At 40.6% G+C, this 115,343-nt stretch carries 112 protein-coding genes (2 of these 112 running past the window's edge); 111 read left to right on the forward strand and 1 reads right to left on the reverse strand.

What is annotated here, in order from left to right:
• From ffh to FZC88_RS03435, 107 genes are all read left to right on the forward strand, one after another.
• On the forward strand, window positions 1-536 hold the final stretch of the coding sequence (gene ffh, locus FZC88_RS02905; RefSeq protein WP_148993590.1) for a signal recognition particle protein. 808 nt of this gene lie to the left of the window's left edge; only the last 536 of its 1,344 coding nucleotides appear in the window; its start codon lies beyond the left edge, outside the window; it ends in the stop codon at window positions 534-536.
• Between the two features lie 118 nt (window positions 537-654).
• Window positions 655-927 carry a 30S ribosomal protein S16 gene (rpsP, locus tag FZC88_RS02910; protein WP_032088859.1) on the forward strand — a complete coding sequence of 91 codons (273 nt, stop codon included), beginning with the start codon at window positions 655-657 and terminating at the stop codon, window positions 925-927.
• A 12-nt stretch (window positions 928-939) separates the two neighbouring features.
• Complete coding sequence (locus FZC88_RS02915) at window positions 940-1,173, forward strand: KH domain-containing protein (RefSeq protein WP_148993591.1); 234 nt, start codon at window positions 940-942, stop codon at window positions 1,171-1,173.
• Window positions 1,174-1,411: 238 nt separating this feature from the next.
• Complete coding sequence (locus FZC88_RS02920; protein ID WP_148968717.1) at window positions 1,412-1,798, forward strand: YlqD family protein; 387 nt, start codon at window positions 1,412-1,414, stop codon at window positions 1,796-1,798.
• A 17-nt stretch (window positions 1,799-1,815) separates the two neighbouring features.
• Complete coding sequence (gene rimM / locus FZC88_RS02925) at window positions 1,816-2,334, forward strand: ribosome maturation factor RimM (protein WP_148993592.1); 519 nt, start codon at window positions 1,816-1,818, stop codon at window positions 2,332-2,334.
• Entirely contained in the window at window positions 2,334-3,068 is a 735-nt protein-coding gene (trmD, locus tag FZC88_RS02930) for a tRNA (guanosine(37)-N1)-methyltransferase TrmD (RefSeq protein WP_187443537.1), read from the forward strand. Before rimM ends, trmD begins: the two co-directional genes overlap by 1 nt.
• A gap of 136 nt (window positions 3,069-3,204) precedes the next feature.
• The gene (gene rplS / locus FZC88_RS02935) at window positions 3,205-3,549 is read left to right on the forward strand and encodes a 50S ribosomal protein L19 (protein WP_032088854.1); all 345 of its coding nucleotides are present in this window, start codon (window positions 3,205-3,207) and stop codon (window positions 3,547-3,549) included.
• A 186-nt stretch (window positions 3,550-3,735) separates the two neighbouring features.
• Complete coding sequence (gene lepB, locus FZC88_RS02940; protein ID WP_148993594.1) at window positions 3,736-4,275, forward strand: signal peptidase I; 540 nt, start codon at window positions 3,736-3,738, stop codon at window positions 4,273-4,275.
• A 28-nt stretch (window positions 4,276-4,303) separates the two neighbouring features.
• Window positions 4,304-5,170, forward strand: a complete 867-nt coding sequence (gene ylqF / locus FZC88_RS02945; protein WP_148968721.1) for a ribosome biogenesis GTPase YlqF — start codon at window positions 4,304-4,306, stop codon at window positions 5,168-5,170.
• Window positions 5,171-5,271: 101 nt separating this feature from the next.
• The gene (locus FZC88_RS02950) at window positions 5,272-6,027 is read left to right on the forward strand and encodes a ribonuclease HII (RefSeq protein WP_148994266.1); all 756 of its coding nucleotides are present in this window, start codon (window positions 5,272-5,274) and stop codon (window positions 6,025-6,027) included.
• Between the two features lie 68 nt (window positions 6,028-6,095).
• The gene (locus tag FZC88_RS02955; protein ID WP_148993595.1) at window positions 6,096-7,922 is read left to right on the forward strand and encodes a hypothetical protein; all 1,827 of its coding nucleotides are present in this window, start codon (window positions 6,096-6,098) and stop codon (window positions 7,920-7,922) included.
• Entirely contained in the window at window positions 7,919-8,200 is a 282-nt protein-coding gene (locus FZC88_RS02960; RefSeq protein ID WP_148993596.1) for an EscU/YscU/HrcU family type III secretion system export apparatus switch protein, read from the forward strand. The genes FZC88_RS02955 and FZC88_RS02960 overlap by 4 nt, the downstream gene beginning before the upstream one ends.
• A gap of 253 nt (window positions 8,201-8,453) precedes the next feature.
• Window positions 8,454-9,614, forward strand: coding sequence for an ADP-forming succinate--CoA ligase subunit beta (gene sucC, locus FZC88_RS02965; protein ID WP_148968724.1), 1,161 nt, complete (start codon window positions 8,454-8,456; stop codon window positions 9,612-9,614).
• A 16-nt stretch (window positions 9,615-9,630) separates the two neighbouring features.
• Window positions 9,631-10,533: a succinate--CoA ligase subunit alpha gene (sucD, locus tag FZC88_RS02970; RefSeq protein WP_148993597.1), complete on the forward strand. Its 903-nt coding sequence runs from the start codon at window positions 9,631-9,633 to the stop codon at window positions 10,531-10,533.
• Window positions 10,534-10,612: 79 nt separating this feature from the next.
• Window positions 10,613-11,488, forward strand: a complete 876-nt coding sequence (dprA, locus tag FZC88_RS02975) for a DNA-processing protein DprA (RefSeq protein WP_148993598.1) — start codon at window positions 10,613-10,615, stop codon at window positions 11,486-11,488.
• Window positions 11,489-11,788: 300 nt separating this feature from the next.
• Window positions 11,789-13,864, forward strand: a complete 2,076-nt coding sequence (topA, locus tag FZC88_RS02980; RefSeq protein ID WP_148993599.1) for a type I DNA topoisomerase — start codon at window positions 11,789-11,791, stop codon at window positions 13,862-13,864.
• A gap of 239 nt (window positions 13,865-14,103) precedes the next feature.
• Window positions 14,104-15,402, forward strand: coding sequence for an FADH(2)-oxidizing methylenetetrahydrofolate--tRNA-(uracil(54)-C(5))-methyltransferase TrmFO (gene trmFO / locus FZC88_RS02985; RefSeq protein ID WP_148993600.1), 1,299 nt, complete (start codon window positions 14,104-14,106; stop codon window positions 15,400-15,402).
• A gap of 61 nt (window positions 15,403-15,463) precedes the next feature.
• Entirely contained in the window at window positions 15,464-16,363 is a 900-nt protein-coding gene (gene xerC / locus FZC88_RS02990; protein ID WP_148993601.1) for a tyrosine recombinase XerC, read from the forward strand.
• 19 nt (window positions 16,364-16,382) lie between these two features.
• Window positions 16,383-16,925, forward strand: a complete 543-nt coding sequence (gene hslV / locus FZC88_RS02995; protein ID WP_148993602.1) for an ATP-dependent protease subunit HslV — start codon at window positions 16,383-16,385, stop codon at window positions 16,923-16,925.
• Window positions 16,926-16,993: 68 nt separating this feature from the next.
• Entirely contained in the window at window positions 16,994-18,406 is a 1,413-nt protein-coding gene (gene hslU, locus FZC88_RS03000) for an HslU--HslV peptidase ATPase subunit (protein ID WP_148994267.1), read from the forward strand.
• 96 nt (window positions 18,407-18,502) lie between these two features.
• Window positions 18,503-19,282 (forward strand): GTP-sensing pleiotropic transcriptional regulator CodY, encoded by a 780-nt coding sequence (gene codY, locus FZC88_RS03005; RefSeq protein ID WP_148968731.1) that lies wholly within the window; start codon window positions 18,503-18,505, stop codon window positions 19,280-19,282.
• A 754-nt stretch (window positions 19,283-20,036) separates the two neighbouring features.
• Window positions 20,037-20,426, forward strand: a complete 390-nt coding sequence (gene flgB, locus FZC88_RS03010; protein WP_148994268.1) for a flagellar basal body rod protein FlgB — start codon at window positions 20,037-20,039, stop codon at window positions 20,424-20,426.
• Between the two features lie 2 nt (window positions 20,427-20,428).
• Window positions 20,429-20,890, forward strand: a complete 462-nt coding sequence (gene flgC / locus FZC88_RS03015) for a flagellar basal body rod protein FlgC (protein WP_148993603.1) — start codon at window positions 20,429-20,431, stop codon at window positions 20,888-20,890.
• Window positions 20,891-20,907: 17 nt separating this feature from the next.
• Window positions 20,908-21,213: a flagellar hook-basal body complex protein FliE gene (gene fliE / locus FZC88_RS03020; protein WP_148993604.1), complete on the forward strand. Its 306-nt coding sequence runs from the start codon at window positions 20,908-20,910 to the stop codon at window positions 21,211-21,213.
• Window positions 21,214-21,246: 33 nt separating this feature from the next.
• Window positions 21,247-22,845, forward strand: coding sequence for a flagellar basal-body MS-ring/collar protein FliF (gene fliF, locus FZC88_RS03025; protein ID WP_148968735.1), 1,599 nt, complete (start codon window positions 21,247-21,249; stop codon window positions 22,843-22,845).
• Window positions 22,846-22,850: 5 nt separating this feature from the next.
• On the forward strand, window positions 22,851-23,870 hold the full coding sequence (gene fliG, locus FZC88_RS03030; protein ID WP_148993605.1) for a flagellar motor switch protein FliG: 1,020 nt from the start codon (window positions 22,851-22,853) through the stop codon (window positions 23,868-23,870).
• Entirely contained in the window at window positions 23,863-24,639 is a 777-nt protein-coding gene (gene fliH / locus FZC88_RS03035) for a flagellar assembly protein FliH (RefSeq protein ID WP_187443489.1), read from the forward strand. The genes fliG and fliH overlap by 8 nt, the downstream gene beginning before the upstream one ends.
• A complete protein-coding gene (gene fliI, locus FZC88_RS03040; protein WP_148993607.1) occupies window positions 24,636-25,955 on the forward strand; it encodes a flagellar protein export ATPase FliI in 1,320 nt (439 codons plus the stop codon). Before fliH ends, fliI begins: the two co-directional genes overlap by 4 nt.
• Before the next feature lie 5 nt (window positions 25,956-25,960).
• A complete protein-coding gene (gene fliJ / locus FZC88_RS03045; RefSeq protein ID WP_148993608.1) occupies window positions 25,961-26,407 on the forward strand; it encodes a flagellar export protein FliJ in 447 nt (148 codons plus the stop codon).
• Window positions 26,408-26,411: 4 nt separating this feature from the next.
• Window positions 26,412-27,002, forward strand: a complete 591-nt coding sequence (locus FZC88_RS03050) for a MotE family protein (protein WP_148993609.1) — start codon at window positions 26,412-26,414, stop codon at window positions 27,000-27,002.
• Window positions 27,003-27,031: 29 nt separating this feature from the next.
• Window positions 27,032-28,279, forward strand: a complete 1,248-nt coding sequence (locus tag FZC88_RS03055; protein WP_148993610.1) for a flagellar hook-length control protein FliK — start codon at window positions 27,032-27,034, stop codon at window positions 28,277-28,279.
• An 8-nt stretch (window positions 28,280-28,287) separates the two neighbouring features.
• Window positions 28,288-28,920, forward strand: coding sequence for a flagellar hook assembly protein FlgD (gene flgD, locus FZC88_RS03060; RefSeq protein ID WP_148993611.1), 633 nt, complete (start codon window positions 28,288-28,290; stop codon window positions 28,918-28,920).
• Window positions 28,921-28,932: 12 nt separating this feature from the next.
• Window positions 28,933-29,319 carry a TIGR02530 family flagellar biosynthesis protein gene (locus FZC88_RS03065; RefSeq protein ID WP_148993612.1) on the forward strand — a complete coding sequence of 129 codons (387 nt, stop codon included), beginning with the start codon at window positions 28,933-28,935 and terminating at the stop codon, window positions 29,317-29,319.
• A 70-nt stretch (window positions 29,320-29,389) separates the two neighbouring features.
• Window positions 29,390-30,613 carry a flagellar hook protein FlgE gene (locus FZC88_RS03070; protein WP_148993613.1) on the forward strand — a complete coding sequence of 408 codons (1,224 nt, stop codon included), beginning with the start codon at window positions 29,390-29,392 and terminating at the stop codon, window positions 30,611-30,613.
• Window positions 30,614-30,696: 83 nt separating this feature from the next.
• Window positions 30,697-30,912 (forward strand): flagellar FlbD family protein, encoded by a 216-nt coding sequence (locus FZC88_RS03075; RefSeq protein WP_148968827.1) that lies wholly within the window; start codon window positions 30,697-30,699, stop codon window positions 30,910-30,912.
• Complete coding sequence (fliL, locus tag FZC88_RS03080; protein WP_148993614.1) at window positions 30,909-31,334, forward strand: flagellar basal body-associated protein FliL; 426 nt, start codon at window positions 30,909-30,911, stop codon at window positions 31,332-31,334. Before FZC88_RS03075 ends, fliL begins: the two co-directional genes overlap by 4 nt.
• A 32-nt stretch (window positions 31,335-31,366) precedes the next feature.
• Entirely contained in the window at window positions 31,367-32,365 is a 999-nt protein-coding gene (gene fliM / locus FZC88_RS03085) for a flagellar motor switch protein FliM (protein WP_148968746.1), read from the forward strand.
• A complete protein-coding gene (gene fliY, locus FZC88_RS03090; RefSeq protein ID WP_148993615.1) occupies window positions 32,355-33,527 on the forward strand; it encodes a flagellar motor switch phosphatase FliY in 1,173 nt (390 codons plus the stop codon). The genes fliM and fliY overlap by 11 nt, the downstream gene beginning before the upstream one ends.
• Window positions 33,528-33,554: 27 nt before the next feature.
• A complete protein-coding gene (locus FZC88_RS03095; RefSeq protein WP_098351769.1) occupies window positions 33,555-33,917 on the forward strand; it encodes a response regulator in 363 nt (120 codons plus the stop codon).
• Between the two features lie 24 nt (window positions 33,918-33,941).
• Window positions 33,942-34,574, forward strand: coding sequence for a flagellar biosynthetic protein FliO (locus FZC88_RS03100; protein WP_148993616.1), 633 nt, complete (start codon window positions 33,942-33,944; stop codon window positions 34,572-34,574).
• Window positions 34,567-35,232 carry a flagellar type III secretion system pore protein FliP gene (gene fliP, locus FZC88_RS03105; protein ID WP_148968749.1) on the forward strand — a complete coding sequence of 222 codons (666 nt, stop codon included), beginning with the start codon at window positions 34,567-34,569 and terminating at the stop codon, window positions 35,230-35,232. Before FZC88_RS03100 ends, fliP begins: the two co-directional genes overlap by 8 nt.
• Window positions 35,233-35,246: 14 nt before the next feature.
• On the forward strand, window positions 35,247-35,516 hold the full coding sequence (fliQ, locus tag FZC88_RS03110) for a flagellar biosynthesis protein FliQ (protein ID WP_044337389.1): 270 nt from the start codon (window positions 35,247-35,249) through the stop codon (window positions 35,514-35,516).
• A gap of 4 nt (window positions 35,517-35,520) precedes the next feature.
• On the forward strand, window positions 35,521-36,297 hold the full coding sequence (fliR, locus tag FZC88_RS03115; RefSeq protein WP_148993617.1) for a flagellar biosynthetic protein FliR: 777 nt from the start codon (window positions 35,521-35,523) through the stop codon (window positions 36,295-36,297).
• 1 nt (window position 36,298) lies between these two features.
• Window positions 36,299-37,381 (forward strand): flagellar biosynthesis protein FlhB, encoded by a 1,083-nt coding sequence (gene flhB / locus FZC88_RS03120; protein WP_148993618.1) that lies wholly within the window; start codon window positions 36,299-36,301, stop codon window positions 37,379-37,381.
• Window positions 37,382-37,399: 18 nt separating this feature from the next.
• Window positions 37,400-39,436, forward strand: coding sequence for a flagellar biosynthesis protein FlhA (flhA, locus tag FZC88_RS03125; RefSeq protein ID WP_148968752.1), 2,037 nt, complete (start codon window positions 37,400-37,402; stop codon window positions 39,434-39,436).
• Entirely contained in the window at window positions 39,433-40,590 is a 1,158-nt protein-coding gene (gene flhF, locus FZC88_RS03130) for a flagellar biosynthesis protein FlhF (protein ID WP_148993619.1), read from the forward strand. Before flhA ends, flhF begins: the two co-directional genes overlap by 4 nt.
• Window positions 40,571-41,431, forward strand: a complete 861-nt coding sequence (locus FZC88_RS03135) for a MinD/ParA family protein (protein WP_148993620.1) — start codon at window positions 40,571-40,573, stop codon at window positions 41,429-41,431. The genes flhF and FZC88_RS03135 overlap by 20 nt, the downstream gene beginning before the upstream one ends.
• 9 nt (window positions 41,432-41,440) lie before the next feature.
• A complete protein-coding gene (locus tag FZC88_RS03140) occupies window positions 41,441-42,511 on the forward strand; it encodes a protein-glutamate methylesterase/protein-glutamine glutaminase (protein WP_148993621.1) in 1,071 nt (356 codons plus the stop codon).
• A gap of 15 nt (window positions 42,512-42,526) precedes the next feature.
• Window positions 42,527-44,551 (forward strand): chemotaxis protein CheA, encoded by a 2,025-nt coding sequence (locus FZC88_RS03145; RefSeq protein ID WP_148993622.1) that lies wholly within the window; start codon window positions 42,527-42,529, stop codon window positions 44,549-44,551.
• 12 nt (window positions 44,552-44,563) lie between these two features.
• On the forward strand, window positions 44,564-45,010 hold the full coding sequence (locus FZC88_RS03150; RefSeq protein ID WP_148993623.1) for a chemotaxis protein CheW: 447 nt from the start codon (window positions 44,564-44,566) through the stop codon (window positions 45,008-45,010).
• A 15-nt stretch (window positions 45,011-45,025) separates the two neighbouring features.
• Window positions 45,026-45,661: a chemotaxis protein CheC gene (locus tag FZC88_RS03155; protein WP_148993624.1), complete on the forward strand. Its 636-nt coding sequence runs from the start codon at window positions 45,026-45,028 to the stop codon at window positions 45,659-45,661.
• Window positions 45,662-45,699: 38 nt separating this feature from the next.
• The gene (locus FZC88_RS03160; RefSeq protein ID WP_315633249.1) at window positions 45,700-46,155 is read left to right on the forward strand and encodes a chemotaxis protein CheD; all 456 of its coding nucleotides are present in this window, start codon (window positions 45,700-45,702) and stop codon (window positions 46,153-46,155) included.
• Between the two features lie 119 nt (window positions 46,156-46,274).
• A complete protein-coding gene (locus tag FZC88_RS03165; RefSeq protein ID WP_148993626.1) occupies window positions 46,275-47,033 on the forward strand; it encodes a FliA/WhiG family RNA polymerase sigma factor in 759 nt (252 codons plus the stop codon).
• Window positions 47,034-47,271: 238 nt separating this feature from the next.
• Window positions 47,272-47,700 (forward strand): DUF6115 domain-containing protein, encoded by a 429-nt coding sequence (locus FZC88_RS03170; RefSeq protein WP_187443490.1) that lies wholly within the window; start codon window positions 47,272-47,274, stop codon window positions 47,698-47,700.
• A gap of 158 nt (window positions 47,701-47,858) precedes the next feature.
• Window positions 47,859-48,566, forward strand: coding sequence for a 30S ribosomal protein S2 (rpsB, locus tag FZC88_RS03175; protein ID WP_034760179.1), 708 nt, complete (start codon window positions 47,859-47,861; stop codon window positions 48,564-48,566).
• 149 nt (window positions 48,567-48,715) lie between these two features.
• Window positions 48,716-49,597 (forward strand): translation elongation factor Ts, encoded by an 882-nt coding sequence (gene tsf, locus FZC88_RS03180; RefSeq protein WP_148968762.1) that lies wholly within the window; start codon window positions 48,716-48,718, stop codon window positions 49,595-49,597.
• Window positions 49,598-49,679: 82 nt separating this feature from the next.
• On the forward strand, window positions 49,680-50,405 hold the full coding sequence (gene pyrH, locus FZC88_RS03185; RefSeq protein WP_148968763.1) for a UMP kinase: 726 nt from the start codon (window positions 49,680-49,682) through the stop codon (window positions 50,403-50,405).
• On the forward strand, window positions 50,405-50,962 hold the full coding sequence (frr, locus tag FZC88_RS03190; protein WP_148968764.1) for a ribosome recycling factor: 558 nt from the start codon (window positions 50,405-50,407) through the stop codon (window positions 50,960-50,962). The genes pyrH and frr overlap by 1 nt, the downstream gene beginning before the upstream one ends.
• An 812-nt stretch (window positions 50,963-51,774) precedes the next feature.
• A complete protein-coding gene (locus FZC88_RS03195; RefSeq protein WP_148993628.1) occupies window positions 51,775-52,566 on the forward strand; it encodes an isoprenyl transferase in 792 nt (263 codons plus the stop codon).
• Window positions 52,566-53,351 carry a phosphatidate cytidylyltransferase gene (locus tag FZC88_RS03200; RefSeq protein ID WP_148993629.1) on the forward strand — a complete coding sequence of 262 codons (786 nt, stop codon included), beginning with the start codon at window positions 52,566-52,568 and terminating at the stop codon, window positions 53,349-53,351. Before FZC88_RS03195 ends, FZC88_RS03200 begins: the two co-directional genes overlap by 1 nt.
• A 34-nt stretch (window positions 53,352-53,385) precedes the next feature.
• Window positions 53,386-54,528 carry a 1-deoxy-D-xylulose-5-phosphate reductoisomerase gene (dxr, locus tag FZC88_RS03205; protein ID WP_148994269.1) on the forward strand — a complete coding sequence of 381 codons (1,143 nt, stop codon included), beginning with the start codon at window positions 53,386-53,388 and terminating at the stop codon, window positions 54,526-54,528.
• Between the two features lie 117 nt (window positions 54,529-54,645).
• The gene (rseP, locus tag FZC88_RS03210; protein WP_148993630.1) at window positions 54,646-55,902 is read left to right on the forward strand and encodes an RIP metalloprotease RseP; all 1,257 of its coding nucleotides are present in this window, start codon (window positions 54,646-54,648) and stop codon (window positions 55,900-55,902) included.
• 147 nt (window positions 55,903-56,049) lie between these two features.
• Window positions 56,050-57,759, forward strand: a complete 1,710-nt coding sequence (locus FZC88_RS03215; protein WP_148993631.1) for a proline--tRNA ligase — start codon at window positions 56,050-56,052, stop codon at window positions 57,757-57,759.
• Window positions 57,760-57,852: 93 nt separating this feature from the next.
• Window positions 57,853-62,172, forward strand: a complete 4,320-nt coding sequence (locus FZC88_RS03220; protein ID WP_148993632.1) for a PolC-type DNA polymerase III — start codon at window positions 57,853-57,855, stop codon at window positions 62,170-62,172.
• A 186-nt stretch (window positions 62,173-62,358) separates the two neighbouring features.
• A complete protein-coding gene (gene rimP, locus FZC88_RS03225; RefSeq protein ID WP_113968189.1) occupies window positions 62,359-62,829 on the forward strand; it encodes a ribosome maturation factor RimP in 471 nt (156 codons plus the stop codon).
• A gap of 35 nt (window positions 62,830-62,864) precedes the next feature.
• Window positions 62,865-63,998, forward strand: a complete 1,134-nt coding sequence (gene nusA / locus FZC88_RS03230; protein WP_044337366.1) for a transcription termination factor NusA — start codon at window positions 62,865-62,867, stop codon at window positions 63,996-63,998.
• A 12-nt stretch (window positions 63,999-64,010) separates the two neighbouring features.
• On the forward strand, window positions 64,011-64,280 hold the full coding sequence (gene rnpM / locus FZC88_RS03235) for an RNase P modulator RnpM (RefSeq protein WP_113968187.1): 270 nt from the start codon (window positions 64,011-64,013) through the stop codon (window positions 64,278-64,280).
• Between the two features lie 10 nt (window positions 64,281-64,290).
• On the forward strand, window positions 64,291-64,608 hold the full coding sequence (locus FZC88_RS03240) for a YlxQ family RNA-binding protein (protein WP_148968770.1): 318 nt from the start codon (window positions 64,291-64,293) through the stop codon (window positions 64,606-64,608).
• Window positions 64,609-64,612: 4 nt separating this feature from the next.
• On the forward strand, window positions 64,613-66,784 hold the full coding sequence (infB, locus tag FZC88_RS03245) for a translation initiation factor IF-2 (RefSeq protein ID WP_148968771.1): 2,172 nt from the start codon (window positions 64,613-64,615) through the stop codon (window positions 66,782-66,784).
• Complete coding sequence (locus tag FZC88_RS03250; protein ID WP_148968772.1) at window positions 66,781-67,059, forward strand: DUF503 domain-containing protein; 279 nt, start codon at window positions 66,781-66,783, stop codon at window positions 67,057-67,059. Before infB ends, FZC88_RS03250 begins: the two co-directional genes overlap by 4 nt.
• A gap of 55 nt (window positions 67,060-67,114) precedes the next feature.
• A complete protein-coding gene (gene rbfA / locus FZC88_RS03255; protein ID WP_113968183.1) occupies window positions 67,115-67,483 on the forward strand; it encodes a 30S ribosome-binding factor RbfA in 369 nt (122 codons plus the stop codon).
• A gap of 100 nt (window positions 67,484-67,583) precedes the next feature.
• Window positions 67,584-68,492 (forward strand): tRNA pseudouridine(55) synthase TruB, encoded by a 909-nt coding sequence (truB, locus tag FZC88_RS03260; protein ID WP_148994270.1) that lies wholly within the window; start codon window positions 67,584-67,586, stop codon window positions 68,490-68,492.
• Between the two features lie 19 nt (window positions 68,493-68,511).
• Window positions 68,512-69,456: a bifunctional riboflavin kinase/FAD synthetase gene (gene ribF, locus FZC88_RS03265; RefSeq protein WP_148993633.1), complete on the forward strand. Its 945-nt coding sequence runs from the start codon at window positions 68,512-68,514 to the stop codon at window positions 69,454-69,456.
• A 135-nt stretch (window positions 69,457-69,591) separates the two neighbouring features.
• Window positions 69,592-69,861, forward strand: coding sequence for a 30S ribosomal protein S15 (gene rpsO / locus FZC88_RS03270; RefSeq protein WP_034760125.1), 270 nt, complete (start codon window positions 69,592-69,594; stop codon window positions 69,859-69,861).
• Window positions 69,862-70,213: 352 nt separating this feature from the next.
• Window positions 70,214-72,337 (forward strand): polyribonucleotide nucleotidyltransferase, encoded by a 2,124-nt coding sequence (gene pnp, locus FZC88_RS03275; protein WP_148968775.1) that lies wholly within the window; start codon window positions 70,214-70,216, stop codon window positions 72,335-72,337.
• A 288-nt stretch (window positions 72,338-72,625) separates the two neighbouring features.
• Complete coding sequence (locus FZC88_RS03280) at window positions 72,626-73,630, forward strand: polysaccharide deacetylase family protein (protein WP_148968776.1); 1,005 nt, start codon at window positions 72,626-72,628, stop codon at window positions 73,628-73,630.
• A gap of 28 nt (window positions 73,631-73,658) precedes the next feature.
• A complete protein-coding gene (locus FZC88_RS03285; protein WP_148993634.1) occupies window positions 73,659-74,900 on the forward strand; it encodes a M16 family metallopeptidase in 1,242 nt (413 codons plus the stop codon).
• 548 nt (window positions 74,901-75,448) lie between these two features.
• Window positions 75,449-75,682, forward strand: a complete 234-nt coding sequence (locus FZC88_RS03290; RefSeq protein WP_044337355.1) for a YlmC/YmxH family sporulation protein — start codon at window positions 75,449-75,451, stop codon at window positions 75,680-75,682.
• Window positions 75,683-76,298: 616 nt separating this feature from the next.
• Window positions 76,299-77,201, forward strand: a complete 903-nt coding sequence (dpaA, locus tag FZC88_RS03295; RefSeq protein ID WP_148968778.1) for a dipicolinic acid synthetase subunit A — start codon at window positions 76,299-76,301, stop codon at window positions 77,199-77,201.
• Entirely contained in the window at window positions 77,198-77,791 is a 594-nt protein-coding gene (locus tag FZC88_RS03300) for a dipicolinate synthase subunit B (RefSeq protein WP_113968175.1), read from the forward strand. The genes dpaA and FZC88_RS03300 overlap by 4 nt, the downstream gene beginning before the upstream one ends.
• 222 nt (window positions 77,792-78,013) lie before the next feature.
• Window positions 78,014-79,051: an aspartate-semialdehyde dehydrogenase gene (asd, locus tag FZC88_RS03305; RefSeq protein WP_148994271.1), complete on the forward strand. Its 1,038-nt coding sequence runs from the start codon at window positions 78,014-78,016 to the stop codon at window positions 79,049-79,051.
• 88 nt (window positions 79,052-79,139) lie between these two features.
• Window positions 79,140-80,378, forward strand: a complete 1,239-nt coding sequence (gene dapG / locus FZC88_RS03310; protein WP_148993635.1) for an aspartate kinase — start codon at window positions 79,140-79,142, stop codon at window positions 80,376-80,378.
• A 22-nt stretch (window positions 80,379-80,400) separates the two neighbouring features.
• Window positions 80,401-81,273 (forward strand): 4-hydroxy-tetrahydrodipicolinate synthase, encoded by an 873-nt coding sequence (gene dapA / locus FZC88_RS03315; protein ID WP_262371638.1) that lies wholly within the window; start codon window positions 80,401-80,403, stop codon window positions 81,271-81,273.
• 262 nt (window positions 81,274-81,535) lie between these two features.
• Window positions 81,536-83,203, forward strand: a complete 1,668-nt coding sequence (locus FZC88_RS03320; protein WP_148993636.1) for a ribonuclease J — start codon at window positions 81,536-81,538, stop codon at window positions 83,201-83,203.
• A gap of 126 nt (window positions 83,204-83,329) precedes the next feature.
• Window positions 83,330-84,082: a ClpP family protease gene (locus FZC88_RS03325; protein WP_148968781.1), complete on the forward strand. Its 753-nt coding sequence runs from the start codon at window positions 83,330-83,332 to the stop codon at window positions 84,080-84,082.
• Entirely contained in the window at window positions 84,079-84,285 is a 207-nt protein-coding gene (locus tag FZC88_RS03330; protein WP_148993637.1) for a YlzJ-like family protein, read from the forward strand. The genes FZC88_RS03325 and FZC88_RS03330 overlap by 4 nt, the downstream gene beginning before the upstream one ends.
• A gap of 191 nt (window positions 84,286-84,476) precedes the next feature.
• Window positions 84,477-86,840: a DNA translocase FtsK gene (locus FZC88_RS03335; RefSeq protein WP_148993638.1), complete on the forward strand. Its 2,364-nt coding sequence runs from the start codon at window positions 84,477-84,479 to the stop codon at window positions 86,838-86,840.
• Window positions 86,841-87,264: 424 nt separating this feature from the next.
• A complete protein-coding gene (locus tag FZC88_RS03340; RefSeq protein WP_148993639.1) occupies window positions 87,265-87,990 on the forward strand; it encodes a GntR family transcriptional regulator in 726 nt (241 codons plus the stop codon).
• 50 nt (window positions 87,991-88,040) lie between these two features.
• A complete protein-coding gene (locus FZC88_RS03345; protein WP_148993640.1) occupies window positions 88,041-89,138 on the forward strand; it encodes a BMP family lipoprotein in 1,098 nt (365 codons plus the stop codon).
• A gap of 214 nt (window positions 89,139-89,352) precedes the next feature.
• Entirely contained in the window at window positions 89,353-90,888 is a 1,536-nt protein-coding gene (locus FZC88_RS03350; RefSeq protein ID WP_148993641.1) for an ABC transporter ATP-binding protein, read from the forward strand.
• A complete protein-coding gene (locus FZC88_RS03355) occupies window positions 90,881-91,930 on the forward strand; it encodes an ABC transporter permease (protein WP_148968787.1) in 1,050 nt (349 codons plus the stop codon). Before FZC88_RS03350 ends, FZC88_RS03355 begins: the two co-directional genes overlap by 8 nt.
• Window positions 91,931-92,890, forward strand: a complete 960-nt coding sequence (locus FZC88_RS03360; RefSeq protein WP_148968788.1) for an ABC transporter permease — start codon at window positions 91,931-91,933, stop codon at window positions 92,888-92,890.
• Between the two features lie 890 nt (window positions 92,891-93,780).
• The gene (gene yfmF, locus FZC88_RS03365; protein ID WP_148993642.1) at window positions 93,781-95,055 is read left to right on the forward strand and encodes an EF-P 5-aminopentanol modification-associated protein YfmF; all 1,275 of its coding nucleotides are present in this window, start codon (window positions 93,781-93,783) and stop codon (window positions 95,053-95,055) included.
• A gap of 2 nt (window positions 95,056-95,057) precedes the next feature.
• Complete coding sequence (gene yfmH / locus FZC88_RS03370) at window positions 95,058-96,347, forward strand: EF-P 5-aminopentanol modification-associated protein YfmH (RefSeq protein ID WP_148993643.1); 1,290 nt, start codon at window positions 95,058-95,060, stop codon at window positions 96,345-96,347.
• Window positions 96,348-96,408: 61 nt separating this feature from the next.
• The gene (gene ymfI, locus FZC88_RS03375) at window positions 96,409-97,125 is read left to right on the forward strand and encodes an elongation factor P 5-aminopentanone reductase (protein ID WP_262371639.1); all 717 of its coding nucleotides are present in this window, start codon (window positions 96,409-96,411) and stop codon (window positions 97,123-97,125) included.
• A gap of 89 nt (window positions 97,126-97,214) precedes the next feature.
• Window positions 97,215-97,472, forward strand: a complete 258-nt coding sequence (locus tag FZC88_RS03380) for a DUF3243 domain-containing protein (protein WP_044337337.1) — start codon at window positions 97,215-97,217, stop codon at window positions 97,470-97,472.
• Window positions 97,473-97,741: 269 nt separating this feature from the next.
• Window positions 97,742-98,533 carry a DUF3388 domain-containing protein gene (locus FZC88_RS03385; RefSeq protein ID WP_148993645.1) on the forward strand — a complete coding sequence of 264 codons (792 nt, stop codon included), beginning with the start codon at window positions 97,742-97,744 and terminating at the stop codon, window positions 98,531-98,533.
• Window positions 98,534-98,552: 19 nt separating this feature from the next.
• Window positions 98,553-99,455, forward strand: coding sequence for a helix-turn-helix domain-containing protein (locus tag FZC88_RS03390; protein WP_148993646.1), 903 nt, complete (start codon window positions 98,553-98,555; stop codon window positions 99,453-99,455).
• A gap of 81 nt (window positions 99,456-99,536) precedes the next feature.
• Window positions 99,537-100,115 carry a CDP-diacylglycerol--glycerol-3-phosphate 3-phosphatidyltransferase gene (gene pgsA / locus FZC88_RS03395; protein WP_148969300.1) on the forward strand — a complete coding sequence of 193 codons (579 nt, stop codon included), beginning with the start codon at window positions 99,537-99,539 and terminating at the stop codon, window positions 100,113-100,115.
• 72 nt (window positions 100,116-100,187) lie between these two features.
• On the forward strand, window positions 100,188-101,426 hold the full coding sequence (locus FZC88_RS03400; RefSeq protein ID WP_148993647.1) for a competence/damage-inducible protein A: 1,239 nt from the start codon (window positions 100,188-100,190) through the stop codon (window positions 101,424-101,426).
• Between the two features lie 216 nt (window positions 101,427-101,642).
• Entirely contained in the window at window positions 101,643-102,680 is a 1,038-nt protein-coding gene (recA, locus tag FZC88_RS03405) for a recombinase RecA (protein WP_148969298.1), read from the forward strand.
• Window positions 102,681-103,128: 448 nt separating this feature from the next.
• Window positions 103,129-104,688, forward strand: a complete 1,560-nt coding sequence (gene rny / locus FZC88_RS03410; protein ID WP_148969297.1) for a ribonuclease Y — start codon at window positions 103,129-103,131, stop codon at window positions 104,686-104,688.
• Between the two features lie 142 nt (window positions 104,689-104,830).
• Window positions 104,831-105,634 (forward strand): TIGR00282 family metallophosphoesterase, encoded by an 804-nt coding sequence (locus tag FZC88_RS03415; RefSeq protein ID WP_148993648.1) that lies wholly within the window; start codon window positions 104,831-104,833, stop codon window positions 105,632-105,634.
• A 137-nt stretch (window positions 105,635-105,771) separates the two neighbouring features.
• Window positions 105,772-106,032 (forward strand): stage V sporulation protein SpoVS, encoded by a 261-nt coding sequence (gene spoVS / locus FZC88_RS03420; protein WP_034760060.1) that lies wholly within the window; start codon window positions 105,772-105,774, stop codon window positions 106,030-106,032.
• A gap of 107 nt (window positions 106,033-106,139) precedes the next feature.
• On the forward strand, window positions 106,140-107,063 hold the full coding sequence (locus FZC88_RS03425) for a dipeptidase (protein WP_148993649.1): 924 nt from the start codon (window positions 106,140-106,142) through the stop codon (window positions 107,061-107,063).
• Window positions 107,064-107,302: 239 nt separating this feature from the next.
• The gene (locus FZC88_RS03430) at window positions 107,303-109,045 is read left to right on the forward strand and encodes a 2-oxoacid:acceptor oxidoreductase subunit alpha (protein WP_148993650.1); all 1,743 of its coding nucleotides are present in this window, start codon (window positions 107,303-107,305) and stop codon (window positions 109,043-109,045) included.
• Between the two features lie 3 nt (window positions 109,046-109,048).
• Window positions 109,049-109,915: a 2-oxoacid:ferredoxin oxidoreductase subunit beta gene (locus FZC88_RS03435; protein ID WP_148993651.1), complete on the forward strand. Its 867-nt coding sequence runs from the start codon at window positions 109,049-109,051 to the stop codon at window positions 109,913-109,915.
• Between the two features lie 18 nt (window positions 109,916-109,933).
• On the opposite strand, the gene FZC88_RS03440 is transcribed toward FZC88_RS03435, so the two are convergent.
• On the reverse strand, window positions 109,934-111,100 hold the full coding sequence (locus FZC88_RS03440; protein WP_148993652.1) for a hypothetical protein: 1,167 nt from the start codon (window positions 111,098-111,100) through the stop codon (window positions 109,934-109,936).
• A 508-nt stretch (window positions 111,101-111,608) separates the two neighbouring features.
• On the opposite strand from FZC88_RS03440, the gene FZC88_RS03445 reads away from it, so the two are divergent.
• The 4 genes from FZC88_RS03445 to FZC88_RS03460 all read left to right on the forward strand — a co-directional run.
• Window positions 111,609-112,781 carry a BMQ_0737 family morphogenetic spore coat protein gene (locus tag FZC88_RS03445; protein WP_148969291.1) on the forward strand — a complete coding sequence of 391 codons (1,173 nt, stop codon included), beginning with the start codon at window positions 111,609-111,611 and terminating at the stop codon, window positions 112,779-112,781.
• 94 nt (window positions 112,782-112,875) lie between these two features.
• Window positions 112,876-114,066 (forward strand): hypothetical protein, encoded by a 1,191-nt coding sequence (locus FZC88_RS03450; protein ID WP_148993653.1) that lies wholly within the window; start codon window positions 112,876-112,878, stop codon window positions 114,064-114,066.
• A gap of 71 nt (window positions 114,067-114,137) precedes the next feature.
• Window positions 114,138-114,620, forward strand: a complete 483-nt coding sequence (locus FZC88_RS03455) for a M67 family metallopeptidase (RefSeq protein WP_148993654.1) — start codon at window positions 114,138-114,140, stop codon at window positions 114,618-114,620.
• Between the two features lie 110 nt (window positions 114,621-114,730).
• Window positions 114,731-115,343 carry the 5' portion of a glycosyltransferase family 2 protein gene (locus FZC88_RS03460; RefSeq protein WP_148993655.1) on the forward strand. 86 nt of this gene lie beyond the right edge of the window, so only the first 613 of its 699 coding nucleotides appear in the window; it begins with the start codon at window positions 114,731-114,733; the stop codon falls past the right edge of the window.

Here is a 115,343-nt window from a genome sequence, read left to right on the forward strand (position 1 = left end):
CGATTAAATTTGTTGGGATGGGTGAAAAGATGGATGCGTTAGAAGCATTCCATCCTGAGCGCATGGCATCACGAATCCTCGGTATGGGAGATGTTCTTTCCCTAATCGAGAAAGCTCAGGCCAATGTTGATGAAGAGAAGGCCAAAGAACTTGAACAAAAAATGCGTACCATGTCTTTCACTTTTGATGATTTCCTGGAGCAATTAGGTCAAGTGAGGCAAATGGGCCCACTCGATGAGTTACTGAAAATGATGCCTGGAGCAAACAAAATGAAGGGCTTGGATAAGATTCAAGTCGATGACAAGCAGATCAGTCATGTTGAGGCAATCATCCAATCGATGACGAAGGATGAGAAAATTCATCCGGAAACCATCAATGCTTCACGTCGTAAAAGAATTGCGAAGGGGAGCGGAACATCCATTCAAGAGGTAAACCGACTTCTCAAACAATTCGAGGACATGAAGAAAATGATGAAACAAATGAGCGGCATGCAAGGAAAAGGTAAGAAAAAAGGGATGAAATTCCCATTTATGTAAGCAATTCATTCAATTTTTTTCATGAAAAATTGAACTGTTAAGAAAAAACACTTTACAAACAAAATACACATTTGATATTATACTAACTTGTGTGAAACTATTCGGAGGTGCTTTAATTATGGCAGTAAAAATCAGATTAAAACGTATGGGAGCAAAAAAATCTCCTTTCTATCGTATCGTAGTTGCAGATTCTCGTTCACCACGTGATGGACGTCAAATCGAAACAGTTGGAACTTACAACCCGGTTGCTAAACCAGCTGAAGTGAAAATCGATGAAGAGTTGGCTCTTAAATGGTTATCTAATGGTGCTAAACCATCTGACACAGTTCGTAACCTATTCTCAAAACAAGGCATTATGGAAAAATTCCACAATGCTAAAAACAGCAAGTAATCGATTAGATCGATGAAAGATCTTATTCTAACGATTGTGAAACCCTTAGTTGACCATCCGGACTCAGTCCACATCGAAACCGATGAGGGAGCGAACGGCATAACCTATAAGTTATCTGTCCATCCTGAAGACATGGGGAAGGTCATTGGGAAACAAGGGAGAGTAGCTAAATCGATTCGAACTGTGGTATACGCTGCAGCAGGATCTTCACAACAGAAGAAAATCTTCTTAGAGATAGTGGAGTAAGGAAGCCGACATTTGGCTCTTTACACGAAAGGGTCCTATGACCTTGAACACCGACTCTATTGAATCAGGGGACTGACCCACAAAGGTTACTATATAGCCTTAAGACGTCAGTCCCCTTTTTCATAGGCTTATGCTGCATAATTTAAGGAAGACCTGCACAATCCAACACTCCCCCAAGAGAACACCCTAAGGATTTAGTACGACAGCGTGGGGTGAATAGAAGGAGGAGGAAGAACTTTTGAATGTGATACATACGATTACGATTAAACAGGTGTTAACAGAAAAGAGTAAGGATCTGTTAATGAAACGATATGAAAATCAAAAGTTTCATTTAGCTAAGGAAAGCGATCAGTTACAGTTCGAAATGAAAAAGATTGAACGTGGTAAGAAATATCCGTCCCATAAATTAAATCAGCACTTCGAAAGAGAATTGAACGAGCGGGCTGAAAAGATCAAGCTTTTGGATTTCCAAATCGAGCAGTTAAATATTCTTCCTATTGGAAGCGAGCTAAAGGAAAAAGAAGTCCAGGGTATGATTGACATACAAGTTGGTGACAATTGGGAAGAAGAAGCACTTTCTAAGACAATTATAATTGAAGATGGTATTGTGAAAGAAATTCGTTGATGCAAGAGGTGAAAGCGATGGAAAAGTGGTTTAATGTAGGTAAGATTGTCAATACTCATGGAGTTAAAGGTGAATTAAAGATCGTTTCTACGACAGATTTTCCTGAGGAGCGATATCAAATAGGGAACACACTATACTTGTTTCAAGGTAAAAACCAAGAACCGATCAGTCTCGTGATCAAATCTCATCGAAATCATAAGAGCTTTGATTTATTGACCTTCGAGGGGTATGAAAATATCAATGAGGTTGAGAAGTTTAAAGAAGGAATCCTGAAGGTACAGGAAGACCAATTGCAGGAACTCGAAGAAGGAGAATACTATTTCCACGAAATCGTTGGCTGTAAGGTCTTAACAACTGCCGGGGAAGAGCTTGGAACCATAACAGAGATTCTAAGCCCGGGAGCGAACGACGTTTGGGTTGTGAAGGGTCAAAGAGGCAAAGAATACCTTATTCCTTACATAGAGGATATCGTGAAGACGATCGACATAGAGGAACAGCTTGTTACGATTGAACCGATGGAAGGCCTGTTGTCATGATGAGAATTGATGTCCTGTCTCTATTCCCATCTATGTTCGAGGGGATCTTTGGTGAATCGATTCTTAAGAAAGCATACGAAAAAGAAGCCGTAAGCTACAATGTGATTAACTTCAGGGAATACGCTGATAACAAACATAATCAAGTTGATGATTATCCTTACGGTGGAGGAGCCGGAATGGTATTAAAGCCACAGCCTATCTTTGATGCAGTTGATGCATTAAAGAAAGAGCAACAATCAAAGCCGAGGGTCATCCTCATGTGTCCGCAAGGGGAACGCTATACACAGCAAAAGGCAGAGGAACTTGCTAAGGAAGAGCATCTCGTGTTTATATGCGGTCATTATGAAGGTTACGATGAGCGGATCAGGGAGCATGTTGTAACGGACGAAATATCAATTGGAGACTATGTATTGACTGGTGGGGAACTTGGCGCCATGGTTGTCATCGATAGTGTAGTTCGCCTGCTTCCTGGAGTGCTTGGAAATGAAGATTCGCCTATTCAGGATTCGTTCTCATCAGGACTCCTTGAGCATCCCCATTATACCCGGCCATCGGACTTTAGGGGGTTGAAGGTACCAGATGAGCTGATCTCAGGGAACCATCGTCTGATAGATGAATGGAGAGAGAAAGAGAGTCTGAGAAGAACCTTTGAAAGAAGACCGGACCTATTAGAAAGATATTCACTCACAGATCGGCAAAAGGCCTGGATAGAGGATTGGAGAAAGTCTAAATAAGCTATTGCATCCTGGTTGCCTGTGTGATATTATATTCTTTGTGGCTTGAGGGGATATCCCCTGTTGTCATTGATCCCGATGTTCCGCTGCAATCTATCGCTTTTGTAAGAGCATCTGTTGGAAGGAGTTGAAAAAGATGCACAAATTAATCGAAGATATTACGAAAGAACAACTTCGCTCTGATCTACCATCTTTCCGTCCTGGTGATACAGTACGTGTACACGTTAACATCGTTGAGGGTACTCGTGAACGTATTCAGGTATACGAAGGAGTAGTAATCAAACGCCGCGGTGGCGGTATCAGCGAAACATTTACTGTTCGTAAAATTTCTTACGGTGTAGGTGTTGAGCGTACTTTCCCAGTACACACACCAAAGATCGCTAAATTAGAAGTTATTCGTCGCGGTAAAGTCCGTCGTGCGAAACTTTATTACCTGCGTAACCTGCGTGGTAAAGCGGCACGTATTAAAGAAATTCGATAAGAACGTAAGAAAAGGAGCTTGGAGACAAGCTCCTTTTCCTTATTGTACAAGATTTGTTGTGTAATAAATGAAACGTCCGCGGAGGACGGCCTGCCTATTTTAATGAAGCCACCTTTTTTTAATGAGAAATACAAGAATTTCTAGTAGAATAGAAAAAGATAGAAAAATACATTGGGTGGTGGAGATGTGGTTAAAGAGAAAAATGAGTGGTGGGAGTGGATGAAGGCACTGTTGATCGCAGTAGGTTTAGCTGCAATTATCAGATTCTTTTTATTTGCACCCATTGTTGTCGATGGATTATCAATGATGCCTACTTTACATAACGGAGATCGAATGATTGTAAGTAAATTAGGGGAGCCGGAGCGATTTGATATCGTCGTTTTCCATGCACCTGAACAAAAAGACTATATTAAACGCGTCATCGGACTCCCGGGGGATAAAGTAGAGTACAAAAATGATACATTATATATTAATGGAAAAGCGTATGCTGAACCATACTTACAAGAGTATAAAGATCAATTAAATGATGGTGTGTTAACAGAAGATTTCACTTTAAATGATATCATTGAAAAAGGCACTGTTCCTGAAGGGGAAATCTTTGTGATGGGGGACAATCGCCGTTTCAGCAAAGATAGTCGTCACATCGGTACAGTTCCAATGGAAGAAGTCATTGGTGATACAAAAGTGATATATTGGCCTGTTAAAGATATAGGTTTCGTGAAATAATAGAAAAAAGTTGTTTGGAGGTGGTCATATGACAATACAATGGTTCCCAGGGCATATGGCTAAAGCTCGTAGACAAGTTACTGAGAAGTTAAAACTTGTAGACATTGTCATTGAATTAGTAGATGCGAGAATACCGTTATCGTCAAGAAATCCAATGATTGAAGAAATTATTGGACAAAAGCCGCGGCTTGTTTTGTTAAATAAAGCAGACATGGCAGATATAAATAGAACGAATCAATGGATTTCTTATTTCAAAGAGCAAGGAATAACAGCTCTTGCTGTAAATGCACAGGCTGGCAAAGGACTTCAAGTCATAGTTCAAGCCGCTAAAGAAATATTAAAAGAAAAGTTCGACCGCATGAAATCACGAGGAATGAGACCCCGTGCCATAAGAGCCATGATTGTCGGTATTCCTAACGTAGGAAAATCCACATTAATCAATCGCCTGGCTAAGAAGAATATAGCGAAAACAGGAAATACTCCTGGAGTGACAAAAGCCCAGCAATGGATCAAAGTAGGAAAAGAGCTTGAACTGCTCGATACGCCGGGAATATTATGGCCCAAGTTTGAAGATCCGCAAGTTGGATATAAGCTGGCATTGACCGGTGCCATTAAAGATACCATCCTGAATTTACAGGATATCGCCGTTTATGGTCTACGATTTCTTGAAGAGCACTATCCAGAGCGATTAGAAGAGCGCTACGGCCTCGAAGAAATACCTGAAGAAGTAGTGGATAGTTTCGATAAAATCGGAGCTAAAAGAGGCTGTCTGATGGCTGGTGGAGAAGTGAATTATGACAAGACATCTGAAATTATCGTACGTGACATTCGAAATGTACAATTAGGACCCATGACGTTTGACATCATTGGTGAGACTGAGCGGGAGAGCGAATAAAAAAAGAGGCTGTAAAAAGAGGGGATCTCTTTTGCGCAGCCTCTTTATTTATGTGAAGTACATCCGATATAAATAGGAGGAGCAATTTGAATACAGTACATATGACCATTAAAGAAATAAGGGAATTCATCAAGTCTGCTTGTGCTCATGATCCGATTCTTGAGGAATTGAAGAAGGACGAAAGAATTGGTGTCCAAAAACTATTAAAACAGATTGAACGCGAGCAGATGAAACGAGAGAAGGAAAGAGAAGAATTTGCCCTCCTTACTCAATATGAAAGAGAAATTCACCAGCAAGGATTCACCCACATTGCAGGAATCGATGAAGTGGGTAGAGGTCCTTTGGCAGGTCCTGTGGTAGCAGCTGCCGTCATTCTGCCCCATGACTTCTATTTGGCGGGATTAAATGATAGCAAGAAGATAACAGAAGCCAAAAGAGAAGATTTCTATGAATACATCATGGAACACGCAATATCTGTTGGGGTAGGAATGGTACATGCGGATGAAATTGATTCCATAAATATTTTTCAGGCTACAAAAAAGGCTATGAGTGAAGCGATCGTCAGCTTGCCGGTTCAACCTGAGTATTTACTGATCGATGCGATGAAAATTCAATCGCCTTTTCCGAGTCAGTCTATCATTAAAGGAGACTCGAAAAGTATATCCATCGCAGCAGCATCCATCATTGCCAAGGTGACACGTGACCGACTGATGAAGGAGTATGCAACCACCTATCCTGGGTATGCGTTTGAGAAGAATGCAGGATATGGAACAAAGGATCACTTAGGCGGGCTGGAGAAATTAGGAGTGACGCCGATTCATCGAAAGAGCTTTGCACCTGTGAAGGAGCTGCTTTAGATTAGCAGCTTGTTGGACTGTAGAAACAATGAATCGATTTTGATTCACAATGAACGGGAGACACGGACATGAGCCATATTCATGGTATTAACAGTAACCAGCCCATTGATCAAAAGCCCTTTTCCATTCAAAGTGGAAAAGTTCTATTTATCAGCGTCCATAAGCTGTTAGGAGAGGACAATGCATTAGTGTCAGCAAATGGTCACCGGTTTATTGCGAAAATGGAAGCGCCAATGGAAGCTGGAGAACGTTATTGGGTAGAAGTGAAACAATCTGAAAGTAGAGTAAGTCTACATCTAATCCCGAACCGTGGGCAGGCTGGATTAGAAATTGGAAAGCATGCATCAGCAAATCTATTACAGCATTTTTCCTTATCAACAAGTGGGAAAGAACTGAACGACTTTGTAATGGAGCTCATGAAAAAAAGCATTCCGATTCATAAAGAGCTGCTATTATTCGGAGAGAAACATTTGAAAGGAAAAGATTCATCAGAAAATGTGAAAACCCTGGTTGAAATGGCTAAGAGGGACATGCCGCTTTCTGACAGGGTCTTTCTCTCGATGAGAGCGGGAACATCAACAGGCAGCCTTTTATCCATGCTAAATGAGCTGGCTTCAAAGTTAAGGGGAACTGGAAGGGATACGGACATACTTCATTTACTTACCGGGATCCAGAAACCGTTGAATAGGCTGGCGTCAGAAAGGCTTGTAATAAATGCACTATCCAGCTTAGTTGATTCGTCCGGAACTTTCTCAAATCGTTTAGGTCATTTCGATCTATTGAAATCACTAGGAGTCTTTCCAAAAGAAATTCCCATGAATCAATGGAGGGAAGGGTTAAAGACAACGGTTCTAGAAGAGGTGAAACAGTCTTCACAAGAACAGTGGGAAAGAAAGATAGAGCTTCTAAGAACCAGATTGGCGGATATTCCAGGTGCAGCACCGGGACAGCTTCGAAATGATCTGGATCAGCTTCTATCTACTAATATCGGCAAGGGTCAGGAATCTCATAAACTATCTGGTACTCAAATCGATAAATGGATTAATATTTTATTGAATTCAGAGACCGTCCTAAATGAAAAAACGGACAAGCCTTCCTTCCTGGCAGCTAAAGAGCTCATGGGAGTGGTCGGGGAGGAAAAGTGGCGGTCCATTGAGATGAACTATATGAGGCTCTTTCAATCTTATGGGAGAGGCGCACCTTCATCGAACATGCAACGGCTATTTCACAAACTGCACCTACAGATAGAACAAGAACTCACTCAGACGATCCGTGGAGAAGAACTGGCAAGGGTGTTGAAGAAAGTAATTGGAACGTTTGGGATTAACTTTGAAGCTCAGTTACAAAAAAACGGACAAGAGCTTCAGCAACATCCAACAATCAAGCAGCATCTCATTGGATTAAGTCAAAATCACCCACTCGCAGATATTCGAATGCTAGCCGATGATCTTGTTCTCAAGATGAACCACCAAGTGCTTCAATCACAGGAGAGTTCTCCTTTTCTAACAATCGTACAACAATTCCCTTTTTCTCTATTTGGACAGAGCACCGATATCACCCTTCAATGGACAGGGAAAGAGAAAGAAAAAGAAAAAGGTGTGATTGATGGAGACTACTGCCGGGTTTTATTTTTATTAGAGCTGGATATCATGAAAGAGACATTAATCGATATGCAGGTTCAAAACCGAGTGGTCTCCTTGACTATCTGGAATGACCACCCAAACGCCGAGAGAATGTCCAGATCATTTATTCCTGGATTAAAAGAAGGTCTGGAAAAGCTGGACTATCAATTATCCATGATAAAGGTGAAAGCTCCGGATAAGCAAGTTGAGCTTTCTGATAAAATCAATGCAGAACGCTTAAAAATGTTTTCGGGAGTTGATTTAAAGATATGAAAAACCCTCATGAGAGAAAAGAAGCGATTGCTTTAGGCTACAATCAAAATAGTGAATCAGCTCCAAAGGTCCTTGCTAAAGGGAAGGGAATCATTGCTGATAACATCTTGGCTCAAGCAAAAGACCATCAAATACCGGTACAAGAAGATAAGAGCTTACTTTCTCTTCTTGGGAACCTGGATGTAGGAGAATCAATACCTGAAGAATTATATGGCGCTGTAGCGGAGGTTTTTGCTTTTATCTACCGATTAGATCGGGATATAGAGGGAAAGGGATAATTTCTTTCTAATATACACCAAGTCACAAAACGGCATGGCACGGATTAGAATAGTAAATTATATTTTTTAAGAATAATAATTTCAAGGATAATCCCTTCAAGAACAATGGAACATATGGAGTAATTCTACTATTTTAAGTTCAGAATTTTAAAATTAATATAATATTTTTAGCATAATGGTAGACAGATATACTGTCATTTTATACAATGAAAGCGCAGTCTATTTTTTGAAGAGTTTGATAGGAGGATGGAAAATGAATATCCATGAATATCAAGGTAAAGAAATCCTCAGAAATTACGGGGTATCCGTACCAAATGGTAAAGTGGCTTTTACAGCTGAAGAGGCAGTAGAAGCGGCGAAGACATTAGATTCCAGCGTGTATGTAGTGAAAGCTCAAATCCATGCAGGTGGTCGAGGTAAAGCTGGCGGAGTTAAAATCGCTAAAAGCCTGGACGAAGTGCGTACATATGCAGATGAGTTAATCGGTAAAACTTTAGTAACTCACCAAACAGGTCCTGAAGGTAAGGAAGTAAAGCGCTTACTTATTGAAGAAGGCTGTGATATTAAGAAAGAATATTACGTAGGTCTGGTACTCGACCGCGCGACTTCCCAAGTTGTCCTGATGGCTTCTGAAGAAGGCGGAACAGAAATCGAAGAAGTAGCAGAAGAAACACCGGAAAAAATCTTTAAAGAATATATTGATCCAGTTGTTGGATTGACAGGTTTCCAAGCGAGACGTATTGCATTCAATATCAATATCCCTCAAAAACTTGTTGGAAAAGCAGCTAAGTTCATGATGGGTCTTTACAACGTGTACGTCCAAAAGGATGCTTCTATTGTTGAAATCAATCCTTTAGTTGTAACAGGTGATGGAGACGTAATGGCATTGGATGCGAAGTTCAACTTCGATTCAAATGCATTATACCGTCAAAAAGATGTGATTGAATTACGAGATCTTGAAGAAGAAGATGCAAAAGAAATCGAAGCTTCTAAATATGACCTAAGCTACATTTCCCTGGACGGAAATATCGGTTGTATGGTTAACGGAGCCGGTCTTGCCATGGCAACGATGGACATCGTAAAGCATTACGGCGGAGATCCCGCTAACTTCCTTGATGTTGGGGGCGGTGCGACAGCGGAAAAGGTAACAGAAGCATTTAAAATCATTCTTTCTGATGAAAACGTTAAAGGTATATTCGTCAATATCTTCGGTGGAATCATGAAATGTGATGTTATTGCAACAGGCGTTGTAGAAGCAGCTAAGCAAATCGGTCTTCAAGTTCCACTTGTGGTTCGTCTTGAAGGTACAAATGTTGACTTAGGGAAAGAAATCCTTAATAAATCAGGATTGAATATCATCGCAGCTGAATCTATGGCGGACGGCGCACAAAAAATCGTTGAGCAAGTAGGCTGAGAAAGGCGGGGGACTAATGAGCGTATTTATTAATAAAGATACCAAGGTTGTTGTACAAGGGATTACAGGATCAACAGCTCTTTTCCATACGAAGCAAATGCTTGAATACGGTACACAAATCGTGGCAGGTGTAACACCTGGAAAAGGCGGAACTGAGGTTGAAGGCGTACCTGTTTTCAATACAGTTGAAGAAGCAAAGAAAGCAACTGGCGTAAATGCATCCGTCATTTATGTTCCTGCTCAGTTTGCAGCAGATGCAATCATGGAAGCGGTAGATGCCGAGCTTGATTTGGCAATCTGTATTACTGAACATATCCCGGTATTGGATATGGTGAAGGTTAAGCGTTATATGGAAGGCAAAAAAACACGTCTTGTAGGACCGAACTGTCCAGGAGTCATCACTCCTGAAGAGTGTAAAATCGGGATCATGCCTGGTTACATCCATACGAAAGGTCATGTAGGGGTTGTTTCACGCTCTGGTACACTTACGTATGAAGCAGTTCACCAGCTTTCACAAGCGGGAATCGGTCAATCAACGGCAGTCGGTATCGGTGGAGACCCTGTGAACGGAACAGACTTTATCGATGTATTGAAAGCATTCAATGATGATGAAGATACGTATGCCGTCATCATGATCGGTGAAATCGGCGGTACTGCTGAAGAAGAAGCTGCAGAATGGGTTAAAGCCAACATGACTAAGCCTGTAGTAGGATTCATTGGTGGACGTACAGCTCCTCCAGGAAAACGTATGGGCCATGCAGGAGCGATCATTTCAGGTGGTAAAGGGACAGCTGATGAGAAGATTCGCGTTATGAATGAATGCGGAATTCAAGTTGCTCCTACACCTTCAGATATGGGCGAAACATTAATAAAGGTTCTTAAAGAAGAAGGAATCTTAGATAAGTGTAAAACTCATTAATCATGTATTGAGACTGATGGCATTCAAGCTATCAGTCTCAGTTTTATATTCTCTATTAAACATATTCAGGAGGTAATAAATGAAAGAACATCGTCATATTCTATTTCATATTCATCATTGTCGGGGAATTGGATTGAAAGGAACAAAAAGAATACTAGAATCCCTCCAGAAATTACACTCTATCTTTGATTTATCCCCTTCCACTCTTCAACAGATAACCCTTTCTACAGCTGTCAATTCAGAACTCTTCTATAAAGATCTTCATTCATTTAATTCAGACCGATACAAAAAGCTTTATTCGGAAAATGATGTAGACTGGATCACACTTTTGGACGAAGACTACCCTGCTCTGCTAAGAAACGTATTCGATCCCCCCTTTCTTCTCTTCTTAAAAGGAAACGGGAATCTCCTTCATGCTCCAACGAAATTGGCTATTATCGGTTCGAGAAATGCCACCACTTATACAGATGAAATTCTTCGCGATATGATTCCGCAACTGGTGAAGAAAGAGGTAGTCATTGTAAGTGGCCTGGCGCAAGGTGCCGATACGGTGGCTCATAACGAAACGATTCAATCAGGAGGTCAAACGATAGGTGTCCTTGGTGGAGGTTTTAACCACATTTATCCGAAGCAAAATGAAGGACTGGCCCGTTATATGATGAAGCACCAGCTTCTCCTATCTGAATATCCCCCTTATATTAGACCTGAAAAATGGCACTTTCCCTTTAGAAATAGAATCATCAGCGGTCTTTCCAATGCAGTTCTTGTTACGGAAGCAAGAAAAAAGAGCGGAACATTCATCACCGCTGATTATGCATTAAATGAAGGAAGAGAAGTATTGTGTATACCAGGATCCATATATGAGCCGTTAGCAGAAGGAACCAACAGTCTGATCCAGGAAGGTGCAAGGATGGTCTTATCAATAGAAGATATTTTTTCGGAACTGGGAGTATAAATTAGGAAAATATGATATAGAATCTTTTAATAACGTAGGGTTTTTCCCATGATTGATTGAATAATTACAAGTTATTTATACAAAATGGTTGCAATTATTGTGAAACTGTTATACATTTTGCAACAGGTATCTAAAACTATATATAAGAGAAATAAATCGTTAAAAGTAGTGATTATCTACACTGATATCAATTCTATACCTATGTGAATGAAAGTGTAAACGTTTCCGTTTCACTTGGATCATAAACATTCCAAGGTGCTATAAACAGTGATTATTTCCCTCTTTAAGGAGGCTTATTGGATGGCAGATTATTTAGTAATAGTAGAGTCGCCGGCAAAGGCGAAAACAATTGAGCGTTATTTAGGAAAAAAATATAAGGTCAGGGCTTCAATGGGCCACGTCAGAGACTTACCGAAGAGTCAAATGGGCGTAGATGTAGAAAACGAATTTGAACCCAAGTATATAACGATACGCGGTAAAGGCCCTGTATTAAAAGAATTGAAAACCGCAGCAAAAAAAGTCAAAAGAATCTTCCTCGCGGCTGACCCCGACAGAGAAGGAGAAGCCATTGCCTGGCATTTGGCTCACAGCCTGGACATGGATACCACTTCCGACTGTCGTGTGGTATTTAATGAGATTACGAAGGATGCGATTAAAGAGTCTTTTAAGCATCCACGCGCGATCAACATGGATTTAGTCGATGCTCAGCAGGCACGCAGGATTTTAGATCGATTAGTGGGTTACAACATCAGCCCGCTCCTTTGGAAGAAAGTTAAAAAAGGTCTGAGTGCAGGGAGAGTGCAATCCGTCGCACTAAGATTAATTATTGACCGGGAAAATGAAATCAAAGGCTTTACTCCAGAAGAGTACTGGTCAATAGAAGCTGAATTCACTAAAGGGAACGATACATTCCAGGCATCGTTTTACGGAATGGACGGTAAGAAGGTTGAATTGAAGACCGAAGAAGATGTGAAAGAAGTGCTTGGTAAAGTAAAAGGGAAGTCCTTTGAAATTAACAAAGTAACAAAAAAGGAAAGAAAACGAAATCCTGCTCCGCCATTTACCACTTCTTCACTACAACAGGAAGCAGCGAGAAAATTAAATTTCCGTGCAAAGAAAACCATGATGCTTGCCCAACAATTATATGAAGGAATTGAAATGGGGAAAGAAGGCACGGTTGGTTTTATTACTTATATGAGAACCGACTCGACTCGTATTTCTGAAGTGGCTCAAAAAGAAGCGAACGAATACATCGTCAATAAATATGGAAATGATTTTGTTAAACTGTCTGAGCGTAAAGAGAAAAAACAACAAAAATCTCAAGATGCCCACGAGGCCGTCCGTCCAACAAGTACATTAAGGGATCCGGCTTCAGTGAAAGAATTTCTTTCAAGAGATCAATACAGACTTTATAAATTGATTTGGGAACGATTTGTAGCAAGTGAAATGTCCCCGGCAATAATGGATACGATGAGTGTTGATATTGTAAATGGTTCAGTCATGTTTAGAGCAACAGGCTCTAAAGTGAAGTTTCCAGGCTTTATGAAAGTGTATGTTGAAGGATCTGATGATCAGAAAGAAGAAAAAGATAATCTTCTACCAGCCTTGGAAGAAAATGATAAAGTGAAAAGTGAAAGCATCGACCCAAATCAGCACTTCACTCAACCACCACCAAGGTATACAGAAGCAAGGCTCGTTAAGACCCTTGAAGAACTGGGTATTGGCCGGCCTTCCACATATGCCCCGACTCTCGATACAATTCAACGAAGAGGCTATGTAACACTGGATAATAAGCGTTTCATCCCGACTGAACTGGGGGAAATCGTCTTAGAACTGGTGAGAGAGTTCTTCCCGGATATCATTGACGTCGAGTTTACGGCAAACATGGAGCGGAGCTTGGATGATATTGAAGACGGCAATGTGAAGTGGGAAAGAATCATCGACCGCTTTTATCAGGATTTTGAAAAACATTTAGAAAAAGCGGAAAATGAGATGGAAAAAATCGAAATCCGCGATGAACCTGCCGGTGAAGATTGTGAAGAATGCGGACATCCAATGGTATTTAAAATGGGTCGATATGGAAAGTTCATGGCTTGCAGTAATTTTCCTGACTGCAGAAATACTAAGCCGATCGTCAAGGAAATCGGTGTGAAATGTCCAAAATGTGAAAAAGGTAATATCATCGAACGAAAAAGCAAGAAGAAGCGTATTTTCTACGGTTGTGACCAATATCCTGAATGTGACTTCTTATCATGGGATAAGCCGATTGAACGTAAATGTCCGAAGTGCTCAGAATTACTTGTAGAGAAAAAGCTTAAAAAAGGTAATCAAATTCAATGTACGAATTGTGATTATAAAGAAGAACCTCAGAAATAGTGTGAGTTTCCTATTCCTCTGATCAATAAAAAAGATTGATTGTTGAACAATGAACTTATACAATGTAACAAGGGACTGTCCCAACAGGTGATTTCTCTATTATCTGTTGGGTCAGCCCTTTTCTGTTTGCATTTAGTCAGTAGGACAAATTCTCAATATGCTTTTGTCTTTTTTATCTTTGTGCATTGGTGTACAATACAATTTGGTTAAGAGGATCGATTTACAGGAGGTTTATATAGATGCCAGTAAATGTTATTGGAGCAGGGTTAGCTGGAAGTGAAGCTGCTTGGCAGATTGCGAAGAGGGGAATAAAGGTTAACCTTTTTGAAATGAGGCCGGTACGTCAAACACCTGCCCATCATACAGATAAATTTGCAGAGCTTGTTTGCAGTAATTCGCTTAGAGCGAATACATTAACCAATGCTGTTGGTGTATTAAAAGAGGAAATGCGGAAATTGGATTCCGTCATCATGTCAGCAGCCGATGCCTGTTCCGTTCCTGCAGGAGGAGCATTGGCCGTGGATCGTCACGAATTTGCAGCCCATGTCACAGACAAAGTGAAGAATCACCCGAATGTCACGGTATATAATGAAGAGGTTACGGATTTACCCGAAGGGATCACCATCATAGCAACAGGACCACTTACAAGTGAGAGTCTTTCAGAGAAAATCAGAAAAGTAACGGGAGAAGAACATTTATATTTCTACGACGCAGCCGCCCCGATCATTGAGAAAGATTCCATTGATATGGACAAAGTGTATTTGAAATCCCGGTATGACAAAGGGGAAGCGGCATACTTAAATTGCCCGATGACAGAAAGTGAGTTCAATCGTTTCTACGAAGCCCTTATTTCAGCTGAAACGGTGCCTTTAAAAGAATTTGAAAAAGAAATATTCTTTGAAGGCTGTATGCCGATAGAAGTGATGGCATCCAGAGGGAAGAAAACCATGTTATTTGGTCCTTTAAAACCGGTGGGATTAGAAGACCCTAAAACAGGTAAACGACCATATGCTGTTGTCCAGTTAAGGCAAGATGATGCAGCAGGAACACTTTACAATATTGTGGGCTTCCAAACACATTTAAAGTGGGGCCCACAAAAAGAAGTGCTTCAATTAATTCCTGGACTAGAGAGTGCGGAGATTGTCCGTTTTGGGGTGATGCACAGAAATACCTTCATCAACTCTCCCAATGTTCTTAGGGATACCTATCAACATAAAGAAAATGAGAACCTGTTTTTTGCCGGGCAAATGACTGGAGTGGAAGGTTATGTGGAATCTGCTGCCAGCGGGCTGATCGCGGGAATCAATGCAGCGAAATTGGCTATAGGTGAATCACCCGTGGTATTCCCTCATGAAACAGTGATTGGAAGTATGGCAAGATATATTACGACGGCCAACAAGAACAACTTCCAACCGATGAATGCTAACTTCGGTCTACTCCCTGATTTGCCCAAAAAGGTCAAAGGCAAAAAAGAGCGTAATGAGCAACACGCCAATCGGGCATTAGAAACAATTCAGAACTTTGTGAAAAAAGTGTAAAATTCATTGCAAGGGCAGCTGGGTTGTGTTACTATTTAGTAGCCCTTGTGAGGTGTTAAAAATGAAAAATCAATTATATGAACAATTACAATCCTTTACTGAATATATACAAATAGAAAAGCATTATTCTGCTCACACTTTTGAACAATATCGTCATGATATTGAAGAGTTCTACGTATTTATGAAAGAACAAGGTTTAAGTTCATTAAAAGATGTCGAGTATTCTGATGCGAGACTTTTTTTAACTAAGCTGCATGATCATGGTTTAATGAGATCTTCCATTTCAAGGAAGGTATCCAGTTTAAGAAGTTTTTATCGTTACTTAAATCGGGAAAAGCAGCTCACCGAAAATCCATTTTCCTTTGTGAATCTTCCTAAAAAAGAACAGCGATTGCCTAAATTTTTTTATGAGGAAGAAATACAAGCATTGTTAGAAGCGTGCGGAGGAGACAAGCCTTTAGACATTCGCAACCGGGCCATCTTTGAACTTCTTTACGCTACCGGTATTCGCGTAAGTGAATGCACAAGCATACAACTGAAGGACTTAGATTTAGGGCTTTCCACAATCCTTGTTAAAGGTAAGGGTAACAAAGAGAGATATGTACCATTTGGAAGCTTTGCCCACGATGCAATAGAACAATACATAACAGAGTCCCGGCCTAAGTTGATGAAAAATCAAACTCATACCCAATTGTTGGTCAATCATCGTGGAGGAGCATTAACCCAAAGAGGGATACGTCTTATCTTAAATAAAATGATCGAAAAGGCTTCCTTGACCGGGAAAATCCATCCACATATGTTAAGACATACGTTTGCCACGCATTTACTTAATAATGGTGCCGATTTAAGAACGGTTCAGGAACTACTTGGACACTCACAATTATCATCAACTCAAGTATATACTCATGTATCGAAGGATCAATTGAGAAAAACATATTTGGCACATCATCCACGTGCTTAGAAGAGTTGGAGGTCAGGATATGGAACAATTCCACGCAACCACTATTTTTGCCGTACAGCATAAAGGCAAATGTGCGATGTCCGGGGACGGACAGGTGACATTTGGTAATACAGTTGTGATGAAGCATACAGCAAAAAAAGTACGGAAGCTATTTAATGGCAAAGTATTAGCGGGTTTTGCCGGGTCTGTTGCCGACGCATTCACATTATCAGAAAAATTCGAAGGGAAACTTCAGGAATTTAATGGGAATCTCCCTAGAGCAGCTGTTGAATTAGCGAAAGAGTGGAGAAGCGACAAGGTCTTAAGAAAGCTTGAGGCGATGTTGATTGTAATGGATGAAAATCACTTGCTGCTAATCTCCGGTACTGGTGAAGTGATTGAACCGGACGATGGGATTTTAGCCATTGGATCAGGTGGTAATTATGCATTATCTGCGGGGAGAGCGTTAAAACAATACGCAGGTGACTATTTATCCGCCAGGGAAATCGCTCAGTCTTCCCTACAAATCGCTGCTGATATATGTGTATATACAAATAACCAAATTATTATTGAAGAGCTGTAAACATTAATCATCAGATTGAAATTTTATATTCTTTTACACTATAGGGAAAGTAAGGAGTGTGCCATTTGATGAAGAGTACTGATCACTTAACTCCAAGGCAAATTGTTGAACGTCTCGATCAATATATTGTAGGACAGAAAGATGCAAAGAGAGCGGTAGCTGTAGCATTACGAAATCGATATCGCCGTAGCCTTCTTTCTGATGTATTAAAGGATGAAGTGATTCCAAAGAACATTTTAATGATGGGACCAACCGGGGTCGGGAAAACAGAGATTGCCAGAAGGATTGCCAAGCTTGTCAGAGCTCCTTTTGTAAAAGTAGAGGCAACTAAGTTTACTGAAGTCGGCTACGTTGGACGTGATGTGGAATCAATGGTGAGGGATTTAGTCGAAACATCTGTCCGCCTGGTGAAAGAGGAGAAAATGGTAGGGGTGCGTGAAAGAGCAGCTGAAAATGCTAACCGCCGCTTAGTGGAACTTGTTGTACCATCTAAGAAAAAGGCCACTTCTTACAAAAACCCATTTGAAATGATCTTTGGTGGTAATCAGACTCAGGGCACCTCGGATGAAGAGGAAGAAAAGCAAGAAGAGATTTCCCTTCAAGAGCAAAGGCGCAGAGTGGAAACAAGGCTTCAAAATGGTGAACTCGAAGAGGAGTTCATCACGATTGAAGTAGAAGAGCAGCAGCCTTCCATGTTCGATATGCTTCAAGGCTCCGGTATGGAACAAATGGGCATGAATATGCAGGATGCTATGAGCAACTTTATGCCAAAGAAAAAGAAAAAACGCAAGTTAAAGGTGAAAGAAGCAAGGGTCGTTCTTACAAATGAGGAAGCTCAAAAGCTTATTGATATGGATGAAGTAACCCAGGAGGCAATCGTGCGTGCAGAACAATCAGGAATCATCTTTATCGATGAAATTGATAAAATAGCAAGCAAGAGCTCTGGCCAATCTTCAGCCGATGTTTCGAGAGAAGGGGTTCAGCGAGACATCCTTCCTATTGTAGAAGGATCTACGATTGTCACAAAGCATGGTTCAGTGAAAACAGATCACGTCCTTTTCATTGCCGCAGGTGCCTTTCACATGAGTAAACCATCCGATCTTATTCCGGAATTACAAGGACGTTTTCCAATCAGGGTGGAACTTCAGAAGCTATCTACAGAAGACTTTGTGCGTATACTCGTTGAACCTGATAACGCAATCATTAAACAATATATTGCTTTAATGGAAACAGAAGGTATACAAATTGAATTTTCTGACGAAGCTATTCGTAGACTTGCTGAAATTGCCTATGATGTAAACCAGAACACGGATAATATAGGAGCGAGAAGACTTCATACCATTATGGAAAAACTTCTCGAGGACCTTTCCTTTGAAGCTCCGGACATTACATTGGAAACAGTTAATATCACACCTAAGTACGTGGATGATAAATTAGGGGCCATAGCTAAGAATAAGGATCTGAGTCAGTTTATTCTATAAGTTTTCACCTTCGTTCTATTGGGTAAAGATAGATGAATCAATTAGAATACAAAATTTAATAATAGATACACTTAAGTTGTAGTAGGAGGAAATGTAATGAATTTATTAGGTAAAACAAGAACCATTAATGCTATGCTGCAAAAAGCAGCGGGTAAACCAGTTAACTTTAAAGAAATGTCAGAAACACTTAGCAAGGTCATTGAAGCAAATGTATTCGTTGTAAGTCGCCGAGGGAAATTACTTGGCTACGCCATTAATCAGCAAATTGAAAATGAGCGAATGAAACAAATGCTTGCAGATCGTCAATTTCCTGAGGAGTATACTCAAAACCTGTTTAATGTTCAAGAAACTTCTCCAAACCTGGATGTTAACAGTGAATATACTGCTTTCCCTGTTGAAAATAGAGAATTCTTCAAAAATGGGCTAACGACAATCGTTCCTATTATTGGTGGAGGTGAAAGACTGGGTACATTAATTCTTGCCCGTCTTGAAGCAAGCTTCGAAGATGATGATCTGATCATGGGTGAATATGGTGCAACTGTAGTAGGAATGGAAATTCTTCGTGAAAAAGCAGAAGAAATTGAAGTGGAAGCCAGAAGCAAGGCTGTCGTGCAAATGGCGATCAGTTCTTTATCTTACAGTGAGCTTGAAGCGATTGAGCATATCTTTGAAGAGTTAAATGGTAATGAAGGTCTTTTGGTTGCTTCTAAAATTGCCGATAGAGTGGGAATTACCCGTTCAGTAATCGTCAATGCCCTTCGTAAATTAGAAAGTGCGGGAGTAATTGAGTCTCGTTCCCTGGGAATGAAAGGTACTTACATTAAAGTATTAAACAATAAATTCTTAGTTGAGTTAGATAAGCTTCGTACAAATTAATCCAATGAAAAGCTGTTCCTGTTAAATGGGAACAGCTTTTTTATTTGGTTACCATAATACTTGCTTCTGAAGGCATCCTCCGCTTTTGTGTCATCCAGCTACGGGGCTTAGAGGCTCGAGGTCATAAGCAAAGCCGACCCAAAAGGCAAGGAGCGCCTTTCAGGTCGGCTTGACTTATGCTTGTCGCCTCTGGGCAAAGCCCCTCCGCATTTGTAGTGCAAATGGGCGGAAATGTCTGATTGTTAAGGGAAAATAAGTCGAATGGACTATTGGTAATCTCTCATAAGGTATTGTCATATATGGCACGAATAGTACAATAAAGTTACAACAATGTTACGACTATATTCGACATTTTGGTTGATTAAGATGACAAAGTGAGTAATATGATGCCATTCACCTCTTGGAAGGTGATGTTTTCGTGTGCAAAAGAGTGTTATAAGGTAAAAAAACCATCTTGAACTCACTAATGTTGGATTTCATTCTTATGAAAGCGAATCGGACAGATACATTCATATGTAACATATATGTAATAAAATTAGAAAAATTCACATTAAATTGGTAAAATTTCCTTGGTAATTAAAGGGTTAAATATAGATTAAAAGTCACGAATTCTTTGAATATCACCCTCATTCTCGAAAATTTACGGAATATTCATAGACACTAATCTTGCTAAACATTACAATAAATACTGTTGCATGCTAAATTTGTAAAAAATAGTAGTATCTTGTCAAAAAAACGGATAGAGGTGCCTAAAGTGAAATTATTTTCCAACACTTTCACAACTCTGGAAAGAGGACTGAATTACGCCTCGTTAAATCAGAAAGTGATTTCTCAAAACATCGCCAATGTCGACACTCCAAATTATAAAGCAAAAGAAGTAGAATTTAAGGCAATGTTAGACCAGTCAGTTCAACAACTTGATGCAAAAATGACGGATCAACGACATTTCACCTTTCACTCAAGTAGTCAACATCCAGCAGTTAAAACAAAAACAGCTTATCAATATAATCACAATGGAAATGGTGTGGATTTAGATCAGGAAATGTCAGAAATGGCTTCGAATCAAATCTATTTTAATGCATTAACAGATCGAATGAATGGTAAGTTTAACAGTCTTCAAACCGTTGTAAGGGGTGGTAAATAATCATGGCGATATTTACAAGTATGAATACAACAGCATCTGCCCTTACTGTCCAACGCTTAAGAATGGATGTCATTTCATCAAACATGGCCAATGCAGACACAACCAGAGGAGAAATGGTTGGAGGAGAATGGCAGCCATATAAAAGAAAATCTGTTGTGATGGCACCAAAGGAAAATCAATTTTCATCATTTTTAAATAAAGCCATGAACACAAGGGACAATCAAAATGTTGGAAGCGGAGTAAAAGTTTCCAGTATCGAAGAAGATGACGAAACACCATTTAAAATGGTGTACGATCCAGAACATCCTGATGCGAATGGCGAGGGGTATGTGCAGCTTCCCAATGTTGATCCATTAAGAGAAATGGTTGACCTCATATCGGCCACTCGCTCATATGAAGCAAACGTAACCGTATTTAATGCGAATAAAGCGATGTTAATGAAATCATTGGAAATCGGTAAATAGAAAGAGGTTATAGTTCTATGGCAATACATAATATAGATTCGATTAATCCTGGAGTTATTAGTCCGTCAATTGCAAAAAAAAATGTCTCTCCTTCAGAAGCTACTGAGAACTTCAGCCAGTTACTTAAACAGTCAATCGACGAAGTGAATTCTATGCAAGTTCAATCGGATCAAATGACCGAGAAGCTTGTAAGGGGAGAAAATGTTGATCTTCATCAAGTGATGATCGCCTCACAAAAGGCAAGTATCACATTACAAACGACCATGGAAGTGCGTAACAAAGTAGTAGAAGCTTACCAAGAAATAATGAGAATGCCAATGTAGTAGACTCATTCAGTCATGTACCGGAGGATTGTAATGAATGATTCGTTTAAGAAATATACAGAACAGATAAAGTCTTATTGGGCAAGCAGAACAAAAAAACAGAAAATAGGTATGGGAGCAACCTTTCTGATTACAGTCATTCTGATTAGTGCTGTGAGCTTCTTTGCAACAAGAACCACTCTTGTTCCCTTATACAGTAATTTATCACCTTCAGAAACCGGAACGATAAAAGAAAATCTCGATGGTAGAGGAATCCCATCGGAGATATCCGATGGTGGATCAACCATCATGGTTCCTAAAGAACAAGTAGATACATTGAAGGTTGAATTGGCTGCAGAAGGAATTCCTAACTCAGGCAGTATTGATTACTCCTTTTTTAGTCAAAATGCTGGGTTTGGTATGACTGATAATGAATTTAATGTGTTGAAGCTGGATGCGATGCAAACAGAACTTGCTCAACTCATGAAAGGAATCGAAGGAGTACAGGATGCTAAAGTCATGATCAACCTTCCAGAAAAGCAGGTATTCTTAAATGATGACATTCAACAAGCATCAGCTTCGATTGTATTAAATACAAATCCTGGTTTCACATTTGATCAAAAGCAGATTAAATCACTTTACCATCTTGTATCCAAAAGTGTCCCTGATCTCCCTACAGAGAATATCGTCATCATGAATCAATTTTTTGAGTATTTTGACTTGGAATCTCAAAATAATACCATGGGCGGAGGCAACTTTGTTCAACAGATGGATGTTAAAAAAGAAATTGAACGCGATATACAACGTCAAGTTCAGAATATGTTAGGCACATTGATTGGATTTAACAAAGTAGTTGTATCGGTAACAACTGATATAGACTTTACCCAGGAAAACCGTGAAGAAAACATTGTTACACCTGTGGATGAAGAAAATATGGAAGGAATAGCCGTAAGCGCACAGCGTATTACTGAAACCTTCTCAGGTGAAGGGGCAAACCCGGGTGGGACACCTGGAGCCGGTGATGCTAATGAGCCGACGAACACAGGGGATACGTATGGTTCCGGTTCAGAATCAAATGGTGATTATGAACGAATGGAGGAAACGATTAACAATGAAGTCAATCGTATCCGTAAAGAGGTAGTTGAGAGCCCATATAAAATAAGGGATCTTGGGATTCAGGTTATGGTGGAACCGCCAAATCCTGATGAGGTTAATTCCCTGCCACAAGAAAGGGTGGATGATATCCGCCAAGTTTTATCGACTATTGTACGAACTTCCATTGATAAGGAAGCCAATCCTGAACTGACAGACGAAGCAATAGAAGACAAAGTGATCGTCTCGGTTCAACCGTTTAATGGTAAAGCCGATATGGCACCTGAAGAAAAATCTGTTCTCCCATGGTGGACCTATGTGGTCGGGGGAATCCTACTTATTGTCATTCTACTGCTGGTGTTTTTCCTGATTCGCTCTAAAAAGAAAGAAAAAATAGAAGAAATGGCATATGAAGAAACAAGGGAGCCTGTCCATATACCGGAAATTGAGCCTAAAGAAGAAACAGAAGGATCGATTCGCCGGAAACAACTTGAAAAAATGGCCAAAGAAAAGCCTGAAGAATTTGCAAAATTATTAAGGACCTGGTTATCAGAGGATTAGGAGGGATGAATGTGGTTAGAAGAGAGAAAGATTTAACAGGAAAACAGAAAGCAGCCATCCTCCTGATCTCTCTTGGTCCTGATGTATCCGCATCAGTATACAAGCATTTATCAGAAGAAGAAATCGAGAAGTTGACGTTAGAGATATCCGGAGTCAAGAAAGTGGAGACTGAAGCGAAAGAGGATATCTTAGAAGAATTTCACCATATCGCCATTGCTCAAGATTATATATCCCAAGGCGGGATTGGCTATGCCAAAACCGTATTAGAAAAAGCACTCGGATCAGAACAAGCATCGGCGATCATTAACCGATTAACTTCATCGCTACAAGTAAGGCCATTTGACTTTGCACGGAGAGCCGATGCTGCACAGATTCTCAACTTTATACAAAACGAACACCCTCAAACCATTGCATTAATTCTATCTTATCTAGAACCACAGCAAGCAGGACAAATACTTTCTGAACTACCTCAAGATGTTCAAGCAGATATTGCCAGGAGAATAGCGATCATGGATGGAACTTCGCCGGAAGTGATTAGTGAAGTGGAAGCTATCCTTGAAAGAAAGCTTTCGGCGACTGTGACCCAGGATTATACGCAGACGGGTGGAGTTGAAGCGGTAGTGGAAGTGCTGAATGGGGTAGACCGTTCTACGGAGAAGACCATTCTGGATGCATTAGAAATACAAGATCCTGAATTAGCTGAGGAAATCAAGAAGAGAATGTTTGTGTTTGAAGACATTGTCACCCTTGATGGTCGTTCCATTCAACGTGTCATTCGCGATTGTGATAACGAAGATCTGCTCCTGTCCCTTAAAGTATCAAGTGATGAAGTGAAAGAAGTGGTATTTAGAAACATGTCTAATCGCATGGTGGAAACCCTTAAAGAGGAAATGGAATTCATGGGGCCGGTTCGATTACGGGATGTAGAAGAGGCACAGTCACGCATTGTAGCTGTGATAAGGAGATTAGAGGATTCCGGTGAAATCATCATAGCCCGTGGTGGAGGAGACGATATTATTGTCTAGAATCATTAAATCCTCCATTGCTCGAACCACGGATGAAAATAAAAAGCTGATATCCCTTAAAAGGGTGAAAATACTGGATGAATTCAAGCAGCATGAAGACAACGACTTTGAAATGAACAGAGCGGCCGAGGGAAATCACATTATAGATGAAGCGAATGAGAAAGCGGCCCGAATAATCGAAGAAGCGAAAGAAATGACTTTCCATGCCCAAAGTCAAATTGAACGCGAGAAAGAAAAATGGATGGTTGAGCGTGAGCAACTCATGCAGGAAGCCTATAATGCCGGATTTCTTCAAGGTGAAGAAGAGGGTAGAAACAAAGGTTATCAAGAATATCACCAGCGATTATCGGAAGCCAATGAAGTGACCGAAAGAAATAAGCAGCAGTATCAAGACTATATTCAAAATGCAGAGAAGGTCATTGTCAGTTTAGGGATTGCATGTGCTGAGAAAATCATGAATCGGAAACTCCAGGAAGAACCCGATTATTTCTTTTCGATCGTGGAACGGGGATTAAAGGAGGTAAGGGATCTGCCTCATATTCAAATTCATGTTCATCCGTCCAGGCATAAGCTTTTAGTTGAAAACAAAAATGAGCTTGAAGTCATGTTTCCCACGGATGTTCAATGCTTTATTTATGCAAATGATGATCTTCAACCTGAGGAATGTTATATAGAAACCAATCAGGGACGTGTCATTGTGAGTGTGGACTCCCAATTAAGAGAGTTAAAGCAGAAGCTTCTTCATATTCTGGAAGGTGATGTTGAATGAAAGCAGCAGATCTAATTCACCAAATCCCCCAGATTCCAACTTTCAAAAAGTTTGGAAAGGTAAAGAGGGTTGTGGGGTTAATGATCGAATCTCAAGGACCTGAAAGTTCAGTAGGTGAAGTCTGTCATATTCATATTCTCTCAAGGGGGAAACAAAAAGTGATTCTGGCAGAAGTGGTAGGGTTTAATGATGATTTAGTAATCCTCATGCCCTATACCAATATGCAGGATATTTCTCCCGGCAGTTTAGTAGAAGGTACCGCAAAGTCATTAGAAATCAAAATTGGACCATCTTTAATAGGGAAGGTGATTGATTCTCTGGGACATCCACTCGATGGAAGTCACCTACCGAATGGTTTAAGTACGACATACACAGAACAAGATCCTCCCAATCCCTTATCAAGACCGCCCATTAACGAAAAAATGGAGGTTGGTGTAAAAGCCATCGACAGCATGCTGACTGTAGGCAAAGGCCAAAGGGTCGGTATATTCGCTGGAAGTGGTGTAGGAAAAAGCACCCTGCTTGGAATGATTGCCCGAAACACGAAAGCGGAATTAAATGTAATTGCGTTAATCGGTGAGAGGGGCAGGGAAGTAAGGGAATTTATTGAAAGGGATTTAGGAGAAGAAGGATTAAAGCGAACGATTGTAGTGGCAGCCACTTCAGATCAACCTGCACTAATGAGGATTAAAGGAGCCTTTACGGCGACTGCCATTGCGGAATATTTTCGAGATAAAGGAATGAACGTCATGCTTATGATGGATTCCGCGACTCGGGTAGCGATGGCTCAGAGGGAAATCGGATTGGCAGTCGGTGAACCACCGACCACTAAAGGATACACCCCATCTGTATTTGCTATTTTACCGAAACTACTAGAAAGAACAGGAACAAATGTACTCGGAAGCATAACAGCATTTTACACCGTTTTGGTAGATGGTGATGATTTAAATGAGCCTATATCTGACACGGTAAGGGGAATACTCGATGGTCATATTGTGCTTGACAGACAAATCGCGAACAGAGGTCAATATCCGGCTATCAATATTTTGAAAAGTGTGAGCAGGTTAATGAATCATCTGGCATCTAAGGAACATTTACATGCCGCTACGAGAATAAGGGAGTTATTAAGTACTTATATGAATTCTGAGGATCTTATCCAAATTGGTGCTTATAAAAGGGGTACTTCCCGTGAGGTTGATGAAGCCATCCAATACTATCCGGGTATCATCTCCTTCTTGAAACAGGGAGTATATGAACAGGTTTCTCTCCCTGCAAGTGTTGATGAACTTATTAAGCTATCGGAAAAAGGTGGATGAATCAAGTGAGTTATCAATATAGGTTTCAACGTATTTTAACGTTAAAGGAAAAAGAAAAAGATGAAGTGCAGGAAATGTACAGGGGTTCCATTGAAAAATTTGAAAAAGTTGCCGAGAAGCTTTATGAGTTTCTGAAAAAGAAAGAAACTCTCGAACAGCATCAAGAAACCAAGTTGCAAAATGGTTTGTCTGTACAACATATTCGCCATCATCAACAGTTCATCACCAATCTTGAAAGAACCATTTCTTTTTACCAGGACCTGGTGATACAAGCAAGGAACCGGATGAACTGGTGTGAAGAAAAACTTGTAGATATGAATGTAGAAGTAAAGAAATACGAAAAGATGAAGGAAAATGATCTCCATCGCTTTATGCAAACTAATCAACAAGCGGAAAATAAACAATTAGATGAAGTATCAGTCGTTCAATATATGAAACGGGGAGTTAGGTGATTTCATGGCAAAGGTGATCGAAGAGGAAAACAAAGAGCAGTCTGGCCGTTTGCAAAGAGTTGTGTTTATTTTCTTCATTCCTATCTTGTTTACTATAACCTTCGCTCTCGTAATCATGACAGCTGCAGGAATCAATGTATTTGAAAAAGCACAATCATTCAGCTCGGATATCCCTTTTCTGGCTAATATCCTTCCATCAAATGAAGCCGAGGAAGCTGACGAATTACATGAGCGAATGGTTTCACTTCAAGCTTCAATAGAAGATCAAGAGGCGGAAATTGCCCAGCTGCAAAATGAAGTAGATAAAAAAGAAAGTGATAATGAACAATTGCAAGCGACCATTCAGCAGCAAAAAGAAGAGCTTGAAGAATTACGGCAGATTGGTGAAGAAAACAAACGGGCCTTTAAAGAGGTAGTCAATACATTTGAATCCATGTCAGCAAAGAGTTCTGCCCCTGTTCTGATGAACATGGGGGATGATGAGGCAATGAAGATTCTATCAACTATCAAGCCTGACACTCTAGCAGATATTTTAGAAAAAATGCCCCCGGAGGATGCTGCCAGATACACGGAGCTGCTCTCTACGGTGGATTGATGGACTAGGTTTTGGGAGGAGGTGAAAAAGTGGAAATCGGAATAGGTACAAAAGCTCCCAACTTTCCCATGGGTATGAGAAAAGGATCAACGCTTCCCAAGGAAGAAATGGATGGGTTTTCGAAACTATTAGGATTTGTATCGAATCATGTTGATGAAAGGGAAGAAGTAAAACAGCCTGAGACACTATCTCTTCTTGTTAGCCTGCAAGGCATCTTACGTGCAACAGAGCTTGATGAAATTGGACTAACAAGCGGACAATTAGAAGACATATCCCGATTAAAAGAATTTGACTATGACCAAATCGCTGAAATAGTTGGTGTGGATAAAGAAACCGTCAAAACACTTTTTTCTGAGCTTCAATCTGCTCTTATTGGGACTGAGCAATACTCGTCTTCATCAGGTGATAGCGCAGAGGATCTTCATGAAATACTGTTGGGAACGATGCAGCTGCTGCAATCCGCATTAAAAAATGAGGTGCGGGGCATAAGTGGAAAAGGACCAATAGAAGAAGTAACCAAACTTGTAAAGGTCATTGAATTTTTGGCAGCTAACCGTGACTTACTTGTGGTGGAAGCATCAAAAGCCACCGAGCTAAAAGACATGTTGAAGATGGTTCAATCGGGTGTAGATGCAACCTTGGCGAGGGAGTTTAATCAGGGTAAGGATTGGTCCCGGGTATTAAAAGATGCTTTTCAACGTCAGTCACCTGTGCAAACAATGGAAAAGCAGTCCTCAACAGAAGGGGTCACTGTGGAGAAGAAAAGCATTCAACCGATTCAGGCAAGCCACATACACTTTGTTCTTCCGAAAACAGAATCCGTTTCCATAAGTCTCTCATCAGGAAATCGTTCCATTCAATATGAACAATTTGTGAAAGAATTTCAGAATATCCTAAATAAATCTCAAATGCTGTCACAGCCGAACGTGACTAAACTGTTAATCAAGCTGTATCCAGAGCAACTGGGCTCATTGAGGATTGAACTTCTACAACAAAACGGAGTGATGACTGCGAAAATATTAGCTTCGACGGCAACTGCGAAAGAAATGCTGGATTCTCAACTTCAAGGATTGAAGCATGCGTTTACATCACAGAACCTTCAAGTAGAGAAGATTGAAATCTCACAGGCGTTAACAGATGCTGAGCGACAATCCAAAGGGCAGTCTCAACATCAGTCCTCACAACAGCAAAAGCAGAATCAACCCGACCATGCAGGAAGCCAGGAAGAAGAAAGAACTCAATCCTTTAAGGATTATCTCGTAAATACCGAAATATAGGTGATAATATGACGAAAATCGATCCGAGTTTACTATATTCCACCGTCCAAACAAAACAGCGTGAAGGCGGTAAGGATATTTTGGGGAAAGATGACTTCCTGAAAATCCTGATGACACAATTACAGAATCAAGATCCGTTAAATCCGATGCAGGACAAAGACTTCATCGCACAAATGGCTACCTTTTCATCATTAGAGCAAATGACGAACCTGACGAAAACAATGGAAAAATTCGTGGATAACCAAAGTCAATCACAATTGATTTCTTATAATCAGTTTGTTGGTAAACAAGTGACATGGCATAAAATCATAGAATCAGAAGCAGGCGATGCACCCGAAATACAAGAAGGACAGGGATTCGTAAAAGGAGTCCGCTTTAAAGGTGACTCTGTTGAATTCATCATGGAGGACGGAACAATCCTGACTCCCGGGAATATTTCACAAGTGAATACGACGGACACCCCGGAAGCTTCTCTCGTTAATGCATCTTTATTAATAGGAAAGAACGTAACATGGAACAGTGAAGATGGAGAGATGAGCGGAATCGTTCAATCCGTTTCAAAGAAAGATTCACTCATTTGGTTTCATACTGAAGCTGGTGACAAAATCTCCAGTGATAAATTAATTAAAATTGAATCTTAGGGAGTGGGTAGTATGGAAAAGACATTCTTTCATCGTTTACCACAACCTATTGCACCAATTAATAAGACGAAAGCAATTAGTAAACCTTCAAGTGCATCATCATTTGCTGCCCAATTAGATTCGGCAATTCAACATGTACCCCATATACAGATTAGCAAACATGCAAAGGTAAGGATGGAGCAACGGGGGATTTCTATTTCTCCACAAACATGGGAGAAAATAGGGGAGAAAATGAATGAAGCAAAAACGAAGGGTGTCGGGGATTCACTGGTAATTCTGAAAGACGCCGCGTTAATCGTAAGTGCTAAAAACAAAACGGTGATTACAGCTTTAGACCGTGACGAAGCACATTCACAGATTTTCACCAACATTAATGGAACGATATTAATAGATTCATAGGCTGGACCTTTTAAGGAGGCCTGTAGTTGTGGACTGATTGAAGCAGCTAAAACGAAAGGGGAAAAAATTCATGCTACGTTCAATGTATTCGGGTATCAGTGGAATGAAAAACTTTCAAACAAAACTGGATGTAATCGGAAATAATATTGCAAATGTAAATACGTACGGCTATAAAAAAGGGCGTGTCACATTCCAGGATTTAATGAACCAAACCGTTTCCGGTGCGAGCAGAGCTACTGAAAACCGTGGAGGTCAAAATGCAAAGCAAGTAGGACTTGGAGCATCACTGTCGTCCATTGATACGATTCAAACTCAAGGAAGTCTGCAGACAACTGGCAGATCCTTGGATGTAGCCATCTCGGGTGACGGATTTTTTGTTGTAAGACAAGGAAATAACGAAATGTTCACCCGTGCTGGAAACTTTTATTTAGATTCAAATGGAAACCTTGTAACAGGTCAAGGAAACCTTGTACAGGGGTATCCGGTCAACGGTGACGGTGTAGTCAATCAGAGTGGTGTGACTGATATCAAAATTGATACTAATACCACAATGGCACCACAGGCTACCAGCGAGGCTACTTACAATGGGAACTTAAAGTCCAGTGCCGTCGATGGTACTGTAGTCGAGCTTGAAACGAAGGTGAAGGATTCACTGGGTAAAGATATTAGTATTAAGTTAGTAATGGAGAAAACAGGTCAAAATGAATGGGACGTAACAATATCAAGTCTGACCGATGACGTTACAGTCGGCAATGGTCAAAATACCGTTTTGAATTTTGACGAAGAAGGTAAATTAACCTCTCAAGTGCCTTTCCCCATAACATTAAATAATCAAACTGGTGCAAATCCTACCCAAACGATCGATTTGGATTTCTCCAAAATCACTCAATTTGATAGCTCATCCTCCGCTAATGTAGATACTGTTGACGGAAACTCAGAAGGGTACCTTGAAAGCTTCAACATAGGTTCTTCTGGTGAAGTGAACGGAGTATTTTCCAATGGAGAAGTAAGAGTTTTAAGTCAACTTGCATTAGCTACTTTTTCCAATCCGGGTGGTTTGACGAAAGCCGGCAATAATCTGTTCCAGGCTTCAAATAACTCAGGGCTTCCGAATCAGGGATTGGCTGGAGAGGGAAGAGGCGCACTTCAGTCCGGCGCACTTGAAATGTCCAACGTAGACCTATCCGAAGAATTCACTGAAATGATCACGGCTCAGCGTGGATTCCAGGCAAATACACGTATCATCACAACGTCAGATGAAATCTTACAAGAGCTTGTAAACTTGAAACGTTAATTCGTTAAAAAGGGAGGAAGGGACTGACACCTTAAAGGTTTACATTATGTTGAATCGGAGGATGAATGTCGGTCCTGAAATTAATGATCACTTTAACCAGACTGAATGGAAAGTCGTTTACGTTGAATGCTTTATACATAGAAACAGTAGAAGCGTTTCCGGACACTACGATTCTATTAACAAATGGCAGACGATATGTTGTGAAAGAAACGGTGGACGAGGTTGACTCCCTTACACTTTCTTTCTTTAAAAAGGCAAATTTACTCAGCCTGCCCCATGAGGGAGGGAGTATCAGTTGAAGAGTAAAGCCCTGACGATCATGATGATCCTGTTGGTTACGATTACACTTGTGGGTGCGATCGCGTTAGTTGTCATTCTGAAGTTTTCAGGAGATGAAGAAACGAAAGAGCCTTCCATTGAAGAAGTGATAGAAAATTCGGTGGACATACCTGAGATGACAACCAATTTAATGAGTAATGATTTCATTCGTATTTCCTTTAAGATTCAAACGGATAGTAAAAAAGCGAAAAGTGAGTTGGAAAAAAGAGATTTTCAAGTGAATAACATCATCATAGAAGAGCTTTCAGAATTGAAAGCTGAAGAACTGCAAGGGAAAAAAGGGAAAGAAATGATCGAAACGAAGGTTAAAGACAAGGTAAACTCCCTTATGCAAGAAGGAATGGTAGAAAAAGTCTATATCACCTCTATGATGATTCAATAAGAAAGCTATTACGAGTGTTTGGAGGTGAAGTGGTGGCGAGTGAGATTTTATCTCAAAGTGAAATCGATGCTCTCTTGTCAGCTCTCAATACAGGAGAGATGAGCGCAGATGATTTCAAAAAAGAAGAAGAAGAGAAAAAAGTGAAAGTGTATGATTTCAAGAGAGCTTTACGGTTTTCTAAAGATCAAATCCGGAGTTTAACGAGAATACATGAGAACTTCGCCCGGATCTTGACTACATATTTCTCTGCTCAATTAAGGACTTATGTTCAAATAAATGTTGCTTCTGCTGACCAAATCCCATACGAAGAATTTATCCGTTCCGTTCCGAAAATGACCATCTTGAACGTATATGAATTACCTCCTCTGGATGGAAGGATCCTTATGGAAATCAACCCGAATATTGCTTATTCGATGATGGATCGGGTGATGGGTGGAAGGGGAGTCAGCGTTAACAAAGTAGAGAGTTTAACCGAAATTGAGACGAGAATTATGAGTCAGCTCTTTGAAAAGGCGTTTGAGAATTTAAGGGAAGCCTGGAGCACTGTGGCTGATGTAGATCCGCTTTTTGCGGAATTCGAAGTGAACCCGCAATTTCTTCAGATGGTGTCACCGAATGAAACGGTCGTGGTTATTTCATTAAACACAACGATAGGTGAAACAAGTGGAATGATTAACATCTGCATTCCACACGTTGTACTGGAGCCGATCCTTCCGAAATTATCAGGAAGCTATTGGATGGAAAGCAAACGTAAAGAGAGTAAGCCGGAAGAAACGGCACATCTTGAAAGAAGAATCAAGAAAGCCCAAGTGCCAATTGTAGCTGAATTAGGTCGTTCTGATATTTCAATTGAAGAGTTCCTTATGCTGGATATTGGTGATGTAATCGAGATGAACACCCGAATCGATGATCCTTTAACGATCAGAGTGGGTGAAATTCCTAAATTTACAGCTCAGCCAGGGAAGTCAAATAAGAAACTGGCCGTACAAATTTTAGATTCGTTGAAGGGGGGAGACGACGATGATGAGTGATGATATGTTATCACAAGATGAAATTGATGCGTTGCTCCGTGGGTCTGCAGAGCCTGAAGAGGAAACAGAAGAGCGCAAAGAGATAAATAGTAATGATTACATTAGTTCTATGGAAGAGGATGCTTTAGGTGAAATAGGGAACATCTCCTTTGGGAGTTCTGCAACGGCTTTATCCACTTTGCTCAATCAGAAGGTTGAGATTACGACCCCTAAAGTAACGATTATTGATAAAAATTATTTAGAAGAGGAATTTCCTCATCCGTATGTCGCCATTCAAGTTCAATATACTGAGGGTTTTTCAGGCGTGAACCTGCTGGTTATCAAACAATCTGATGCATCCATCATCGCTGACTTGATGCTTGGAGGAGATGGAAGGAACCCATCAGGTGATTTGGGTGAAATTCAGCTTAGTGCCGTTCAAGAGGCAATGAATCAAATGATGGGTTCTGCTGCAACCTCCATGTCTACGGTATTTAGTAAGAAAGTGGATATTTCACCACCTTCCATCGATTTGATGTACATACCTCAAGGAGAGGGAGAAGAAAACCTCCCTGATCAAGATCTATTAGTAAAAGTATCTTTCACATTGAAAATCGGCGATCTCATTGATTCTAGCATCATGCAGCTCTTGCCCTTAGGTTTTGCCAAGAGCCTGGTGGATGAATTAATGAATGGTGGAGCTTCTGAAGAAGTTGCAGCAGCGGTTTCTCCGAGCCTGGAATCTTCCGCAGCTCCACAACCAGAGCCTGTTTATAGCAGTACGTATGAGGAACCTGTCCGTACTTCCCAAAAGCACGCATCTCCTCAGCATCTGGGGGGACAAGGGGTGAATGGAGAAACGGTAAATGTCCAACCTGCTACGTTCAGTAATTTTGAACCGACAACATTGGGACAACAGGAAACAAAAAACTTGAATATGTTACTGGACATTCCCTTGCAGGTCACGGTAGAGCTTGGAAGGACGAACCGATCTGTCAGGGACATACTCGAGTTATCGTCCGGTTCCATAATAGAGCTTGATAAATTAGCGGGGGAACCGGTTGATATCCTTGTAAACAGTCAATTGATGGCTAAAGGGGAAGTAGTAGTGATAGATGAGAACTTTGGTGTCAGAATTACGGACATTGTAAGTCAAAGTGATCGTATTAAAAAACTTAAATAACAGAGACGATGATGGAGGATGACGATAATGGCTAATAAAATTCTAATTGTAGATGATGCGGCTTTTATGAGAATGATGATTAAAGATATTTTAACAAAAAACGGGTTTGATGTGGTAGGAGAGGCAGCCGATGGAAGTCAAGCTGTAGATAAATACAAGGAACTGAAACCTGACCTTGTCACTATGGATATTACGATGCCTGAAAAAGATGGTATTGCAGCTTTAAAGGAAATCAAAGCAATCGACGCCGGTGCGAAAATCATTATGTGCTCTGCAATGGGTCAACAAGCAATGGTGATTGATGCCATACAAGCGGGTGCAAAGGATTTTATCGTTAAACCTTTCCAGGCCGATCGTGTGATCGAAGCCATTCAAAAAGCTCTAAGCTAACAGATTAGTAAGAAGGTGCATGTATTGAAGAAGATTCAAATTCTAGTGAGTCTTATTGTTTTTATCATTACTGCAAATGCTGTAAATGTAACAGCATTTGCAGAAGTGAATAATGTCAAGGACTGCATAGAACATCCAGAGAAATGCAATGAACAGCAAAATAATGAGGCTGACACCTCAGGCGCTGCTACTTCGGTTACTTTTTCGGATTATCTTAAAATGATCGTTGCTCTTATCTTTGTAGTTGCGCTCATATATTTTTTATTGAAATTTATCAATCAAAAAGGAAGGTCCTTTCAACAAACTAAATTAATCAATCATTTAGGTGGAACGCCTCTGGGGGGAAATCGTTCCGTCCAAATTGTTAAAGTAGGCAAACAAGTACTGGTACTCGGTGTAGGAGAAGATATTCAGCTATTGAAAGAGATTCAGGATGAGAAAGAGAAAGAAGAGATACTATCCTTTTATCAGGACGCTCAATTTCCTGATGCCAAAACAACCGTTTCCAGTTGGTTATCAAAACTAAAAAGTCCTCCGCCATCATCTGACTCAAGCTCATTTCAATCACAGTTGAAATCACAGCTGGAGGAAATGAAAAAGGGAAGAAAGAAGATGTTCAAGGATCTAAAGAATAAGGAGAATCATTCTGATGAATGAATTCATGGAGTTTTTTAATAGTAGTTCTGCAGATAATGTATCGACAAGTGTAAAGCTGCTATTACTATTTACCGTCCTTTCCCTGGCACCCAGTATCTTGATTTTAATGACATCTTTTACCCGGATCATGATTGTCCTATCCTTTGTCAGGACTTCTCTTGCCACACAACAAATGCCACCGAATCAGGTATTGATTGGAATCTCTTTATTTCTTACGTTTTTTATCATGGCTCCAACTTTTCAAGAGGTAAACGACGAAGCATTGACACCTCTTTTTAACGAAGAGATTAATCTTGAAGAAGCTTACGACAAGGCTTCGGTCCCGTTTAAAGAATTTATGAGTAAGCACACAAGACAAAAGGATTTAGAGTTGTTTTTACAATATTCCGGGGCTGATCGACCCGAATCTGTGGAAGACATTCCCCTTACATCCTTAGTGCCGGCATTTGCGTTAAGTGAAATTAAGACGGCTTTTCAAATAGGATTTATGATTTTTATTCCTTTCTTAGTCATCGACATGGTGGTAGCAAGTGTCCTGATGTCCATGGGGATGATGATGCTCCCTCCTGTTATGATTTCATTGCCTTTCAAGATTTTACTGTTTGTGTTAGTGGATGGCTGGTATTTAGTAATAAAATCTCTTTTACAAAGTTTTTAAGTAGGTGAGTTTCAATGAATGCTGAATCTGTTATCGCGATAGCGGAGCGTGGAATATATGTAACCCTCATCGTTTCCGGTCCATTACTGCTTTTAGCCCTTGTAGTAGGATTGATCGTCAGTATTTTTCAAGCAACAACACAAATACAGGAACAAACACTTGCGTTTATTCCTAAAATCGTGGCGGTCTTGATCGGGATTGTTTTCTTTGGACCTTGGATGTTAACGAAGCTTGTGACGTATACCTCACAAATCTTCTCAGATTTAACAAGGTTCGTAGGGTAAGAGAATGGAAGAGCTTGTACCCATTCTATCGGTATACTTACTAGTGTTTGTAAGGGTTTCGGCTTTTTTTGTCACGATGCCGCTGTTTTCATACCGTAACATACCCGCACAACATCGGATCGCTTTCTCGGTGGTACTCTCCTGGGTCATGTACTATACGATTGAATCTACGTCATTTGAAATCAACGGCCACTATTTTTTGCTGATCATGAAAGAAGCCATGATCGGACTTCTCATCGGTTTTGTTGCCTATATGATCGTCACGGCCATTCAGATAGCCGGTGGGTTTATAGATTTTCAAATGGGGTTTGCCATTGCCAATGTGATCGATCCCCAAACAGGAGCTCAAAGCCCCTTGATGGGACAGTATCTATATACATTTGCACTTCTTTTATTGCTTGCTCTCGATGGTCATCATCTGCTCCTGGATGGAATTTTTTATAGTTATCAGCTGATCCCGATTGATAGTCCATGGATACCTTTTGGAGATGAGAGATTAATTGACTATGTCATGACATCTTTTAACTCAATGTTCATCATTGCTTTTCAAATGTCGATTCCTGTTGTCGCAACGCTGTTCCTTGTAGATGTGGCCTTGGGGATTGTGGCTCGTACTGTACCGCAGTTGAACGTCTTCGTCGTAGGGTTTCCTATCAAGATTGCCGTTGCATTTATCGTGTTGTTTATTGTAATGGGAGTGATGTTTGCTGTCATGCAGCAGCTTTTTGAAATGATGTTCGTGACCATGAGAGATTTAATGAAAATTATTGGAGGCACATAAATTGAAGTGGTTATCATTAGACCTGCAGTTTTTCAGTGGGGAAAAGACGGAGAAAGCGACTCCGAAAAAAAGGGACGACGCGCGGAAAAAAGGACAAACAGCCAAAAGCCAGGATGTGAATACAGCAATTATCCTCCTTGCCGTTTTTTTATTCCTTACATTCAGTGCTTCATATATTGGAAATATTGTGTTCGATCTCTTCAATCAAACCTTTCAGGAATATATGCTGATGGAACTGACAGAGAATACAGTTCAAGTCATAACCATGGATATTATGAAAGAGCTTGCGTTACTTCTCGGACCGATTATGTTAGTGGCCTTACTTGCCGGATTGTTTTCGAATTATATTCAAGTAGGAGTCATGTTCACCACGAAACCACTGGAGCCGAAGCTTGAAAAGATTGATCCGATTAAAGGGTTCAAGCGCATTTTTTCTTTAAGAGCAATCGTTGAACTATTAAAATCCATTTTGAAAATTTCATTTGTTGGGGCAATCACCTTTGTCATTCTCTGGATGAATATTGATCAAGTGTTAAGCTTATCGTTTAAATCAGTGGGGGATTCATTAGCGACGATGGCGAGCTTAACTGTCCAAATGGGAATCGCTGCATCACTGGCGTTACTATTCTTATCATTATTCGATTTTCTTTATCAGAAATATGATTTTGAAAAAAATATTCGAATGTCAAAGCAGGATCTAAAAGATGAACATAAAAACATCGAGGGTGATCCTCTGATTAAATCCAAAATTAAGCAAAGACAGCGTGAAATGGCCATGAGACGCATGATGCAGGAAGTTCCTGAAGCAGATGTGGTAATTACAAACCCTACTCACTTTGCCATTGCTCTTAAATACGATGAGAATAAAATGGATGCTCCTTATGTAGTGGCGAAAGGCGTTGACTATCTAGCGCAGAAGATTAAATATATCGCGAATGAAAACGACGTGGTTATGGTGGAAAATCGTCCTTTAGCCCGGTCCCTTTACGACTCGGCTGAAATAGGCGATGCAGTACCTGAAGAATTTTTCAAAGCAGTTGCAGAAATTTTAGCTTATGTTTACCGAATAAAAAATCAAATGTAAGCAGTTAGGAGAGAAATAATGTCAGCAAGAGATTTATCCGTACTAGCCAGTGTCATATTGATCGTTGCCATGCTTATCATCCCGTTCCCATCCTGGTTATTAAGCTTATTGATCATCGTAAATATTTCACTTGCACTCCTTGTACTCCTAACCTCGATGAATATGAATGAACCATTGCAATTTTCGATATTCCCTTCCCTATTATTATTGTTAACACTTTTTCGATTAGGTCTAAATGTTTCCACAACGAGATCGATCCTTAGTAAAGGTGAAGCAGGGGACGTTGTGGAAACCTTTGGAACATTCGTTGTAGGAGGAAATATCCTCGTCGGCCTAGTTGTATTCATCATCCTCATCGTGATTCAATTTATTGTCATAACAAAAGGATCTGAGCGTGTGTCCGAGGTCGCGGCGAGATTTACACTCGACGCGATGCCTGGTAAGCAGATGAGTATAGACGCGGATTTGAATGCAGGGATGATATCAGAGCATGATGCCAGAAATCGTCGGGAAAAAGTAGGTCGGGAAGCAGATTTCTATGGTGCCATGGACGGGGCTTCCAAGTTTGTTAAGGGAGATGCCATAGCTGGAATAGTCATTGTCATGATCAATTTAATCTTCGGTATTATTATCGGCATGACACAACAAGGGCTGCCTATTGCCGAAGCGGCAACCCGTTATTCCTTACTTACAGTCGGAGATGGAATCGTCAGTCAGATACCTGCCCTGTTGATCTCAACCGCTACGGGCATCGTGGTGACACGAGCCGCATCTGAAGGAAATCTGGGACAAGATATCATGAATCAGCTACTTGCTTATCCTGCAATGCTGTATGTAGCTGCCTTCACGATCTTCATGCTGGGTGTAGCAACTCCTATTAATGATATCTTAACCATTCCAGTGGCAGCCTTATTAGCGATAGGGGCCTACATGCTTTCAAGGTCACCGAAGGAAACTGAATCCGACATGATGGAAATGGAAGAAGAAGTAGAGCAGGACGAAATGAAAAGTCCGGAGAGTGTCGTGAACTTACTGAATGTTGATCCGATTGAATTTGAGTTCGGCTATGGTCTGATTCCCCTTGCCGATACGAATCAGGGAGGAGATCTCCTTGACCGGATTGTAATGATACGCCGTCAATTAGCGATAGAGCTTGGGCTGGTCATACCTGTAGTAAGGATTCGGGATAACATACAACTTCAACCGAATGAATATCGTTTGAAAATCAAAGGCAATGAGATGGCCCGTGGAGAGCTTTTGCTTGATCATTATTTAGCCATGAGTCCAGGTGTGGAGGATGATTCCATTGAGGGAATTGATACAATCGAGCCATCATTCGGTCTTCCGGCTAAATGGATTTCAGAAGAAATGAAAGAGCAGGCAGAAATATTCGGATATACGGTTGTGGATCCGCCGTCAGTGGTGTCGACCCACATAACCGAAATGATTAAAACAAATGCCCATGAACTACTGGGCAGGCAGGAGACGAAACAGCTCATTGATCACCTGCAGGACTCCTACCCGATATTAGTGGAAGAAGTGACGCCGAATCCTTTAACAGTAGGTGAAGTACAAAAAGTATTAGCCAAGTTGTTAAAGGAAAATGTGTCTATCAGAAATTTGCCGATTATTTTTGAAACACTTGCTGATTATGCCAAAATGAGTTCAGATACAGATCTTTTAGCTGAATATGTCAGGCAGTCGTTGGCAAGGCAAATCACCAGTCAATATGTTCAAGGAGATGCTTCCTTAAAGGTTGTGACTATGTCGGGAAAGGTTGAAAAATTGATTGCCGACGCCATTCAACAAACGGAACATGGAAATTATTTATCCATGGATCCAAACGATTCTCAAGGAATCCTTGAGGCAGTCGCATCACAAATGGAGCAGTTGTCTCTTATGGAGGAGTCACCGATCATTCTGTGTTCCCCGGCTGTGAGAATGTACGTAAGACAATTGACAGAAAGGTATTTTCCTCAAGTACCGATCATTTCATATAACGAATTAGAAGCAAATGTAGAAGTTCAAAGTTTAGGGGTGGTGAATGTCGGATGAAAGTAAAGAAATATGCAGCGCCTTCCATGAATGAGGCAATGAAAAAGGTAAGATCTGAATTAGGGGATGATGCCGTCATCCTAAACTCTAAAGTAGCATATACGGGCGGTTTCATAGGGTTATTCAAAAAGAAAATGATTGAAGTCATTGCTGCCATTGATCCAGAGGTTGAGAGTGAAAGGTTAGAGATGAGTAGAATGAAAGCGACATATGCACCAATCGCTCCTCCTTCTCCATCCGAAAAAAAATACGAAGTACCTAATAAATTGGTAGAGTCAGAATTAAAAGAACTAAAACAAATGATCTCTACTATTAAAAAAAAAAATCAATTCGAGAAATTCCCTGAAGATGTTCAAGAAATCTTGCTATTCCTTAAAAATCATGACATCAGTGATACAACTCTCTTCCGATTGGGCGACTACCTTGAAGAGAGAATCAAGAGTGGATTTCTTCCTGGGAACAATCGAAATGAATGGGCTAAACAGGAAGTCCAACATTTTCTGGATGGTCTTCTGCAAGGAATCGCTCTTGGGGGTATGAGTTACAAGAAGAAATACATTAACGTCATAGGCCCAACAGGTGTGGGGAAAACAACTACTTTAGCGAAAATGGCGGCTGAAGCAGTCATTGAGAAACGGATGAAAATAGCTTTCATCACGACAGATACATATCGTATTGCAGCGATCGAGCAATTAAAGACGTATGCAGGTCTGTTGAATGTTCCAGTTGAAGTAGTCTATAAAATAGAAGACTTTAAAAAAGCAATCGATAAATTCCAGGACTACGACCATGTATTCATTGATACTGCAGGCAGGAATTTCAGGGAAAAGAAATATGTAGAGGATTTGCGGGGAATTATTGACTTCGACCACCGCATGGAGACGTTCCTGGTTCTTTCCCTGACGAGCAAGGAGAGGGATATGAAGGAAATCATTTCACAGTTTTCTTCAATTGGCATTGATCGGTTTATTTTCACGAAACTAGATGAAACATCCAGTTACGGTTCTATGATCAATATGATGACAGAGGTGAAAATAGGTACATCTTATGTAACGATCGGTCAGGATGTACCGGAGGATATTACCGAGGTAAATGTTGAAGAAATAAGTCATTTACTAATGAAAGGATTTCGATATGAAAGATCAAGCATATAACCTAAGGAGGAAAATGCTCATCGGCGACTCTTCTCCCGCTAAAACGATTGCAGTAGTAAGCGGAAAGGGTGGGGTTGGGAAATCGAATATCTCCACGAACCTTTCCGTTTTGCTTGGTAAAGAAAATAAGAAAGTATTATTAGTGGACCTGGATATAGGCATGGGAAATATTCATATTTTACTAGGAAGTCATCATTCCTACTCAATCATGGATTATATTGAGGAAAAAGAACTAGATATCGGCAAGGTTATATGTGAAAATGTTCATGGCATCTCCTACATTAGTGGGGGGAATGGCCTGAAAAATATAGTGGAGTGGAAAGAGAAGCAGATAGAACGTTTTTTTGAAGTGATGGAGCATGCAGTTCAAAAGTATGATTACATACTTTTTGATATGGGTGCGGGAGCTACGAAAGAGACGTTGGAATTTCTCTTGGCGATGGACGAAATCATTGTTGTCACGACACCTGAACCTACCTCGATTACAGATGCTTACTCAATGATGAAATATATATATATGAGGGATCAAGAGAAACAGTTCTATCTGATATGTAATCGGGCAGAATTCAAGAAGGAAGGTCTTGAAACGATCACGAGATTACAAGAAACCGTGAGGAAATTCCTCCATAAAGAGATTGTTTCTCTTGGAGTCTTACCTGAAGATTCAACAGTAAGGAAGGCGGTCATTCATCAAACACCCTTAGTCGTCGGATACCCAGCTTCTGCCATGACTTTAAATCTGCGTACGATGTTGCATCACCTTGTCGGGGGACCTTATCGTCCAGTTGCGAAACAGGCAGGCTTTTTAAAGAGTATGAAAAATTTATTTTTTGGGAGGTAAAATTCCTGAATGAAAAAAGTTCTAGTTGTTGATGATTCAGCATTTATGAGAAAACTTATTGGTGATTTTCTAACAGCCTCCAAACAGCTAGAAGTGATAGGAATTGCTAGAAATGGAGAAGACGCGATCTCAAAAATCAAAAAATTCCGTCCCGACGTCGTGACCCTTGACGTGGAAATGCCAAAGATGAATGGAATAGAAGCCTTAAGGAGAATCATGGTGGAATGTCCGGTACCTGTCGTGATGCTCTCATCTACAACCAAAGAGGGGGCGGAAGAGACTGTCAAAGCCATGGAGCTTGGAGCAGTTGATTTTATCGCGAAACCTTCAGGAACCATTTCATTGGACCTTCATAAAGTTCAAGATGAAATGGTTGAAAAAGTAATATCGGCAAGCAAGGTGAACATGACGAAAATAACAAGCGCATTTCGAAAAAGGACAGGGACAAGTGAATCTGCAAATGGAGGTGTACCACCGTTACTTTCAGAACATATATGGACCCGGGATTCACCGAAATTGATCCTTATTGGGACATCAACAGGAGGGCCACGCGCTTTACAGCAGGTGCTGACAGAACTATCTCCTAAACTGGATGCACCAGTGGTCGTGGTGCAGCACATGCCACCCGGTTTTACCAACTCACTGGCCAATCGGCTAGATGGTCAATCAGCCATTAAAGTGAAGGAAGCGGAGCATGAAGAAATCCTCCAAAAAGGAACAGCATATATAGCACCGGGTGGTTTTCAAACGAAGGTGGTCGAGGAAGGAACAAATTTAGCTTTTGAACTATCAAAAGAAGCACCACGAAATGGTCACAGACCTTCCGTGGACGTATTGTTTGAATCCGCAAGCCTGCTTCGAAATTATGGCAAAATAGCTGTCATTATGACGGGGATGGGCTCCGATGGCACTAAAGGATTGATCAGGCTTAAAGAAACAGGTGAAGTGAGAGCCATTGCAGAATCAAAAGAGACTTGTATTGTGTTTGGAATGCCGAAATCGGCTATCGCTACAAATTTAGTGGACAGCGTGGAACATATCGAGGATATTTCTCGAACTATTATGAAGTACATGTTGTAGAGAGGTGTGGAGCACATGGAATTGAGTCAATATTTAGAAGTTTTTATTGAAGAGAGTAAGGAAAATCTACAAACCTGTAATGAGCAATTACTGGAATTGGAGAAAAACCCTGAAAACCTGACGATTGTTAATGAAATTTTTCGTTCAGCTCACACGTTAAAAGGAATGTCTGCAACGATGGGGTACGAAGATTTAGCAAACCTTACCCATAAAATGGAGAATGTTCTGGATGCTATACGTAACGAAAAAATTAAAGTGACACCCGAAATATTGGATGTAGTGTTTAAATCCGTTGACGACCTGGAAGCAATGGTGTTTTCTATCGCGGACGGCGGAGATGGGAAACGGGACGTGACGGAAGTAGTCACCCTTCTCCAAGCAATTGAAAAGGGTGAAAATATACAATCCGCAAGTAATGAAGCTGCCGCAACCATAGCCCCTGAAATACATACATTGTCCATGAAGTACGAAGCATTCGAACAAACGGTTATTCAGCAATCTTTTGAGCAGGGGTTCCGTTGCTTTGAAATTACCGTTTCCTTGAGGGATGATTGTCTGTTAAAAGCGGCAAGAGTATATATGGTTTTCGAAGTGTTGGAAAAACTCGGGGAAGTCATTAAATCTTTCCCTACCGTAGATCAGCTGGAAGAAGAACAGTTCGACCATTCCTTTGTTATAGCAGTTGTGTCAAAAGAGGATGCAAGTGACATAGAAAAGAGTATACGTAACGTCTCTGAGGTAGAAGAAGTCACTTTAATGGAATTGACGTCACATCATATTCACAACAATGAAGTGAATGGATTGGAGGATCAGTCGGGAGAAGTTGTTGTAAAAGAAAAGGAAGACACGATACCTAAAGAAGCGAATTCAACATCAAGACAATCGAATGCTTCGAGCAAAACGATACGTGTAAACATTGAGCGACTGGATGTACTGATGAACCTTTTTGAAGAACTTGTCATTGATAGAGGGAGATTGGAACAGATCTCAAAAGATTTGAACAATCCGGAATTAAATGAAACGGTTGAAAGAATGACACGAATTTCCGGAGACTTACAAAGCATCATCCTCACTATGCGGATGGTTCCTGTAGAAACGGTATTTAACCGCTTTCCCCGCATGGTAAGGCAGCTTGCAAGAGATTTAAATAAGAAGATTGAATTAGAAATCATAGGGGCAGAAACAGAACTTGATCGGACGGTGATCGATGAAATAGGAGATCCACTCGTCCACTTAATTCGAAATGCCCTGGATCACGGAATTGAAATGCCTGAAGTTCGTTCGAAAAATGGCAAGCCTGAGCAAGGCACGGTCAAGCTGAAAGCTTTTCATAGCGGAAATCATGTATTTATTGAACTTGAAGATGATGGTGCAGGTATTAATAAACAGCGAGTGATGGAGAAAGCGATTCAAAAAGGAATTGTAACAGAAGAAGTGGCCCAAACCTTATCTGATAGACAAATCTATGAACTTATCCTGGCTTCAGGATTTTCAACTGCCGATCAAATCTCAGATATCTCTGGCAGAGGTGTTGGATTGGATGTAGTTAAAGCGACGATTGAGTCATTAGGTGGTGCCATTACAATCGACTCCAGTGCTGGTGAAGGATCATTGTTTTCTATCCAATTGCCATTAACGCTTTCGATTATATCTGTCATGCTTGTCGAAATTGAAGATGAGAAATACGCAATCCCGCTTTCTTCCATTATAGAGACTGCCATAGTCAAAAAAGGCGAGATCATGAATGCGCATAATCAAAGAGTGATAGATTTCAGAGGCAAGGTAGTTCCGTTGTTATTCCTGGAGGATGTATTCGAAGTTCCTAAAGATTCAAAAGATGAAGAGTTTTATTCTGTCGTCGTTGTACGCAAAGGAGAAAAAATGGCAGGGTTAGTAGTGGATTCATTTATTGGTCAACAGGAAATCGTCCTAAAATCTTTAGGGAATTATCTTAATGATGTATTTGCCATTTCAGGTGCAACCATATTGGGTGATGGGCAGGTAGCGCTGATTGTAGATTGCAATGCATTGATTAAATAGGAGGTAAGGGAAATGAGTGTAGTGTCAGAGACGTCAGAAGACCTAAAGCTTATCGTATTTCAATTGGTGGATAAAGAGTATGCCATTCCTGTTGATCAGGTCCGTTCAATTGAGAAGCTGGAGCATATTACGAGAGTACCTAGAACGCCTTCCTATGTTAAAGGTGTCATAAATTTACGTGGTGTCGTTACCCCCATCATAGATTTGAGAAGTCGGTTCGAATTATCCTCTTCTGAGCCAACCGAGAGCACCCGTGTGATTATCGTAGGTTTAGAGGATAAAGAAGTAGGATTGATTGTTGATGCTGCAAATGATGTGTTGGATGTAGAAAGAGAAATGATTGAACCTTCTCCGGAAGTTGTCGGGGTAGTAGAAGCAGAGTACATTGGTGGAGTAGTAAAGCAAAATAAACGATTATTGATTCTACTTCATTTAGACAAAATACTGCAATCCATCTAAGGAGAACAAATACGAATGGGTTATGAGAAGAAAATATCGTCAATGCACTTAGATATTTTGAAAGAAATCGGAAATATTGGAGCGGGGCATGCAGCAACTGCCCTCTCTACTCTTCTGGATAAGAAAATTGACATGAAGGTACCCAGTGTCCAGGTCGTTACATTCGATGAAATGATGGATATGGCAGGAGGACCGGATAATGTGGTTGTAAGTGTGTTCTTAAGAATTGAAGGGGATGCACCGGGAAGTATGTTTTTTTTATTGCCTCTTGAACAAGCTTCTACTTATATTCGAACAATGATACAGGATCGTTCGTTTTCCTTTAGTGAACCACCGTATTCAGAATTAGGTTTATCAGCCATGCAAGAGTTAGGGAATATTCTCTCAGGTTCATATTTGTCTTCCTTATCCGACTTTACAAGTCTTAAGCTATTACCTTCTGTTCCCGCTTTATCTGTAGATATGGCTGGTGCCATTATCGGTTTTGGCTTGCTGGAAATTTCTCAGGTAAGTGATTATGCCATCGTCATAGATACAGCATTAAAAGAAGAAGAGTTAGAGAAATCAGAAAGTGTGAAAGGTCACTTCTTCCTCTTGCCGGATCCCGATTCATTTGAAATCATCTTCCAATCCCTCGGTGTGAAGCTATGATTGGAGTGGACACAGTGGTAAGGGTGGGTATTGCAGATATGAATATCGTAAGTAAGGGAAGTTCAATTCGCACATCGGGCTTAGGTTCTTGTATTGGGGTGGTATTATACGATGAACTTATCAAATTGGCGGGTATGGTACACGTCATGCTCCCTCATTCGTCGTTAGGGAAAGAGCCTTCCGTGAACTTAGCTAAATATGCAGACACTGGAGTAGATGAACTCATTCGACAACTGAGAGAACGGGGTGCGAAAGTTGAGAGACTTAAGTGCAAAATGGCGGGTGGTGCACAAATGTTTCAATTCAAATCAAAAAGCGATGTGATGAGGATAGGCCCAAGGAATGCTGAAGCGGTCAAAGAGGCTCTCTTGAAGCATCGAGTGCCAATTATAGCAGAGGATTTGGGTGGTAATAAAGGGAGGACCATCGAATTCTTCACGTCGACTGGGATCCTTCATGTTCGCACGGTAAATGAAGAAACAAGAGAATTATGAGTAAATGATAAGTTTTCAAGGATTAATGTAACAGGAAAGATCCATTTTCTCTCATACCATGGAGTTATATACCTTATAGCAGGTTTCAAGGAAGAAAATAGTAAGCAAGGAGGATTCTTATGTCTCAGCAACCCCCTCGAACAGATGAACAACTTTATTGGGAGAAATGGATTAACAGTCGTGATACCCAAGCAGGTGATATGTTAGTTAAGAAATATATGCCCCTTGTATCGTATCACGTTCAGAGAATTTCCGTTGGGCTGCCAAGAAACGTCTCGAGAGAAGATATTAAGAGTCTTGGGTTGATGGGTTTACTGGATGCACTTCAGAAGTTTGATCCAACAAGAGATCTGAAGTTCGATACATATGCTTCGTTCAGAGTCCGGGGAGCCATTCTCGACGGACTGAGAAAAGAAGACTGGCTACCAAGATCAACAAGAGACAGGGCGAAAAAAATCGAAGCCAAAACAGTAGAGCTGGAACAAATTTTATTACGCCACGTGACCGCCGAGGAAGTAGCCGCCTCATTAGAGATGGCTCCTGAGGAAGTATATCAAACGACCAATGAACATTTCTTTGCCAATGTCCTTTCCATGGATGAGCAACTAACCGATGAAGATCATGAATCTCAAAGCTATTCTATTAAAGATGATAAGACGATCACACCTGAGGAAGAAGTGCTGAAAGGTGAAAAGGTAACAGAGTTAGAGAAAACGATTTTAACGCTTTCTGATAAAGAGCAGCTTGTGTTAAGCTTATTTTATAAAGAGGAATTAACTTTGACGGAAATTGGGGAAGTCATGAAACTGTCAACGTCACGAATTTCACAAATACATTCCAAGGCCATTTTTAAACTGCGCAGTTTATTAGGCTCTTGAATCAACTCTATTGATTAACGGTGAACACAATGAGCCAAAACCATATATATTGATGGACTGTTCCGGCGAAATACGGTTAAATGGAGCAGTCCTTTTATATGCTTAGGAAAAAACAAAAATCAAACTAAACTAAGGTGATGACATGGTAACTTTCCTGCTTTTGATATCTTTTCTTCTTACTATCGTCTCCTTGCTTGCAATTGTCATTTTATACTTAAGGCAAAATCGTTTTCTTAACATGGAGAAAGAACAAAAGAAAATGATCATGGAATTGGAAGAAATCATTTCTACTTATCTGATAGAAATGAAAGAAGAGAATGAAGAGTTCATTAGGACTTTTAATCATCATGCTAAAAGTCAAACACATATCCCTGACAATACGGACGATGAGAATGTAAACAGTTCCCCGCTTCAAAACAATCCCAAGTGGTCAGGAACCGGATATAAGCAAGCTTCAAAGGCCTATCAGCAAACACCAACACCTCAAATGGAAGCTGTCGAAAAAAAGTCGGAAGTGAAACCAACAGTAAAAACCAATAAAGATCCCCTTATCCAACAGGTTCTCTCACTTAAAAAAGAAGGGAAAGACATCGAGGAAATAGCTCAAACTCTCGGAAAAGGGAAAACGGAAATTGAGCTCCTGCTAAAATTCCGTCAAATTATGTAGGAATGTCTTGATTGGTTGGAGTAGGTGTGCTATAGTATTCATGGTGTGATTACACACGTTTCTCGATTGAGGTAGATGGTGCTATTTAAACGAATAGTTTCTACTACAAGATGACGGAAACGGAGGAGAAAACAAAAACCATTTAGGAGGAAACACACATGTCAGTAATTTCTATGAAACAATTGCTAGAAGCTGGTGTACATTTCGGACACCAAACTCGCCGTTGGAACCCAAAAATGAAGAGATACATCTTCACTGAGCGTAACGGTATCTACATCATCGACCTTCAAAAAACAGTTAAAAAGGTTGAAGAAGCGTACAACTTCGTGAAAGAATTAGCTGGTAACGGCGGTAAAGTTCTTTTCGTTGGTACGAAAAAACAAGCACAAGAGTCTGTTAAAGAAGAAGCAGAACGTGCAGGTATGTACTACATCAACCAACGTTGGTTAGGTGGAACACTTACAAACTTCGAAACAATCCAAAAACGTATTACACGTCTTAAAAACATCGAGAAGATGGAAGAAGACGGAACGTTTGAAGTACTACCTAAGAAAGAAGTAGTACAACTTAAAAAAGAACATGAGCGCTTAGTGAAATTCCTAGGCGGAATCAAAGATATGAACACGCTACCTGATGCATTATTCATCATCGACCCTCGTAAAGAGCGTATTGCTGTAGCTGAAGCTCGTAAACTTCATATCCCTATCGTGGGTATTGTAGATACAAACTGTGATCCGGATGAAATCGATGTTGTCATTCCTGCGAATGACGATGCAATCCGTGCAGTTAAGCTTCTTACAGGTAAAATGGCGGATGCTATTTTAGAAGCTAAGCAAGGTGAAGAAGCAGCTGTAGCAGCTGAGTAATGAATGGAAGGTGATAAGAGGGCTTACCCTTATCACCTTTTTTTAAAGAGTATGCACATCTACTGTACTCAATTCGAGTTACAGTACATTTTTGACTATCACCCATGAGTGATATAGTCTACATAGTTAAACTAAGGAGGAAACCCACTATGGCAATTACTGCACAAATGGTTAAAGAACTTCGTGAAAAAACTGGCGCTGGAATGATGGACTGTAAAAAAGCGTTAACTGAAACTGACGGAGATATGGACAAAGCAATTGATTTTTTACGTGAAAAAGGAATTGCAAAAGCAGCTAAAAAAGCTGATCGTATTGCAGCTGAAGGTACTACTTTCATTGCAAGCGAAGGGAATACTGCTATCATTTTCGAAGTGAATGCAGAAACTGATTTCGTTGCGAAAAACGAAAACTTCCAAAGTCTTGTTAAAGAATTAGCTGATCACTTATTAGCTAACAAACCGGCTTCTGTTGAAGTTGCTATGGAACAAAAAATGGCGAATGGTTCAACTGTAAGTGAATTCATCAACGCTGCTATCGCTAAAATCGGAGAAAAAATCACTCTACGTCGTTTTGAAATCCGTACTAAAGATGATAACGCTGCTTTCGGTGAATACCTGCACATGGGTGGCCGTATCGCTGTTCTAACAGTGGTTGAAGGTACTACAGATGCTAATGTTGCGAAAGACGTTGCTATGCACGCTGCAGCATTAAATCCTAAATATGTTTCACGTGATCAGGTTTCTGCTGAAGAAGTAGAGCGTGAGCGAGAAGTACTTAAGCAACAAGCATTAAATGAAGGTAAGCCTGAAAACATCGTTGAAAAAATGGTTGAAGGCCGCCTTGGAAAATACTTCGAGGATATCTGTATCCTGGATCAGACATTCGTTAAGAATCCAGATCAAAAGGTACGTCAATACCTTGAAGCGAATAAAGCTACTTTAACTGATTTCATCCGTTACGAAGTAGGGGAAGGTCTTGAAAAACGTCAAGACAACTTCGCTGAAGAAGTAATGAGTCAAGTTAAGAAATAATAAAAGCTAAACAATTCTTAGTAGGGAACACTTAGCGTGTTCCCTATTTTTCAAGAAAAATTCTATTTTTTTGGAGGTTCCCATGAGCGTTCCTAAATACAAACGTGTCGTTCTGAAACTTAGTGGAGAAGCATTAGCAGGTGATGATGGCTTCGGAATAAACCCTTCTGTCATTAAAAATGTAGCAGAAGAAGTAAAAGAAATTGCTGAACTTGATGTGGAAGTTGCAGTTGTCGTTGGCGGAGGTAATATTTGGCGTGGTAAGATAGGTAGTGAGATGGGAATGGATCGTGCATCTGCTGACTATATGGGGATGCTGGCTACCGTAATGAATTCTTTGGCTCTTCAAGACAGCCTTGAGCAAATTGGCATCGAAACAAGAGTTCAAACTTCAATTGATATGCGTCAAGTGGCAGAACCTTATATCAGACGCAGAGCCATCCGTCACTTAGAGAAGAAACGTGTTGTGATTTTTGCAGCAGGTACGGGAAATCCTTACTTCTCAACCGACACTACTGCGGCACTTCGAGCAGCTGAGATCGAAGCAGAAGTCATTCTGATGGCTAAAAACAACGTAGATGGTGTATATTCAGCAGATCCTAAGAAGGACGAGACGGCTGTTAAATATGAAGAACTTTCCTATTTAGATGTTTTGAAAGAAGGTTTGGCTGTAATGGATTCAACAGCATCTTCTCTTTGTATGGACAATGATATTCCACTTATTGTATTCTCTATTATGGAGGATGGGAATATTAAGAGAGCCATCACAGGTGAGAATATAGGTACAATCGTTAGGGGGAAAGCATAATGCCAAATACGATCATTACAAACGCAAAAGAAAGAATGACAAAAGCAATTCAAACATTTTCTCGTGAGTTAGCAAGTATCCGTGCAGGAAGAGCAAACGCATCTCTACTTGATAAGATTACAGTTGATTACTATGGTGCACCAACACCTGTTAACCAATTAGCAGGTATTTCAATTCCAGAGGCCCGTATGTTAGTCATCCAGCCTTATGATAAATCAGCTTTAGGTGATATAGAAAAGGCGATATTGAAATCAGACTTGGGAATTACACCTACAAGTGACGGGAACATTATCCGGATCGTTGTTCCTGCATTAACGGAAGAACGCCGTAAAGAACTTGTGAAGCTAGTGAAAAAAGAAGCTGAAGATGCAAAAGTGGCGATCCGTAATATTCGTCGTGATGCAAATGATGATCTTAAGAAGAAAGAGAAAAACGGGGACATTACAGAAGATGACCTTCGTGGATACTCTGATGATGTTCAGAAAGCAACAGATGAAAGCATTGTCAAGATTGACTCTATTGCAAAAGATAAAGAACAAGAAATGTTAGAAGTATAATTAATCATATTCTAATCCTAAGGGGCTGACCTATAAGTGAACTCATATTCCTTATGGGCCGGTCCTTTTGTTTTATGCTTGTTTAGAGTGTTTATGATAGCCGGCTTCTCCAATTCTCTGATTGAATGATCTTATTCGTTTGGCTCTATTCGCAAAGATTGTTGTTTTCCAGCATAGAATCTGCCAGGGCTTTGTCAACCAGTTTATGCTGGATGGTGAGGGGAACTGTTCCGCTTGCAGCTAGCGTTCGACCGTGCCTCCTCAGCTTAGCCGAACGGGGTCCAGGCACGCCCGAAATCCGCCGGAGTCTGCGCAGATCCCCTCACTATCTTTAACAGAATTTTCATGACAGAGCTTTAAGGTGTGCAAGAAAACAATGTAACTAGAAAAAAATAATTATTCTTCCTTAAAAGGAAAATCAATCTCTACTTACCTTAAATGAGATTGTTTGCTAAAATTCTTGTTTTTATTGTTTTCCATTAAGGATACATGCTCAGAAAGTTGATTGGAGCGGAAGGATGCTCGACTCCTGCGGAAATAGCTGGACAGTTGAGACCCCGGAGGCGCAGCCGAGGAGGCTCACCGCCAGCCCCGCGGAAAGCAAGCATCCTGGAGCGGAAATCAACTATTACTTTCTCCTCTACAATAGCAACAAACTATACGAAAAGAGCCTTTCGTTTTGAGAGAAAACATCGTTTAACGTTCAAAATACATATATGAATGTACATAATCTATTTTCTTAAAGATATCTTCCTTATTTTTTGATATGATAGTAAAGGTAAATATTTTTTGGATTGTTGGTGGAGGATTTTATGCTAAACAAGCTTAAGCAATGGAAAAGACAGCAAACTTCCGAAGAAGTGGATGATCGATTTCAAGAATTAGTAAAACACCCGATTCCGGGTCATATAGCTATCATTATGGATGGTAATGGACGCTGGGCGAAAAAAAGAGCCTTACCTAGAGTCGCTGGACATCATGAAGGCATGAAATGTGTTAGAAGAATAACGAAATTGGCAAACGAATTAGGTGTAGAAGCATTAACTCTATATGCTTTTTCAACTGAAAATTGGAAACGCCCCAAAATGGAAGTTGAGTTTCTTATGAAGTTGCCAGAAGAATTTTTAGGAACCTTTCTCCCTGAATTAGTAGAAGAAAACGTTCAGGTAAAAATGATGGGTTCGCCTGATGCCTTGCCGAACCACACTAAGAAAGCTGTCACTAAGGCAATGGAGGCTACGGAGAATAATGACGGTATGATATTAAACTTTGCTTTAAATTATGGCAGCCGTTCAGAAATCATTGATTCTATGAAGCATGTCTTAAAAGATGTTCAGAATGGAATACTAGATGAGAACCAATTGAATGAAGAAGTGTTTTCAAGTTACTTGATGACGAAAGATTTAAAAGATCCAGACCTGCTTATTCGAACGAGTGGAGAAATCCGCTTAAGTAACTTTATGCTTTGGCAATTAGCTTATACAGAGTTCTTTTTTACAGACGTACTGTGGCCGGATTTTGGCAAGGAACATTTAATAGAAGCAATTGAAGCATATCAAGGTCGTTCAAGAAGATTTGGTGGGTTACAAAGCGAGGAATTATAATGAAACAAAGAATTATTACAGCAGTGATAGCTGCAGCGATATTTTTGCCAATCATCATTTTTGGTGAAACACCATTTATTATTTTAATGTATCTTATTGCTTCCATCAGCTTATATGAAGCTTTAAAGATGAGAGGGCAATGGATTTTCACCATTCCCGGGTTATTATCTTTGGCACTGTTGTGGGTGTTTTTGATCCCAACCGATGCTATCGGGATATTATCAGACTTTGGCTATTCCAAGATCGAAATGGCTTTTCTTGCCGTGCTGCTTTTCTTAACATATACAGTAGCAACTAAGAACCGTTATACATTCGATGATGTGTCTTTTGCTCTGTTAAGCATTTTATATGTAGGAATTGGTTTCTATTACTTTATGGAGATCCGACTAGATGAGGGAGTACAGTTTGTTTTCTATGCTTTATTTATCATTTGGGCGACAGACTCAGGAGCTTATTTCATCGGAAGAGCGATGGGGAAAAAGAAGCTATGGCCTCAAATCAGTCCGAATAAAACCATCGAAGGTTTTGTTGGCGGGATTATATGTGCCATTGTAGTTGGAGTTATCATGACATTTTTCACTGATCTTGATATGTCCATTCCTAAACTTATTATTGTGACTGCAATTCTATCCGTCTTTGGACAGGTTGGAGACCTCGTCGAATCAGCTTTAAAAAGACATTACAAAGTAAAAGATTCCGGGCATTTATTACCGGGACATGGTGGAATGCTGGATCGTTTTGATAGTTTATTATTTGTGTTTCCCCTTCTTCACTTTCTTTTATAAAGGTAGAAGGCTTTTTGCGGGAGGAGTGTAGTTGTTGAAAAAGATTAGCTTAATGGGAGCTACCGGTTCTATAGGGACACAAACCCTTGATGTAATCCGTGAGCATCCTGAAGAATTCAAACTGACGGCAATGTCTGTTGGCAGAAATATAGAAGAAGCTAGAAAAATGATTCTGGAATTCAGTCCTCAATTGATATCTGTTCAACGAAAAGAGGATGCTGAATCTCTAATGATAGAAATGTCATCTTCCGTAAAGGTTCTTTACGGGGAAGAAGGCTTGGTGGAGGTGGCTTGCCATCAGGATGCGGATGTACTTGTTAATGCAGTGCTGGGCAGTGTTGGACTTTACCCCACATTACAAGCCATCGAGGCAGGGAAAATGATTGCGATTGCCAATAAAGAAACGCTTGTAACGGCTGGACACCTGGTGATGGAGGCTGCCCGGAAAAAGAATACTCCTTTACTGCCGGTTGATAGTGAGCATTCTGCCATATTCCAAGCGCTGCAGGGAGAACAAGAAAAGAATATTGAAAAGCTGATCATTACCGCATCCGGAGGCAGTTTCAGGGATCGGACGAGAGAAGAATTAGTGGGTGTCACAGTAACAGAAGCCTTGAATCACCCGAACTGGTCAATGGGTGCAAAGATTACCATAGACTCTGCTTCAATGATGAACAAAGGGTTAGAGGTAATCGAAGCACATTGGCTATTTGATATTCCTTATGATCAAATTGAGGTGGTGCAGCATAGAGAGAGCATTATCCACTCCATGATCCAGTTCCACGATTCATCTGTGATGGCTCAGTTAGGAACTCCTGATATGCGTGTTCCGATTCAATATGCTTTAACCTATCCGGACAGGCTCATTAGACCCGGTAAAAGATTGAACTTAGTCGAAATTGGTAAGCTTCACTTTGAAGAGATGGATTTAAATCGTTTCCGCTGTCTTGCTTTTGCCTATGAAGCAGGACGGATAGGCGGAAGTATGACGACGGTACTAAATGCTGCAAATGAAGCGGCAGTTTCCATGTTCCTGGAAAATAAAATATCTTTCCTGGACATTGAAGCATATATCGAGAAGGCTATGTCTACTCATCAAGTGATACATAGACCAGATCTTGAAACCATACATGAGATAGATCAACAGACTCGACAACTCGTTTCAAGCTGGTTGTAGAGTACTTGGGCATGTTTCCATGTTCTGTAACGTAGTATGATAGTGGACATGTTTCTTACCGATACATCAAACATTTAGATCTGTTTCCAACAGGTTATAAAAAAGGTGGTTTTTTATTTGCAAACGGTGATTGCCTTTGTTGTTATTTTCGGAGCTTTAGTATTTTTTCATGAGCTTGGACATTTAATATTCGCGAAGCGTGCAGGCATATTATGCCGTGAATTCGCAATCGGGTTTGGTCCTAAAGTATTTTCATACAAAAAGGATGAAACAACCTATACGATTCGATTATTGCCTCTTGGGGGCTTTGTCCGAATGGCCGGGGAAGACCCGGAAATGGTAGAGCTTAAGGCCGGTCATCGGGTTGGTCTTGTACTCGATCAGGATGAAAAAATAAAAAAAATCGTCTTAAATAACAAAGATCGCTATCCGAACATTCGTATCATTGAGGTAGAAGAAGCGGATTTAGAGCACAAACTGCATATTCGCGGATACGAAGAAGACGAGGAGGAACTGAAAACCTTTTTGATCTCCAGGGACGCCGTATTCATTGAAGATGGTGTCGAGACACAAATCGCTCCATGGGATCGACAATTTGCTTCTAAGTCACTACCCCAACGGGCGATGGCCATTTTTGCTGGACCGCTATTCAACTTTATTTTAGCCTTCTTCATTTTCATCCTTGTAGGCTTATTGCAAGGGGTTCCAACGAATGATCCTGTTCTTGGTGAACTCACAGAAGAAGGGGCAGCAAAAGAAGCCGGCCTTCAGAAAAATGACGTGATTTTAAGTATAGACGGTAAAGAGATTTCAACATGGGATGATATTGTTACCATCATACAGAAGCACCCAGGCGATGAGCTGCGGTTTAATGTTGATCGTAACGGCTCAAACACAGAGATTTCAGTCACCCCAAAACCTCAAGAAATAGAAGGGGAAGAAATAGGGATCATCGGTGTTCATAGTCCTGTTGAAAAGTCGCCTCTCAAAGTGGTGACCAATAGTGCACAGCAAACCTATGAATGGACCAAAATGATTTTTGTTCTATTAGGAAAGCTTGTGTCAGGTGAGTTCTCAATCGATGCATTATCAGGTCCGGTTGGAATCTATCAGTCAACGGATGTTGTTGCTAAATCAGGTATATTCTACTTAATGAGATGGGCTGCCATCCTTAGTATCAACCTGGGAATCATGAACCTTCTGCCAATTCCTGCACTCGACGGGGGCAGACTCCTGTTCTTCGCAGTCGAAGCGGTAAGAGGGAAACCGGTGGATCGCCAGATGGAAGGAATGGTCCATTTTGTCGGATTTGCCCTTCTCATGGTTCTCATGCTCGTTGTTACATGGAACGATATTCAAAGATTTTTCTTATAAAATATGATGCATGAATCATGAACAGGCAGTTTCTCCCTCCAGAATCAAAAAATGAGGGTGTCACTGCCTGTTGATTTAAGATAAAATAGTGAGAAGGAAATTCCCACACTACATAAATAATATATATGGTAACTGAGGTGCTAATAGATGAAGCAACGTAATACATTCATCCCTACTTTAAGAGAAACACCAGCTGATGCAGAAATTAAGAGTCATCAGCTTCTCTTGAGAGCAGGATTCATAAGACAAAATGCAAGTGGTATTTATAGCTTTTTGCCATTAGGAAATAAAGTATTGAAAAAAGTGGAAGAGATTGTTCGCGAAGAATTAGATGCAGCAGGTGCTGTTGAAATGCTCATGCCTGCCCTGCAACCTTCCGAGCTCTGGAAAGAATCGGGACGCTGGGGAACGTATGGTCCTGAATTAATGAGAATGCATGATCGCCATGATCGTGAATTTGCCCTCGGAGCAACACATGAGGAAGTGATTACAAGTTTAGTAAGGGACGAAATAAAATCATATAAACGCCTACCCCTTACGATGTATCAAATTCAAACTAAATTCCGTGATGAAAAGCGCCCGCGTTTTGGACTCCTTAGAGGAAGGGAATTCATCATGAAGGATGCCTATTCATTCCATTCTTCTTCTGAAAGCCTGGATCAAACATATGATGCATTATTTCAGGCGTACTCGAATATTTTCAGCCGATGCGGGCTGAATTTCAGAGCCGTTATCGCTGACTCTGGGGCAATGGGCGGTAAGGATACACATGAATTTATGGTGTTATCTGAAGTCGGCGAAGATACGATTGCATACTCCGATAAATCCGATTATGCAGCGAATATCGAAATGGCTGAAGTAGTGGATTCCTATACTCAATCGTCTGAAGAGATGCTTGAATTAGAAAAGGTATCAACTCCAGAGATTAAATCGATTGAAGAAGTTTCCTCTTTCCTAACTATAGAGAAAGATCAATGTGTGAAATCGTTACTATTTAAGGTAGATGATGATTATGTACTGGTATTATCCCGTGGTGATCATGAAATTAACGATATCAAAGTGAAGAACCTTCTAAATGCAAGTGTAGTTGAATTGGCATCAGCCGAAGAAACGAAAGAGCTCATCGGATGTGAAATCGGATCAATTGGCCCTTGTTCATTAGATAAAGACGTGAAAATTGTAGCTGATCAAGCAGTTAAATACATTCGAAACGGTGTATCAGGAGCAAATGAAGCAGGTTACCATTTTACAAACGTGAATCCTGAACGTGATTTTGAGGTTTCTCAATATGCAGATCTTCGCTTCATTCAGGAAGGTGACCCTTCACCAGATGGAAATGGTACGATTGTTTTTGCAAAAGGTATCGAAGTGGGACATGTATTCAAACTGGGGACAAGATATTCAGACGCACTAGGAAGCTCATTCTTAGATGAGAATGGCCGATCTCAGTCAATCATCATGGGCTGTTACGGAATAGGTGTCTCTCGTACCCTTGCAGCAGTTGCAGAGCAATTTAATGATGACAATGGTCTGGTTTGGCCAACGAATCTTTCACCATATGACCTTCATTTAATTCCGATTAATATGAAGGATGAAGCACAGGCTATACTTGCAAACGAACTATATGACACATTTATAGAAAATCGTTATGATGTATTAATGGATGACCGGGCTGAGCGTCCAGGTGTTAAATTCGCTGACTCCGACCTGATTGGACTTCCGATTCGCATAACGGTCGGGAAGAAAGCAGGAGAAGGCATCGTTGAAGTGAAAGTAAGAAGCACAGGTGAGATGCTCGAAGTGCATAAGGACGAGCTACTGCCAAAACTGCAAGAACTATACAAGACTCTTTCTTAAAAAGAAAAGGGCTCGACTTTAAAGGAGGCAATCCTTAGCTGTCAGCCCTTTTTCTACTGTAAATAACACGATTAGAAATGGGGGAGAAGGATCATGGAAGAAAAGCCCCTGGGCAAAAGAGAAAGGTTTCAACTGTTGCTAAAGCAATTAGGGTTAACAGAGGATGCCTTTGTGAAGTACTTTCAATACGCTGAAATTGAAAAACTAGCGGTGTTTCGCAAGGAGAAGAAATGGCATTTTTACTTTACATTTGAAGAAATCATTCCGTGTAACGTGTGGAGTAAATTTTCAATCGCACTGCAAACATCCTTTAAACATATTGCAAACGTCGGATTCACGATAAAAGTGGTGAATACCCAAATATCAGATCAGCACATTTTAGATTATTGGCAGGACTGTGTGAGAGAAATTCAAGGTATTTCACCGCCGTTATTAAAATTATTAAATACTCAAAAGCCGAAAATCAACGGAAATAAGATTATTGTTCAGGCTTCCAATGATACAGAAGCAACACAGTTAAAAAGAAAATACGGTGAAATCATCACCGCTACTTTCGAGAACTTTGGCTTTCCTAAACTAGTATTGGATGCAGAGGTAAGTCAAGTAGAGGAACAAAGCAATGAGTATGAGAAGTTTTTAGAAGAAAAGCTTAAAGAAGATCAAGAGAGAGCCAAACAAGCTCTCCTTGAAATGGAGAAGGCTGAAAAAGAGGAAGCAAGTGATGCACCCAGCGGTCCATTCATGCTTGGTCTTACGATTAAAGACGATGCTGACTTCCGAAAGATTGAAGAGATTTATGACGAAGAACGCCGGATCGCCATTGAAGGGTATGTTTTCGATTGCGAAACACGAGAATTGCGTAGCGGTCGCACTTTATTAACATTTAAAGTAACAGACTACTCAAGTTCGATCCTGGTCAAAATGTTCTCGAGGGACAAAGAGGACGCTGCTATTATGAATAATATGAAAAAGGGTATGTGGGTCCGCTGTCGTGGAAGTATCCAAAATGATACATTCGTACGTGACCTGGTGATGATCGCCAACGATGTGAATGAAATCAAACCTGTTCTCAGACTGGATACTGCTCCTGCTGATGAAAAAAGGGTGGAGCTTCACATGCATACTCCAATGAGTCAGATGGATGCCGTTTCTTCAGTGGCAAGTCTTGTTGCTCAAGCAAAAAAATGGGGGCATAAAGCGGTTGCGATAACCGATCATGCCGTTGCACAGTCATTCCCTGAAGCATATAGCGCAAGTAAGAAAAATGATATTAAATTGCTGTATGGGGTAGAGGCGAATCTTGTAGATGATGGAGTACCGATTGCCTATAACGACCGGGATCTTCCATTAGAAGATAGTACCTTTATTGTCTTTGACGTTGAAACGACGGGACTTTCGGCCGTTTACGATACCATCATTGAACTCGCAGCTGTTAAAATCAAAGATGGCGAGGTCATTGATAAATTTGAATCGTTTGCCAACCCCCATCATCCGTTATCCGCTACAACCATTGAATTAACGGGGATCACTGATGATATGGTGCAAACGGCACCTGAAATAAACGATGTTCTTCACGACTATCATAAATGGGCAGGAGAAGATATATTAGTTGCACATAATGCTTCCTTTGACATGGGTTTCTTGAATGCAGGGTATCAAAAAGCAGGACTGCCTAAAGCGACTAACCCTGTCATCGATACGCTGGAGCTTGCCAGACTACTGTATCCTCAATTCAAAAATCATCGTTTAAATACGTTAGCCAAGAAATTTGATATTGAACTTACCCAGCATCACCGAGCAATCTATGATGCGGAAACAACTGGATACTTGTTATTGAAAATGCTGAAGGATGCCGTTGAGAAAGGGATCACCAACCATAATCAATTCAATGATTACATGGGGAAAGGTGATGCATACAAGCGATCAAGACCATATCACTGTACACTTATTGCCCAAACAGAAGAAGGCTTAAAGAACCTATATAAACTAGTATCCATTTCTCACATGAATTATTTTTTCCGTGTTCCGCGAATTCCCCGCTCTCAGCTTCAAAAGTATCGAAAGGGAATTCTTGTAGGTTCAGGCTGTGACAAAGGCGAAGTGTTTGAAGGGATGATGCAAAAGGGGAAAGAAGAAGTTGAGGAAACTGCTCAATTCTATGATTACCTGGAAGTTCATCCTAAAGAAGTCTATCAACATTTAATCGAGTTGGATTTGGTACAAAGTCAGAAAAACCTTGAAGATATCATTAAGAACATTGTGGATCTTGGTAAGAAATTGGATAAGCCTGTAGTGGCTACGGGTAACGTTCATTACTTAAATGAAAACGACAAGATTTACCGAAAGATTCTCGTGGGCTCTCAAGGCGGGGCGAATCCGTTAAACCGACACGAACTTCCTGATGTTCATTTTAGAACAACGAATGAGATGGAGGATGCATTCTCTTTCTTAGGGAAAGAAACAGCGAAAGAAATTGTCGTGGACAACTCCAACAAGATAGCCGATCTCGTAGACGTAATTAAACCAATCAGAGATGATCTTTATACGCCTAAAATTGAAGGCGCTGATGAAGAAATGCGTCGCATGAGTTATACGATGGCGAAAAGCATTTACGGAGAAGAGCTTCCTGAAATTGTAGAAGCAAGGCTCGAAAAAGAATTAAAGAGTATTATCGGGCATGGATTCGCAGTCATCTATTTAATCTCGCATAAGCTCGTGAAAAAGTCATTGGATGATGGATACCTGGTAGGGTCACGTGGATCAGTAGGTTCCTCTTTTGTTGCGACAATGACAGAAATAACAGAAGTGAATCCTTTACCTCCCCACTATGTATGTCCATCTTGCAAGAAATCCGAGTTCTTTGATGATGGATCGGTAGGATCCGGGTTTGATTTGCCCAATAAAGATTGTCCTGATTGTGGAATTCCTTATAAGAAGGATGGTCATGATATTCCGTTTGAAACATTCCTTGGATTTAAAGGAGACAAAGTTCCTGATATCGATTTGAACTTCTCGGGTGAATATCAGCCTAATGCCCATAACTATACGAAGGTTCTGTTCGGTGAAGATAATGTCTATCGAGCAGGTACAATCGGTACTGTGGCGGAAAAAACCGCCTACGGGTATGTAAAGGGATACGCCAATGATCATCAGCTGCAAATCCGCGGAGCAGAAATCGATCGATTGGTAAGTGGGTGTACCGGAGTGAAAAGAACTACCGGTCAGCATCCTGGAGGAATCATCGTAGTACCTGATTATATGGATATCTACGATTTCTCACCAATTCAATTCCCTGCTGATGATTCTAGCTCGGAATGGAAAACAACACATTTTGATTTCCATTCCATTCATGATAATCTTTTGAAGCTTGATATTCTTGGTCATGATGATCCAACCGTCATTCGTATGCTTCAGGATTTATCAGGTGTCGATCCGAAGACGATTCCGACAGATGACCCCGAAGTGATGAAAATTTTCAGTGGAACGGAATCCCTCGGAGTGACAGCGGAACAAATCATGTGTAAGACCGGGACGCTTGGAATCCCTGAATTCGGTACACGCTTTGTCCGTCAAATGCTTGAGGATACAAAACCGACGACATTTTCTGAGCTTGTTCAAATATCAGGACTTTCACATGGTACTGATGTATGGCTCGGCAATGCACAAGAGCTTATTCATAATAATATTTGTAATCTGAGCGAAGTAATTGGGTGTCGTGATGATATTATGGTTTATCTCATCTATCAGGGACTCGAGCCTTCACTTGCCTTTAAAATCATGGAATTTGTACGTAAAGGGAAGGGACTGCAGGATGAATGGGTAGAAGAGATGAAAAAGAATGGGGTACCGGACTGGTATATTGATTCTTGTCTGAAGATCAAATATATGTTCCCGAAAGCCCATGCTGCTGCCTATGTATTAATGGCAGTTCGTATTGCTTACTTTAAAGTGCATCATGCTCTCTTGTACTATGCTGCTTACTTCACCGTTCGTGCAGAAGATTTCGATATCGAAGCCATGGTGAGGGGGTCACAAGCAGTCAGGGCTAAGATAGAAGAAATCAACAGCAAAGGCCTGGATGCATCTCCGAAAGAAAAGAACACGTTAACAGTACTGGAGTTGGCCCTTGAAATGTGTGAACGGGGATACAAGTTCCAAAAGGTAGATCTGTATCGTTCACAAGCGGCTGAATTTGTGATAGATGGAGATTCATTGATCCCACCATTCAACTCGATACCCGGGCTTGGGACGAATGCGGCCATTAATATTGTGAATGCAAGACAGAATGGGGAGTTTCTCTCTAAAGAAGATCTTCAACAAAGAGGTCGCGTTTCCAAGACAATCATCGAGTACCTGGACAATCACGGCTGCTTGGAAGCCTTGCCGGATAAGAACCAATTATCCCTATTCTAAGCTGATACCATGGGAATTGTTTGCATAAAAATGTTGATTATGGTATATTTTTATTGGAAATACTAAAGATAGCTCTAAAGGTAGAAGAGTGGGGTCGCACCCCACTCTTTCGTTATTACATGGAGATTTTTTGAACTATCATTTCTAGTCTTGGTGCAAGATTTTCATATAGACCAGGAGGTAAGTATGAGCAAAATAACAACACTTGTAGAAGAACTTGTTACACCAATCTTAGACGACATGTCATTAGAACTCATTGACATGGAATATGTGAAAGAGGGATCGAATTGGTTTCTTCGCGTATTCATCGACAAAGATTCAGGTGTTGACATTGAAGAATGCGGAATAGTAAGTGAAAGACTTAGTGAGAAGTTAGATGAAATTGACCCAATTCCTCATAATTACTTTTTAGAAGTTTCTTCACCGGGAGCTGAACGTCCTTTAAAGAAAGAAAAGGACTTTGAGAAAGCCATCGGCAAAAACGTATATGTGAAAACATATGAACCGTTGAACGGTGAAAAGGCCTTCGAAGGCACACTTCTTTCCTATACTTCAGACCAATTAGCATTAGAAGTAACCATTAAGACTCGAAAAAAGAAGGTTGAAATTCCAACAGATAAGATAGCGATCGCAAGATTGGCTGTTACATTTTCATAGGAACTAACCGCACTATAAAGGGGGATGAAACCACCATGAGCACTCAGTTATTAGATGCTCTTACTGTTTTAGAGAAAGAGAAAGGCATTGCAAGAGATGTCATCATTGAAGCGATTGAAGCTGCACTTGTGTCGGCTTACAAACGAAATTTTAACCAAGCACAAAATGTCCGTGTAGACCTTAACCTTGAAACGGGTACGATGAGAGTTTTCGCTCGTAAGGAAGTGGTAGACGAAGTATTTGATTCCCGCCTGGAAATTTCTGTCGAAGACGCCGGGGAAATCAATCCTAGCTACGAGGTTGGAGACGTTGTTGAGTTGGAAGTTACACCGAAGGACTTTGGCCGTATCGCTGCCCAAACCGCTAAACAGGTTGTTACCCAACGAGTAAGAGAAGCTGAAAGAGGAATTATCTATTCCGAATTTGTGGATCGCGAAGAAGATATCATGACGGGAATTGTTCAACGTCAGGACAATCGCTTTATCTATGTTGCACTAGGCAAGATTGAGGCGCTTTTACCAGTGAGCGAGCAGATGCCCAATGAAACATATAAACCTCATGATCGCATAAAAGTGTTTATTACAAAGGTTGAGAAGACGACAAAAGGTCCTCAAATCTTTGTTTCAAGAACACACCCTGGATTACTGAAGCGGTTATTTGAAATCGAAGTTCCTGAAATCTTTGATGGAACGGTAGAAATCAAATCTGTTGCACGTGAAGCCGGAGATCGCTCTAAAATCTCTGTTCATGCAGAAAATTCCGAGGTGGATCCCGTTGGAGCTTGTGTAGGAACCAAGGGTGCACGTGTACAGGCAATTGTAAACGAATTAAAAGGTGAAAAAATTGACATTGTTCAATGGTCAGAAGATCCTGTAACATTCGTTGCCAATGCATTAAGTCCATCAAAAGTGCTGGATGTACAGGTGAATGAAGATGATAAAGCAACAAGAGTAGTTGTTCCGGATTATCAACTTTCACTTGCAATTGGTAAACGTGGCCAGAATGCCCGTCTTGCAGCCAAATTGACAAACTGGAAGATTGATATCAAGAGTGAAACAGACGCTCGTGAACTGGGATTATATCCTCGAGAAGAGTCATTCCTTCCTCAAGATGAAGAGGAAGAATATGATAACGAGCCTTTAAATATTGATTTCGATAATCAAGATTAAGAGGTGAGTCAGATGAGTGTAAATAAGAAGATCCCATTGCGTAAATGTGTGGCAACGGGTGAAATGAAACCGAAGAAAGAAATGATACGGATTGTCCGCTCGAAAGAAGGGGAGGTTTCCATCGATCCCACCGGTAAGAAGTCAGGGCGTGGAGCTTATCTTTCCAAGGATAAAGACATCATTTTACAAGCTAAAAAGAAAAATACATTAGCCAATCAATTACAAGCGAAAATAGATGAATCTCTTTACGATGAATTGATTAGCCTTGTGGAGAAGGAGTAACGTTTAGCGTATGAATCAAAATCGTTGGATGTCACTTTTAGGATTGGCAAATCGGGCACGTAAGATTATTTCAGGTGAAGAACTTGTTATTAAAGAAGTTCGTAGTGGACGAGCAAAACTTGTCATTCTTTCCAAAGATGCTTCTGCTAATACGTACAAGAAAATCACGGACAAATGTAAATCCTACAATGTCCCGGTTAGTTTAGTGGATAGCAGAAATGATTTAGGTCAGGCCATTGGAAAGGAAGCCAGGGTAGTGGTGGCTGTAATGGAAGCAGGCTTTGCCGGGAAATTATCCGAACTGCTCGATGAATCTCAGTGGGGGTGAACATATGAGCAAGATGCGTGTTTATGAATATGCAAAAAAATACAATGTTTCAAGCAAAGATGTTATCGGAAAATTAAAGCAACTGAATATTGAGGTATCAAACCATATGGCAACTATAGAAGACGACGCAGTAACAAAATTAGACGCGATGTACAAAGGGGATTCAGGCAGTCAGAAACCAAGCCAAAAGGATTCCAAGGCAAATGCATCAAAGACAGAAGAAGCTCCGAACAAGGAAAAAGTAAAATCAGCACCGAAAAGTCGTGAAGGAAAAAAACACGAACAACAGCACCAATCAAAGGAGAAGAAGGTCTTCAATAATAATAATAACAACAACAAAAACAAAAATAACAAACAAAACAGGCAAAATAAAAATTTCAAACAGGCTCCACAGCAACAACAGCCTGCCAAGAAAAAAGAACTTCCATCAAAAATTACGTTCTCAGAGTCATTGACAGTTTCAGAGCTTGCGAAAAAGCTTCATAAAGAGCCATCTGAAATCATTAAAAAGCTATTCATGCTTGGTGTCATGGCAACAATCAACCAAGAGTTGGATAAAGACTCAATTGAACTGATCGCAGGAGAATATGGAGTCGAAGTAGAGGAAGAGATCAAAGTAGATGCCACTGATCTTGAAGTATACTTCACTGAAGACACACAAGAGCAAGTAGAAGAGCGTCCTTCTGTTGTGACAATCATGGGTCACGTTGACCATGGTAAAACAACTCTCCTTGATTCCATCCGTAACACGAAAGTAACGGCAGGGGAAGCTGGAGGAATCACTCAGCATATCGGTGCTTATCAAGTAGAAGTGGATGAAAAGAAGATCACCTTCCTTGATACTCCTGGACATGCTGCCTTTACAACGATGCGTGCCCGCGGTGCTCAAGTAACGGATATTGCGATCATTGTTGTTGCTGCTGATGATGGTGTCATGCCTCAAACAGTTGAAGCAATCAACCATGCGAAAGCGGCCGAAGTTCCTATTATCATTGCCGTTAATAAAATGGACAAAGAAGCTGCGAATCCGGATCGTGTAATGCAAGAGCTGACGGAATACGAACTGGTTCCTGAAGCGTGGGGTGGAGACACAATCTTCGTACCACTATCTGCATTATCGGGAGAAGGGATCGATAATCTACTTGAAATGATCGTTCTTGTGAGTGAAGTGGAAGAGCTTAAAGCAAATCCGAATCGCCTTGCCCAAGGTACGGTAATTGAAGCACAATTAGACAAAGGCCGGGGTTCTGTAGCAACTTTACTTGTTCAAAACGGGACATTAAAAGTTGGAGACCCTATCGTAGTAGGGAATACATTCGGTCGTGTTCGTGCAATGGTCAATGACCTTGGTCGTCGTGTGAAAGAAGCAGGTCCATCTGCTCCTGTTGAAATCACAGGTTTAAATGATGTTCCTCAAGCGGGAGATCGTTTCGTTGTATTTGAAGACGAGAAAACGGCTCGTTCTGTTGGTGAAGCCCGTGCTTCTCAAGCTCTCCAAGCACAAAGGGGAGAGAAGTCGAAGGTAAGCCTTGAGAATTTGTTTGAACAAATGAAACAAGGTGAAATGAAGGACCTCAACCTTGTTCTTAAAGCAGACGTTCAAGGTTCAGTAGAAGCTCTTGCCGCTTCATTGCTGAAAATTGAAGTTGAAGGTGTAAATATCCGTATCATCCATACTGGTGTCGGAGCGATTAACGAATCTGATATTACACTTGCAGCAGCGTCCAACGCCATTGTCATAGGCTTTAATGTTCGTCCTGATGTAAATGCGAAACGTACGGCTGACGCTGAAGGAGTAGAAATTCGATTACACCGTATTATCTATAAGGTAATGGAGGAAATCGAAGCTGCTATGAAAGGTATGCTGGACCCTGAATTCGAAGAAAAAATCATTGGTCAAGCAGAAGTTCGTCAAACATTTAAAGTGTCTAAAGTTGGTACTATTGCGGGAAGCTATGTAACAGAAGGTAAAATTTCTCGCGACAGCGGCGTTCGTCTAATACGTGATGGAATTGTTATCTTTGAGGGTGAACTGGATGCCCTTAAACGTTTTAAGGATGATGCCAAAGACGTAGCTAAAGGTTACGAATGTGGTATTACGATTAAGAACTTTAACGATGTAAAGGAAGGCGACGTAATCGAAGCCTTCATCATGGAGGAAATTACACGTAAATGATCACATATGTTGAATGTGAGTGCATGATTTATGATTCACACTCTTTAAAAGAAAAGCGGGCGGTCCTGCAGAGGATCTTGTCCCGCCTTAAACAAAAATTTAATGTTTCTGTCTCTGAAATCGGACACCAGGATGTATGGCAGCGAACCAGGATTGCCATCGTTACAGTCGCTTCTTCTAAAGGAGCCAGTGAAAGAGAAATTGAGCATGCATTGAAATTCATTGATTCTTTTCCGGAGTGGGAGAGACTGGAGACCCAAATCGAGTCGTTATAGAGAGTGGCTTATATTCCAACATATAACCATTAACGATATACAAGAGGTGATATTGATGAGCCATCGTGCGAATCGTGTTAGCGAGCAAATGAAGAAAGAGCTCAGCGATATTATCGGACGAAAAATAAAGGACCCACGCATTGGCTTTGTGACAGTTACAGATGTGCAGGTAACTGGTGATTTACAACAGGCAAAAGTGTATATTACCGTTCTGGGTGGAGAAGACCAAAGAGAAAACACGCTTAAAGGTCTGGCGAAGGCAAAAGGGTTCATCCGTTCCGAAGTAGGACAGCGAATCCGTCTGCGCAAAACACCAGAAATTATTTTTGAGTTTGATGAATCGATTGATTATGGTAATCATATTGAAACTTTATTAAGAAAAGTTCAAGATGAACCAGAAGAGTCTAAAGACACAGATGAGTAACAAGAAAGGGCTGATCCGGAGGGAATTACATTTCCAATGGATTAGTCTTTTTGTTTTCTAATTGTTGTATTAAAGAATGAACATTAGTGGAGGTATTATGATGAATGGAATCCTGCCCCTATGGAAGCCCCGTGGCATGACGTCACATGATTGTGTGTTTAAATTAAGGAAGCTCCTTAGAACGAAAAAGGTAGGCCATACAGGCACACTTGATCCGGAAGTATCTGGTGTACTTCCTATTTGTATTGGAAGAGCTACAAAGATAGCTGAGTACATTACAGAATCGGGAAAAACCTATGAAGGGGAAGTCACTCTAGGTTTCTCGACTACGACAGAAGATGCTTGGGGTGAACCTGTCATAGAGAAGACGGTGGACCGTACGATTACCAGAGAAGAGGTTGAGGAGATTCTCGGGAGTTTAACCGGCGATATTACGCAAACCCCTCCAATGTATTCAGCGGTAAAGGTAAAAGGGAAACGGTTATATGAGTATGCAAGACAAGGAATTGAAGTTGATAGACCATCAAGAACCGTTCGTATCCATAAGCTTAAATTACTGGAGGATTGGGGATTGTTAGACAGCAAGGTTCCGACTTTCTCATTTGAAGTAGTTTGTGGCAAAGGTACTTATGTGAGAACCCTTGCTGTTGAAATTGGAAATAGACTTGGATATCCAGCTCATATGTCAGCTCTTACCCGTACACAATCAGCCAGTTTTAGGAAAGAGGACTGTTTTACTTTAGAAGAAGTAAAAGAGTTCGTTGATAATGAAAATCCTCAAGGACTTCTTCTCCCGCTGGAAATGGGGCTTTCTCATTTGCCGAAAATGGCAATTAATGATACATTAGCAGAGAAAGTGAAGAACGGAGCACGCTTGGAAGAGCCTGAGGATTGGCCGGAAACGAGTGAAGTAGTGGTGGAGTATCTTGGTAAGAGTATTGCCATCTATCGCCGTCACCCGGACAAACCAGGCGTTATCAAGCCTGTAAAAGTGCTTTTCAACGACTAGTGAAAAAAGGTGAAATACTGTGAAAGTGATAACTGTACATCATCCACATTCAATTAGTAAGAATGATTTTTCCCCCCTTGTTTTGGCTCTAGGGTACTTCGATGGAGTGCATAGAGGACATCAGAGGGTGATCAGTGAAGCAGTAGAAAAAGCGAAAGAGCTCAAAGCTTGTAGTGCGGTGATGACATTTGATCCTCATCCTTCAGTTGTATTAGGTCATAAGCACAAGCATATACACTACATAACCCCTCTTGAAGATAAGAAAGAAATAATAGAGGAGCTGGGTGTGGATTATTTATTTATTGTCCGCTTTACATCAGAATTTGCAAGTCTGATTCCTCAGGACTTCGTTGATCAATACATCATAGGGCTCAATGCACTGCATGTAGTAGCAGGTTTTGATTACTCATATGGACGTTTAGGGAAAGGGACGATGGAAACACTTCCATTCCATTCACGTGATATGTTTACTTCTACTACAATTTCTAAGCTTACAGACGATGACTCCAAAGTAAGTTCAACGTTCATAAGAGAATGCCTTAAAGAAGGCGACGTAAAAAAGGTTCATAAGCTCCTGGGCAGACCGTTTAAAATGAAAGGGACAGTCATTCATGGTGATAAGAGAGGCAGAAAAATCGGCTTCCCTACAGCCAATATTGAGTTGGCCTACGACTATCTTACTCCTAAAGTGGGAGTGTATGCTGTTAGAATGAAAATTCATGATAAATGGTTTGATGGAGTATGTAATATAGGTTATAAGCCTACTTTTAAAAATCCAGATGAATACTCTCTATCAATTGAAGTTCACATTTTTGATTTTTACGCGTCAATATATGGCGAAGAAGTGTATATTGAATGGTATGAAAGAATTAGGGATGAACAGAAGTTTTCCGGGATAGAGGAATTAATCTCGCAGATTCAGAAAGATAAAGACAAAGCAATACACTACTTTTCGGAAATTTGAGGTTTATACTTGATTTTTGTTGAAAAGAGTAGTATTCTAAATATCGTATGAAATGAACCTTTGCTTGGCATCACGATTCACCAACGGCTGCTCAGTAACAGGGGATTTGAAAGAAATTAATAGGAGGTGAAAAGGATGGCTATCACTAAAGAGCGTAAAAACGAACTTATCAGTGAATACAAAGTACATGAGAACGATACTGGATCTCCAGAAGTTCAAATTGCTGTCCTAACTGAAGAAATTAACAATCTGAACGATCACTTACGCGTTCACAAGAAAGACCACCACTCTCGTCGCGGTCTTCTGAAAATGGTAGGTCACCGTCGTAATCTATTATCTTACCTACGTAAGAAAGATGTACAACGCTACCGTGAGTTAATCAACAAATTAGGTTTACGTCGATAAACAGACAAAGGAAGCGGGATTATGTCCCGCTTTTTCTTTAGTTTTGATAAGTGGGAATCTTTGTATGATCCCCCACTTATTTTTAAATATTTTTATCACGAAAAGTATTCAATTATATAGTTTTTGTCTAAAATACATAATATGTACATAAGAGTTATTCGAGTTCTTAATGTGAGTAAATAGAACTTTCCATTGAGAGAACCTACTATATTTACATAGTTCCTTATGTTATTCACCCAAGCGAATATAACGGCACAAATGTGCATGATATAGATTAGTTTATTTACAATATTTATCCGGGTTAGGTACAGGCCGAACCTTTTAGTGATATATAAAGAGAGGGGCACACTTTATGGAACAAACTAAACAAATCTTTTCCATTGAATGGGCAGGAAGAGAATTAACGGTCGAAGTAGGCCAATTTGCCAAACAAGCCAATGGAGCGGTTATGGTACGCTACGGAGATACTGCGGTACTAAGTAGTGCAACAGCTTCAAAAGAGCCAAAACCACTGGATTTCTTCCCACTAACTGTAAATTATGAAGAAAGATTATATGCTGTTGGTAAAATTCCAGGAGGATTTATTAAACGTGAAGGACGTCCGAGTGAAAAAGCGATCCTGGCAAGCCGTTTAATCGACCGCCCTATCCGTCCATTGTTCGCAGATGGATTCCGTAATGAAGTACAAGTAATCAGTATAGTGATGAGTGTAGACCAAAACTGTTCATCTGAAATGGCAGCTATGTTCGGATCTTCACTAGCACTATCTGTTTCTGATATCCCATTTGAAGGTCCTATTGCCGGCGTAATTGTTGGTCTGGTTGATGGTGAATTTATTATTAACCCTTCAGTGGAACAACTGGAGAAAAGTGAGATTCATTTATCTGTAGCCGGTACCAAAGATGCCATCAATATGGTTGAAGCAGGTGCAGATGAGGTACCCGAAGAGACAATGCTTGAGGCAATCATGTTTGGTCATGAAGAAATAAAGCGTTTAGTCGCTTTCCAAGAAGAAATTGTTGCTAAAGTCGGGAAAGAGAAATCTGAAATTCAACTTGTTGAACTTGATCAAGCAGTTGAGGCGGAGGTTCGTTCATTATGTGAAAGTGAACTAATCCCTGCGATTCAAGTTCAAGAAAAACATGCTCGTGAAGAAGCTATCAAAGCAGTGAAGAAAAAAGTGATGGCTGTTTATGAAGAAGAGAAAGAAGCCGATGAAGCTACATTGAAGCAAGTGAAAAAAGTATTAGACAAACTTGTGAAAAATGAAGTTCGTCGCTTGATTACTGAAGATAAAGTCCGCCCTGATGGTCGTAAAGTCGACGAAATACGTCCACTTTCTTCCGAGGTAGGTTTATTACCAAGAACTCATGGTTCAGGACTGTTCACACGTGGACAAACTCAAGCATTAAGCATTTGTACATTAGGGGCTTTAGGAGATGTTCAAGTTCTCGATGGTCTAGGAATTGAAGAATCTAAACGATTCATGCATCATTATAATTTCCCTCAATTCAGTGTAGGGGAAACGGGACCGATCAGAGGACCTGGTCGTCGTGAAATCGGACATGGGGCACTAGGGGAAAAAGCCTTGGATCCCATTATTCCAAACGAGAAAGACTTCCCGTATACTATCCGTCTTGTTTCTGAAGTACTTGAATCAAATGGTTCAACTTCCCAAGCAAGTATCTGTGCAAGTACCTTAGCGATGATGGATGCAGGTGTGCCTATTAAAGCACCTGTAGCAGGGATCGCCATGGGTCTGATCAAATCTGGTGAAAACTATTCCATCTTAACGGATATTCAAGGAATGGAAGATCACCTTGGTGACATGGACTTTAAAGTAGCCGGGACTTCCAAGGGTGTAACCGCTCTTCAAATGGATATCAAAATTGATGGACTATCCAGGGAAATTCTTGAAGAAGCGCTTCAACAAGCGAAAAAAGGAAGAATGCAGATCCTTGATAGTATGTTAGCAACAATCGGTGAAGCAAGAACGAGCCTTTCTCAATATGCACCTAAAATCTTAACCATGCATATTAACCCTGATAAAATCCGTGATGTTATTGGACCAAGTGGTAAACAAATCAATAAAATCATCGACGAAACAGGCGTTAAGATTGATATTGAGCAGGACGGAACGATCTTTATCTCCTCTACTGATGAAGAGATGAACAAAGTTGCTAAGAAAACAATTGAAGATATCGTAAGAGAAGTTGAAGCTGGGCAAATGTATCTGGGGAAAGTAAAACGAATTGAAAAATTCGGGGCATTTGTAGAAATCTTCAGTGGTAAAGATGGCCTGGTCCACATTTCTGAAATTGCAGAAGAACGTATTCGCAAAGTTGAAGATGTGGTAGCGATCGGTGATGAGATCCTTGTTAAGGTTCTTGACATCGATAACCAGGGTAGGGTCAACTTGTCAAGAAAAGCAGTTCTTAAAGAGCAGCGTGAAAAAGAAGAACAAAACCAAGCATAATCTTTTGAGATAGGCAGGCTGTCCTGTAAGGAGCAAACTCTCCTCCGGGGCGGCTTTTTTTATCTGTGGAGTTTTCATTCAGGGGTGAAGGGGCAGCCTTGGCATTTGTGTCAGCCAGCTCCGGGCTTAGAGGCTCAAGGTCATAAGTCAAAGATATCAAAAAGCCAAAGAACGCCTTTAGAATCTCTTAGCCTTATGCTTGTCACCTCTCGAAGCATTGCCCCTCCGCTTTTGTTCTACCAGATCCTTTTCCTTCATATGTTTTTAGGAGAAGGAAGGTGGACAGGTATGGAAAGAAAATACTTGATTGGAATTAGTCTAATTGCTATTCTGACTTTAGTTGTCGTTGAAAATCCGTTATCAGACCAGTATGTGACAGGACTAAAACAAGAATCGTTAGAAGTGAATGGAGTCAGCGAACCAAATGATTTAACTCGAAAAATAAAAGAAGAAGCAAAATTGAGGGAAGTACCGGCTCAAGATGCTGTAATAGATACAGTTTGGAAAGCTACACCAGGATATAATGGTTTGAAAGTGGATGTAGAAGCGTCTCTTCAAAATATGAAAAAAGAAAAATCATTCGATGAAGATAAACTGATCTACAAGCAAATCCCTCCTGAAACGCACTTACCTGATTTGCCCGCTTCCCCTGTTTATCGGGGGAATCCGGATAAACCAATGGTATCTTTTATTATCAATGTAGCATGGGGAAATGAATATATCCCGGATATGCTTGCAACTTTGAAAAAACACCAAGTATATGCTACGTTCTTTTTAGAGGGGAGATGGGTGAAAAATAACCCGGACTTAGCGAAGATGATCGTGGACGCAGGACATGAAGTCGGAAATCATTCATATTCTCACCCTGATATGAAAACATTGGAGTCAGCCAAAGTAAGAGAAGAATTGAAAAAGACGAATGAAATAATTGAAGTGACCACAGGGGAGAAAGCGAAATGGTTTGCTCCACCAAGCGGCAGCTACCGGGAGGAAGTCATAAATATTGCAGATGACATGCACATGAGAACGATAATGTGGAGTGTGGATACGATTGATTGGCAAAAACCACAACCAAGCGTGTTAATCGAGCGTGTAATGAGAAAGATGCACAAGGGAGCAATTGTACTGATGCACCCGACAGCATCAACGGCCAATTCGTTAAATATGTTGATTCTTCAAATAAAAGAAAAAAATTTAAGGCTTGGTACGATCTCAAGTCTTGTTAAAGAAGAGAGAATCGTAGAAGACATCGATAATTCGTCAGAACAGGGAGATAGTAATAAGAAGCAGTAAGTTTGCATCATGAATAGGAGGAAATTTCTTGATAAAGAAATATACATGCCAAAATGGACTAAGAATCGTGCTGGAGGAAATACCTCACGTCCGTTCTGTAGCGATTGGGGTTTGGATTGGAACCGGCTCACGAAATGAATCGGAACAAAATAACGGGATATCCCACTTTTTAGAACACATGTTTTTCAAAGGAACAAAAACGAAAACAGCGCGTGAAATAGCAGAGTCCTTTGACAGCATCGGCGGACAGGTCAATGCTTTTACCTCTAAGGAATACACCTGCTATTATGCAAAAGTATTGGACAATCATGCTGATTATGCATTACATACACTTTCTGATATGTTCTTTAACTCTACCTATGTTGAAGAGGAATTGAATAAAGAAAAAAATGTAGTGTATGAAGAGATTAAAATGTATGAAGATACCCCTGATGATATCGTTCATGACTTATTAAGCAAGGCAATCTATGAAGAGCATCCACTTGGCTATCCGATTCTGGGAACGGAAGAGACACTGAACTCATTCAATCAAGCTAAATTGAAAGAGTACATGCATGACATGTACACCCCGGATCAAGTAGTGGTGTCTGTAGCGGGAAATGTGGATGAAACATTCATCAAAGAAGTCGAGAAGCTATTCGGATCTTATGAAGGTGGTAAAGGACCTGAGGACCGTATGAAGCCTACCTTCCACAACAATAAGCTTGCCCGGAAAAAAGATACAGAACAAGCCCATTTATGCTTAGGATTTGACGGCTTGCAAATCGGGCATCCGGATATCTATAACCTGATCGTATTAAACAATGTGTTAGGTGGCAGTATGTCCTCCCGTCTGTTTCAAGAGGTTCGTGAACAAAGAGGACTTGCGTATTCCGTGTTTTCTTATCATTCCGCATATGAAGATAGCGGAATGGTTACCATTTATGGAGGAACAGGGGCCAATCAGTTAGACCAATTATTTGATACGATCGACAGCACCCTTCAAGCCCTGAAAGATGATGGGATAACCTCTAAAGAATTACTAAACAGCAAAGAGCAATTAAAGGGTAACCTTATGCTTAGCTTAGAAAGTACGAATAGCCGGATGAGTCGTAACGGGAAAAATGAGCTGCTGTTAAAACGCCACCGTACGCTGGATGAGATTGTCGAAGAAATCGACGGCGTTACGATGGAAAAAGTTAATCAGTTAGCCCTTGACATATTTAAAGATGATTATGCAATATCCCTCATAAGTCCGGATGGGAATCTCCCTCAAAATATGAGGAAATAACAGGAAAAGAGGCTGGGACAAAAGTGTTTTAGTCAAGTAAAACCCGAACAAGTCTGCTTCCTAGAAGGCAGATTTGTTCGGGTTTATTATTTATTTCGGTACATTTGATTTTAGCTGTTTCCAGCGGTTGATTGGAGTGCAAGACGAAGACTCCTGCGGGAAAAGTAGCTTATGTGAGACCCGTCCAGCTCCGGGGCTTAGAGGCACATGTCTTAAGTCAAACCGTCCAAGAAGGCAAAGAACGCCTTCGTGGACGCTTCGCCTTATGCCACCCGCCTCTGAACAATGCCCCTCCGCTTTCCTTCCCGCAGGCTTGCAGAGGAGGCTCACGGGCTACCCGCGGAAAGCGTAGTCTTGCACGGAAATCATTAGCGGCATTAAGAACCTACACTTCTATTGTTCGTCTTTATATCGTGGCATTTTAGTTTTGTCCCAGCTTCTTTTTTGTATGAACCATCACATTGGAAGGAAATAACGAAGAATTTCTTCTAAAAAAAGTGGACAGTGTATACATTGTAGTACAGAGCTTTTTTAAGGAGGAAACCTTCATGAGATTAAGCGAGTTAAGCGGAAAAGAAATAGTTGATTATAAAAAAGCAGAACGACTTGGTATTCTGGGGCAAACCGATCTTGAATTCAATGATAAGTCAGGAAGTATTAATGCGCTTATCATTCCGACCGGTAAATGGCTGCGAAAGCAAGGCGGGGAAATCCGGGTACCTTGGCATCAAATAAGAACAATCGGAGCTGATATGATCATTCTGGAAGTATCGAATGACTAACGAAATAGATAACCTATTGAAACGGGAAAATCCCGTTTTTTTATTTTGCCTTTAATATAAAAAGGCTCATTTCGTAAAGTTTGTTGCTTATTGTAGAGGAGAAAGTATTAGTTGATTTCCGCTCCAATTGAATCCTTAATGGAAAACAATTAAAACAAGAATTTCAGCAGAAAACCTTATTTAAGGTGAGTAGAGATTGATTTCCTTTTTATTAAAGAAGAATTATTTTTTTAGGTACATTGTTTTCTTGCACACTTTTAAGCTCTGTCACAAAAATTCTCACCATCCAGCATAAATTGGTTGACAGAGCCCTCGCATATTTTATTTTAGAAAACAACAATCCTTGTGAAAAGCATTTAAAAAAGTAGGCTTTCTCCATAATGTTAGAAGGAGTTAGTGTAATGTAAATTTACATTTTGCACCACTTGATTGAAATTGTTGTACGATCAATATACCCACTTAACCTCCCTCAACCCCTCCATTACAAAAACAATCCCACATTCTAAACAGTCTCTTCCTGCTTTTCTTCTCACCCATTAGGTATGTGCAACATACACTGTTGAAGTGAAAAGGGATTTAGAATAGCGATTATGTAAAAAAGTAGGTGAAATCAGTGATGCTGACCGGAATGCAGATCGCAGTTCTAGGCGGAGATGCTCGTCAACTTGAGATTATTCGGAAGCTTACTGAGTTGGATGCAAAGATCTCACTCGTAGGTTTTGAACAACTAGATCATGCCTTTACAGGGGCTACGAAAGAAAAGCTCGATGAAGTGGACTTTTCAATGATTGATGCCATAATCTTACCTGTACCCGGCACGAATCTACAAGGAGAAATTGATACGATTTTCTCCAATGAGAAAATCGTTTTAACAGAGGAAATTGTGTCTCAGACGCCAGAGCACTGTACGATCTATTCAGGAATTAGTAATAAGTATTTGGATGAAATAATGTCTTCAACGAATCGGAAACTTGTTCAGTTGTTTGAGAGAGACGATGTTGCCATTTATAATTCTATTCCTACAGTAGAGGGAACGATTATGATGGCTATTCAACATACAGACTTTACGATTCATGGATCTACGATTGTCATATTGGGTCTGGGTAGGGTAGGTATGAGTGTAGCTAGAACGTTTCATCATTTAGGCGGAAAGGTGAAGGTTGGCGCTCGGAAAAGTGAGCATCTGGCCAGGGTGACTGAAATGGGCTTAGAGCCATTCCACTTAGATAACTTAGAAAAAGAGGTTGAGAATTGTGATATATGTATTAACACAATTCCAGTGCATATAGTGAAGGCTGCTGTGATAGCCAAAATGCCAGCTCATACATTAATCATCGATTTGGCTTCGAAGCCTGGAGGTACAGATTTTCGTTATGCAGAAAAACGGGGAATAAAAGCATTGTTAGCCCCGGGATTGCCTGGGATCGTGGCACCTAAGACAGCTGGCCAAATACTGGCGAATGTACTTTGTCAATTGTTAGAGGAAGATCTTGATTTAGGAAAGGAGAGTTCATCATGAGTGTCAAAGGAAAACGAATCGGGTTTGGTCTAACAGGTTCTCATTGTACGTATGATGCCGTATTCCCGGAAATTGAACGATTAGTGAATAACGGTGCAGAAGTGATGCCAATTGTAACTTCAACTGTTATGAATACGGAAACGAGATTCGGTAAAGGAGAAGACTGGATTAAGCGAATAGAGGACGTTACAGGTCATAGGGTAATCGATTCAATCGTAAAGGCAGAACCACTTGGTCCTAAAATTCCATTGGATTGTATGGTGATCGCTCCCCTTACAGGAAATTCAATGAGTAAATTCGCCAATGCAATGACAGATTCTCCCGTGTTAATGGCTGCTAAAGCGACTCTTCGTAATCACCGTCCTGTAGTACTGGGGATATCGACAAATGATGCTCTTGGTTTAAATGGTGTAAACCTAATGAGATTAATATCAACCAAAGATATATACTTTATCCCATTTGGGCAAGATGCACCCGAAAGTAAACCGAAATCAATGGTAGCCAGAATGACCCTGATTCAGGAAACAATAGAAGCGGCTATCGAAGGAAGACAGCTTCAGCCAGTCGTAATCGAAAGATATTTAGATTAATAGATTGAGAAGGCTATCAACTTGCACTGTTAAGATGGCCTTCTTTTCATGTATAATTATTTAAATTTATTAGTAAATGAAAATAATCAAGGCATAAATATAAAATTCCCTATTGTCGAATAATTGTTTATGTTAAAATATTCTTTATTATAGTAACAGACTAAAAGGTATACCTACTATGAGAATACTGAATGGTTGGAAGGAGAGAAGATTTTGAATACAATGGGATTACATGTAGCGGTTGTCGGTGCCACAGGTGCAGTTGGACAACAAATGCTTGAAACATTAGAAAAAAGGGACTTTCCAATAAAACAATTGACATTATTGTCTTCAGCCCGTTCAGCCGGGTCCACCGTTACCTTTAAAGGGAAAGAGTGGACGGTTGAAGAAGCCAAACCCGAGAGTTTTGAAGGGGTAGATATAGCTTTATTTAGTGCAGGGGGTAGTGTATCCAAGCTTCTTGCTCCTGAAGCCGTTAAACGTGGAGCTATCGTCGTCGACAATACAAGTGCATACAGAATGGACCCGGATGTTCCTCTTGTAGTTCCAGAGGTGAATGAAGAAGATATAAAACTTCATAAAGGCATCATTGCGAATCCTAACTGTTCTACGATCCAGATGGTGGCAGCACTTGAACCGATCCGTAAACAATATGGTTTATCGAAAGTAATCGTGTCAACCTATCAAGCCGTTTCAGGAGCAGGTGCAGTGGCCATCGATGAGCTCCACGCGCAATCACAGGCCATATTGTCCGGTGAATCATTCGAGCCGAGTGTTCTACCTGTAAAAGGGGATAAAAAGCATCACCAGATAGCTTATAACGCCATTCCTCAAATTGATAAATTCCAGGATAACGGCTTTACATTCGAAGAAATGAAAATGATCAATGAAACAAAAAAAATTATGCATATGCCGTCATTGAAGGTATCTGCCACATGCGTAAGATTACCAGTTGTAACAGGTCACTCAGAAAGTGTATATATTGAAATTGAGGATGGTTCTGTAACAGTGAATGATATCCACTCACTGTTAAAAGATGCTCCTGGAGTAACTTTAGAAGACGTCCCGGAAGAACAGATTTATCCGATGCCTGCATATGCAGTAGGAAAACCGGATGTATTTGTTGGCAGGGTGCGTAAAGATCTTGATGAAGACAAGGGCTTTCATATGTGGGTTGTGTCTGACAACTTACTTAAGGGAGCGGCTTGGAACTCGGTTCAAATCGCAGAAAGTTTAATGAAACTTGGTATAATTAAATAACGAAGAGGGACCATTTCAGCTATAGATCTATTTATTTCCACTATTCGTTCTCACATACCTCTTAGACATATGACAATGAGGTGTAGTCATGAAAGTGATCGTTCAAAAATTTGGTGGAACGTCTGTACGAGATGAGGCAAGTCGCTTAAAGGCACTTGCCCACACGAAGCAAGCGATTGATAAGGGATATAAAGTGGTGGTAGTCGTTTCAGCTATGGGAAGAAAAGGTGAACCTTACGCTACTGACTCCCTATTATCACTTATCGGTGGCAGGAATACTTCAATAAGTAAGAGAGAGCAAGACTTATTATTATCGTGTGGAGAAATCATTTCCAGCCTGGTCTTCTCTAACATGCTTCTTGAACATGGAATCCGGTCAACCGCTTTGACTGGTGCTCAAGCCGGATTCCGAACCAATAATGATTTTAACAATGCTAAGATTTTGGAAATGCGATGCAGCCGTTTGGTCAAAGAGCTTGAAGAACACGATGCAGTGGTGGTAGCGGGCTTTCAAGGTGCAACGAAAGATGGTGATGTCACCACGATCGGCAGAGGGGGAAGCGATACTTCAGCTTCTGCTTTAGGAGTGGCATTAAAAGCTGACTTCATCGATATTTTCACCGATGTTGAAGGGGTCATGACTGCCGATCCCCGCATTTCATCGAAGGCGAGACCTATTACGGTTGTATCTTATAATGAAGTTTGTAATATGGCATATCAGGGGGCAAAGGTGATTCATCCAAGAGCTGTTGAAATTGCGATGAATTCAAATGTTCCAATCCGGATTCGTTCTACTTATTCAAATGGTGAAGGGACGCTTGTGACAACACTTGAAAATACGAAAGCACACAAAGAATTCCGGAGTCATCCCGTAACAGGAATCGCCCATGTATCCAACCTTACGCAAATAAAAGTATTCGCTAAGGAAGACCAATACAATCTCCAAGCTGAAGTCTTTAAAGCGATGGCTAAAGAAGGAATAAGTGTTGACTTCATTAACATCTCTCCACGGGGAGTTGTTTATACTGTTGCATCATCCCTGGCAGAAGGTGCGATTTCGGTTCTAAATACAATAGGTCATAAACCTATTGTAGAGTCAGAGTGTGCTAAGATTTCAGTAGTTGGAGCCGGGATGACAGGTGTTCCAGGTGTGACTTCAGCCATCGTATCATCTCTGTCAAACGAAGGAATTCGAATCCTTCAGTCTGCAGATAGTCATACGACTATTTGGGTTCTGGTGAAAGAGATGGACCTGATTAATGCGATTAATGCACTTCATGATACGTTTCAACTACAAGAGAGAACCGCTACATTCAGGGTAGGATAAACATAAGAGGAGAGTGACTAGATTGAATTTTGGCCGCGTTTCTACGGCGATGGTTACCCCATTTGACCGTAAAGGAAATATCGATTTCACTAAGACGACCCAATTAATTCAGTATCTGATTGAAAATGGATCAGATTCTTTAGTAGTTGCCGGGACCACTGGTGAGTCTCCGACTTTAACCAAAGAAGAAAAGATTGCTTTATTTCGCCATGTAGTAAAAGTAGTAAATGGAAGAGTACCTGTTATTGCCGGGACGGGAAGTAATAACACCCACGCTTCCATCGAACTTACCAAAAAGGCAATAGAGGCAGGAGTAGATGCCATCATGCTGGTGGCTCCATACTATAATAAGCCTAGTCAGGAAGGGTTGTTCCAGCATTTCAAAGCGATTGCTGAATCAACAACCTTACCTGTCATGCTTTATAATATTCCAGGACGTTCAAGCGTCAATGTTTCTCCGGAAACAATCATTCGATTATCAGAGATTGAAAACATTGTAGCTGTTAAAGAAGCAAGCGGTGACTTGGATAGCATGACTGAAATCATTTCACATACATCAGACGACTTTATGCTATACAGTGGTGATGACGGACTTACTCTCCCTGTATTATCAATAGGTGGAACTGGAATTGTGTCTGTTGCCTCACATATCATCGGAAACGAAATGCAGGAGATGGTTGCTGCATTTACAGGTGGAAACCATTTAGAGGCAGCCGGTCTGCATCAAAAACTTCTTCCAGTCATGAAAGGGTTGTTTACTAGCCCGAACCCAACACCGGTTAAAACAGCCCTGCAAATGAAGGGTCTCGACGTTGGATCTGTCCGCTTACCATTAATTCCACTGACAGAAGTGGAAAGAGCAAAGCTGTCTCAATTATTACAAGTATTATCTTAAGTAAAAGACTGTGAAGGCGATCCTTCACAGTCTTTTATTGTAGACAGGAAAAGCCACTAAAATCAGTAATGGATTAATTTATTTTAAAGAAGAAGGATTTAGTCACGTAGTATCGAAATAGTAATGTAGTAAAAATGAATGCAGTCTTTTTCCTAATCTTATTATAGGAAGGATAAAATTGGTTGTACTCCCAAAATATTATCAAGTATAATAAACGTAACTGATTGAAGATCGGGAAAGGCACAGCATAGGAGGACATAATGTGAGTAAGACAAAGAATGAAAGTATAAAGGTCATACCGCTCGGAGGAGTGGGGGAAATTGGGAAGAACATGTACGTGATCGAAGTGGATCATGAAATTTTCGTGGTTGACGCAGGGCTGATGTTCCCTGAGAATGAAATGCTGGGAATTGATATCGTCATACCTGACATTCAATACTTGATCGAAAATAAAGAACGTGTTAAAGGGATCTTTCTGACTCATGGACATGAGGATAGTATTGGGGCGATATCATACGTACTTAATAAGATTAAAGCACCTGTTTATGGCACCCGTTTAACGAATGCTCTTGTAAAGGCACGATTGAAGGATGAAAATGTCAGGGAAGATGTGAAATTCTATACGATTCACTCAGATAGCCATCTCACTTTTGATGGAGTGAATGTAACGTTCTTTAAAACCACACACAGTATTCCGGATTCAGTTGGTGTATGTATACATACATCTGAAGGAGTCATCGTACATACAGGAGAATTCAAATTTGATCAATCGGCTAAACACCTTTATCGACCGGATTTAGGCAAAATGGCTCAAATCGGTGAAAAAGGAGTGCTTTGTTTGTTGTCTGACAGCAAAGAAGCGGAGAGACCCGGCTATACAACATCCGAAGCAGTCATTGAACAACACATAACAGACGCTTTACGAATGGCATCCGGTAGAGTCATTGTAGCTTGCTTTGCATCTAATTTAATTCGACTACAGCAAGTTTTTGACGCTGCAGATCAAAATAACCGTAAAGTGGTCGTAGTGGGTAAGAGTTTGAAGAGAGTATATGATGTAGCATTGAAATTAGGCTATCTTCACGTCCGGGATGAGATGATCATCGGAATGGATGAGATTGGTGATTATCCTAAAGATGAAGTCGTCATCATCGCCACCGGAACTCAAGGAGAACCGTTTGAAGCCTTGCAGAGGATGTCAAAACGCTCCCATCGTCTTGTAAATATCGAAGAAGGAGATACAGTCCTAATTACGGCTTCACCTTCGCCTGGAATGGAAGTCATCGCAGGAAAGACAATTGACATGCTTTATAGAGCAGGAGCAAACGTCTTGACCGCTAATAAGAAGGTTCATGTTTCAGGGCACGGGAGTCAGGAAGATCTAAAGTTCATGTTAAATATCATGAAACCGAAGTATTTCATCCCAATACAAGGTGAGTACAAAATGCTGGTGGCGCATACACAGATCGCTCACGACATCGGTCTTCCGTATAAGCAAATTTTCATTTTGGATAAAGGGGATGTGCTTCAATACAAGGACGGCAAGATGAGAATGAGCGGCCGGGTGCAGGCCGGGAATGTGTTAATCGATGGAATCGGTGTAGGGGACGTAGGGAATATCGTCCTTCGCGATCGTAAACTATTATCAGAAGACGGTGTCTTTACGGTCGTTGTAACGATTAACCGCAGATCCAAATCGATTGTGTCAGGTCCTGAAATTATTTCACGCGGCTTCGTTTATGTGAGGGAGTCAGAAGAATTGATTGATGGAGCTGGAAGCATCGTAACGGATGTAGTACATTCCTACTTACAAAAGGGCTCTTTTGAATGGACAACCATTAAACAGGATATCAGAGATCAGCTCAATTACTATTTATTCAATAAAACACGAAGAAGACCAATGATATTACCGATCATCATGGAAGTTTAATGCGTGAGGCTATTTGTTTCTAACAGATAGCCTCCGTTTTTTATTTGATCCCAAAGTATAAAGTATGAAAACACTCCCTTATTAAAATAATAACAAGAGAATGGAAATGAAAAGGAGATGTGTTTCATGGAAGAAAATCATGAACGTATGCAGGATCAGCCAAATAAAGGCGAGGATAATAAAGATAAACCATCAGGGTTAATGGAAAAGATACAGCAATTAGGGCAAACCAATGTCCCGCAACTCTCTCAGGATTCCAATATCCATTGCTTGACGATTGTAGGACAAATAGAAGGGCATATGCAGCTTCCGCCACAAAATAAAACAACAAAATATGAACATGTTATTCCACAGCTGGTAGCCATTGAGCAAAATCCTAAAATAGAGGGTTTGGTGGTAATATTAAATACGGTAGGTGGAGACGTGGAAGCGGGACTCGCTATTTCTGAAATGATCGCTTCACTTTCTAAACCTACAGTATCTGTTGTGTTGGGGGGAGGACATAGTATTGGTGTACCGATTGCCGTATCATGCGATTTCTCGTACATTGCGAGCACTGCTACAATGACAATCCACCCGGTTCGGTTGACGGGGTTGGTGATCGGAGTACCGCAGACATTCGAGTATTTGGATAAAATGCAGGATCGGGTAGTTAGTTTCGTAACGAAGCACAGTAATATATCGGAAGAAGATTTTAAAGACCTGATGTTTGCAAAGGGAAACCTCACACGGGATATCGGTACGAATGTGGTAGGTGACGATGCCGTCGAATACGGCCTGATAGATGGGATCGGGGGCATTGGGACAGCCATTAAAAAGATTAACGAGTTAATTGAGATGAAAAAGCAATCGGATCAACAAGAGGGATTAGTACAATGATCCTTTATACAGTCGTTCCCAATGATCTTGTATTTCCAACAGATGCAAGTGAATTCAGTGGTCAAATGATGATGGAATATCAGGGTGTTCCTATCCTTGTTCAGCAGGAGCAGAACCGGTATCGAATTGTGAGGGTCATGAGTAGTGATCCTGCACATTATCTGGATAATCAGATTTGCCCAGGTGAATTTATCAATAATTAAGCGAGAAAGAGGATTTTCCCGAAATAGTGGTTATGCTATAATATTACTGGAAGAGATAATCATAATGATACTTTAAGTTAAACGGGAAGGGTCTGACACCTTAGGCACATAGATTGCCCCAAAGGATCAGCCCTTTCTTCATCTTTATGTACATATGAAGAAAGACTTCAATAGAATTTAGGTGAATTGGATTGGCAAAACGAAAAAGAAGAAAAAAACGATCTGCAACGAGTTCAACCTTAAAACAAACCATAAAATATGAAATTACAGGAATGATCCTTGCTGCCCTCAGTTTGATTTCAATCATAGAGCTTGGAGCTGTAGGGAAAGCAGTGGTATATTTCTATCGATTCTTTCTTGGTGAATGGTATATGGTTGCCCTCATGTGGATGCTGTATTTAGCTGGATACCTCATGATTAAAAGGGAGATCCCTATGTTATTTAGTCGCAGACTTATTGGGATCTACATCATCATTGCGAGCTTCTTGCTACTGAGTCATGTGAAATTATTTGATTTGCTCTCAAATGATGGCTCTTTTGATAATCCAAGTGTCATCATGAATACGTGGGATTTGTATTGGATGGATGTAAGTGGGGAAACGAGTACATCAGACCTTGGTGGGGGAATGATAGGGAGCATTTTATTTGCCCTTTCTTATTTTCTATTTGACTCGCAAGGAGCAAGGATTGTTAGTGCAACTTTCATATTGATCGGAATCATACTAGTGACAGGTAAATCCATCGGGGATGTGCTGGGAAGAGCAGGAAAACGCTTTGGTGCATTCTTAAGCGGACAATGGTCGGCATTCAAACAAGATATGAGTGACTGGAGAGAAGATCAGTCAAAGAAAAAAGAAGTGAAAGACAAGAAAAAGAAAGAAGTTCCTGTTAAGCAGGAGAATGCGGTTGAAACTCAGATGCCTCAGGAAGAGGAAACGAGAGAACCGATTATCTCAAACTTCGCTGAACGTGCATACGGAGGGAATCCGACTAAAGAAGAACCATCCCCTTCAGGAGCGGGAATGAATGGTGAAAAAGATGGTGCGGCCGCTAAAGATAAGCCCGATTCAGAAGGAGAAGCGGATTCTGCACCACCAATTACGTTTACTGAAGTAGAAAATAAGGATTATAAACTACCTTCTATTTCGTTATTAAAGACTCCTAGAAAAACAGATCAGAGTAATGAATATCAACTGATTCATGCCAACGCAGCCAAACTTGAAAGAACCTTCCAAAGCTTCGGGGTAAAAGCGAAAGTTACTCAAGTTCACTTAGGTCCAGCCGTCACCAAGTATGAAGTTCACCCGGATGTAGGTGTGAAAGTAAGCCGCATCGTGAACCTTAGTGATGATTTAGCCTTGGCTCTTGCGGCTAAAGATATCCGAATCGAAGCTCCTATTCCGGGGAAATCGGCTATCGGTATTGAAGTTCCTAACTCAGAAGTGGCCATGGTGTCATTAAGAGAGGTGCTTGAAGCCAAGGAACATAATAAACCGGATGCCAAGCTCCAAATTGGGTTAGGGCGGGATATCACGGGAGAAGCCGTACTTGCAGAATTGAATAAAATGCCTCACTTACTTGTAGCCGGGGCCACTGGAAGCGGAAAGAGTGTCTGTATTAATGGAATTATTACGAGTATTCTAATGAGAGCTAAACCACATGAAGTTAAACTCATGATGATTGATCCAAAAATGGTTGAATTGAATGTATATAATGGGGTACCGCATCTATTGGCTCCCGTTGTAACTGATGCAAAGAAAGCTTCACAGGCATTAAAAAAGGTTGTAAGTGAAATGGAGCGGAGATATGAGTTGTTCTCTCACACAGGAACAAGGAATATTGAAGGCTACAACGACTACGTTAAGAGACAGAATCTCGAGAACGAAGAAAAGCAGCCGCTGCTTCCATACATTGTGGTAATAGTGGATGAGCTGGCTGATTTAATGATGGTTGCTTCAAACGATGTAGAAGACGCCATCACAAGACTCGCACAGATGGCACGTGCCGCAGGGATCCATTTAATCATTGCTACGCAGCGTCCTTCTGTTGATGTTATTACAGGGGTCATCAAAGCGAATATACCATCCAGGATTGCGTTTGCCGTATCATCACAAATCGATTCCAGAACCATCCTGGATTCCGGTGGCGCAGAAAAACTATTGGGTAGAGGAGACATGCTCTTCATGCCTGTAGGGGCTTCAAAGCCTACAAGGGTACAAGGCGCATTTTTATCAGATGAAGAAGTTGAAGAAATCGTTGATTTTGTCATTTCTCAACAAAAGGCACAGTATCAGGAAGAAATGATTCCAGATGAGATACAAGAAGATGAGAAAACGGGCGAAGCTGAAGACGAACTCTATAATGATGCAGTTCAGTTGATCGCTGAAATGCAAACCGCTTCCGTCTCCATGCTTCAAAGAAGATTTAGAGTTGGTTATACAAGAGCAGCACGATTGATTGATGAGATGGAAGTAAGGGGAGTCGTTGGACCTTATGAAGGAAGTAAGCCGCGAACCGTCTTGATCGGTAAACCTTCGGAAGAGCAAAGCTCTTAACAAAAGGTGTGTTACCCTATTCAAAATGAATGGGATAACACACCTTTTTTATGTAAAAATTAAGAAGGAAACCTGAAAATGTATCCGTTTCAAATCATGTTATTCTAGTTTATCCACCAATGTGTTATACTATTAAAAGCGTTTACAATTGTAATGGAGTTGTTTTAATTTTGTAAAGATTGATAATCTATAACAACCTTATTGTAAATTATATGTAAAATAACTCCGTGAAAGCCCATTCACTCTTATATATTTACTATTTTTTTACAAAAAAGGATTTTAAATTGTCATTCTAGTCATTTTTTTCGACAAAATCACACAATGCTATTTATTTATGAAAAGAAAAGTGTTATAGTATTTTCGATTAGTAGGAAAGATATACATCAGAGGTCTGATGTCTTGAGAAAATTTGGTGGTGGTTCCAGTGACAATAAAGACAGACAATCGACATTTATACTTACAAGTGATAGACCGTTTGAAGAAAGATATCGAAGCGGGAATATACAAAGAAAAAGAAAAACTCCCGTCTGAATTTGATCTCTCCAAACAACTAGGTGTGAGTAGGGCTACTCTCCGTGAAGCTCTCAGAATTCTTGAGGAAGAAAGTGTCATCGTACGACGTCATGGGGTAGGTACATTTGTAAACGCTAAACCGCTCTTTACTTCTGGTATTGAGCAGCTGAACAGTGTAACGAACATGATTAAGCAGGCCGGTATGGAGCCAGGGACCATTTTCTTAAGCTCAACGACTCAAGAAGCTACGGAGGATGATGTGAAGAGGTTTACTTGCAATGAAGAGGACGACGTGATCCTGATTGAACGGGTTCGTACTGCAAACGGGGAACCGGTTGTGTATTGTGTAGACAAAATTCCTGAAAAGATTATGCCGAGGAATTTCACCCATGAAGATAACTCGATTTTCACCGTTTTGGAGAAACGCGAGAATAAGAGAATCACTCATGCTGTTGCACAAATAGAACCTATGGGCTATCACGATAAAATCTCCCCTATTCTAAATTGTGAACCAGAAACGGCACTACTCGTTTTAAAGCAAATGCATTTTGATGAAAACGATGAGCCGATTCTGTACTCAGTAAACTATTTTCGGTCAGACAAATTTAGCTTCCACGTATTAAGAAAGCGTGTATAACAACAATCCATCTTTCTACTAATTTATTACAATATTAGGGGGTACTCTAGGTGAAAAAACGTAAAATTGGTTTAGCGTTGTCATTTGTTCTAGCTGCAGGTACATTATTAGGTGCTTGTGGAACAAGCGAGGACAAAGAAGGTGCATCTAGTGGTGAAGGTAACAAGAAAGAAGATCAATTTACAGTAGCAATGGTTACGGATGTTGGTGGAGTAGATGACAAATCTTTCAACCAATCTGCTTGGGAAGGTTTAAAAGCTTTCGGTGAAGAGCACGACTTAGAAAAAGGTAAGGAAGGTTTTGACTACTTACAATCACAATCTGATGCTGACTATGCTACTAACTTAAACACATTAGCTCGTCAAGACTTTGACTTAGTATATGGTATCGGCTTCCTTATGGAAGGTGCAATCAATGATATTGCACAACAACAAAAAGATTCTCACTTTGCAATTGTTGATGCTGTTGTAGACCAGCCAAACGTTGCAAGTATCACATTTAAAGAGCAAGAAGGTTCATTCCTTGCGGGGGTTGCAGCTGGACTGGCAACGAAAACGAACAAAATCGGCTTCCTTGGTGGAATGGAAATTCCAGTAATCGAGCGTTTCCACTCCGGCTTCATTGCTGGTGTTAAATCAGTGAATCCCGAAGCGGAAATCGTTGCAGATTATGCAGGAGCATTCGACAAAGCTGAACTTGGTCAAACAATTGCGTCTAAGATGTACTCACAAGATGTAGACGTTATCTTCCATGCAGCTGGTGGTACAGGCAATGGATTGTTCAAAGAAGCACGTGACTTAAAAGAAAAAGATCCTTCCCGTGAGCTATGGGCAATCGGAGTTGACTCCGACCAATCAGCAGAAGGTAAAGTTGGGGATCATAATATCATCTTGACTTCTTCTTTGAAACGTGTTGATAATGCGGTTCTGGATCTTGCTAACAAAGCAAAAGAAGGAAACTTCCCAGGTGGAGAAGTTATCTCTTACGGACTTAACGAAGAGGGTGTTGGATTAGCTGAACTTAACGAAGAGCTTTCTAACAAAGACGAGGTTATGACTAAAGTTGATGAATGGAAAGAAAAGATCAAGAGTGGGGAAATCACTGTTCCTGAATCTTTAGATGCAGCAAATTCATTCTCAGCTAACTAATTGAACAGGGATAAGGGGGCCAAGGATAGCCGGTCTCTTATCCCTTTTCTAAAAAGAATATTCATAATAATTAAAAATTTAATTGAAGTATAGAAACTTCTTTCTATCTTTCATTTAGAGTTTTAATCGGGGAAACCCTTTTTTTCTAGAGTCTTAAGGTCTGACCTCTAACTACTAGATAAATATCCCTAGCCTATGCAAGGAGTGATTAGCAATGGATTATGTAATTGAGATGCTGAATATTCGTAAAGAATTTCCTGGCATCGTAGCAAACGATAATATTACCCTCCAACTCAAAAAAGGTGAAATTCATGCGCTTCTAGGTGAAAATGGAGCAGGTAAATCTACACTGATGAATGTTTTATTTGGACTTTATCAGCCTGAACAAGGAGAAATTCGTGTGAAGGGGCAGAAAGTAAACATCACCAATCCCAATATTGCCAATGACTTAGGGATCGGAATGGTTCACCAGCACTTTATGCTCGTTGATACCTTTACAGTAACAGAAAATATTATTCTCGGGAGAGAGCCGAAGTCCGGTGCCACAGTGGATATTAAAAAGGCAGAGAAGGATATTCTGGAAATCTCAGAAAGATACGGTTTAAAAGTGAATCCTTCCGCTAAAATTTCTGAAATTTCAGTAGGAATGCAGCAGCGTGTTGAGATTTTGAAAACACTTTATCGTGGTGCAGAAATTCTGATCTTCGATGAGCCTACGGCGGTACTGACTCCACAAGAAATCAAAGAGCTTATTCAAATCATGAAAACTCTTATTCTAGAAGGCAAGTCTATCATTCTTATCACTCATAAACTAAAAGAGATTATGGAAGTGTGTGATAATGTAACCGTTATCAGAAAAGGAAAAGGGATCGGGACAGTGCAGGTATCAGAAACCGATCCGAATCATCTTGCCAGTCTGATGGTAGGACGTGAAGTAACCTTTAAGACTGAGAAGAAGGAAGCCATCCCTACTGACAATGTGCTCGAAATTCGAGATTTGAACGTAAAAGATCATCGCAATGTTTCCGTTGTAAAGGGGTTAAACCTGGAAGTGAAAGCCGGGGAGATCCTTGGTATTGCGGGAGTTGATGGGAACGGTCAAAGTGAACTGATAGAAGCGATTACAGGGTTATACAAAGTTAATAGTGGGTCGATTAAGCTGAATGGAAAAGAAATTGCCAATATGAAACCGCGCAAGATTTATGAAACAGGTGTAGGTCATATTCCTCAGGATCGTCACAAACATGGTTTAGTTCTGGATTTTCCAATCGGTGAAAATATGGTTCTACAAACCTATTACCAAAAGCCTTATTCAAATAAAGGGGTATTAAGCTATAAGAATATTTACAATCAAGCGAGAAAGCTAATTTCAGAGTTTGATGTAAGGACACCTTCTGAATATACCCTTGCCAGGGCACTATCCGGTGGTAATCAGCAAAAAGCGATCATCGGTCGGGAAGTCGATCGAGATCCGGATCTGTTGATTGCTGCCCAGCCTACCCGCGGTCTCGATGTAGGGGCAATCGAGTTCATTCACAAGCGCCTGATCGAGCAGCGGGATAACGGGAAAGCCGTACTATTACTTTCATTTGAATTGGATGAAATCATGAATGTAAGTGACCGTATCGCGGTCATTTATGAAGGGCAAATTGTAGCAATTGTGAATCCAAAAGAAACAACCGAACAAGAACTTGGACTACTGATGGCTGGTTCGAAGAGGAAGGAAGCGGGGGAGAACGAACATGTCTAATCGATTAACAAATATATTAATCCCGGTTATTTCGGTCCTTTTGGGAATTATTGTCGGAACCATTATTATGCTTGTGAGCGGATATGATCCAATTGCAGGATACTCTGCACTTTGGCAAGGTATTTTCGGAGAGATCTACTATGTAGGGGAAACGGTTCGTCAAGTGACTCCGTACATTCTGGCAGGTTTGGCTGTTGCCTTTGCATTCAGAACCGGATTATTCAATATCGGGGTCGAAGGACAACTGATTGTAGGGTGGCTTGCTGCAGTATGGGTTGGAGTTGCTTTCGATGAGTTACCAAAGATCATCCACTTGCCACTTGCTGTAATCGCAGCGGCATTAGCCGGCGCATTCTGGGGCTTCATTCCAGGATTACTGAAAGCAAGATACCGTGTACACGAAGTAATTGTTACGATCATGATGAACTATATTGCACTTCACGTAACCAATGCGATTATCCGAGATGTATTGACGGAGCGCAAAGATCGTACGGACTATATCGCAGAGACGGCCTCATTAAAGTCTCCATTCTTTGAGGCCATAACGGATTACTCAAGACTGCATTGGGGGATCTTCATTGCCCTCGCCTGTGTATTTATCATGTGGTTCCTTTTAGAAAAAACGACTCGTGGATATGAACTTCGTTCCGTAGGTTTTAACCAGCATGCTTCTCAATACGCAGGAATGAACGTAAATGGAAACATCATTCTTTCTATGGTCATTTCCGGGGCATTTGCAGGACTCGCAGGAGCCATGGAAGGTTTGGGGACATTTGGTTACGCCTCGATTAAAGGAGGATTTACAGGGGTCGGATTTGATGGGATCGCTGTAGCACTATTAGGGGGGAATGTTGCCATTGGTGTTGTCTTCGCAGCATTATTATTTGGAGGACTCAAAGTGGGGGCGTTAAATATGCCTCTTGAAGCAGGTATTCCAAATGAACTGGTAGACATCATCATTGCCCTTATTATTTTCTTTGTAGCATCTGGTTATATGATTCGTTATCTGATTCAACGATTTAGTAAGAAGGGGGTGAAATAAGTGGGCTTTATCGATATCTTAACAATCCTTATTCCATCAACATTATTGTGGGCATCACCACTTATTTTCACTGCGTTAGGAGGAGCGTTCTCTGAACGTTCTGGTGTGGTTAACATCGGGCTTGAAGGATTAATGGTCATTGGAGCTTTCTCAAGTATTGTTTTCAATCTAGCGTTTGCCGACACATTCGGTGCGGCAACACCTTGGGTGGCCCTCCTAATAGCGATGGTCATGGGTGCGTTACTTGCCGTACTCCATGCGGTTGCCTCGATAACATTCCGTGCCGATCAGGTAGTTTCCGGAGTGGCAATCAATCTGCTTGCCATCGGTTTAACCCTTTTCTTAGTCAAACGTATTTATGGAAAGGGTCAAACAGACATCATTTCAGAAGGTTTTGGAAAAGTGGATGTACCATTACTTAACAAAATTCCGGTGATCGGTGATATTTTCTTCTCCAACACTTATTGGCCACCATTTGTAGCCATTCTTGTTTCCGTCATCGTTTGGTTCATTATGTTTAAGACTCCATTCGGTCTCAGATTGCGTTCCGTAGGTGAGCATCCAATGGCTGCAGACACAATGGGTATCAACGTAACGAAAATGCGCTATATCGGCGTAATCATTTCTGGGGCTTTTGCAGGAGTGGGTGGAGGAGTATATGCCCAGTCCATTTCCTCGGACTTTAGTCACGCAACCATAAGCGGGCAGGGATTCATGGCCTTAGCAGCTTTGATCTTCGGTAAGTGGCATCCCCTTGGCGCAATGGGTGCAGCATTATTCTTTGGGTTCGCACAAAGCTTAAGTATCATCGGATCAAGTATTCCATTATTTGAAAACATTCCGAGTGTATATCTGCTAATCGCACCATACGTATTAACAATCCTTGCACTTACAGGATTCATCGGCCGTGCAGATGCACCTAAAGCACTTGGTACACCGTATATTAAAGGAAATCGTTAAATATACAATAAGCACGAATCTAGAAAGGTATCTCGACATTTCGAGGTACCTTTTTTTGGTATTTAACATTCGAAAGTAGTAGCTGATTTCCACTTCAGGATGCTCGCTTTCCGCGGGGCAGGTGGTGAGCATCCTCGGTTGCGCCTCCGGGTCTCACCTGTCTAGCTACGGGGCTTAGGGGCTCGAGGTCATAAGCCAAGTCTACCAAAAAGGCAAAGAGCGCCTTTCCGGCAGACTCGTCTTATGCTTGTCGCCCCTGGGCAAAGCCCCTCCGCTTTTCGTACTGTCCAGCTATTCCCGCAGGAGTGCCTTCCGCTCCAATCAACTTTCTGAGCATGTATCCTTAATGGAAATCAGTAAAAACAAGACTTTTAGCAAACCATCTCATTTAAGGTAAATAGAGATTGATTTTCCTTTTAAGGATGAAGAATTATTCTTTTCTAATTACATTGTGTTCTTGCACACCTTAAAGCTCTGTCATGAAAAATTCTGTTAAAGATGGTGAGGGGAACTGCGTAGACTCCGGAGGATATTGGGCGTGCCGAGACCCCGTTCGGCTAAGCTGAGGAGGCTCGGCCGAGCGCTAGCTGCAAGCAGAGCAGTTCCACTCACCATCCAGCACACACTGATTGACAGAGCCGAAGCAGACCATATATTGAAAAACAACAATCTTTGACAAAAGAGATTTGTGAAACAATAAAATGAAACATATTACACATTTTCTATACATATACTAGTTTACTCTGTGGGTATTTTTCCAATAGAGGAAGATGCTTGAAATCAACATATCACTACATGTATAGTTATACATAAATACCGCACAATAAAGGTGTTTATAACTTTTTTGATTTCAAAAATCACGGAAGTGTGGAACTAAGGAGGACGGTACGATGACAGCCATAAATGAAGTAGTAAAAAAGAAACAGGGGTACACGCTACATATCGTTCAAACGGATAAGTATAAAACCAACAGTCTGATTTTGAAAATGAAAGCTCCTTTAGATCAAGAAACAGTGACCTTACGCGGATTACTCCCTCATGTGATGCAAAGCAGTACAAAGACCTATCCGAGTACAACGGAATTAAGATCATACCTGGATGAATTATATGGTGCTAACTTTTTCACGGATTTAGGTAAAAAAGGTGAGTACCACGTGGTCAGCATGTCCGTGGAAATCGCCAACGAAAAGTTTTTAAGGGACTCAGAGCCTTTACTTCAAAAAGGAATAGAATTTTTAGCAGATGTCCTGCAAAATCCTCATATTGAAAATAACGAATTCGATAAGAAAACGGTCGAGAAAGAAAAACGAAACCAGAAGGTAAGAATACAGGCAGTATATGACGATAAAATGCGCTACGCTAATTCCCGGCTTGTAGAAGAAATGTGTAAGGGAGAGCGTTTTGCCCTTCATGTTAATGGCATTAGTGAAGAAGTTGAGTCCATAACGGCCAAGAGTTTGTATGAATATTATCAAAAAGTCATGAATGAAGATCAATTCGATCTTTATGTCATCGGCGATGTAGATGTTGTGGAAGTTGAAAAACTGTGTGATCAACTCCTCCAATTAAAGGAACGTACCCCTCTCGAAGTCGATTCATCGGAAGTGGAGCAAAAGGAAAGGGAAAACGTCGTGAAAGAAAAGCAGGATGTGAAGCAAGGTAAGCTTAATATGGGCTACCGGACTCATACACAATATGGCGATGATGATTACTTTGCCCTTCAGGTGTTCAATGGAATATTCGGTGGATTTTCTCATTCTAAATTGTTCATAAATGTGAGGGAAAAAGCGAGCTTAGCCTACTATGCAGCAAGTAGACTGGAAAGTCATAAAGGATTATTGATGGTTATGTCCGGAATAGAATTTGAGAAATATGATCAAGCAGTCGGAATCATCAATGATCAACTGCAAGCCATGAAGGATGGAGACTTTACGGATGGTGAAATCGAACAAACGAAAGCGGTCATCCGCAATCAACTGCTTGAAACCATTGATACGTCCCGTGGTTTAGTTGAGGTACTATATCATAATGCAGTCGCACATGAAGAAATTGATTTAAAACACTGGCTTGAAGAAATAGAGAAGACGACGAAAGAAGACATCGTGAAAGCAGCAAATAAAGTTGAGCTTGATACCATCTACTTTTTAACAGGAATGGAGGGATAAATATGAAGAAAATTTCCTTCGATCAACTACAGGAAAACTTATTTTATGAAAAAATGTCTAATGGATTGGACGTCTATATTCTCCCGAAAAAAGGATTTAATAAGACATATGCCACATTCACGACGAAGTACGGAAGCATTGACAATCATTTTGTTCCACTGAACGAAGAAGAATTCGTTAAGGTTCCAGATGGAATCGCCCACTTCCTGGAGCATAAATTGTTTGAAAAGGAAGACGGGGATGTATTCCAGCAATTCAGCCGCCAGGGTGCGTCGGCTAATGCTTTCACATCCTTTACACGAACGGCTTATCTATTTTCAAGTACTACCAATGTAGAACGTAATTTAGAAACCTTAATAGATTTTGTTCAAGACCCGTATTTTACAGAAAAGACCGTGGAAAAAGAAAAGGGAATCATCGGACAGGAAATCACCATGTATGATGATAACCCTGACTGGCGATTATACTTTGGTGTGATTCAGAATATGTACAAAAATCACCCTGTGAAGATTGATATAGCAGGAACGATTGAGTCCATCACACCAATCACGAAAGATATGTTATATCAGTGCTATAACACTTTCTACCACCCAAGCAATATGCTCCTCTTTGTAGTGGGATCTGTAGACCCAGATCAAATCATGAATCAGATCCGTTCGAATCAGGAAAAGAAGGATTATGAAAAAATGCCTGAGATAAAGCGGAGATTTGATGATGAACCAGAAACGGTTGCTGAGAAGAAGCAGGTCCTTAAGATGAATGTGCAAAGCCCTAAGTGCCTGGTAGGCCTTAAAGCGCCTGAACCGCATCAGCAAGGCAAGGAAATGCTAAGACAAGAGCTTTCGATGAACGTTTTCCTGGATATGTTATTTGGTAAAAGTTCAAAATATTATTCTGAACTATACAATGATGGATTGATTGATGAAACATTCCACTATGATTATACACAGGAAAATGGCTTTGGATTCCTTACCGTCGGTGGGGATACGGAAAAGCCGGATATCCTTGCCGAGAAGGTACAATCGCTGCTACTTAAAGCCAAAGAACAATCTCTCTTTACAGAAGAGGGTTTAGAAAGAACGAAGAAAAAGAAGATTGGTGCGTTTTTACGTGCCATTAATTCTCCTGAGTTTATTGCAAATCAATTCACACGCTATGCTTTTAACGAAATGGATCTTTTTGAGGTTGTACCTACACTTGAATCATTGAAGTATGATGATATACAAACCGTTGCCAGTACCATTATCAGTGAAGAGCGCTTTACGGTGTGTCAGGTAGTACCAAAATCATAAAATCGGAGGGAGCTGCTCTAGGGTAGTTCCTCTCTTTATGTGGACATTGAGGTGGAAACAGATGAAATATGCTTTAATAACAGGGGCTTCAGGGGGAATTGGAAGCAGCACGGCCTTAAGCTTGGCAGAAGAGGGATGGAATTTATATTTACATTATCATACGAATGAAAAAGCCATAACAGACCTGATTCATAAGGTTGAAAAACTTGGGGTGGAGGCAATTCCCATTCGGGCGAACCTTGCACTCCCGAAAGAAGTCGGGAGTCTAGTAAACAGTATCTTCCAACTTGATGCCATTATTTATAGTAGTGGGAATTCAAGCTGGGGAATGTTTCAAGATCAGACTGAAGAAGAGGTGGACTATTTGATTAACGTTCATGTGAAAAGTCCTTTACTTCTCATTCAAAAGTTATTGCCAAAACTGATAGATCGTAAGGGAAGCATTGTAATGGTAAGCTCCATTTGGGGACAAATAGGCGGAGCGTGTGAGGTCGTTTATTCAACTGTAAAGGGGGCGCAGCTGGCATTTGTGAAATCATTGAGTAAGGAGCTTGCTCTAAGCGGGGTAAGAATCAATGCAATTGCTCCAGGAGCAGTTGATACATCGATGATGGGTTCGTTTTCTGAAGGGGAACTAGAAGCTCTAAGGGAGGAAATTCCAATGGGTCGTTTTGCTCAGGCGGATGAAGTTTCCGACTCGATTCAATTTCTCACTTCCCCCAAATCCTCTTATATAACTGGTCAAACCATCTCCATCAATGGTGGGTGGCATACATGAAAAAGTTTTTTAGTCCAAGGATTAAGGCGAATAATTTTTCCTCCTGGATACAAACTAAGGTTGTATTTCAATAAAGGAGGTCATGACAAATGTCTGTATTAGATAACTGGTCTGATTGGAAAAACTTCTTAGGTGACCGTCTTCACCAGGCTCAACATGGTGGAATGGAAAATGAAACGGTTTCTGACTTAGCTTACCAAATTGGTGACTACTTAGCGAATCAAGTCGAAGCTAAGAACGATCAGGAAAAAGTGTTAGCGGATTTATGGTCTGTCGCTTCTCCTGAAGAACAACATGCCATTGCGAACATGATGGTTAAACTTGTTAATAACAATGGTACTCGTTAAGGAGAGGGATTTTTTCCTCTCCTTTTTCTTATATATATATTTCTAAAAGAATCACTAGATACAGAAGTCATTCTTCGGGTGAAGTCTATACTTCTTTACTATAAACAGCTTATGAGGTATAAAATGAGAAATTGTACATATTTATGTAGGTTTTGCTTTTCTATTACCGGAAAATCATTTATTATAATACCTAGATGTTTAAATAATCTTTCCGAATTATGTCGTTTTTTATCGAATTGAAATGTCACAGTTTTTTCAGGAGGGAACCAATGGAACGCAAAGAATGGTATTTAGAATATGAAATTCAAAAAAATCGTCCAGGCCTCTTAGGTGATATTTCCTCGTTATTAGGAATGCTTTCTATAAATATAGTGACGATAAATGGTGTAGATGAAGGCAGGAGGGGAATGCTTCTTCTTGCTAACAATGATGAACAGATAGCAAGGCTTGAGTCCATCTTACAAACGATGGATACGATTAATGTTACAAAGCTCCGGGAGCCGAAATTACGGGATCGCCTTGCCGTTCGTCACGGCCGTTATATTCAGCGAGATGCCGATGACAAGAAAACGTTTCGGTTTGTTCGTGATGAGCTGGGTTTATTGGTGGATTTTATGGCTGAGCTATTTAAGCAAGAGGGACATAAGCTTGTTGGGATCAGAGGGATGCCCCGGGTAGGGAAGACCGAATCCATCGTGGCATCAAGCGTATGTGCAAATAAGAAATGGCTCTTTGTCTCTTCTACCTTATTAAAGCAGACAATAAGAAGCAAGCTGATTGAAGACGAGTATTCATCTGAAAATCTATTTATAATTGACGGTATCGTTTCAACTCGCCGTGCGAGTGAAAAGCATTGGCAACTAGTAAGGGAAATCATGAGATTGCCTGCTGTGAAAGTAATCGAACATCCTGACGTATTCGTTCAAAACTCTGAATATTCACTTGAAGATTTTGATTATATCATTGAACTTAGAAACGATCCTGATGAAGAAATTACATATGAATTAGTAGAACAAAATAATCTATTTCAAAATTCCGATTTTGGAGGTTTTGATTTTTAATATTGGAAGGTGTTAAGTGGTGACGGAATTAGGAAATCGTTTAAAGGAAGCCCGTGAAGCTAAAGGTTACAGCCTCGATGATTTACAAAGAATGACAAAAATTCAAAAACGCTATTTGATTGGGATTGAAGAAGGCTCGTATGACGCGATGCCCGGGAAGTTCTATGTGCGTGCATTTATTAAACAGTATTGTGAAGCGGTCGGTCTTCCTCCTGAAATGATTTTCGAGGAACATAAGGAAGAAATTCCGACAACCTATGAAGATGAGATACCGGTTTCCCTCTCCAGGGTTCAGTCAAGAAAGTCTGTATCAGAAAGCTCTACCAAGGTATTTGACTTCGTGCCCAAACTGCTTATAGCCCTGTTCGTTATTGGTGCCTTGATTGCCGTATGGGTATTCTGGCAGGGGAAAGTGGGGGATAAAGGCCCTGAGGCACAGCCTTCAGAGAATCAGGAGCAAGTCGCTGTAGATGAAAACCAGACGGCTGAAAGTGAAGAGCCTGAAGAAGAAACCAAAGAAACAGAAGAAACAGGGGAAAATAAACCTTCAGAAGATGAAAATGCCAAGGAAGAAAAAGAACAAAAACCAGAACAATCATTAGAGGCTGTTAATACTTCAGATTATAAAACAACCTATGAATTGAAAAATACAGAAGAGTTCAAGCTGCAGTTGGCGGCTGAGGGAGACACTTGGGTGAAAGTCTTTAACACCGACGAGCAAGTATTGTTTGAAGGATTACTAAAACAGGGTAATAAAAAGGACTTTGACTTTTCCAGTGAGAAACAGGCATACCTCATCATAGGGGATGCTTCAAACACGGATATAAGTGTGAATGGCAAACAACTTGAGTATAAAATTTCTGCAACGGATGTCGTAAGACAGGATATCATCATTAACTATGAAACTAAAGCGACACAATAATTGAGATGAAAGGAGTTTTAATAACTCCTTTTTCTTACATACTATAGCTAGAACGTGTTTTTAAGTATTGGAGGTAGAAAGGTGAACTTACCTAATAAGATTACAGTTTCAAGGATATTTTTAATTCCATTATTTTTAATCATTATGCTTGCACCGCTAAACTGGGGTGACATGATGTTTCTTGGGGCAGAAATGCCGGTCAAGCACTTTGTGGGAGCTTTGATATTCATCATTGCGGCAACAACCGATTGGGTAGACGGTTATTATGCACGAAAGCTTGACCTCGTGACGAACCTTGGGAAGTTTTTAGATCCATTGGCGGACAAATTGCTTGTATCCGCTGCATTAATTGTTCTGGTTGAGCTTGGTCTTGCCCCGTCATGGATTGTCATTATCATCATCAGCCGTGAGTTTGCGGTAACAGGTCTTCGCCTTGTGTTAGCTGGAGAAGGGGAAGTGGTTGCTGCGGGTCAACTTGGAAAGATCAAAACATGGGCACAGATCATCGCTATTTCAGCGCTGCTTCTGCATAATGCCATTTTCGAACTGATCAATTTGCCATTTGCGACCATTGCTCTCTGGGTGGCTATGTTCTTTACCATTTGGTCTGGATGGGACTATTTCAAACATAACAAAAAAGCATTTGTAAATTCGAAATAAAACGCTTGAACAAGGGGGTTGATTCTACTGGAATCATCCCCTTCTTTACATTGATGACAGGGGGAATTTAGGATGAATGCAGAAATTATAGCGGTTGGATCAGAACTACTATTAGGTCAAATCGTCAATTCCAATGCTCAATTCATTTCAGAGCAGCTGGCTGAAATGGGGGTGAATGTCTACTACCACACTAGTGTTGGTGACAATCCAGAGCGGTTGCAACATGCGATTTCAGTAGCTCAAGAAAGAGCAGACTTGTTGATTTTCACTGGTGGACTTGGACCGACCAAGGATGATTTGACGAAAGAGACCATTGCGAAGTCATTAGGTACAACTTTGACCATGGACCAAGATGCATTGGAATCAATTAAAAGCTATTTTAAAAAAGTCGACCGGGAGATGACCCCCAATAATGAAAAACAGGCACTCATATTAGCCGGATCTCAGGTGTTGAAGAATGAGAACGGTATGGCTCCCGGCATGCTATTGAAAAAAGATGGTAAAGCATACATGCTTTTACCCGGGCCTCCATCTGAAATGAAACCGATGTTCAATACTTACGGCAAACTGGCCATCCAAAAATTATTGAAGAAGAAAGAAATTATCCATTCCCGGGTCCTGCGCTTTTTCGGCATTGGGGAAGCTCAGTTGGAAACAGAATTAGAAGATCTGATTGATCAACAAACCAATCCAACCATTGCCCCACTGGCTGGTGACGGAGAAGTTACACTGAGGTTGACGGCCAAACACGAATCGAAAGATGCTGCCATCACCCTTTTGGATGAGTTAGAAATTGAGATTATGAATATTGCAGGAGATTACTTCTACGGTTACGATCAGGATTCTCTCGTTGAGGTGGGATTCAAATTATTAAAAGAGAGAGGTTTCACACTTTCCTGTGCAGAGAGTTTAACCGGGGGCCTCTTTCAAGCTCAATTAGCGTCATTACCAGGTACATCCTCCATCCTGAATGGCGGGGTGATTTGTTACCAGGATGAGGTCAAGAAGAAGGTACTCTCTGTGAAAGAAAGTACACTTAAACAGCATACATCAGTAAGCGAAAAGTGTGCACAAGAGCTTGCAAAAAACGTAAGAGAACTTTTATCATCGGATATCGGAATCAGTTTTACTGGTGTGGCGGGTCCCGGATCACACGAAGGGCAACCTGCAGGAACCGTTTGGATTGGACTTTCCATGAAAGATCAACCAACTAAAACGTTTCTATTAAATCTTGGCGGCGGACGTAATGCTAACCGAATGAGAACGACAAAATACGGTTGGTATTATTTGATTAAAGAATTGAGTAAGTAAGGATAGATTGGCTGTCTTCTGATAGGTGGAGGGCAGTTTTTTTATTGTTCAATCGCACCAAATTCAATCCAAATCACCTATAGAAAAAAACCGAATGAATGTTCGATTTTTTTCTTGTTTTCTATTATAAAAACGTTTATAGTATAGATAGGTTGGATTTGAGACAAGCTTATAAGTTGTCTATTTCAAGTTCTATATTCAAAGGAGGAAGATTTTGTGAGCGATCGTAAAGCAGCCTTAGATATGGCGTTAAAACAAATAGAAAAGCAATTCGGTAAAGGCTCTATCATGAAGCTTGGGGAGCAAACTGATAGAAAGATAGTAACATGTCCAAGTGGTTCACTGGCATTGGACGCAGCTCTTGGAGTTGGCGGATATCCCCGCGGTAGAATCATTGAGGTATATGGTCCGGAATCATCCGGTAAAACAACAGTAGCACTTCATGCCATTGCAGAAGTCCAGGCTCAAGGTGGTCAGGCGGCATTCATCGATGCAGAGCACGCACTTGATCCTGAATATGCACAAAAGCTTGGGGTAAACATAGATGAATTATTACTTTCTCAACCGGACACAGGTGAACAGGCACTGGAAATTGCTGAAGCGCTAGTACGTAGTGGGGCAGTGGACGCCATCGTTATCGACTCTGTTGCAGCACTTGTACCGAAAGCGGAAATCGAGGGTGAGATGGGAGATGCTCACGTAGGTCTTCAAGCCCGTTTAATGTCACAGGCTCTTCGTAAGCTTTCAGGTGCTATCAACAAATCGAAGACCATCGCGATTTTCATTAACCAAATCCGTGAAAAGGTCGGAGTCATGTTTGGAAATCCTGAGACGACTCCTGGTGGGCGCGCACTGAAATTCTATTCTTCTGTACGTTTGGAAGTCCGTCGTGCAGAAACACTTAAGCAAGGAAATGAAATGGTAGGGAACAAAACGAAGATTAAAGTCGTGAAGAATAAAGTAGCTCCTCCTTTCCGTGTAGCGGAAGTAGATATCATGTACGGTGAGGGAATTTCTAAAGAAGGTGAAATCGTCGATCTTGGATCTGAGCTTGATATTGTTCAGAAGAGCGGTGCCTGGTACTCTTATAACGAAGAGCGCTTAGGTCAAGGTCGTGAGAATGCGAAGATTTTCCTTAAAGAAAATCCGGAAATCCGCAGCGAAATCATGCTGAAAATCCGTGATCATTACGGATTGGATACAGGTCGAGCTGAGACCGATGATCAAAGTGAATTAAGTCTTTTAGAAGACTAACCATAATGAAGAGAAGCAGCCATTTTCGGTGTGCTTCTCTTTATTATGTATGATAAGCTATTATTTGGTAGAAAATAGTAATGGTGTTTTTCTCTAATGATAATCGCTTATAGTTAAGAGAAGCATGTGAATAATCGTTTTCTGATGTAAATTTCTAAATTCAACAAAAAGTTTTCAAATAGATGGATGGTGTCAAAAAAACATCCATAACCCCATAGTGACAGTGTCAATTTATGTCGATTGGAAAAAATCCCTTGAGAAATCTAGTGATAGAGGGCTCTACCCCTTGACAATAAATTTTCAGAGATTTAAAATTAACATGTATATTTTACAAATTTTTCGAATGAATATTTGAAAGCCTAGCGCTGTATATTTTGTTCTTTTGAGCAATGTACAAGCCGACATGTAAAAGACATGATGACAGTTCATAGCAAGAGGAGGTGAAATAATGCAACCTATAACAATCATCTCCATTTTGCTTGGCCTTATCGTCGGTGTAGTTGTTGGATACCTAATTCGTAAGTCCATTGCTGAAGCAAAGATTGCTGGTGCTAAAGGTTCAGCAGAGCACATTTTAGAAGATGCTAAGCGCGAGGCAGATGCTCTGAAGAAAGAAGCACTATTGGAAGCAAAGGACGAAAATCATAGACTTCGCACAGAAATGGAAAATGAACTTCGTGAACGAAGAAATGAATTGCAGAAACAAGAAAATCGTTTAATGCAAAAAGAGGAAAACCTCGATCGGAAAGATGAAACGCTTGATAAGCGTGAAGCCTTACTTGAAAGAAAAGAGGGGACCCTTAACGAGAGACAACAACATATTGAAGAGATGGAAAGCAAAGTGGACGAGATGGTACGATCACAGCAAACAGAGCTAGAACGTATCTCGAGCTTAACTCGTGATGAAGCGAAAGGAATCATTCTTGACCGCGTTGAAAATGAACTTTCCCATGATATCGCTATTATGGTCAGAGAGCATGAAACACGTGCGAAGGAAGATGCAGATAAGAAGGCGAAAGAAGTCCTTTCACTGGCTATTCAACGTTGTGCTGCTGAACATGTGGCAGAAACAACGGTTAGTGTTGTGAACCTACCGAATGATGAGATGAAAGGTCGAATTATTGGGCGAGAAGGACGTAACATTCGTACGCTGGAAACTTTAACAGGAATTGATTTGATTATTGATGATACTCCTGAAGCAGTTATTCTTTCTGGTTTTGATCCGATTCGTAGAGAAACGGCTCGAATTGCATTAGAGAAGTTAGTTCAGGATGGACGTATCCACCCTGCGCGAATTGAAGAGATGGTCGATAAATCCCGACGTGAAGTGGATGAATACATCCGTGAAATTGGTGAACAGACAACCTTTGAAGTTGGCGTTCATGGTCTTCACCCGGATTTAATTAAAATCTTGGGACGTTTAAAGTATCGTACAAGTTACGGTCAAAACGTTTTAAAACACTCAATGGAAGTGGCGTATCTTTCTGGATTATTAGCAGCAGAGCTTGGTGAGGATGAAAGACTCGCTAAACGTGCTGGATTACTTCATGATATCGGAAAAGCAATCGACCATGAAGTAGAAGGAAGCCACGTGGAAATTGGTGTTGAACTGGCAACGAAGTACAAAGAACACCCTGTTGTCATTAACAGTATTGCTTCTCACCACGGAGATACTGAGCCTACGTCCATCATCGCAGTACTGGTTGCTGCAGCTGATGCTTTATCTGCTGCGAGACCTGGCGCGAGAAGTGAGACGCTTGAGAACTATATCCGCCGATTAGAGAAGTTGGAAGAAATCTCAGAGTCTTATGAAGGCGTTGAGAAATCGTTCGCTATCCAGGCAGGACGAGAAGTTCGTATTATGGTTAGACCAGAAGCCATTGACGATTTGGAATCTCATCGATTAGCAAGGGATATCCGTAAACGGATCGAAGATGAGCTCGATTACCCTGGCCATATTAAAGTAACGGTCATCCGTGAAACAAGGGCTGTCGAATACGCGAAATAAGAGGTTGACTCGAATAGGGATTTTCCCCTTTCGGGTCAGCTTTTTTTATCGCATATTTTATCTATCCAGAGGATGAATAGACGGCAAGTTATTTGTGATACAATAACTACAAGACTGAATACATATAGAGAAGGGAATTTTCATGAAAATTTTATTTGTTGGAGACGTAGTCGGTTCAATGGGCAGGGAAATGATCACGGAATACTTGCCAAAGTTAAAAAAGAAGCACTCACCGGATCTTACCATCGTTAACGGGGAAAATGCAGCTTCAGGCAGAGGGATCACAGAGAAGATTTACAAACAATTTTTGCAAGATGGTGCCAATATGGTAACTCTCGGTAATCATACTTGGGATAATAAAGATATTTTCAATTTTATCGACTCATCGAAACAAATGGTGAGACCGGCGAATTTTCCGGAAGGAACCCCTGGAAGCGGTCTGGTCTATGCTGAAGTGTATGGAAAAGAGGTTGCCGTTATCAATGCCCAAGGTAGAACTTTTATGCCGCCCCTTGATGACCCGTTTAAGGCACTGGATGAACTTGTAGACGAAGCAAAGAAGAGAACCTCCATTATCTTCGTTGACTTTCATGCAGAAGCAACAAGTGAAAAGCAGGCTGTTGGCTGGTTTTTGGATGGCCGGGTATCTGCTGTAATAGGAACTCATACACATGTGCAAACAGCGGATAACCGCATCTTGCCCAATGGGACGGCATTTATGTGTGATGTCGGGATGACTGGCCCATACGATGAGGTGTTGGGAATGAGTAAGGATTCTGTTCTGAAGAGATTTCAGACAAGTTTGCCTGTTCGCTTTGAAGTTCCAAAGACAGGACGCAAAATTTTGAGTGCCTGTTTAATAGATGTTGATCAAAAAACGGGTAAAGCGAAAAAAATCGAGCGTATATTAATTAACGAAGACCATCCATTCATGGTAGAATATTAAATGTTTTCTATCCTTTTTTCGGTGAGACCGGAATGATTTGTCCATTTCCTGAATATAGTATCAGTGGAATCATTTATACCAAGTTTGTTCTTTACCACGGACATACGGTATGGGGGAAATGACAAGGAGGAAAAGGAATGGAAATATTAAAAGTTTCAGCAAAATCTAATCCTAATTCTGTAGCTGGTGCACTCGCCGGTGTTCTTCGTGAAAGAGGAGGAGCTGAGATTCAAGCGATTGGTGCAGGGGCTTTAAATCAAGCCGTTAAAGCAGTTGCGATTGCAAGAGGCTTTGTGGCTCCTAGTGGTTTAGATTTGATATGTATCCCGGCATTTACAGATATTCTGATTGATGGGGAAGAGCGTACGGCGATAAAGTTAATCGTGGAACCAAGATAATAAACCATAGGCTGTTCATTAAAGAGGGGATTCTTTAGTGGACAGCCTTTCTATTATTCCATAGTATTATTTATAAGAAAGTCAGGCACTTGAAGGGATGAAGAAACATGTTATTTGATGCACACTGTGATGTATTGATGAAGTTATACTTAGAGCCGGGGAAGAAGGCATTTCAAACGAAGCACTCTTTACATATTACCTATCCACAACTGATCGAGAGCAGAAGTAAGATACAATTATTCGCTATTTATATCCCATCCAATTTGAAGCCAGGTCAACGATTTCAAGCTGCCCTGGAAATGGTGAACATATTTCATAATCAAATCCTGAAACCCAATCCTAAACTGAAATTTGTCACCTCCAAAAGAGATATAAGAAAGTTAGCACATGATGAAATCGGGGCAATGCTTACACTTGAGGGCATTGAAGCAATAGAAGAGGATCTCACCAAGCTTGAAATTCTTTACCGGCTTGGGGTGCGTTCTGCTGGATTAACGTGGAATTGGGCCAATGCTGCTGCAGATGGAGCGCTGGAGCCAAGGGGTGGAGGATTGACCAATTTTGGCCATGAGGTCGTTTCATTCTTAAACGAGAACAGGTTGTGGACAGATGTTTCCCATTTATGTGAGAAAGCATTTTGGGATACAATCGAGTTTGCAGATTACCCCATTGCTTCTCACTCGAATGCATACTCCATTTGTCCAAATCCCCGAAATTTGAAAAACGAACAAATTGAAGCGTTAATCAAAAAGGACAGCGTCATGGGGATCACGTTTGTACCGCCATTCCTAAACAAAAAAGGAACAGCGGTGATTTCAGATATCATCAGGCACGTCGAACATGTTTGCAGCTTGGGTGGAGAGGATCATATTGGCTTTGGATCAGATTTCGACGGGATATCAGAAACTGTTCAAGGGTTATCATCGTTTGATCAATATCAGAACTTGATCAATACACTCCAACGATACTATAGCGAGAAACAGGTGAAAAAGTTCTTGTTTGAAAACTTTGTTGGAAGAATACCAGATTGACTACAATACCTGCCATTAAAGAGATACCTTTAATGGTTTTTTTGTACCGGGAATTAAGTCTGTACATTCACAATCTCTTTAATACAGTAGTGATTTAAATAGAAAAGTGATAAACTGATAGAGTGAATAAAAATATAAGAGTTGCAACAATCCTTTGTAGTTATAGGTTGTTTGAACGAAAAGAAGAGAATATGCTTCTCTGATAGATGTTGCAAAATTTGATTGAAGGGGTGTAATAAATGAAGGAACAACTTTCATGGAAAGTTGGCGGCCAGCAAGGTGAAGGGATAGAGAGTACGGGTGAAATCTTTTCTATGGCCCTCAATCGCCTTGGGTACTTCTTATATGGTTACCGCCATTTCTCCTCTCGTATTAAGGGAGGACATACAAATAACAAGATTCGGGTAAGCACCACACAAGTGCGTGCGATTGCTGATGACTTAGATATTTTAGTAGCATTTGACCAGGAAACGATAGATGTGAATTACAAAGAATTACATAGTGATGGTGTAATTATAGCTGATGCGAAGTTCAAGCCTGAAAAGCCTGAAGATACGGATGCTTCTTTATATATCATTCCTTTCACTCAGTTAGCTACAGAACTGGGAACTTCGTTAATGAAGAATATGGTAGCCGTAGGTGCGACCTGTGCCGTTCTCAACCTCGATCCAGACGTTTTCAAGGAAGTTGTGGAAGAAATTTTTGGCCGTAAAGGTGAGACTGTAGTTGAGAAAAACATGGAAGCCATCAAGCAAGGATTTCAAACGATGAAAGATGAGCTTGGAAGCAAGGTTGGTTCATTACAACTGAAGGAAGCCGATGGAAATAAGCGCATGTTCATGATTGGGAACGATGCGATTGCTCTCGGTGCATTGGCTGGTGGGGTTCGTCTCATGGCAGCATATCCAATCACTCCAGCTTCTGAAATCATGGAATACCTCATTAAGAAGCTACCGATGGTTGGAGGAACGGTTATCCAAACAGAGGATGAGATTGCAGCTGCAACGATGGCAATCGGGGCGAACTACGGGGGGATCCGTTCATTCACTGCATCAGCTGGACCTGGTCTTTCACTTATGATGGAAGCAATCGGTTTATCCGGTATGACAGAGCAGCCTTTAGTAGTGGTGGATACTCAACGAGGAGGACCGTCCACGGGACTTCCAACGAAACAGGAGCAGTCCGATTTAATGGCCATGATTTACGGTACGCACGGTGAGATTCCTAAGATCGTCCTCGCTCCAAGTACTGTACAGGAAGCGTTCTATGATACAGTAGAGGCATTTAATTTAGCCGAAGAGTATCAATGTCCAGTCATCATTGTTTCTGATCTTCAGCTTTCATTAGGGAAACAAACGGTTGAACCACTTGATTACAGCAAAGTGGAAATTCGTAGAGGGAAGCTTGTCGGCAATGAATCAGAATTAAGTGAATTAGAAGCAAAGAAATACTTTAAACGTTTTGAAGTGACTGAAGATGGTGTATCACCGCGTGTCATTCCAGGAATGAAAAACGGTATTCATCATGTAACAGGAGTCGAACATGATGAAACAGGGAAGCCTTCTGAATCTCCGGTAAACAGGCAGGCGCAGATGGATAAACGTATGCGCAAGGTGGAAAGCATACGCTTTAACAATCCAATTCACACTTATGCACCACATGAACAAGCCAATTTATTATTAGTCGGTTTCAACTCGACACGTGGAGTAATTGAAGAAGCAATGGAACGACTTGAAGCTGATGGACTGAAAGTGAATCATGCTCATATACGATTAATCCATCCGTTTCCTGCAGATGAACTTGAACCGTTGATGCAATCAGCAAAGAAAGTAGTCGTGATTGAACATAATGCCACTGGACAACTGGCCAATTTAATCAAAATGAACGTTGGGTATGGAAATAAAATCACGAAAATGACAAAGTATGATGGAACACCATACTTACCAAATGAAATTCATTCAAGATGTAAGGAGTTGATCTGATCCATGGCTACCTTTAAAGATTTCAGAAATAATGTTAAACCCAACTGGTGTCCTGGGTGTGGAGACTTCTCTGTACAAGCCGCGATTCAACGGGCATCGGCAAATGTAGGGCTGGATCCTGAACAATTGGCTGTCGTATCCGGAATCGGTTGTTCCGGACGTATATCAGGTTACATTAACTCGTACGGTTTTCATGGCATTCACGGCCGTTCCCTTCCTATCGCTCAAGGATTAAAAATGGCGAATAAGGATTTAACCGTCATCGCTTCAGGAGGGGATGGGGATGGATTTGCCATTGGCCTCGGCCATACGATCCATGCGATCCGTCGTAATGTAGATGTCACATATATCGTTATGGATAACCAGATTTATGGGCTGACAAAAGGACAGACCTCTCCCCGTTCGTCATCTGGTTTTAAGACAAAGTCTACGCCTCAGGGAAGCATTGAGCCAGCACTGGCCCCGATGGAAATGGCACTGACAGCTGGCGCAACATTCGTTGCCCAAAGTTTCTCTTCTGATTTGAAAGAGCTGACGGCAATAATTGAAGCAGGTCTAAATCATAAAGGCTTCTCATTGATCAACGTATTTAGTCCCTGCGTAACATATAATAAGATTAATACGTATGACTGGTTTAAAGAGAACCTGACAAAGCTCTCGGATCTTGAAGGCTATGATCCATCAAATCGTGAACAAGCAATGAATACGCTCATGGAGAAGGATGGACTGGTAACTGGATTGATTTATCAAAACAAAGAACAGCCTTCATACCAGGATCTTGTAACCGGGTATTCTGAAAAGCCATTAAGTACACATGATTTAAAGTTAGATGAGGATAAATTTGATGAATTAGTCAAAGAATTTATGTAATAGAATAAACCGGGCTCCTTATTTGGGTGCCCGGTTTTTTAATTTATTGATTTCTTCAATTAAGTGAGCATTTGTGAATTGCAGGTGCTGAATAGTGTCTTCATAGCTCTTTATTTTATTTTTCATTTCAGCTGATTCTTCCTCTTTGAAACTGAATACCTCTTCCTTCATACGTTTGATGTTTTTTCTTAGTGAATGAAGGGTATTGGTATAGGCCTCTTTTTCGGCTACCAGTTTTTTCAATGAGGTTTCTATCTTTTGGATATAGGCTGATTTTTCGATTTGCATTTTGGATGCCTGTTCGAGCTGATTCGCTTTGGTGATAAGTAAGTCGTCGTAATGGGATGTAGATTCTGAAAGAGTTTGTTGGACTTCATACAATTCTACTTCTCTTAAGTAAAGTTGAGCCTTTAAGGATTCGTTCTCATCCAAGAGATTGTAATTTTTATATACCTCAAAGCTATTCAATTTGAGCAAATGTTGTTTCTGTAATAAGCCCTCAATTTTCAATTCCTCAATTAGCTCCTTCAACTTAAGAAGTTCCATTTCTTTTACGTAAAGCTCATTATTTAAGGACTTGTTCTCATCCGAGAGGTTATTGTTTTTATGTTTCTCAAAGCTATTTAGTCTGTGTGAATTTTGTTTTTCTTCACGCCACCCAATTTTCAGTTCCTCGATGAGCTCTTCCATCTCCAGTAATTCCATTTCTTTTGAATATAACTGTTTTTCCATTTCTTGTTTATTTGTCGTTAGTAATTCTTTTTCTTTTATTAGATAACAATGTGACACTTCTGAAGAAATGATTTCTTTTTCAAGGGCAGTCTTAGTTAAATAGTTATGTTCGACCAGTTTTTTTACTTCTGTCGAGTAGAGGAGGTTTATTTTACGCAGTTGATCCTTTAATTGATTAATGGTATAACGAAGCTTTTTTATTTCTTTCTCCTGAGATTTGAAGGAGGATTGATATTTTATGGATAGTTGCTCATTTTCTACAATTATTTTTTCAATCTGTATTCGAAAATCTTCATTTAAGTTTTCTAGACGTTGATTTTCTTTTTTTATGGAATGGTATTCGCGGGCAAGATTGTGCTTTTCCAGGGTTGAACACTTATGTTTGTATTTCTCCAATTCGGATTTATAATGGATTATTTGCTGTTGAAGTTGGATTGGTGAAAGATATTTCATGTCTGAATACTCCCTTCTGTATGCTTTTACTATTATGTATATGTACCAACCGAGACGAACGCTATTTGTCCATAGAATAAGCCATGTAAACTTCCCAGCGTTTACATGGCTTTTATATATAATTAATATCATTGCAATGATAGGAAAATCGTTCACGTTCGTAATATTCATTTAATGAGGTAGCGTAACCACTTAGAAGCGTAGATCAAGCACTTTATCATAACATTTTATTTTAATGGTAATTTTCATTATTTCACATATTAAAAAGTAACAAATTGTTAAAGGTCCTACATTCCCCCTTTCCTTATGGTATATGATATGACGATTAAGAACAGGAGTACAGTCAAATGTCTATAGAATCAGCCTATTTTTCAATAGTATTTAAAAAACTATTAATAAGCCTATTAATTTTTTTTAAATAAATAGGTATTTACTCTATACCAAATTCTTGATCGTCCATAGGATATAGTGTGATATAAATATTCATTTAAAGGAAGGAAGGATTTTTTTGAAGAAGCGTAAACAAATTAGGGGTTCCCAGACTCCTACACCATCTCCGTCTCCGATTCCACTGGATCCGAATGATTTAGCACCAGAATGTATTCGTGTAGACAAAGTATATGACTGGGTGTTCTTTGCGAACAAGTATGAGAACAAGAATTTCATTCCTGATGAAGCGTGCCGTGCAGCGGTCAGCGCGGCTCTTGCGGCAGGTCAAAGAGTAGAAGTACAAACAGCTCCTGTTGACCCATCGGATGTAAGCGTGACTGGTACCATTCTTGAAAATGGTAATCCCGGTAGAGTGTTAATCGTTTGGACAGTACCTGTTGAAGTAACCATTCTTATCGATGGTGTAGCAGAGTGTTCGTTTACTGTGCGTACACAATTTACCGATGAGATTATGCTTTGTGTGCCTACTGGTATCACCAATGAAAACTTAAATATCAGAGCGACTCAAGTCATTGCCAGCTCAGGAGGAGTATTAATGGGACCAGATCCATTCGGCCCTATGATTCCTTTAAAAGTTGTTCTTTGTAAAGACGTCCAAGTAGAATATCCGGTCAAATTAGAAGTCTTGGCTAAGTTCTGTTTCCCGCGTCCTAACAATATCAAAGTTCCTGAAGAAAAACTTCGTTGTGATTTAAGCCTATTAGAGTTCCCGCGTCAATGTCCAGGGTTATTCCCGGTTGATAACTGTGAATGTCAGGCGACAGCTCTTGCAAGAAATGAAGATACTGAAGCAACATTCGGATCTGGTGCAACAGCTGATTTAGTAACGGGTCTATCAACTTTAAGAGCTGAAATTTGTCAAGAGTGCTCACTTGCAGACAGTACATGGTCTTACTCTTTCACTGATACAGAAGTAGGCCCTACTCCAGCACCGACTGCAACAGGATTCCAACCTGATTTCACCTTTACGTTCGATCCATCATCTATCGATAGAGTAACCTGTGGTGACGATGCCCTTACTGCAGTTGGAGAAGGAATTCGTTACTTCGACGGTGCACCGGAACAATTATTCTATGAACTTCAAATTTTTGATGCACCTGCTGAAGGCTTCCGCTTAATCTTAAGAAATACAGCTAATGTTGTAATCTTTGATAGTGGAGTGGTTGATGCATTGGTTGAGTTTGGTGAGTGTGAAACATTTGCAGACTTACTTGGAGGCTTGGATGACTAACTAACTGAAGGAGAGAGAACTCTCTCTCCTTTTTTTTAACATGTAAACAAACCATACATAAGATATTGCAAAGGAATTATTGGAGGTGAAAAAGGTGACCGAAGAGGAGTATAAGATTAACCATGGCACGGAATATCCGGATTTAATGAATGATATTCATATGATATCTGAGGAAATACAGTCTCTCTATAACAATTATTCAAAACGAATTAAAAATGTGTCGGAAGAATTGTCCAGAGAAAGATCCAAACACCTTGTCTATCAATCAGAAATTGCGGAAAATCATCATACTATCCTATTGCTGACAGAACAGATTGAATTTCTGCTTGAAAATATTGAAATGAATTATGAGTTAGACCTTCAACTGCAACAGGAATTAATAAGGATATCCCTTTCCGATGAAACTGAATTGATCAATGACAAAAACTTTCAGGTAGCATATAAGGAAGAAAGGATCCATGATAACTCAAAGGATGTCCATTTTGCACCTACACCAATCCCGGAAATTAAAGTATTTTATGAAAGTGCTCAGGTTTACATGAAGTCACCACTCGAAAAAATTAAAAATGAAGCGATCTCCTTATTAATTGAAGCGAATGAGTACTTTTTGTCAGAGAAAAAAATTTTATTTGAAGTAGAGGTATATAATAACGCTTTCGTTACTCTAATTGATTGGTTACGAATGCACCGAAAACAATACATGCGTCCAATTAAAGAAAGGTGGTATACAATAGTGTGGAAATTTTTATGGGGTAAAGAAGAGGAAAACAATCATCCGGAAATACTGAAAAAACTTAATCTGATTGAAGAGCAATTGGTTTCACATTCAATGAAATTTAATGAAGTCAAGGAGACGTTGATAAGAAGCAATAAAAGTGAGGAAACAACCAAGAGTTATTTACAGAAAATTGGTGTATTGAATGATGAACTAAAGAGAATCGAAGAATATTATGAGGATGAGCTACATTCATTAAAGAATCAATTGGAAGATTATAAACAACGAGAAAAAGACCTTGAAAAAGAAGTAAGTTTATTGAATGAAAAATATACAGGTAAGAATAAGGAAAAAAGTAATCGAGAAGTTGAAATGGAGAAGGAGTTGGATAAGCTAAAGAAAGATCTTCAATCTCGGTCCAATAAGAAAAACGAAATTTACCAAAATATGAAGCAACAGCAGAAAAAGCAAGTTCCTCATGTTAATCCTCAGTTCGATGAATACGGCAATATCCCTATGGCTTCTGAATCGAAACGTACCATGTTTAATCCCAACAAGTATATGAGGTAGATTGAAAGGGGTGATAAAAATGCAATCCAAAGATCTCAACGATATTTATAAGCGGAGAAAGAGAGTACCCATTGGAATTAAGAAAGAGGATCGAATCAAGATGGAAGTTAAAAGGACGAAATTTAAATTTAAGGGATGCGGGTGCAACTCATAAAGAAAGCGTAAGGATGCCCAGGCGTATATACAAAAGGATCATGATTGAAGTGAAAAAGGGGCTTCCGAATGAAGCTTGCGGGTTGATTTCGGGTTCCACTAATCTTTGTCAGACGATTTGGCCAATGAGAAATACAGAACCTACACCCTATTCTTTTGCCATGGATCCCGATGAACAAGATCATGTCATGGCTCAAATGATCCATAAAAAGGAAATTTTTATGGGGATATATCATTCACATCCGTATGGGAGTCCTGTCCCCTCAAAGGATGATGTTACTTTCTCACAATTTCCGGAGGTTTATTATTTTATAGCCGCTGTCGGGGGAAGGAAAGAAGAAATAAGATGTTACAAGATCAATAATGGGAAGGTTAAACATATCGACATTGTGTTTGAATGAAAGAGTGCTGAATGCACTCTTTTTCTATGAACTGGGTGATGATACAAGCACTTTGCTTTCATTTACATAAAGTGGTATTATCACTTAATTTGTTGAAAGAGGGGAACTAAGTGAAGGTATCTATTATTATTCCATTTTACAATTGCGCATATATTGACCAAGCTATTCAGAGCGCTCTTCGTCAGACCTATAAAGATATTGAAGTCATCGTTGTGGACGATGGTTCAACTCAATATGTTGAAAAAATTCAACCGTTCAAAAACCGGATAAAGTATATAAGGAAGTCAAATGGTGGAACGGCATCCGCTTTAAATGCGGGTTTAAGACAAGCAACAGGGAAATATTTTGCCTGGTTGAGCTCAGATGATATGTTTTTAGAAAGCAAAATCGCGAGGCAACTAGCTTATATGAATTCAATTGGCTCCAAAGTATCTTATACAGCATTTAAAACCATTGATATAAATAATAATGTGGTGAACGAGATCCACTCCAGGAGAATGAACAGAAATACTTTTCAGAGTCTTCTCTTAAAGGCATGTCCTGTGAATGGATGCACGGTAATGGCGGAAATAGATTTAGTAAAGCAGGCAGGCTGGTTTGATGAGAGACTGAAATACACACAGGACTACGAAATGTGGTGCCGCTTGAGTCTTTATACCAAGATGGATTATCTGGACGAAGTGCTTGTGTTATATCGGGTCCATTCCAGTATGGGTTCTGCCA

Source organism: Rossellomorea aquimaris, from assembly GCF_008180865.1.
Lineage (GTDB): Bacteria > Bacillota > Bacilli > Bacillales > Bacillaceae_B > Rossellomorea > Rossellomorea yichunensis.

What these genes read in the sequence shown, in the direction of transcription:
- rpsP (WP_032088859.1), top strand. Translation starts at nt 655, where the DNA reads ATGGCAGTAAAAATCAGATTAAAACGTATGGGAGCAAAAAAATCTCCT.
- FZC88_RS02915 (WP_148993591.1), top strand. Translation starts at nt 940, where the DNA reads ATGAAAGATCTTATTCTAACGATTGTGAAACCCTTAGTTGACCATCCG.
- rimM (WP_148993592.1), top strand. Translation starts at nt 1,816, where the DNA reads ATGGAAAAGTGGTTTAATGTAGGTAAGATTGTCAATACTCATGGAGTT.
- trmD (WP_187443537.1), top strand. Translation starts at nt 2,334, where the DNA reads ATGAGAATTGATGTCCTGTCTCTATTCCCATCTATGTTCGAGGGGATC.
- rplS (WP_032088854.1), top strand. Translation starts at nt 3,205, where the DNA reads ATGCACAAATTAATCGAAGATATTACGAAAGAACAACTTCGCTCTGAT.
- ylqF (WP_148968721.1), top strand. Translation starts at nt 4,304, where the DNA reads ATGACAATACAATGGTTCCCAGGGCATATGGCTAAAGCTCGTAGACAA.
- FZC88_RS02950 (WP_148994266.1), top strand. Translation starts at nt 5,272, where the DNA reads ATGACCATTAAAGAAATAAGGGAATTCATCAAGTCTGCTTGTGCTCAT.
- FZC88_RS02955 (WP_148993595.1), top strand. Translation starts at nt 6,096, where the DNA reads ATGAGCCATATTCATGGTATTAACAGTAACCAGCCCATTGATCAAAAG.
- FZC88_RS02960 (WP_148993596.1), top strand. Translation starts at nt 7,919, where the DNA reads ATGAAAAACCCTCATGAGAGAAAAGAAGCGATTGCTTTAGGCTACAAT.
- sucC (WP_148968724.1), top strand. Translation starts at nt 8,454, where the DNA reads ATGAATATCCATGAATATCAAGGTAAAGAAATCCTCAGAAATTACGGG.
- sucD (WP_148993597.1), top strand. Translation starts at nt 9,631, where the DNA reads ATGAGCGTATTTATTAATAAAGATACCAAGGTTGTTGTACAAGGGATT.
- dprA (WP_148993598.1), top strand. Translation starts at nt 10,613, where the DNA reads ATGAAAGAACATCGTCATATTCTATTTCATATTCATCATTGTCGGGGA.
- topA (WP_148993599.1), top strand. Translation starts at nt 11,789, where the DNA reads ATGGCAGATTATTTAGTAATAGTAGAGTCGCCGGCAAAGGCGAAAACA.
- trmFO (WP_148993600.1), top strand. Translation starts at nt 14,104, where the DNA reads ATGCCAGTAAATGTTATTGGAGCAGGGTTAGCTGGAAGTGAAGCTGCT.
- xerC (WP_148993601.1), top strand. Translation starts at nt 15,464, where the DNA reads ATGAAAAATCAATTATATGAACAATTACAATCCTTTACTGAATATATA.
- hslV (WP_148993602.1), top strand. Translation starts at nt 16,383, where the DNA reads ATGGAACAATTCCACGCAACCACTATTTTTGCCGTACAGCATAAAGGC.
- hslU (WP_148994267.1), top strand. Translation starts at nt 16,994, where the DNA reads ATGAAGAGTACTGATCACTTAACTCCAAGGCAAATTGTTGAACGTCTC.
- codY (WP_148968731.1), top strand. Translation starts at nt 18,503, where the DNA reads ATGAATTTATTAGGTAAAACAAGAACCATTAATGCTATGCTGCAAAAA.
- flgC (WP_148993603.1), top strand. Translation starts at nt 20,429, where the DNA reads ATGGCGATATTTACAAGTATGAATACAACAGCATCTGCCCTTACTGTC.
- fliE (WP_148993604.1), top strand. Translation starts at nt 20,908, where the DNA reads ATGGCAATACATAATATAGATTCGATTAATCCTGGAGTTATTAGTCCG.
- fliF (WP_148968735.1), top strand. Translation starts at nt 21,247, where the DNA reads ATGAATGATTCGTTTAAGAAATATACAGAACAGATAAAGTCTTATTGG.
- fliG (WP_148993605.1), top strand. Translation starts at nt 22,851, where the DNA reads ATGAATGTGGTTAGAAGAGAGAAAGATTTAACAGGAAAACAGAAAGCA.
- fliI (WP_148993607.1), top strand. Translation starts at nt 24,636, where the DNA reads ATGAAAGCAGCAGATCTAATTCACCAAATCCCCCAGATTCCAACTTTC.
- FZC88_RS03050 (WP_148993609.1), top strand. Translation starts at nt 26,412, where the DNA reads ATGGCAAAGGTGATCGAAGAGGAAAACAAAGAGCAGTCTGGCCGTTTG.
- flgD (WP_148993611.1), top strand. Translation starts at nt 28,288, where the DNA reads ATGACGAAAATCGATCCGAGTTTACTATATTCCACCGTCCAAACAAAA.
- FZC88_RS03065 (WP_148993612.1), top strand. Translation starts at nt 28,933, where the DNA reads ATGGAAAAGACATTCTTTCATCGTTTACCACAACCTATTGCACCAATT.
- FZC88_RS03070 (WP_148993613.1), top strand. Translation starts at nt 29,390, where the DNA reads ATGCTACGTTCAATGTATTCGGGTATCAGTGGAATGAAAAACTTTCAA.
- FZC88_RS03075 (WP_148968827.1), top strand. Translation starts at nt 30,697, where the DNA reads ATGATCACTTTAACCAGACTGAATGGAAAGTCGTTTACGTTGAATGCT.
- fliY (WP_148993615.1), top strand. Translation starts at nt 32,355, where the DNA reads ATGATGAGTGATGATATGTTATCACAAGATGAAATTGATGCGTTGCTC.
- FZC88_RS03095 (WP_098351769.1), top strand. Translation starts at nt 33,555, where the DNA reads ATGGCTAATAAAATTCTAATTGTAGATGATGCGGCTTTTATGAGAATG.
- fliP (WP_148968749.1), top strand. Translation starts at nt 34,567, where the DNA reads ATGAATGAATTCATGGAGTTTTTTAATAGTAGTTCTGCAGATAATGTA.
- fliQ (WP_044337389.1), top strand. Translation starts at nt 35,247, where the DNA reads ATGAATGCTGAATCTGTTATCGCGATAGCGGAGCGTGGAATATATGTA.
- fliR (WP_148993617.1), top strand. Translation starts at nt 35,521, where the DNA reads ATGGAAGAGCTTGTACCCATTCTATCGGTATACTTACTAGTGTTTGTA.
- flhA (WP_148968752.1), top strand. Translation starts at nt 37,400, where the DNA reads ATGTCAGCAAGAGATTTATCCGTACTAGCCAGTGTCATATTGATCGTT.
- flhF (WP_148993619.1), top strand. Translation starts at nt 39,433, where the DNA reads ATGAAAGTAAAGAAATATGCAGCGCCTTCCATGAATGAGGCAATGAAA.
- FZC88_RS03135 (WP_148993620.1), top strand. Translation starts at nt 40,571, where the DNA reads ATGAAAGATCAAGCATATAACCTAAGGAGGAAAATGCTCATCGGCGAC.
- FZC88_RS03140 (WP_148993621.1), top strand. Translation starts at nt 41,441, where the DNA reads ATGAAAAAAGTTCTAGTTGTTGATGATTCAGCATTTATGAGAAAACTT.
- FZC88_RS03145 (WP_148993622.1), top strand. Translation starts at nt 42,527, where the DNA reads ATGGAATTGAGTCAATATTTAGAAGTTTTTATTGAAGAGAGTAAGGAA.
- FZC88_RS03150 (WP_148993623.1), top strand. Translation starts at nt 44,564, where the DNA reads ATGAGTGTAGTGTCAGAGACGTCAGAAGACCTAAAGCTTATCGTATTT.
- FZC88_RS03155 (WP_148993624.1), top strand. Translation starts at nt 45,026, where the DNA reads ATGGGTTATGAGAAGAAAATATCGTCAATGCACTTAGATATTTTGAAA.
- FZC88_RS03160 (WP_315633249.1), top strand. Translation starts at nt 45,700, where the DNA reads ATGAATATCGTAAGTAAGGGAAGTTCAATTCGCACATCGGGCTTAGGT.
- FZC88_RS03165 (WP_148993626.1), top strand. Translation starts at nt 46,275, where the DNA reads ATGTCTCAGCAACCCCCTCGAACAGATGAACAACTTTATTGGGAGAAA.
- FZC88_RS03170 (WP_187443490.1), top strand. Translation starts at nt 47,272, where the DNA reads ATGGAGAAAGAACAAAAGAAAATGATCATGGAATTGGAAGAAATCATT.
- rpsB (WP_034760179.1), top strand. Translation starts at nt 47,859, where the DNA reads ATGTCAGTAATTTCTATGAAACAATTGCTAGAAGCTGGTGTACATTTC.
- tsf (WP_148968762.1), top strand. Translation starts at nt 48,716, where the DNA reads ATGGCAATTACTGCACAAATGGTTAAAGAACTTCGTGAAAAAACTGGC.
- pyrH (WP_148968763.1), top strand. Translation starts at nt 49,680, where the DNA reads ATGAGCGTTCCTAAATACAAACGTGTCGTTCTGAAACTTAGTGGAGAA.
- frr (WP_148968764.1), top strand. Translation starts at nt 50,405, where the DNA reads ATGCCAAATACGATCATTACAAACGCAAAAGAAAGAATGACAAAAGCA.
- FZC88_RS03195 (WP_148993628.1), top strand. Translation starts at nt 51,775, where the DNA reads ATGCTAAACAAGCTTAAGCAATGGAAAAGACAGCAAACTTCCGAAGAA.
- FZC88_RS03200 (WP_148993629.1), top strand. Translation starts at nt 52,566, where the DNA reads ATGAAACAAAGAATTATTACAGCAGTGATAGCTGCAGCGATATTTTTG.
- FZC88_RS03215 (WP_148993631.1), top strand. Translation starts at nt 56,050, where the DNA reads ATGAAGCAACGTAATACATTCATCCCTACTTTAAGAGAAACACCAGCT.
- FZC88_RS03220 (WP_148993632.1), top strand. Translation starts at nt 57,853, where the DNA reads ATGGAAGAAAAGCCCCTGGGCAAAAGAGAAAGGTTTCAACTGTTGCTA.
- rimP (WP_113968189.1), top strand. Translation starts at nt 62,359, where the DNA reads ATGAGCAAAATAACAACACTTGTAGAAGAACTTGTTACACCAATCTTA.
- nusA (WP_044337366.1), top strand. Translation starts at nt 62,865, where the DNA reads ATGAGCACTCAGTTATTAGATGCTCTTACTGTTTTAGAGAAAGAGAAA.
- rnpM (WP_113968187.1), top strand. Translation starts at nt 64,011, where the DNA reads ATGAGTGTAAATAAGAAGATCCCATTGCGTAAATGTGTGGCAACGGGT.
- FZC88_RS03240 (WP_148968770.1), top strand. Translation starts at nt 64,291, where the DNA reads ATGAATCAAAATCGTTGGATGTCACTTTTAGGATTGGCAAATCGGGCA.
- infB (WP_148968771.1), top strand. Translation starts at nt 64,613, where the DNA reads ATGAGCAAGATGCGTGTTTATGAATATGCAAAAAAATACAATGTTTCA.
- FZC88_RS03250 (WP_148968772.1), top strand. Translation starts at nt 66,781, where the DNA reads ATGATCACATATGTTGAATGTGAGTGCATGATTTATGATTCACACTCT.
- rbfA (WP_113968183.1), top strand. Translation starts at nt 67,115, where the DNA reads ATGAGCCATCGTGCGAATCGTGTTAGCGAGCAAATGAAGAAAGAGCTC.
- truB (WP_148994270.1), top strand. Translation starts at nt 67,584, where the DNA reads ATGAATGGAATCCTGCCCCTATGGAAGCCCCGTGGCATGACGTCACAT.
- rpsO (WP_034760125.1), top strand. Translation starts at nt 69,592, where the DNA reads ATGGCTATCACTAAAGAGCGTAAAAACGAACTTATCAGTGAATACAAA.
- pnp (WP_148968775.1), top strand. Translation starts at nt 70,214, where the DNA reads ATGGAACAAACTAAACAAATCTTTTCCATTGAATGGGCAGGAAGAGAA.
- FZC88_RS03280 (WP_148968776.1), top strand. Translation starts at nt 72,626, where the DNA reads ATGGAAAGAAAATACTTGATTGGAATTAGTCTAATTGCTATTCTGACT.
- FZC88_RS03290 (WP_044337355.1), top strand. Translation starts at nt 75,449, where the DNA reads ATGAGATTAAGCGAGTTAAGCGGAAAAGAAATAGTTGATTATAAAAAA.
- dpaA (WP_148968778.1), top strand. Translation starts at nt 76,299, where the DNA reads ATGCTGACCGGAATGCAGATCGCAGTTCTAGGCGGAGATGCTCGTCAA.
- FZC88_RS03300 (WP_113968175.1), top strand. Translation starts at nt 77,198, where the DNA reads ATGAGTGTCAAAGGAAAACGAATCGGGTTTGGTCTAACAGGTTCTCAT.
- asd (WP_148994271.1), top strand. Translation starts at nt 78,014, where the DNA reads ATGGGATTACATGTAGCGGTTGTCGGTGCCACAGGTGCAGTTGGACAA.
- dapG (WP_148993635.1), top strand. Translation starts at nt 79,140, where the DNA reads ATGAAAGTGATCGTTCAAAAATTTGGTGGAACGTCTGTACGAGATGAG.
- FZC88_RS03325 (WP_148968781.1), top strand. Translation starts at nt 83,330, where the DNA reads ATGGAAGAAAATCATGAACGTATGCAGGATCAGCCAAATAAAGGCGAG.
- FZC88_RS03330 (WP_148993637.1), top strand. Translation starts at nt 84,079, where the DNA reads ATGATCCTTTATACAGTCGTTCCCAATGATCTTGTATTTCCAACAGAT.
- FZC88_RS03350 (WP_148993641.1), top strand. Translation starts at nt 89,353, where the DNA reads ATGGATTATGTAATTGAGATGCTGAATATTCGTAAAGAATTTCCTGGC.
- FZC88_RS03355 (WP_148968787.1), top strand. Translation starts at nt 90,881, where the DNA reads ATGTCTAATCGATTAACAAATATATTAATCCCGGTTATTTCGGTCCTT.
- yfmF (WP_148993642.1), top strand. Translation starts at nt 93,781, where the DNA reads ATGACAGCCATAAATGAAGTAGTAAAAAAGAAACAGGGGTACACGCTA.
- yfmH (WP_148993643.1), top strand. Translation starts at nt 95,058, where the DNA reads ATGAAGAAAATTTCCTTCGATCAACTACAGGAAAACTTATTTTATGAA.
- ymfI (WP_262371639.1), top strand. Translation starts at nt 96,409, where the DNA reads ATGAAATATGCTTTAATAACAGGGGCTTCAGGGGGAATTGGAAGCAGC.
- FZC88_RS03380 (WP_044337337.1), top strand. Translation starts at nt 97,215, where the DNA reads ATGTCTGTATTAGATAACTGGTCTGATTGGAAAAACTTCTTAGGTGAC.
- FZC88_RS03385 (WP_148993645.1), top strand. Translation starts at nt 97,742, where the DNA reads ATGGAACGCAAAGAATGGTATTTAGAATATGAAATTCAAAAAAATCGT.
- FZC88_RS03400 (WP_148993647.1), top strand. Translation starts at nt 100,188, where the DNA reads ATGAATGCAGAAATTATAGCGGTTGGATCAGAACTACTATTAGGTCAA.
- rny (WP_148969297.1), top strand. Translation starts at nt 103,129, where the DNA reads ATGCAACCTATAACAATCATCTCCATTTTGCTTGGCCTTATCGTCGGT.
- FZC88_RS03415 (WP_148993648.1), top strand. Translation starts at nt 104,831, where the DNA reads ATGAAAATTTTATTTGTTGGAGACGTAGTCGGTTCAATGGGCAGGGAA.
- spoVS (WP_034760060.1), top strand. Translation starts at nt 105,772, where the DNA reads ATGGAAATATTAAAAGTTTCAGCAAAATCTAATCCTAATTCTGTAGCT.
- FZC88_RS03425 (WP_148993649.1), top strand. Translation starts at nt 106,140, where the DNA reads ATGTTATTTGATGCACACTGTGATGTATTGATGAAGTTATACTTAGAG.
- FZC88_RS03430 (WP_148993650.1), top strand. Translation starts at nt 107,303, where the DNA reads ATGAAGGAACAACTTTCATGGAAAGTTGGCGGCCAGCAAGGTGAAGGG.
- FZC88_RS03435 (WP_148993651.1), top strand. Translation starts at nt 109,049, where the DNA reads ATGGCTACCTTTAAAGATTTCAGAAATAATGTTAAACCCAACTGGTGT.
- FZC88_RS03440 (WP_148993652.1), bottom strand. Translation starts at nt 111,100, where the DNA reads ATGAAATATCTTTCACCAATCCAACTTCAACAGCAAATAATCCATTAT.